General features: G+C 67.6%; 99 protein-coding genes (2 of these 99 running past the window's edge). 49 read left to right on the top strand and 50 right to left on the bottom strand.

Going from position 1 to position 111,343, the window contains the following annotated elements; genetic code table 11:
- Both AC3B6A_RS22470 and AC3B6A_RS22465 read right to left on the bottom strand, forming a co-directional pair.
- Positions 1-745, bottom strand: partial view of a DUF1835 domain-containing protein gene (locus AC3B6A_RS22470; RefSeq protein WP_488399318.1) — the 5' portion only. The gene continues 20 nt to the left of window position 1, outside the view; only the first 745 of its 765 coding nucleotides appear in the window; its start codon is at positions 743-745; its stop codon lies beyond the left edge, outside the window.
- Positions 742-1,707, bottom strand: a complete 966-nt coding sequence (locus AC3B6A_RS22465) for a 2-hydroxyacid dehydrogenase (protein WP_488399317.1) — start codon at positions 1,705-1,707, stop codon at positions 742-744. The genes AC3B6A_RS22470 and AC3B6A_RS22465 overlap by 4 nt, the downstream gene beginning before the upstream one ends.
- Positions 1,708-1,788: 81 nt before the next feature.
- Between AC3B6A_RS22465 and AC3B6A_RS22460 the strand changes: the two genes are divergently transcribed.
- Positions 1,789-2,424, top strand: coding sequence for a LysE family translocator (locus AC3B6A_RS22460; RefSeq protein ID WP_488399316.1), 636 nt, complete (start codon positions 1,789-1,791; stop codon positions 2,422-2,424).
- 145 nt (positions 2,425-2,569) lie between these two features.
- On the opposite strand, the gene AC3B6A_RS22455 is transcribed toward AC3B6A_RS22460, so the two are convergent.
- On the bottom strand, positions 2,570-3,346 hold the full coding sequence (locus AC3B6A_RS22455; RefSeq protein WP_488399315.1) for an AraC family transcriptional regulator: 777 nt from the start codon (positions 3,344-3,346) through the stop codon (positions 2,570-2,572).
- 88 nt (positions 3,347-3,434) lie between these two features.
- Here AC3B6A_RS22455 and AC3B6A_RS22450 point away from each other — a divergent pair, with 88 nt between their 5' ends.
- Complete coding sequence (locus AC3B6A_RS22450) at positions 3,435-4,619, top strand: MFS transporter (RefSeq protein ID WP_488399314.1); 1,185 nt, start codon at positions 3,435-3,437, stop codon at positions 4,617-4,619.
- A 119-nt stretch (positions 4,620-4,738) separates the two neighbouring features.
- Here the strand turns inward: AC3B6A_RS22450 and AC3B6A_RS22445 are convergent, their stop codons facing one another.
- Positions 4,739-5,914 carry a thiolase family protein gene (locus AC3B6A_RS22445; protein ID WP_488399313.1) on the bottom strand — a complete coding sequence of 392 codons (1,176 nt, stop codon included), beginning with the start codon at positions 5,912-5,914 and terminating at the stop codon, positions 4,739-4,741.
- 257 nt (positions 5,915-6,171) lie between these two features.
- On the opposite strand from AC3B6A_RS22445, the gene AC3B6A_RS22440 reads away from it, so the two are divergent.
- The 4 genes from AC3B6A_RS22440 (at position 6,172) to AC3B6A_RS22425 (ending at position 14,434) form a co-directional block, all read left to right on the top strand.
- Positions 6,172-7,854, top strand: a complete 1,683-nt coding sequence (locus tag AC3B6A_RS22440; RefSeq protein ID WP_488399312.1) for a fatty acid--CoA ligase — start codon at positions 6,172-6,174, stop codon at positions 7,852-7,854.
- A gap of 206 nt (positions 7,855-8,060) precedes the next feature.
- On the top strand, positions 8,061-9,983 hold the full coding sequence (locus tag AC3B6A_RS22435) for a DUF1302 domain-containing protein (protein ID WP_488399311.1): 1,923 nt from the start codon (positions 8,061-8,063) through the stop codon (positions 9,981-9,983).
- 152 nt (positions 9,984-10,135) lie between these two features.
- Complete coding sequence (locus tag AC3B6A_RS22430; RefSeq protein WP_488399310.1) at positions 10,136-11,503, top strand: DUF1329 domain-containing protein; 1,368 nt, start codon at positions 10,136-10,138, stop codon at positions 11,501-11,503.
- 204 nt (positions 11,504-11,707) lie between these two features.
- Positions 11,708-14,434 (top strand): winged helix-turn-helix domain-containing protein, encoded by a 2,727-nt coding sequence (locus AC3B6A_RS22425; protein WP_488399309.1) that lies wholly within the window; start codon positions 11,708-11,710, stop codon positions 14,432-14,434.
- A 22-nt stretch (positions 14,435-14,456) separates the two neighbouring features.
- Here the strand turns inward: AC3B6A_RS22425 and AC3B6A_RS22420 are convergent, their stop codons facing one another.
- Entirely contained in the window at positions 14,457-15,329 is an 873-nt protein-coding gene (locus AC3B6A_RS22420) for a hypothetical protein (protein WP_488399308.1), read from the bottom strand.
- Between the two features lie 98 nt (positions 15,330-15,427).
- Here AC3B6A_RS22420 and AC3B6A_RS22415 point away from each other — a divergent pair, with 98 nt between their 5' ends.
- Positions 15,428-16,072, top strand: coding sequence for a TetR/AcrR family transcriptional regulator (locus AC3B6A_RS22415; protein ID WP_488399307.1), 645 nt, complete (start codon positions 15,428-15,430; stop codon positions 16,070-16,072).
- Positions 16,073-16,143: 71 nt separating this feature from the next.
- Entirely contained in the window at positions 16,144-17,082 is a 939-nt protein-coding gene (locus tag AC3B6A_RS22410; RefSeq protein WP_488399306.1) for an alpha/beta fold hydrolase, read from the top strand.
- Positions 17,083-17,399: 317 nt separating this feature from the next.
- Here AC3B6A_RS22410 and AC3B6A_RS22405 read toward each other — a convergent pair whose 3' ends face one another.
- Positions 17,400-18,239 (bottom strand): metal-dependent hydrolase, encoded by an 840-nt coding sequence (locus AC3B6A_RS22405; RefSeq protein WP_488399305.1) that lies wholly within the window; start codon positions 18,237-18,239, stop codon positions 17,400-17,402.
- A 121-nt stretch (positions 18,240-18,360) separates the two neighbouring features.
- On the opposite strand from AC3B6A_RS22405, the gene AC3B6A_RS22400 reads away from it, so the two are divergent.
- From AC3B6A_RS22400 to AC3B6A_RS22390, 3 genes are all read left to right on the top strand, one after another.
- Positions 18,361-19,380, top strand: a complete 1,020-nt coding sequence (locus tag AC3B6A_RS22400; RefSeq protein ID WP_488399304.1) for an AraC family transcriptional regulator — start codon at positions 18,361-18,363, stop codon at positions 19,378-19,380.
- A gap of 214 nt (positions 19,381-19,594) precedes the next feature.
- Positions 19,595-20,236, top strand: coding sequence for an MBL fold metallo-hydrolase (locus AC3B6A_RS22395; protein ID WP_488399303.1), 642 nt, complete (start codon positions 19,595-19,597; stop codon positions 20,234-20,236).
- Between the two features lie 84 nt (positions 20,237-20,320).
- Entirely contained in the window at positions 20,321-21,031 is a 711-nt protein-coding gene (locus tag AC3B6A_RS22390) for a YiaD family glycine zipper/OmpA-like lipoprotein (protein ID WP_488399302.1), read from the top strand.
- A 129-nt stretch (positions 21,032-21,160) separates the two neighbouring features.
- Here AC3B6A_RS22390 and yihG read toward each other — a convergent pair whose 3' ends face one another.
- From yihG to AC3B6A_RS22370, 4 genes are all read right to left on the bottom strand, one after another.
- Complete coding sequence (gene yihG / locus AC3B6A_RS22385) at positions 21,161-22,075, bottom strand: 1-acylglycerol-3-phosphate O-acyltransferase, YihG family (protein WP_488399301.1); 915 nt, start codon at positions 22,073-22,075, stop codon at positions 21,161-21,163.
- Between the two features lie 80 nt (positions 22,076-22,155).
- Positions 22,156-24,282, bottom strand: a complete 2,127-nt coding sequence (gene pta, locus AC3B6A_RS22380) for a phosphate acetyltransferase (RefSeq protein WP_488399300.1) — start codon at positions 24,280-24,282, stop codon at positions 22,156-22,158.
- Positions 24,283-24,408: 126 nt separating this feature from the next.
- Entirely contained in the window at positions 24,409-25,599 is a 1,191-nt protein-coding gene (locus tag AC3B6A_RS22375; RefSeq protein WP_488399299.1) for an acetate kinase, read from the bottom strand.
- 44 nt (positions 25,600-25,643) lie between these two features.
- Positions 25,644-25,979 (bottom strand): DUF3565 domain-containing protein, encoded by a 336-nt coding sequence (locus AC3B6A_RS22370; protein ID WP_488399298.1) that lies wholly within the window; start codon positions 25,977-25,979, stop codon positions 25,644-25,646.
- On the opposite strand from AC3B6A_RS22370, the gene AC3B6A_RS22365 reads away from it, so the two are divergent.
- The 6 genes from AC3B6A_RS22365 (at position 25,948) to AC3B6A_RS22340 (ending at position 31,076) form a co-directional block, all read left to right on the top strand.
- Positions 25,948-26,433 (top strand): FKBP-type peptidyl-prolyl cis-trans isomerase, encoded by a 486-nt coding sequence (locus tag AC3B6A_RS22365; RefSeq protein WP_488399297.1) that lies wholly within the window; start codon positions 25,948-25,950, stop codon positions 26,431-26,433. The genes AC3B6A_RS22370 and AC3B6A_RS22365 overlap by 32 nt on opposite strands.
- Before the next feature lie 198 nt (positions 26,434-26,631).
- Positions 26,632-27,117: a glutathione peroxidase gene (locus tag AC3B6A_RS22360; protein ID WP_488399296.1), complete on the top strand. Its 486-nt coding sequence runs from the start codon at positions 26,632-26,634 to the stop codon at positions 27,115-27,117.
- A 113-nt stretch (positions 27,118-27,230) separates the two neighbouring features.
- Positions 27,231-27,971, top strand: coding sequence for a nitroreductase family protein (locus AC3B6A_RS22355; RefSeq protein WP_488399295.1), 741 nt, complete (start codon positions 27,231-27,233; stop codon positions 27,969-27,971).
- 100 nt (positions 27,972-28,071) lie between these two features.
- A complete protein-coding gene (locus AC3B6A_RS22350) occupies positions 28,072-28,662 on the top strand; it encodes a TetR/AcrR family transcriptional regulator (protein ID WP_488399294.1) in 591 nt (196 codons plus the stop codon).
- A gap of 61 nt (positions 28,663-28,723) precedes the next feature.
- Positions 28,724-29,836: an NADH:flavin oxidoreductase gene (locus AC3B6A_RS22345; protein ID WP_488399293.1), complete on the top strand. Its 1,113-nt coding sequence runs from the start codon at positions 28,724-28,726 to the stop codon at positions 29,834-29,836.
- 280 nt (positions 29,837-30,116) lie between these two features.
- The gene (locus AC3B6A_RS22340) at positions 30,117-31,076 is read left to right on the top strand and encodes a DegV family protein (RefSeq protein WP_488399292.1); all 960 of its coding nucleotides are present in this window, start codon (positions 30,117-30,119) and stop codon (positions 31,074-31,076) included.
- Between the two features lie 3 nt (positions 31,077-31,079).
- Here the strand turns inward: AC3B6A_RS22340 and AC3B6A_RS22335 are convergent, their stop codons facing one another.
- The 3 genes from AC3B6A_RS22335 to AC3B6A_RS22325 all read right to left on the bottom strand — a co-directional run bounded on the left by AC3B6A_RS22335 (position 31,080) and on the right by AC3B6A_RS22325 (position 35,147).
- A complete protein-coding gene (locus AC3B6A_RS22335; protein ID WP_488399291.1) occupies positions 31,080-32,285 on the bottom strand; it encodes a glycosyltransferase family 4 protein in 1,206 nt (401 codons plus the stop codon).
- An 83-nt stretch (positions 32,286-32,368) separates the two neighbouring features.
- A complete protein-coding gene (gene cysZ / locus AC3B6A_RS22330; RefSeq protein ID WP_488399290.1) occupies positions 32,369-33,109 on the bottom strand; it encodes a sulfate transporter CysZ in 741 nt (246 codons plus the stop codon).
- A 115-nt stretch (positions 33,110-33,224) separates the two neighbouring features.
- Complete coding sequence (locus AC3B6A_RS22325) at positions 33,225-35,147, bottom strand: sensor domain-containing diguanylate cyclase (RefSeq protein WP_488399289.1); 1,923 nt, start codon at positions 35,145-35,147, stop codon at positions 33,225-33,227.
- Between the two features lie 375 nt (positions 35,148-35,522).
- On the opposite strand from AC3B6A_RS22325, the gene trxB reads away from it, so the two are divergent.
- Positions 35,523-36,470, top strand: a complete 948-nt coding sequence (gene trxB, locus AC3B6A_RS22320) for a thioredoxin-disulfide reductase (protein ID WP_488399288.1) — start codon at positions 35,523-35,525, stop codon at positions 36,468-36,470.
- A gap of 1,153 nt (positions 36,471-37,623) precedes the next feature.
- On the opposite strand, the gene AC3B6A_RS22315 is transcribed toward trxB, so the two are convergent.
- The 5 genes from AC3B6A_RS22315 to folM form a co-directional block, all read right to left on the bottom strand.
- Positions 37,624-37,962 carry a HopJ type III effector protein gene (locus tag AC3B6A_RS22315; RefSeq protein ID WP_488399287.1) on the bottom strand — a complete coding sequence of 113 codons (339 nt, stop codon included), beginning with the start codon at positions 37,960-37,962 and terminating at the stop codon, positions 37,624-37,626.
- A 13-nt stretch (positions 37,963-37,975) separates the two neighbouring features.
- Positions 37,976-38,287 (bottom strand): DUF1244 domain-containing protein, encoded by a 312-nt coding sequence (locus AC3B6A_RS22310; protein WP_488399286.1) that lies wholly within the window; start codon positions 38,285-38,287, stop codon positions 37,976-37,978.
- 128 nt (positions 38,288-38,415) lie between these two features.
- A complete protein-coding gene (gene folX, locus AC3B6A_RS22305) occupies positions 38,416-38,787 on the bottom strand; it encodes a dihydroneopterin triphosphate 2'-epimerase (RefSeq protein WP_488399285.1) in 372 nt (123 codons plus the stop codon).
- Position 38,788: 1 nt separating this feature from the next.
- Positions 38,789-39,349 (bottom strand): GTP cyclohydrolase I FolE, encoded by a 561-nt coding sequence (gene folE, locus AC3B6A_RS22300; RefSeq protein ID WP_488399284.1) that lies wholly within the window; start codon positions 39,347-39,349, stop codon positions 38,789-38,791.
- Between the two features lie 31 nt (positions 39,350-39,380).
- A complete protein-coding gene (folM, locus tag AC3B6A_RS22295) occupies positions 39,381-40,106 on the bottom strand; it encodes a dihydromonapterin reductase (RefSeq protein ID WP_488399283.1) in 726 nt (241 codons plus the stop codon).
- 141 nt (positions 40,107-40,247) lie between these two features.
- Here folM and AC3B6A_RS22290 point away from each other — a divergent pair, with 141 nt between their 5' ends.
- Together AC3B6A_RS22290 and AC3B6A_RS22285 are read left to right on the top strand one after the other, a co-directional pair.
- Positions 40,248-40,700 carry a flavodoxin gene (locus tag AC3B6A_RS22290; protein WP_488399282.1) on the top strand — a complete coding sequence of 151 codons (453 nt, stop codon included), beginning with the start codon at positions 40,248-40,250 and terminating at the stop codon, positions 40,698-40,700.
- Complete coding sequence (locus tag AC3B6A_RS22285; protein WP_488399281.1) at positions 40,700-41,167, top strand: cupin domain-containing protein; 468 nt, start codon at positions 40,700-40,702, stop codon at positions 41,165-41,167. Before AC3B6A_RS22290 ends, AC3B6A_RS22285 begins: the two co-directional genes overlap by 1 nt.
- A gap of 184 nt (positions 41,168-41,351) precedes the next feature.
- Here AC3B6A_RS22285 and AC3B6A_RS22280 read toward each other — a convergent pair whose 3' ends face one another.
- Entirely contained in the window at positions 41,352-42,254 is a 903-nt protein-coding gene (locus AC3B6A_RS22280; protein ID WP_488399280.1) for a LysR family transcriptional regulator, read from the bottom strand.
- 113 nt (positions 42,255-42,367) lie between these two features.
- On the opposite strand from AC3B6A_RS22280, the gene AC3B6A_RS22275 reads away from it, so the two are divergent.
- Both AC3B6A_RS22275 and AC3B6A_RS22270 read left to right on the top strand, forming a co-directional pair.
- Positions 42,368-42,745, top strand: coding sequence for a CidA/LrgA family protein (locus tag AC3B6A_RS22275; protein WP_488399278.1), 378 nt, complete (start codon positions 42,368-42,370; stop codon positions 42,743-42,745).
- Complete coding sequence (locus AC3B6A_RS22270; RefSeq protein ID WP_488399277.1) at positions 42,732-43,418, top strand: LrgB family protein; 687 nt, start codon at positions 42,732-42,734, stop codon at positions 43,416-43,418. Before AC3B6A_RS22275 ends, AC3B6A_RS22270 begins: the two co-directional genes overlap by 14 nt.
- Here the strand turns inward: AC3B6A_RS22270 and AC3B6A_RS22265 are convergent, their stop codons facing one another.
- Positions 43,419-44,132, bottom strand: a complete 714-nt coding sequence (locus AC3B6A_RS22265) for a WbqC family protein (RefSeq protein ID WP_488399276.1) — start codon at positions 44,130-44,132, stop codon at positions 43,419-43,421.
- Between the two features lie 384 nt (positions 44,133-44,516).
- Between AC3B6A_RS22265 and AC3B6A_RS22260 the strand changes: the two genes are divergently transcribed.
- The 5 genes from AC3B6A_RS22260 to AC3B6A_RS22240 all read left to right on the top strand — a co-directional run bounded on the left by AC3B6A_RS22260 (position 44,517) and on the right by AC3B6A_RS22240 (position 48,475).
- A complete protein-coding gene (locus tag AC3B6A_RS22260) occupies positions 44,517-45,299 on the top strand; it encodes a class II aldolase/adducin family protein (RefSeq protein WP_488399275.1) in 783 nt (260 codons plus the stop codon).
- A complete protein-coding gene (locus AC3B6A_RS22255) occupies positions 45,299-46,177 on the top strand; it encodes an alpha/beta fold hydrolase (protein ID WP_488399274.1) in 879 nt (292 codons plus the stop codon). Before AC3B6A_RS22260 ends, AC3B6A_RS22255 begins: the two co-directional genes overlap by 1 nt.
- A 98-nt stretch (positions 46,178-46,275) precedes the next feature.
- Positions 46,276-46,569 carry a hypothetical protein gene (locus AC3B6A_RS22250; protein WP_488399273.1) on the top strand — a complete coding sequence of 98 codons (294 nt, stop codon included), beginning with the start codon at positions 46,276-46,278 and terminating at the stop codon, positions 46,567-46,569.
- 106 nt (positions 46,570-46,675) lie between these two features.
- Positions 46,676-47,587, top strand: a complete 912-nt coding sequence (locus tag AC3B6A_RS22245) for an SDR family oxidoreductase (protein ID WP_488399272.1) — start codon at positions 46,676-46,678, stop codon at positions 47,585-47,587.
- A gap of 120 nt (positions 47,588-47,707) precedes the next feature.
- Positions 47,708-48,475, top strand: a complete 768-nt coding sequence (locus AC3B6A_RS22240; protein ID WP_488399271.1) for a crotonase/enoyl-CoA hydratase family protein — start codon at positions 47,708-47,710, stop codon at positions 48,473-48,475.
- Positions 48,476-49,041: 566 nt separating this feature from the next.
- On the opposite strand, the gene AC3B6A_RS22235 is transcribed toward AC3B6A_RS22240, so the two are convergent.
- The 3 genes from AC3B6A_RS22235 to AC3B6A_RS22225 form a co-directional block, all read right to left on the bottom strand.
- Positions 49,042-49,389, bottom strand: coding sequence for a cupin domain-containing protein (locus AC3B6A_RS22235; protein WP_488399270.1), 348 nt, complete (start codon positions 49,387-49,389; stop codon positions 49,042-49,044).
- A 32-nt stretch (positions 49,390-49,421) separates the two neighbouring features.
- Positions 49,422-50,843 (bottom strand): NAD(P)/FAD-dependent oxidoreductase, encoded by a 1,422-nt coding sequence (locus AC3B6A_RS22230; protein ID WP_488399269.1) that lies wholly within the window; start codon positions 50,841-50,843, stop codon positions 49,422-49,424.
- A gap of 114 nt (positions 50,844-50,957) precedes the next feature.
- A complete protein-coding gene (locus AC3B6A_RS22225) occupies positions 50,958-51,710 on the bottom strand; it encodes an AraC family transcriptional regulator (protein ID WP_488403672.1) in 753 nt (250 codons plus the stop codon).
- A gap of 316 nt (positions 51,711-52,026) precedes the next feature.
- On the opposite strand from AC3B6A_RS22225, the gene AC3B6A_RS22220 reads away from it, so the two are divergent.
- The 3 genes from AC3B6A_RS22220 to AC3B6A_RS22210 all read left to right on the top strand — a co-directional run bounded on the left by AC3B6A_RS22220 (position 52,027) and on the right by AC3B6A_RS22210 (position 57,937).
- On the top strand, positions 52,027-53,820 hold the full coding sequence (locus AC3B6A_RS22220; protein ID WP_488399268.1) for a DUF1302 domain-containing protein: 1,794 nt from the start codon (positions 52,027-52,029) through the stop codon (positions 53,818-53,820).
- 24 nt (positions 53,821-53,844) lie between these two features.
- Positions 53,845-55,215, top strand: a complete 1,371-nt coding sequence (locus AC3B6A_RS22215) for a DUF1329 domain-containing protein (RefSeq protein ID WP_488399267.1) — start codon at positions 53,845-53,847, stop codon at positions 55,213-55,215.
- Positions 55,216-55,408: 193 nt separating this feature from the next.
- Positions 55,409-57,937, top strand: coding sequence for a LuxR C-terminal-related transcriptional regulator (locus tag AC3B6A_RS22210; RefSeq protein WP_488399266.1), 2,529 nt, complete (start codon positions 55,409-55,411; stop codon positions 57,935-57,937).
- 3 nt (positions 57,938-57,940) lie between these two features.
- Here AC3B6A_RS22210 and AC3B6A_RS22205 read toward each other — a convergent pair whose 3' ends face one another.
- Positions 57,941-58,750, bottom strand: a complete 810-nt coding sequence (locus AC3B6A_RS22205; RefSeq protein ID WP_488399265.1) for a SirB1 family protein — start codon at positions 58,748-58,750, stop codon at positions 57,941-57,943.
- Between the two features lie 160 nt (positions 58,751-58,910).
- On the opposite strand from AC3B6A_RS22205, the gene AC3B6A_RS22200 reads away from it, so the two are divergent.
- Positions 58,911-59,945, top strand: coding sequence for a Leu/Phe/Val dehydrogenase (locus tag AC3B6A_RS22200; protein ID WP_488399264.1), 1,035 nt, complete (start codon positions 58,911-58,913; stop codon positions 59,943-59,945).
- Positions 59,946-59,956: 11 nt separating this feature from the next.
- On the opposite strand, the gene AC3B6A_RS22195 is transcribed toward AC3B6A_RS22200, so the two are convergent.
- Both AC3B6A_RS22195 and AC3B6A_RS22190 read right to left on the bottom strand, forming a co-directional pair.
- Complete coding sequence (locus AC3B6A_RS22195; RefSeq protein WP_488399263.1) at positions 59,957-60,220, bottom strand: YebG family protein; 264 nt, start codon at positions 60,218-60,220, stop codon at positions 59,957-59,959.
- Between the two features lie 239 nt (positions 60,221-60,459).
- A complete protein-coding gene (locus tag AC3B6A_RS22190; protein ID WP_488399262.1) occupies positions 60,460-60,741 on the bottom strand; it encodes a DUF3509 domain-containing protein in 282 nt (93 codons plus the stop codon).
- A gap of 182 nt (positions 60,742-60,923) precedes the next feature.
- On the opposite strand from AC3B6A_RS22190, the gene AC3B6A_RS22185 reads away from it, so the two are divergent.
- From AC3B6A_RS22185 to AC3B6A_RS22165, 5 genes are all read left to right on the top strand, one after another.
- On the top strand, positions 60,924-61,400 hold the full coding sequence (locus AC3B6A_RS22185; protein WP_488399261.1) for a phosphate-starvation-inducible protein PsiE: 477 nt from the start codon (positions 60,924-60,926) through the stop codon (positions 61,398-61,400).
- Between the two features lie 84 nt (positions 61,401-61,484).
- Complete coding sequence (locus AC3B6A_RS22180) at positions 61,485-62,456, top strand: HlyD family secretion protein (RefSeq protein ID WP_488399260.1); 972 nt, start codon at positions 61,485-61,487, stop codon at positions 62,454-62,456.
- Positions 62,438-63,610, top strand: coding sequence for an ABC transporter permease (locus AC3B6A_RS22175; protein ID WP_488399259.1), 1,173 nt, complete (start codon positions 62,438-62,440; stop codon positions 63,608-63,610). The genes AC3B6A_RS22180 and AC3B6A_RS22175 overlap by 19 nt, the downstream gene beginning before the upstream one ends.
- Before the next feature lie 9 nt (positions 63,611-63,619).
- Positions 63,620-64,753 (top strand): ABC transporter permease, encoded by a 1,134-nt coding sequence (locus AC3B6A_RS22170; protein ID WP_488399258.1) that lies wholly within the window; start codon positions 63,620-63,622, stop codon positions 64,751-64,753.
- A gap of 60 nt (positions 64,754-64,813) precedes the next feature.
- The gene (locus AC3B6A_RS22165; protein WP_488399257.1) at positions 64,814-65,599 is read left to right on the top strand and encodes a 3-hydroxybutyrate dehydrogenase; all 786 of its coding nucleotides are present in this window, start codon (positions 64,814-64,816) and stop codon (positions 65,597-65,599) included.
- Between the two features lie 434 nt (positions 65,600-66,033).
- Here the strand turns inward: AC3B6A_RS22165 and AC3B6A_RS22160 are convergent, their stop codons facing one another.
- Together AC3B6A_RS22160 and AC3B6A_RS22155 are read right to left on the bottom strand one after the other, a co-directional pair.
- Positions 66,034-68,415, bottom strand: coding sequence for a DEAD/DEAH box helicase (locus AC3B6A_RS22160; protein ID WP_488399256.1), 2,382 nt, complete (start codon positions 68,413-68,415; stop codon positions 66,034-66,036).
- A 90-nt stretch (positions 68,416-68,505) separates the two neighbouring features.
- Positions 68,506-69,369, bottom strand: a complete 864-nt coding sequence (locus AC3B6A_RS22155; protein ID WP_488399254.1) for a DMT family transporter — start codon at positions 69,367-69,369, stop codon at positions 68,506-68,508.
- Positions 69,370-69,506: 137 nt separating this feature from the next.
- Here AC3B6A_RS22155 and AC3B6A_RS22150 point away from each other — a divergent pair, with 137 nt between their 5' ends.
- On the top strand, positions 69,507-70,904 hold the full coding sequence (locus AC3B6A_RS22150; RefSeq protein WP_488399253.1) for an aminotransferase-like domain-containing protein: 1,398 nt from the start codon (positions 69,507-69,509) through the stop codon (positions 70,902-70,904).
- A gap of 616 nt (positions 70,905-71,520) precedes the next feature.
- Here AC3B6A_RS22150 and AC3B6A_RS22145 read toward each other — a convergent pair.
- Positions 71,521-72,396, bottom strand: a complete 876-nt coding sequence (locus AC3B6A_RS22145; protein WP_488399252.1) for a helix-turn-helix domain-containing protein — start codon at positions 72,394-72,396, stop codon at positions 71,521-71,523.
- A 135-nt stretch (positions 72,397-72,531) separates the two neighbouring features.
- Between AC3B6A_RS22145 and AC3B6A_RS22140 the strand changes: the two genes are divergently transcribed.
- Together AC3B6A_RS22140 and AC3B6A_RS22135 are read left to right on the top strand one after the other, a co-directional pair.
- Positions 72,532-73,425: a DMT family transporter gene (locus AC3B6A_RS22140; RefSeq protein WP_488399251.1), complete on the top strand. Its 894-nt coding sequence runs from the start codon at positions 72,532-72,534 to the stop codon at positions 73,423-73,425.
- A gap of 443 nt (positions 73,426-73,868) precedes the next feature.
- Complete coding sequence (locus AC3B6A_RS22135; RefSeq protein ID WP_488399250.1) at positions 73,869-75,206, top strand: Wzz/FepE/Etk N-terminal domain-containing protein; 1,338 nt, start codon at positions 73,869-73,871, stop codon at positions 75,204-75,206.
- On the opposite strand, the gene AC3B6A_RS22130 is transcribed toward AC3B6A_RS22135, so the two are convergent.
- The 3 genes from AC3B6A_RS22130 to AC3B6A_RS22120 all read right to left on the bottom strand — a co-directional run bounded on the left by AC3B6A_RS22130 (position 75,144) and on the right by AC3B6A_RS22120 (position 77,777).
- Entirely contained in the window at positions 75,144-75,365 is a 222-nt protein-coding gene (locus tag AC3B6A_RS22130; protein WP_488399249.1) for a hypothetical protein, read from the bottom strand. The two genes, AC3B6A_RS22135 and AC3B6A_RS22130, sit on opposite strands and share 63 nt — an antisense overlap.
- 198 nt (positions 75,366-75,563) lie before the next feature.
- A complete protein-coding gene (locus AC3B6A_RS22125; protein ID WP_488399248.1) occupies positions 75,564-76,538 on the bottom strand; it encodes a 2-hydroxyacid dehydrogenase in 975 nt (324 codons plus the stop codon).
- A 303-nt stretch (positions 76,539-76,841) separates the two neighbouring features.
- Positions 76,842-77,777 (bottom strand): LysR family transcriptional regulator, encoded by a 936-nt coding sequence (locus tag AC3B6A_RS22120; protein ID WP_488399247.1) that lies wholly within the window; start codon positions 77,775-77,777, stop codon positions 76,842-76,844.
- Between the two features lie 219 nt (positions 77,778-77,996).
- Between AC3B6A_RS22120 and AC3B6A_RS22115 the strand changes: the two genes are divergently transcribed.
- From AC3B6A_RS22115 to AC3B6A_RS22100, 4 genes are read left to right on the top strand one after another with little or no spacing between them, the layout of a single operon-like run.
- Positions 77,997-79,505: an efflux transporter outer membrane subunit gene (locus tag AC3B6A_RS22115; RefSeq protein WP_488399246.1), complete on the top strand. Its 1,509-nt coding sequence runs from the start codon at positions 77,997-77,999 to the stop codon at positions 79,503-79,505.
- A 1-nt stretch (position 79,506) separates the two neighbouring features.
- Entirely contained in the window at positions 79,507-81,714 is a 2,208-nt protein-coding gene (locus tag AC3B6A_RS22110; RefSeq protein WP_488399245.1) for an FUSC family protein, read from the top strand.
- A gap of 1 nt (position 81,715) precedes the next feature.
- The gene (locus AC3B6A_RS22105; RefSeq protein ID WP_488403671.1) at positions 81,716-81,916 is read left to right on the top strand and encodes a DUF1656 domain-containing protein; all 201 of its coding nucleotides are present in this window, start codon (positions 81,716-81,718) and stop codon (positions 81,914-81,916) included.
- A 13-nt stretch (positions 81,917-81,929) separates the two neighbouring features.
- A complete protein-coding gene (locus AC3B6A_RS22100) occupies positions 81,930-82,835 on the top strand; it encodes an efflux RND transporter periplasmic adaptor subunit (RefSeq protein ID WP_488399244.1) in 906 nt (301 codons plus the stop codon).
- 237 nt (positions 82,836-83,072) lie between these two features.
- Here the strand turns inward: AC3B6A_RS22100 and AC3B6A_RS22095 are convergent, their stop codons facing one another.
- The 18 genes from AC3B6A_RS22095 to yaaA form a co-directional block, all read right to left on the bottom strand.
- Positions 83,073-83,960 (bottom strand): TIGR01459 family HAD-type hydrolase, encoded by an 888-nt coding sequence (locus AC3B6A_RS22095; protein WP_488399243.1) that lies wholly within the window; start codon positions 83,958-83,960, stop codon positions 83,073-83,075.
- A gap of 74 nt (positions 83,961-84,034) precedes the next feature.
- Complete coding sequence (locus tag AC3B6A_RS22090; protein WP_488399242.1) at positions 84,035-84,700, bottom strand: tyrosine-protein phosphatase; 666 nt, start codon at positions 84,698-84,700, stop codon at positions 84,035-84,037.
- Between the two features lie 85 nt (positions 84,701-84,785).
- Positions 84,786-85,172 carry a hypothetical protein gene (locus AC3B6A_RS22085; RefSeq protein WP_488399241.1) on the bottom strand — a complete coding sequence of 129 codons (387 nt, stop codon included), beginning with the start codon at positions 85,170-85,172 and terminating at the stop codon, positions 84,786-84,788.
- A complete protein-coding gene (locus AC3B6A_RS22080) occupies positions 85,172-86,002 on the bottom strand; it encodes an SDR family oxidoreductase (RefSeq protein ID WP_488399240.1) in 831 nt (276 codons plus the stop codon). The genes AC3B6A_RS22085 and AC3B6A_RS22080 overlap by 1 nt, the downstream gene beginning before the upstream one ends.
- A 493-nt stretch (positions 86,003-86,495) precedes the next feature.
- Positions 86,496-87,425: an IS110 family RNA-guided transposase gene (locus AC3B6A_RS22075; RefSeq protein ID WP_488398192.1), complete on the bottom strand. Its 930-nt coding sequence runs from the start codon at positions 87,423-87,425 to the stop codon at positions 86,496-86,498.
- Positions 87,426-88,319: 894 nt separating this feature from the next.
- Positions 88,320-89,762 (bottom strand): mannose-1-phosphate guanylyltransferase/mannose-6-phosphate isomerase, encoded by a 1,443-nt coding sequence (locus AC3B6A_RS22070; protein ID WP_488399239.1) that lies wholly within the window; start codon positions 89,760-89,762, stop codon positions 88,320-88,322.
- 286 nt (positions 89,763-90,048) lie between these two features.
- Entirely contained in the window at positions 90,049-90,699 is a 651-nt protein-coding gene (locus AC3B6A_RS22065; protein ID WP_488399238.1) for an alginate O-acetyltransferase AlgF, read from the bottom strand.
- Between the two features lie 58 nt (positions 90,700-90,757).
- Positions 90,758-91,963, bottom strand: a complete 1,206-nt coding sequence (locus tag AC3B6A_RS22060) for an alginate O-acetyltransferase (protein WP_488399237.1) — start codon at positions 91,961-91,963, stop codon at positions 90,758-90,760.
- Positions 91,964-91,976: 13 nt separating this feature from the next.
- A complete protein-coding gene (locus tag AC3B6A_RS22055) occupies positions 91,977-93,497 on the bottom strand; it encodes an MBOAT family O-acyltransferase (protein ID WP_488399236.1) in 1,521 nt (506 codons plus the stop codon).
- Between the two features lie 271 nt (positions 93,498-93,768).
- Positions 93,769-94,881, bottom strand: coding sequence for a mannuronate-specific alginate lyase (locus tag AC3B6A_RS22050; protein ID WP_488403670.1), 1,113 nt, complete (start codon positions 94,879-94,881; stop codon positions 93,769-93,771).
- A 36-nt stretch (positions 94,882-94,917) separates the two neighbouring features.
- Complete coding sequence (locus tag AC3B6A_RS22045; protein WP_488399235.1) at positions 94,918-96,336, bottom strand: alginate O-acetyltransferase; 1,419 nt, start codon at positions 96,334-96,336, stop codon at positions 94,918-94,920.
- A 9-nt stretch (positions 96,337-96,345) separates the two neighbouring features.
- A complete protein-coding gene (gene algG, locus AC3B6A_RS22040) occupies positions 96,346-98,025 on the bottom strand; it encodes a mannuronan 5-epimerase AlgG (protein ID WP_488399233.1) in 1,680 nt (559 codons plus the stop codon).
- Between the two features lie 104 nt (positions 98,026-98,129).
- Entirely contained in the window at positions 98,130-99,569 is a 1,440-nt protein-coding gene (locus tag AC3B6A_RS22035) for an alginate export family protein (protein WP_488403668.1), read from the bottom strand.
- A 101-nt stretch (positions 99,570-99,670) separates the two neighbouring features.
- Positions 99,671-101,080 carry an alginate biosynthesis TPR repeat lipoprotein AlgK gene (gene algK / locus AC3B6A_RS22030; protein ID WP_488399232.1) on the bottom strand — a complete coding sequence of 470 codons (1,410 nt, stop codon included), beginning with the start codon at positions 101,078-101,080 and terminating at the stop codon, positions 99,671-99,673.
- 14 nt (positions 101,081-101,094) lie between these two features.
- On the bottom strand, positions 101,095-102,264 hold the full coding sequence (locus AC3B6A_RS22025; RefSeq protein ID WP_488399231.1) for an alginate biosynthesis protein Alg44: 1,170 nt from the start codon (positions 102,262-102,264) through the stop codon (positions 101,095-101,097).
- A gap of 34 nt (positions 102,265-102,298) precedes the next feature.
- Entirely contained in the window at positions 102,299-103,780 is a 1,482-nt protein-coding gene (gene alg8 / locus AC3B6A_RS22020; RefSeq protein ID WP_488399230.1) for a mannuronan synthase, read from the bottom strand.
- A 210-nt stretch (positions 103,781-103,990) separates the two neighbouring features.
- Entirely contained in the window at positions 103,991-105,301 is a 1,311-nt protein-coding gene (algD, locus tag AC3B6A_RS22015; protein WP_488399229.1) for a GDP-mannose 6-dehydrogenase, read from the bottom strand.
- A gap of 977 nt (positions 105,302-106,278) precedes the next feature.
- Positions 106,279-107,058, bottom strand: coding sequence for a peroxide stress protein YaaA (yaaA, locus tag AC3B6A_RS22010; RefSeq protein WP_488399228.1), 780 nt, complete (start codon positions 107,056-107,058; stop codon positions 106,279-106,281).
- A 386-nt stretch (positions 107,059-107,444) separates the two neighbouring features.
- Here yaaA and AC3B6A_RS22005 point away from each other — a divergent pair, with 386 nt between their 5' ends.
- From AC3B6A_RS22005 to AC3B6A_RS21980, 6 genes are all read left to right on the top strand, one after another.
- Positions 107,445-108,836 (top strand): PhoH family protein, encoded by a 1,392-nt coding sequence (locus AC3B6A_RS22005; protein WP_488399227.1) that lies wholly within the window; start codon positions 107,445-107,447, stop codon positions 108,834-108,836.
- Between the two features lie 286 nt (positions 108,837-109,122).
- Entirely contained in the window at positions 109,123-109,629 is a 507-nt protein-coding gene (gene moaC / locus AC3B6A_RS22000; protein ID WP_488399226.1) for a cyclic pyranopterin monophosphate synthase MoaC, read from the top strand.
- A complete protein-coding gene (locus AC3B6A_RS21995) occupies positions 109,626-109,874 on the top strand; it encodes a MoaD/ThiS family protein (protein WP_488399225.1) in 249 nt (82 codons plus the stop codon). The genes moaC and AC3B6A_RS21995 overlap by 4 nt, the downstream gene beginning before the upstream one ends.
- 4 nt (positions 109,875-109,878) lie before the next feature.
- Positions 109,879-110,331 (top strand): molybdopterin synthase catalytic subunit MoaE, encoded by a 453-nt coding sequence (gene moaE / locus AC3B6A_RS21990; RefSeq protein WP_488399224.1) that lies wholly within the window; start codon positions 109,879-109,881, stop codon positions 110,329-110,331.
- Between the two features lie 135 nt (positions 110,332-110,466).
- Positions 110,467-111,021, top strand: a complete 555-nt coding sequence (moaB, locus tag AC3B6A_RS21985; protein ID WP_488399223.1) for a molybdenum cofactor biosynthesis protein B — start codon at positions 110,467-110,469, stop codon at positions 111,019-111,021.
- Positions 111,018-111,343 carry the 5' portion of a molybdopterin molybdotransferase MoeA gene (locus AC3B6A_RS21980; RefSeq protein WP_488399222.1) on the top strand. 907 nt of this gene lie beyond the right edge of the window, so only the first 326 of its 1,233 coding nucleotides appear in the window; the start codon lies at positions 111,018-111,020; its stop codon lies beyond the right edge, outside the window. Before moaB ends, AC3B6A_RS21980 begins: the two co-directional genes overlap by 4 nt.

Genomic DNA, 111,343 nt, shown 5'->3' with positions numbered 1-111,343 from the left:
CGTCGCTCCAGAGGTCGTTGCCGCGCAGCTCCAGGCGGCCCGCCGCGACTTGTTCGCGCAGGCGCCAGGTGGCCAGCAGGTCGCTGACGAACAGGCCGTCGACGTAGGCCATGGTCGGGCCGATCAGCGATTGCAGCGGGCGCCAGGATTCGCTGGCGCTGTCCAGCAGGACGTGGTCGATGTGCGCGTAGCCGGCGCCGCTCAGCTCGCCGTCCAGCCACAGGCGCAGTTCGGCGTCCTCGGCCAGCGCGCGTCGCCAGTCGTCGCCCAGGCGCTGGCGTTCGGCGGCGTCCACTTCATGGCTGGCGGCCAGGGCGTTGGCCAGTTCGACGGGCTTGAGCATGGCGATGGCGTGGCGGTCCTCGCAGCGGCACTGGCCACTGCCGGCGCCGACGCTGCGCAGGGTGACCTGCGCCGGCAGCAAGGCGCAGGCGCGGCGCAGCAGCAGTTGTTCGCTGGCGCTGTCGCCATGCCAGAGGGTGACGGTGGCGGCGTCCGGGCTGCGCAGCCAGTTCGCGTCGCTGGCCAGTTCGAGGGCGATCTCGCGCTGGCGCAGGGCTTCGCCGCCCAGTTCATGCCAGAACGCTGCACGTTGCCGGCAGGGCGGGTTGTCGACGTCGAGCAGGGGGCCGACGGCCAGGTCGTCCGGCATCACGCGGATTCTTTTTTCGGTCAGCACGCCGGCCTCCACCGCCCGGCGCAGGGCGTCGGCGGCACCGTCGCCGCAGACCAGGTGCAGGCTCACGGCACCACGACCCGGCGCGGCTCGCCGGCGAAGAAGGCGGCGGCGTTCTCGCTGAGCTGGCCGACGATGCGCTGCCGCGCCTCGCGGCTGCCCCAGGCGCTGTGCGGGGTGAGGATGAAGCGCGGGAGGTCGCCGGCCAGCAGCGGGTTGCCGTCCTTCGGCGGCTCGACGCTGAGCACGTCGAAGGCCGCGCCGCCCAGGTGGCCGCGGCGCAGGGTGTCGGCCAGCGCCTGTTCGTCCACCAGGCCGCCGCGGGCGGTGTTGATGAGGAAGGCGTTCGGCTTCATCAGGTCCAGCTGGCGCTGGCCGATGAGGTGGCGCGTGGCCTCGGTCAGCGGGCAGTGCAGGGTGAGGGCGTCGACCTGCGGCAGCAGTTCGTCCAGCGCCAGGCGGTCGGCGCGCGGCGGGCGGCCCGGCAGCGCGCCGAGCAGCACGCGCATGCCGAAGGCTTCGGCGAGCTTCGCCACCGCCCCGCCCAGTTCGCCGTGGCCGAGCAGGCCGAGGGTCTTGCCTTCCAGTTCGACGATGGGGAAGTCCAGCAGGCAGAACTGCGGCGCCTGCTGCCAGCGCCCGGCGCGGATCGCCGCCTGGTAGTCGGGCAGGCGGGTGGCCAGGGCGAGCAGCAGCATCAGGGTGTGCTGGGCCACCGACGGGGTGCCGTAGCCCTGGCAGTTGCTCACCGTCACGCCGTGGCGGCGGGCGGCGGCGAGGTCGATGTTGTTGGTGCCGGTGGCGGCGACGAGGATCAGCTTGAGCTGCGGGCAGCGCTCCAGCGCGGCGGCGTCGATGCGCACCTTGTTGCTGATCGCCACCTGCGCGCCGTCGAGCCGTTCGGCCACCTGCTGCGCATCGCTGCGCCCGTGCAGGACCAGTTCGCCGAACTGCGCGCGCAGCGGCGCGAGGTCGAGGTCACCGAGGTCGAGGGAGGCATGGTCGAGGAAGACGGCGCGAGCGCTGTTCATGGGGGCTGTACCTTTTGCGGCAAAACGGACTGACGTAAGGTTGTCAGCCTAACCGGTTTTCCACAGGCGTGCGGAGGCTCGATGTACTGGACGGAATTTCTCACCGTGGCGTTCATCCACCTGCTGGCGGTGGCCAGCCCCGGGCCGGATTTCGCCGTGGTGGTGCGCGAGAGCGTGACCCACGGGCGCCGCGCCGGCACCTGGACGGCGCTGGGCGTGGGCTGCGGGATTTTCCTGCATGTCACCTATTCGCTGCTGGGCATCGGCCTGATCGTTTCCAGGTCCATCGTGCTGTTCAACGCGCTGAAATGGCTGGCCGCCGCCTACCTGCTGTACATCGGCTTCAAGGCGCTGCGCGCGCGTCCGGCCAGCCCGTCCGCCCCGGCCGCCGAGGGCGTCGCCGAGCCGCTGGTGCGCACGGCGCGCGGAGCCTATGTCGCCGGTTTCGTCACCAACGGGCTGAACCCGAAGGCCACGCTGTTCTTCCTCTCGCTGTTCACCGTGGTGATCAACCCGCACACGCCGCTGGCGGTGCAGGCTGGCTACGGCGTCTACCTGGCCGGCGCGACGGCGGCCTGGTTCTGCCTGGTGGCGCTGCTGTTCAGCCAGCAGCGCGTGCGCGCCGGCTTCGCCCGCATGGGCCACTGGTTCGACCGGATGATGGGCGCGGTGCTGGTGGGGCTGGGGATCAAGCTGGCGTTCACCGAGTTGCGCTGAGCGTGCGGCGTGACGCTTTCGTAGGAGCGGACCTTGTCCGCGAATCGCGCCGGCATCTCAGGATTTCGCGGATAAGATCCGCTCCTACAAGAGCCGCACGGGATTCGCGCCATAGGAGCGGTGGGGCGGGGTGCGGGGCGCGGGTTCAGACCTTGATTTCCGCCAGTTGCGCCAGCGCCTGCAGATACTCCCGCGGATTCTCCCCCAGCAGCCGGCGGAACATCGCGCTGAACGCCCGCCCGCTGGTGTAGCCCAGCGCCGCCGCCACGCCCTGCACGCTCTCGCCGGCCAGCAGACGGGGCAGCGCTTCGGTCAGGCGCAGCTGCTGGCGCCATTCCTGGTAGCTCATGCCCAGCTCCTGGCGGAACAGCCGCGCCAGGGTGCGCGAGCTGGCGCCCACCTGCTGGCCCCAGTCCTCCAGGGTGTGCGGATGCTCGGGGTTCTTCAGCAGCGCCTTGCAGATCGCCTGCAGGCGCCGGTCGGCCGGTAGCGGCAGGGCCAGCGGCAGGCGCTCCAGGGTGGCGATCTCCAGCAGGATCAACTGTTCCAGCAGCGGCAGCGCCGGCTCGCCCGGCTGCGCCTGCCAGCGGATGCAGCGCAGGATCATCTCCCGCAGCAGCGGTGTGACGGCCAGCACGCAGCAGTCCGTGAGGTGCTCCGGGCAGGCTCCGGCATGGATGAACAGGGTGCGCATGCGCACCTCGCCGGACATGTGGATCTCGTGCCGGGTGCCCGGCGGAATCCACACCGCGCGGGTCGGCGGGATGACCCAGGCGCCCTGGCGGGTGACCAGCCGCATCAGGCCGCTGGCGGCGTAGAGCAGCTGCGCCTGCGGGTGATGGTGGGGCTGCACGTGGTGGCCGTCGAGGTAGTCGAGGCCGACGGCGGCGAGGCGCTGGTCGTCGGGAAGGTGGAGGTCCATGTCGGGTTCGATGACTTTTCTGTCAGGTATGCGATTTATCGACAACCTAGCATGGACGCTCATCCCACCCAAGCCGAGCGCCCGAGCCATGTCCCGACCTCGAACGATCATCCGCTACATCAATGCCGCCCACGTCATCGACCACATGTTCATGCTGATCTACCCGGCCGCCGTGCTGGGGATGACGCAGAGCTTCGGCCTGCCGTACGCGCAGATGATCGGCCTGTCCCTGGGCGGCTTCATCGCCTTCGGCGCCTGCTCGATCCCGGCCGGCTGGCTGGGCGACAAGTGGGACCGCCGGCAGATGATGCGGCTGTTCTTCCTCGGCATCGGCGCGGCGGCGATTCTCACCGGGCTGGCGAACTCGGTGCCGCTGCTGGTCGCCGGCCTGACCCTGATCGGCGTGTTCGCCGCGATCTACCACCCGGTGGGCACGGCGATGCTGGTGGCGCATGCGCAGAACCGTGGCCACGAGATCGGCATCAACGGCATGTGGGGCAACCTGGGCGTGGCCTTCGCCGCCCTGCTGACCGGTTTCCTCAGCGCGCAGTTCGGCTGGCGCGCGGCGTTCATCCTGCCGGGGGCGGTGGCGCTGCTGATCGGCATCGGCTTCGCCTGGCAGGTGCGCGCCGAGGCGCCGCTGGCGGTGACGCATCCGGCGCCGCGCGGCGTCGGCGGGCAGAAGCTGTCGATGCCCCGGGTGTTCGGCGTGCTGGCGCTGGTGACGGCCACCGGCGGGGTGGTGTTCAACGCCAGCACCGTGACCTACCCGCGCCTGTTCCAGGTACGGCTCGACGAGCTGCTGGCCTCGCCGCAGAGCCTCGGCGTGGTGGTCAGCCTGGCCTATGCCTTCGGCGCCGTGGCGCAGCTGATCATGGGCCGTCTGCTCGACCGCTTCAGCCTCAAGGGGCCGTTCCTGGTCATGACCTTCTGCCAGGGCCCGCTGCTGGTGGCGCTGGCCTACGCCGAGGGCTGGCCGCTGGCGGTGCTCGGCGGGCTGTTCATGTTCGCGGTGTTCGGCCAGGTGACGGTGAACGACGCGATGGTCGCCAACTTCGTCGCGCCGCGGTGGCAGGCGCGGGTGTTCGCCCTGCGCTACTTCGTCTCCTTCGGGGCCAGCGCGGCGGCGATCCCGCTGATCCGCTACATCGAGCCGCGCCACGGACTGGCCGGGCTCTACCTGATCCTGGCGGTGCTGGGAGCGATCACCTTCCTGGCGGCGGTGGTCTTTCCGCGCACGGCGCCGCATGGGGCCAGGGTGGCGAAGGCTTAGGCCGGGGCGTTGCAGCAGGGCGGTTCGCGAGCAAGCTCGCTCCTACAAGAGCAATCGCGGTTGCGGGCCCGACAAAAAAGGGGCGCCAGTGGCGCCCCTTTTTCATGCCTGATGCGGAATCAGACCAGTTCGATCGCCACCGCGGTGGCTTCGCCGCCGCCGATGCACAGCGAGGCGATGCCGCGCTTGCCGCCCGTCTTCTGCAGGGCGTTGATCAGGGTGACGATGAGCCGCGAGCCGGTGGAGCCGACCGGGTGGCCCTGGGCGCAGGCGCCGCCGTAGACGTTGACCTTGGCGTGGTCCAGGCCGTGTTCGCGCATGGCGAGCATGGTGACCATGGCGAAGGCTTCGTTGATCTCGAACAGGTCGACGTCGTCCTTGTTCCAGCCGGTCTTCCTGAACAGGTTGGTCATGGCGCCGATGGGGGCGAGGGTGAACTCGGCCGGGTCCTGGCTCTGGGTGGCGTGGCCGACGATCTTCGCCAGCGGCTTGAGATTACGGCGCGCGGCTTCCTCGGCGGTCATCAGGACCAGCGCGGAGGCGCCGTCGGAGATGGAGCTGGCGTTGGCGGCGGTGATGCTGCCGTCCTTGCGGAAGGCCGGGCGCAGGCCGGGGATCTTGTCCGGGTTGGCGGTCAGCGGCTGCTCGTCGTCCTTCACCACGGTCTCGCCCTTGCGGGTGGTGACGGTGACCGGGACGATTTCGGCGGCCAGCGAGCCGTCGGCGATGGCGGCCTGGGCGCGCTTGAGCGATTCGATGGCGTAGGCGTCCATCTCTTCGCGGGTGATGCCGTACTGGTCGGCGGTTTCCTGGGCGAAGGAGCCCATCAGGCGGCCGCTGCGGGCGTCTTCCAGGCCGTCGAGGAACATGTGGTCCTTGATCTCGGCGTGGCCCATGCGCAGGCCGGTGCGGGCCTTCTCCAGCACGTAGGGGGCGTTGGACATGCTTTCCATGCCGCCGGCGACCATCACGCTGTTGGTGCCCGCCTTGAGCAGGTCGTGGGCCAGCATCACGGCCTTCATGCCGGAGCCGCAGAGCTTGTTGATGGTGGTGCAGCCGGTGGCGGCCGGCAGGCCGGCGTTCAGCGCCGCCTGGCGGGCCGGGCCCTGCTTGAGGCCGGCGGGCAGCACGTTGCCCATGATCACTTCCTGCACGTCCTCGGGCTGGATGCCGGCGCGGGAAACGGCTTCGCGGATGGCGATGGCGCCCAGCTCCGTGGCGGTGACGCCGGACAGGCTGCCCTGGAAGCCGCCCATGGGAGTACGGGCGCCGCTGACGATGACGATCTCGGACATGAAACTACCTCTTCGCTCTTGTTGTGGGAGCCCGCGCATGGCCGGCTGCTCCAGCTCTCAGGCCATACCCGGGCCCCGGGTAAGGGTATCGGTCGTGAACGACCGGGCGGGGGTGATTCTACCGCGTGACCGGATTGCGCCAAAGAGTCATCGGCAAATCACTCTTTTGACTGATGAATGGGCGCCGGCGGGTCTCTAGAGTCGGACTCATCCTGATAAGTCCCACCCTGCAATCCAGCCTTGAGAGTGCGCGCGTCATGCTGAAAACCCGTGTCATCCCCGCTGCACAGAACGCCTACCAATACCCGTTGTTGATCAAGAGCCTGCTGCTGTCGGGCAGCCGTTACGAGAAGGGCAGGGAGATCGTCTACCGCGATGCCGTGCGCTACAGCTACGCCACCTTCAACGAGCGCGTGGCGCGGCTGGCCAACCTGCTGAGCGAGGCCGGGGTGAAGGCCGGCGATACCGTGGCGGTGATGGACTGGGACAGCCATCGCTACCTGGAATGCATGTTCGCCATCCCGATGATCGGCGCGGTGCTGCACACCATTAACATCCGCCTCTCGCCCGACCAGATCCTCTACACCATGAACCACGCCGAGGACCGCTTCGTGCTGGTCAACAGCGAGTTCGTGCCGCTCTACCAGGGCCTCGCCGGCCAGCTGACCACGGTGGAGAAGACCCTGCTGCTCACCGATGGCGCCGACAAGAGCTGCGCGCTGCCCGACTGCATCGGCGAGTACGAGACCCTGCTGGCCGCCGCCAGCCCGCGCTACGCCTTCCCCGACTTCGACGAGAATTCGGTGGCCACCACCTTCTATACCACCGGCACCACCGGCAACCCCAAGGGGGTGTACTTCACCCACCGCCAGCTGGTGCTGCACACCCTGGCGATGGCCTCGACCATCGGCAGCCTGGACAGCATCCGCCTGATGGGCACCGACGACGTGTACATGCCGATCACCCCGATGTTCCACGTCCACGCCTGGGGCGTGCCCTACGTGGCCACCATGCTGGGGGTGAAGCAGGTCTACCCGGGCCGTTATGAGCCGGAGCTGCTGTGCAAGCTGATCCGCGAGGAGAAGGTGACCTTCTCCCACTGCGTGCCGACCATCCTGCAGATGATGCTCAACGCCGCCAGCGCCAAGGACCATGATTTCGGCGGCCTGAAGATCATCATCGGCGGCAGCGCGCTGAACCATGCGCTCTACGACGCCGCCAAGGCCCGCGGCATCCAGCTGACCGCCGCCTACGGCATGTCCGAGACCTGCCCGCTGATTTCCTGCGGCTACCTCAACCAGGAGCTGCTCGCCGGCAGCGAGGACGAGCGCACCACCTACCGGATCAAGGCCGGCGTGCCGGTGCCGCTGGTGGAGGCGGCGATCATGGACGACCACGGCCGGTTCCTCCCGGCGGACGGCGAGTCCCAGGGCGAACTGGTGCTGCGCGCGCCCTGGCTGACCCAGGGCTATTTCCGGGAGCCGGAGAAGGGCGAGGAGCTCTGGGCCGGCGGCTGGATGCACACCGGCGACGTCGCGACCCTCGACGGCATGGGCTTCATCGACATCCGCGACCGCATCAAGGACGTGATCAAGACCGGCGGCGAGTGGCTGTCCTCCCTGGAGCTGGAAGACCTGATCAGCCGCCACCCGGCGGTGCGCGAAGTCGCCGTGGTCGGCGTGCCCGATCCACAGTGGGGCGAGCGGCCCTTCGCCCTGCTGGTGCTGCGCGAGGGGCAGTCGCTGGACGCCAAGGGACTGAAGGAGCACCTCAAGCCTTTCGTCGAGCAGGGACACATCAACAAGTGGGCGATTCCTTCCCAGGTCGCCGTTGTTACCGAAGTTCCCAAGACCAGCGTCGGCAAGCTCGACAAGAAGCGTATCCGGGTAGACATCGCCCAATGGCAGGAGGCCGGCAGCGCCTTCCTTTCCACGGTTTGAGCGACGACCGGCTGGTCACTGCGTGGAGCGTGCGTGCCAAGCAAGCGCTTGGCCGCCCGCAGCCCAGTGGTGGTGCCGCTCCGGGCCTGCGCAGGCGTCTAGGAAGGGGCTTTGTAGGCGAAATCACACTTTAGAGCGATCAAGCTGCGGGGGACGCTGGATATAGTCGCCACTACTCATAACAAAAAACACATGGAGTAGCGTCGATGAAAACCATGCAACATATCTGGCGGCTGGCGCGGTTGCCGCTGGCGGTCAGCCTGGCTTCCTCGCTGGCGACCCCCGCTTCCGCCGTCACCTTCAATATCGGGGAAATCGAAGGCTCGTTCGACTCGTCGCTGTCCGTGGGGGCCAGTTGGTCGACGGAGAGCCCGAACAAGAACCTCATCGGCGTCAACAACGGTGGCAAGGGGCTGTCCCAGACCTCCGACGACGGCCACCTGAACTACAAGTCCGGCAAGACCTTCTCGAAGATCTTCAAGGGCATCCATGACCTCGAGCTGAAGTACCAGGACACCGGCGTGTTCCTGCGCGGCAAGTACTGGTACGACTTCGAGCAGAAGGACGAGGGCACCGAGTTCAAGCCGCTCAGCGACCACAACCGCAAGGAAGCCGCCCAGGCCTCCGGCGCCGAACTGCTCGACGCCTTCATCTACCACAACTACACCATCGGCGAGCTGCCGGGCACCGTGCGCCTGGGCAAGCAGGTGGTGAACTGGGGCGAGAGCACCTTCATCCAGAACGGCATCAGCGTGATCAACCCGTTCGACGTGACCGCCTTCCGCCGTCCGGGCTCCGAGATCAAGGAAGCCCTGGTGCCGGTGAACATGTTCTACCTGTCGCAGAACCTCACCGACAACCTCTCCGCCGAAGGCTTCTACCAGCTGGAATGGGACCAGACGGTGGTCGACAACTGCGGCACCTTCTTCTCCCAGCCGGACGTCGTCGCCGACGGCTGTACCCAGAACCTGGCGGTGCTGACCAACAACCAGACCTCGATCAACACCCTGAACGCGCTGCTCGGCCCGAGCCTGGCGCTGACTCCCTCGCCGTGGAACGAGGGTATCGTGGTCCAGCGCGGGCCCGACCGCGACGCCCGCGACAGCGGCCAGTACGGCCTGTCGCTGAAGTACTTCGCCGACAGCCTGAACACCGAGTTCGGCGGCTACTACATGAACTACCACAGCCGCCTGCCGATCTTCAGCGGGCGCGGCGCCGATGCCTCCAAGGTCGCGCAGATCAACCAGCTGATCACCAACATCGCCGCCATCAGCCCGACCCTGGCGGCCCAGGCCGGCGCCGCGGCCATGGCCGGCAATTCCAGCTACTTCATCGAGTACCCCGAAGACATCCACCTGTACGGCCTGAGCTTCTCCACCACGCTGCCCACCGGCACCGCCTGGAGCGGCGAGATCAGCTACCGGCCGAACGCCCCGGTGCAGCTGAACACCACCGACATCCTCTATTCCGGCCTGGACCCGGTGGCCATCGGCGGCAACCACGTCTACGACAACGCCTCGGTGCTGACCGGCACCGCCGGCGAGGACCTGCACGGCTACCGCCGCAAGGAAGTCACCCAGCTGCAGACCACCTTCACCCACTTCTTCGACCAGGTCATGGGCGCCGAGCGTCTGACCATGGTGGGCGAGATCGGCTGGACCCACGTCGGCGGCCTGGAAAGCCAGAACAAGGCGCGCTATGGCCGCGACCCGGTGTTCGGCCCCGGCCCGCTGGCCGGCAACCTCAGCGGCCTGCCGACCTGCGAGGCACTGAACACCTCCACCCTGGGCACCCCCAACGCCAACAACGTCAGCCGCAACTGCGAAAGCGAAGGCTTCACCACCGCCGACTCCTGGGGCTACCGCGTCCGCGCGATCTGGGACTACAACGACGTCTTCGCCGGCGTGAACCTCAAGCCGAACGTGGCCTGGCAGCATGACGTGGACGGCTACTCGCCCGGCCCGGGCGGCAACTTCGAGGAAGGCCGCAAGGCGGTCAGCCTCGGCGTCGACGCCGACTACCTGAACACCTACACCGCGAGCCTGGCCTACACCAGCTACTTCGACGGCAAGTACTCCACCGTCGACGACCGCGACTTCGTCAGCCTCAGCTTCGGGGTGAACTTCTAAGCCGGCCGTTCAACCGGCCCCGGCCCGCACCCGCGGCGGGCCTTCCGCGCGGCCGGCCAGACCGGCCGCGCAGGGTGGCAGACAAGACCCGCGAACCCTCCCGCCAGGGGCGGCCATCGCGGTGGGCAAGACTCAACGAGGACGACAAACGAATGAGAACAACAAAGATCCTGCTGCACACCGGCGCGCTGGCGCTCAGCCTGCTCGCCAGCCAGGTGATGGCGGCCGTCTCCGCCGACGAAGCGGCCAAGCTCGGCACCACCCTGACCCCGGTCGGCGCGGAAAAGGCCGGCAACGCCGATGGCAGCATCCCGGCCTGGACCGGTGGCCTGGCGAAGAACGCCGGCACCGCCGACAGCAAGGGCTTCCTCTCCGATCCGTTCGCCAGCGAGAAACCGCTGTTCACCATCACCGCGCAGAACGCCGAGCAGTACAAGAGCAAGCTGACCCCCGGCCAGCTCGCCATGTTCAAGCGCTACCCCGACACCTACAAGATGCCGGTGTTCCCGTCGCACCGTACCGCCACCCTGCCGGACAGCGTGCTGGCGGCGACCAAGCAGAACGCCACCACCACCAGCCTGGTGCAGGGCGGCAACGGCCTGCAGAACTTCCAGACCGCCAACCCCTTCCCGATCCCGAAGGACGGCCTGGAAGTCATCTGGAACCACATCACCCGCTACCGCGGCGGCGCCGTGCGCCGTCTGGTGACCCAGGCCACCCCGCAGGTGAACGGCTCCTATTCGCTGGTGTACTTCCAGGACGAATTCGTCTTCCGCACCAACCTGAAGGACTACGACGCCAGCAAGCCGAGCAACGTGCTGTTCTACTTCAAGCAGCGCGTCACCGCGCCGGCGCGCCTGGCCGGTAACGTCCTGCTGGTGCACGAGACCCTCGACCAGGTCAAGGAACCGCGCCTGGCCTGGCTCTACAACGCCGGCCAGCGCCGCGTGCGCCGTGCCCCGCAGGTCTCCTACGACGGCCCGGGCACCGCCGCCGACGGCCTGCGCACCTCCGACAACCTGGACATGTACAACGGCGCGCCGGACCGCTACGACTGGAAGCTGGTAGGCAAGCAGGAACTGTACATCCCGTACAACAACTACAAGATGGACGATCCGAAGCTCAAGTACGCCGACATCATCAAGGCCGGCCACCTGAACCAGGACCTGACCCGCTACGAGCTGCACCGCGTGTGGCACGTGACCGCCACCCTGAAGCAGGGCGAGCGCCACATCTATGCCAAGCGTGACTTCTACATCGACGAGGACACCTGGCAGGCCGTGGAGATCGACCACTACGACGGTCGCGGCACCCTCTGGCGCGTGGCCGAGGCCTTCAACCAGTACTACTACAACTACCAGGTACCGTGGTACACCGCCGAAACCCTGTATGACCTGCTGTCCGGCCGCTACCTGGTGCTGGGCCTGAAGAACGAGGAGAAATCCGCCTACGACTTCAACTACAGCGCTTCGGAAAGCGACTTCACCCCCGCGGCGCTGCGCCAGGAAGGCGTTCGCTGATCACGGGTTAACCGCTGTAAGGAAAAACCGGCCCGAGGGCCGGTTTTTTCATGGGCGATCGGACTGATGAGGGAAAAGGCCGAATGTCTCAGGCGCGACTTCTGGTCACCTTGTAGGCGTTGGCAACAAAATCGACTTCAAATACCTCTCGCGAGCGGCTAGGCTCGGTCGACATCAACAAGAGCTAGAGCAAGAGCCAGGCTGATGACCGACTTTTCGCCTCTGCCAAGACTGGCCGAGATCCCCGCCAGCACCGTGGGCAACCGGTTCTTCCGGCCGCCGCTGCCGCATGGCCACGTCTCCCGCTCGCGCTTGTGCGAGCGCATGGCGTCCGGGTTGGAGGGGCGGCTGATCCTGGTGTCTGCGCCGGCGGGGTTCGGCAAGAGTTCGCTGGCCATCGAGTTCTGCCAGACGCTGGACAGCCAGTGGCGCAGCCTGTGGCTGGGGCTGAGCACCAGGGACAGCGATCCGGGCCGCTTCCTCGAACGCCTGCTCGAGGGCCTGCGCCTGCACTTTCCCATGCTCGGCGAAGAGGCGCTGGGCATCCTGAAGATGCGCCAGCGACACCAGCCGTTCGCCTTCGAGGCCTGGCTCGACGACCTGCTCGACGAACTGCTGGACAGCCTGTCCGCCGAGCGGCCGCTGCTGCTGGTGCTCGACGACTACCACCTGGCCCAGGGCGCGGTGCTCGACCGTTGCCTGCAATTCCTCCTCAACCACCAGCCGGCCGGGCTGGTGCTGCTGGTCACCAGCCGCCAGCGCCCGGACTGGCACCTGGCGCGCCTGCGCCTGTCGCGGCAGCTGCTGGAGTTCACCGAACAGGACCTGCGCCTGACCGCCGAGGAAACCGCGCGGCTGGTCTCCGCCAACGGCGCGCAGCTGGACGACAACGCCCTGGACAACCTGGTCGAGCGCAGCGAAGGCTGGATCGCCGGCCTGCGCCTGTGGCTGCTGGCCCACGGCGACGAACTGGCGGCGAAGGTGCCCGACCTGTCGGTGCACGGCGCCGAGGAACTGATCCGCGATTACCTGCTGGAAGAAGTGATCGACCAGCAGTCGCCGGACGTGCAGGTCTTCCTCTACCAGACCGCGCGCTTCGAGCGCTTCTCCGCCGAACTCTGCGACGCCCTGCGCGATGCCCACGACAGCGCGGCGATCCTGCGCCACCTGCAGCAGCACCAGGTGTTCCTGGTGCCGCTGGACGAGCAGGGCCAGTGGTTCCGCTACCACCACCTGTTCTCCGACCTGCTGCTGGCGCGGCCGCTGCCCGGCTCCGGTCCTTCGGCGGCGGCGCTGCACCTGCGCGCCTGCCGCTGGTTCAGCGCCCAGGGACTGTTCGACGAGGCCGTGGAGCAGGCCCTGCGCGCCGGCCACCCGGAGGTGGCGGCGAACCTGGTGCAGAGCCTGTCCGAGGAACAACTGCTGGCCGAGCAGAACGTCGCCACGCTGCTGCGCTGGAAGATGGACCTGCCCGACAGCCTGCTGGCCAGCACACCGCGCCTGATCGTGCTGTACAGCTGGGCGCTGGCGCTGGCCTGCCAGCTGGACGCCGCCGAGGAACTGGCGTTGCAGCTGTCGCGCTTCCTGCCGGCGGCAGATGCCGCCACCCAGCGCGACCTGCTGGCCCAGTGGCAGGCGCTGGGCGGGGTGATCGCCCGTGGCCGCGGCGACATCGAGACCGCCGCGCGGCATTGCGAAGAGGCCCGGCTGGGGTTGGGGCCCGAGCGTTTCGGGCCGCGCCTGCTGTGCCTGTCCACCCTCAGCAACCTGGCCATCGTCCGCGATGACCTGTGGCGCGCCCGCGAACTCAACCGGGAAGCGCTGGAGCTGGCGCAGCGTTTCGGCAACCCGCTGTTCGAGGCCATGGTGCATTACGACCGCGCCCGCGTCCTGCAGGCGCGCGGCGAGGTGCTGCGCGCCGAGGAGGAAGTGCGCCAGGGGCTGGCGCGGCTGTCCGGCCTGTCGGCGCAGCGCCGCTACGCCGTGCGCGGGCGGCTGATGCTCTACCAGGGCTACCTGCGCAGCCTCGCGCTGCAACCGGACGAGGCGCGCAGGTGCCTCAAGGCCGGGATCGAAGAAGCGCGCGCCTGCCGGGATATCAGCCTGGTCATCGGCTTCTGCGTGCTGGCCAGCCTGGAAGGGCGGCTGGGCAACTACACCCGCGCCTTCGCCCACCTGGCCGAGGTCGAGCGGATGATGCACGTCTGGGACGTGCCACCGGTCTACTACCTGTCGGCGATTACCCTGATCAAGTGCGAACTCTGGCTCGGCCAGGGCCAGACCGAACTGGCGGCCGCCTGGCTGGAGCGCCTGCGCGACACCTACACCGGCGCGGAGTCGGCCATGCCGCCGGAGTGCTCGCCGCAACTGCCGCGAAACGTGGAGATGCTCCAGGCGCGGCTGGAACGCTGCGAAGGCCAGCCGGCGGCCGCCGAGTCGCGCCTGCGCGCGGTGGCCAGCGGCGCGCTCGAGGTCGGCGCCCAGTTGCAGGCACGGTTTGCGCAGGGCCAGCTGATCGCCCTGCTGCTGCAGGAAGGGCGCGACTGCGAGGCGGCGCAGGTGCTGGAGGAGTACCTGCCGGCGCTGGCGGTCGGCCTGCTGATACCGTTGCACGAGACGCTGCTGCAGCACCCGGACTGGTTGCGCGAGCAACTCGACGGCCGCGCCCCGAGCGTTGAGCTGGAGGCGCTGCGCGAGCGGCTGCCGGCGCCGCCGGAGCGCTGCGCGCAGGTGGCGGACTGCCTGAGCGGACGCGAGCTGGCGGTGCTCGAACTGATCGCCCAGGGCTGCTCCAACCAGGAGATCAGCGAGCGGCTGTTCATCTCCCTGCACACGGTCAAGAGCCACGCCCGCCACATCAACGACAAGCTCGGCGTGGAGCGCCGCACCCAGGCGGTGGCGCGGGCGAAGGAGATGGGGCTGTTGCGCTAGCGGCCGGAGCCTGGCTGCGGCATCACATCGCCTTCTTCTTCTCCGCCTCCGCCGGCGCGCTCAGGTCCAGCGCCTTCGGCGCCGCCTGCCCCTTGGCCGGCGCGGCCAGCTGGCGCTGCACGTCGTCCTGGATCGCCTGCAGCACCGGCAGCAGGTCGCGCATGTTCTCGCGCACTTCCGCATAGGCATGTTTCTGCGCCAGCTCGTCGACGCGCATCAGCAGCTGCGCGCGCACCTCCAGCGGCAGGTGGACGAACAGCTCGGGCATCTGCCGGGACAGTTCGGCGCTGTAGAGCACCAGGTCCTGGCGGTCGAACTGGGCGGTCAGGCCCAGGTAGTCCAGCGCGCTGCTGGTGAGCATCGCGGCGGCCGCCTTGGCTTCCTGCATGCCTTGCAGGCGCACCGGGTTGCGTTGTTCGTTCTGCGCCAGGGTCATCCAGAACTCCACCGTCAGGTTGAACAGGATGGCCTGCTCGCGCAGCGAATAGCTCATCAGGCCCAGCGCCTCGGCGCCGTAGGGCTGCCGGGCGGCGCGGAAGTCGAAGTACAGGCGCATCAGCTCCTTGAGCTTGAACAGCACCTCGCGCGCCTCGTTCTGCCGCAGCTCCAGCGGCGCGTAGATGTTCAGCTGCGGACGGAAGTTCTCCTCGCTGACCATGCGCTGGTAGATCGGCCCGGTGAACTCGCCGCTGCGCCGGGGCAGGCCGTTGGCCTGGGTTTCGTCGATCTTCTTCAGCGCGTCGATCAGCAGCTGGTAGTCGGCGCTGGTCCAGGGGCGCTGGATGTCGGGGATCTTCTGCCCGAGGTAGTACAGCTCGGCGCTGGAGGCGGGACGGCAGAGAACCAGCAAAAGGATGGCCAGCGGCCAGAGCAGACGGCGTGGTAGGTTCGGCACGAACGGGCTTTCCTTGCGCGGGAGCGGTCGGCCTAGGTTAGCGAGGCCGGGGGGCGGCGTCATCCCGCGCCTTGGTTGGGTGCAACGGGGGAGGGGCGATGGAATCGGCGGCGGTCAATGCGGTCTTCGAGGACCTCGGCGGCTTCGGCGCGGTGGCGCGCCAGAGCGAGGGGCCGCTGGTGGGGCACCTGCAACGGGCCAACATCCAGCTGGCGAGCATTCCGGTATTCGTCGCCAAGGGCCTGGCCGATACCACGGTGAACGACCTGCTGGATGCCGCCAAGGTGTCGCGGCGCACCTTCTACAAATACTTCCAGGGCAAGCTCGACGTGCTCGAAGGCATCTACCGCACGGCGGTGCAACTGCTGCTGATGCGCTTTCGCGAGATGCGCACCGACGCCGGCAGCACCGACGCCTGGCTGCGGGCGATGGTCGAGCGCTTCTTCGACTATCACCTGGCGGTGGGGCCGATCATCCGCCTGATGCACGAGGAGGCGCTGCGCACCGACTCGCCGCTCGCCGCCCACCGCGCCGAGGCGCACCGGGAGCTGCGGGCGCTGCTGGAGGAGCGCTTCCAGGGCGAGGGCGTGCGGCACGCGGCGCTGACCTACCAGGCGCTGATCTGGGCGCTGGAGGCCACCTCGCTGGACCTGCTGGGCAAGGGCGGCGACGCCCCGCTGGACGAGGTCAAGCGGGTGATCGGCGACCTGTTGGTAACGACGCTCTGCTCACGCACTACCTAGGTTAGGCGCGGCGGCAAACCGGCTGTGCTGTGATCGGCATCCGAGAACAACAAGCACGGGAGTCACCGTCCATGTCCGCCACCCTGTCCCTGCAACCGCCACTGGCCGAGGGCCTGGCCCGCTACGGTTTCGGCGCCCTGCCGCTGGAGGCGCTGAAGGAGCGCTACGCCGCGCCGGAAACCGGCTCGCGCTTCATCAGCGTCGACGGTTTCGACATCCACTACCGCGACGAAGGCAGCCACGACAAGCCGGTGCTGGTGATGGTCCACGGGGTGATGGCGTCGCTGCACACCTGGGACGGCTGGGTCGCCGAGCTGGCGGAGCACTTCCGCATCATCCGCCTCGACGTGCCGGGCTTCGGCCTTACCGGCGGCGGCAGCGACCGCGACTACAGCGGCGAGCGCCTGGTGAAGGTGTTCGGCATGTTCCTCGACCGCCTGGACCTCAGGCACGTCTCCATCGCCGGCAACTCCCTGGGCGGCTACATCGCCTGGAACTACGCGCTGGCGCAGCCGCACCGGGTGGAGCGGCTGATCCTCATCGATCCGGCCGGCTACTACATGCGCAAGGTGCCGCTGATGATCGGCAGCGCCGTGCTGCCCGGCGCCGGCATCCTGATGCCGATGTGGATGCCGCGTGCGCTGGTGGCCCAGGGCATCAAGGAAGTCTACGGCGACCCGCGCAGGATCAAGCCGGGGGTGGTCGACCGCTACTACGACATCAGCCGCCGCCCGGGCAACCGCCGGGCGATGATCGATATCTTCCGCGTGTTGGTGAAGGCCAACCGCGAGGAGCTGACCGGCACCCCGAACCGGGTGGCGGAACTCAGGGTGCCGACGATGCTGATGTGGGGCGAGCGCGACCGCTGGATTTCGCCGCGCCACGTGCCGATGTGGCAGCGCGACGTGCCGGGGATCGAGGTGAAGGTCTATGCGGGCGTGGGGCATATCCCGATGGAGGAGATTCCCCAGGAGTCGGCGGCGGATGCGTTGCGTTTCCTGCATGCCTGAAGGCTGATCGCCCCATGAAGAAAGCCCGGCCAAGTGCCGGGCTTTGTCGTTCCGCCAAACCGCTCTTCGTAGGATGGCGTGGAGCGCAGCGATACCCATCGATTCCGGTGCACGGACCGCATGGGTATCGCTGCGCTCCACGCCATCCTACCCGGGCGCTCCCGGTTGTTTCCGGTACGCCTGCCCGGAAAGGATACGGGCGGGGCTTTCGTAGGAGCGGACCTTGTCCGCGAACGGCGGGCATGGCCCGCCCCTCGATGAACGCCAAGAACAACACCGCCCCGACAGTGCGGGGCGGCGTTCAGAACAGCGGCGGATCAGCCCGCATGCGCCAGCGGCTGCGGGTCGTACTCCTTGCGCACCTCATGCAGCAGGTCGAGGTTGTTGTGCTGCCAGGGATGGAAGTCTTCCTTGAAGAAGTCCAGGTACTGGCGCGCCAGCGGGCGGAACACGCCGTGCCTGCCCCAGCTCCACTTCAGGCCGTCGCGCCAGACCCGCCAGTTCCACAGCAGGCCGTCCTTGCGCAGCATGTGGGTGAGGCCGCGGAAGGTGTCGAGGACGAAGAAGAAGGTCGCCATCAGCATCGCCCGGCGCAGCAGCTTGCGGCTGCCGCAGACCTGGTTGTAGACGTCGAAGGCCACCGCCTTGTGCTCGGTCTCCTCCAGCGCGTGCCAGCGCCACAGGCGCTGCATCACCGGGTCGGCGCCGTGCATGGTGCGCGGGTCGGTGAGCAGCCCGTTGGCCATGATCGCGGTGATGTGCTCCAGCGCGGCGGTGGCGGCCAGCTGGCGCTTGGCGGGGAATTTCTTCTGGGTGTAGCGGATGCGCGCCTGGGCCATTTTCTCGATGCGCGTGATGTCGTAGCCCTGGTCGCGCAGGCGCTGGCTGTACACCAGGTGCTCGCGGCTGTGGTGGCCCTCCTGGCCGATGAAGCCGCGGATCTGCTCCTTGAGCAGCGGGTCGCTGATGTCCTCGCGGAAGTGCCGCACCGAGTCGATGAAGAAGCGCTCGCCGTCGGGGAACAGCACCGACATGGCGTCGAACAGGTGGGACTTGAAGGCGTCCCCGCCATGCCAGTGACGCGGCAGCGGATCAGGCAGATCGAAGTCCATGTGCCGGGGCTTGATTTCCAGTCCTGCGGGGGTGGTACTGGCCATGGCGGCTCCATTTTTGTGGTTATCCATGGTCGGTACTGTGGTCTTGTGGGAAAAGCCCTACAAGGTTATTGTCTGCCAACTTTCCGGTCATATCCGGCCAGCGGTCGACACAACAAGAACGATGAAACAACCGCTCAACTTCACCGCCGAACTGGTGCCCGTCGCCTATGCGCAGGCGCTGCTCGATCTCGCCGAGGAGCTCGGCGTGCCCCGCGCGCGCCTGCTCGAACTGGCCCGCGTGCGCCCCGAGGTGCTGCAGAGCCCCAACGCCCGCCTGTCCTTCATCGACTTCAACCTGCTCGCCGGCACCGCGCTGGCGCATTGCGGCGAGCCGGCCTTCGGCCTGCTGCTGGGGCAGCGGCTGAACGTCTCCACCCACGGCATCCTCGGCTACGCGGTGCTCTCCAGCGCCAACCTCGAACGCGCCATCGGCTTCGCCCTGAAGTACTACCGCGTGCTCGGCCTGGCCTATGACCTGGAAATGGTGGAGGACGACGGCGTCTCCTACCTGCGCGCCAGCGAGTCGATCCCGCTCGGGCCGATGGGGCGGTTCGCCGCCGAGGGCCTGATGACCAGCCTGTACACCATCGCCCGCTTCCTCGTCGGCGAACCGCTGCACGGCGTCAGCGTCGGCTTCGGCCATCCCGCGCCGGCCTACGCCGCGCGTTACGCCGAGGTGTTCGGTTGCGAGGTGCTGTTCGACCAGCCGTTCCACTTCATCGGCCTGCCCAGCGAATACCTGGCGCGGCCCATGGCGCTGGCCAACCCGGCCACGGTGCAGATGTGCGAGCAGCAGTGCGAGGCGCTGCTGGCCACCCTGGACGTGCAGGAAGGCCTGCTGACCCGCATCCGCCGCCTGCTGCTGGCGCGCCCCGGCGAATTCCCCGACCTGGAGACGGTGGCCGGCGAACTGCACACCAGCGGCCGCAGCCTGCGTCGACATCTCTCGAACCTGGGCACCACCTACCAGGAAGTGCTCGACGACGTGCGCAAGCGCCTGGCGCTGCAATACCTCAGCACCACGCACCTGCCGCTCTACGAGATCGCGCTGCTGCTGGGCTTCAACGACCCGTCGAACTTCCGCCGGGCGTTCAGGAAGTGGACCGGCAAGCAGCCCGCCGACTACCGCCGCGACCTCTGAGAGCCTGTCTACGATCTGCTGCGCGTCGGCATAACTGCGTTAAAAACAGGCTCGGAATGCTCATTTACAGCTCGTAAACTCCGCGTCCTCGCCTGTTTTTGCCTTGTTCTGCTCTAGCTCGCGAGATCGTAAACGGGCTCTGATTACCGGCTCGCCAGGGCCGGGCGGAATCGGCGAAAATACCGCCCCGCCCAATCCATCGAGTGAGCCCCTGATGAGCGAGCAGCCCGCGCTGATCCGCGAAACCTTCCCCGTCGGCCCGTTGCAGTGCAACTGCACCATCATCGGCGACCCGCTGACCAAGAAGGCCATCGTCGTCGATCCGGGCGGCGACCACGAACTGATCCTGCAGCGCCTCGACGCGCTGGGGCTGAAGGTGGTCAGCATCATCCACACCCACGCGCACCTCGATCACTTCCTCGCCTCCGGGCAGATGAAGGAGAAGACCGGCGCCACCCTGCACCTGCACAAGGACGACCAGTTCCTCTGGGACAACCTGGAAATGCAGTGCCGCATGTTCGGCGTGCCCTACACCCCGGTGCCGTCCCCGGACCGGTGGCTGGCGGACGACGAGGAGCTCGCCTGCGGTTGCGGCGTGGCCCTGCACACGCCGGGGCATACGCCGGGCTCGATGAGCTTCTGGTTCCCCAGGGACCGGCTGCTGATCGCCGGCGACACGCTGTTCCGCCGCAGCATTGGCCGCACCGACCTGTGGGGCGGCGACTACGACACGATCGTCCGTTCCATCCGCGAGCGCCTGTACGCGCTGGACGAGGAGGCGACCGTCATCACCGGGCACGGCCCGGACACGCGCCTGGGCGACGAGATGCGGGAAAATCCCTTCATCCGCGCTTAAGGTGGCAACGGAATCATTTGCACCACCTACGCTCTAACCTGCCGCCCGATAATGGGTGTTTCGCCATTCGAGGAGTCCTCCTTCATGTTCACTGCACGTAGTCTGTCCATGGTTGCGGCCGTCACCGCCTTCGCCCTCATGGCCGGTTGCGCTTCCCAGAACCCCTATGATCCGAACACCCAGGCCCCGGCCGAGGGTGGCATGAGCAAGACCGCCAAGTACGGCGCGCTGGGTGCCCTGGCCGGCGCCGTCGCCGGTGCCGCGATCAACCACGACAACCGTGGCAAGGGCGCGCTGATCGGCGCCGCCGCCATCGGTGCCGCCGCCGCCGGCTACGGCTACTACGCCGACAAGCAGGAAGCCAAGCTGCGCCAGCAGATGCAGGGCACCGGCGTGCAGGTCGAGCGCCAGGGCGACGACATCAAGCTGATCATGCCGGGCAACATCACCTTCGCCACCGATTCGGCGAACATCGCGCCGTCCTTCTACGCCCCGCTGAACAACCTGGCGGGCTCCTTCAAGGAGTTCAACCAGAACAGCATCGAGATCGTCGGCTACACCGACAGCACCGGCAGCCGCCAGCACAACATGGACCTGTCCCAGCGCCGCGCGCAGTCGGTGGCGACCTACCTGACCTCCCAGGGCGTCGACGCTTCCCGCGTGAGCACCCGCGGCATGGGCCCGGACCAGCCGATCGCGTCCAACGCCGACGCCAACGGCCGCGCGCAGAACCGCCGCGTCGAGGTGAACCTGAAGGCCCTGCCGGGCGCCCAGGGCACCGCGCCGCAGCAGTAAGCCGCGCCAATGAAAAAGCCCGCCGATCGGCGGGCTTTTTTTTTGCTCTTCGTAGGAGCGAGCTTGCTCGCGAAGCGGAACCGGCAGGTGTCAGGCGGTTCGCGAGCAAGCTCGCTCCTACAGGAAACGTCAGGCCTTGGCGCTGGCCGGAAATTCGCGGTGCAACTGGGCCAGCATCTGGTCCTTGCGCTCCCACAGCTGGTTCACCCACTGCTGGAACTCGGCGCGGTAGCCCTCGTCCTGGTCGTAGCTCTTGCCGACGAACTGGCGCGGAATCTCCAGCTCCTCGAAGCGCACCACCACCTCGCGCAGCTTGCCGGACAGCAGGCACCAGAAGGTCGGGCGGCCGTCGGGGTAGTGGATGGTGACGTTCACCAGGGTGCGCAGCTGCTCGCCCATGGCGTCGAGGACGAAGGCGATGCCGCCGGCCTTGGGCTTGAGCAGGTGCTGGAAGGGCGACTGCTGTTCGTCATGCTTGGCCGGGGTGAAGCGGGTGCCTTCGAGGAAGTTGAAGATCGCCACCGGGATGCGGCTGAACTTGGCGCAGGCCTTGCGGGTGGTCTCCAGGTCCTTGCCCTTCTTCTCCGGGTACTTGGCCAGGTAGGCCTTGGAATAGCGCTTCATGAAGGGGAAATCGAGCGCCCACCAGCACAGGCCGATCACCGGAACCCAGATCAGCTCCTGCTTGAGGAAGAAGCGCAGCAGCGGCACGCGGCGGTTGAGCTGGTACTGCAGGACGAGGATGTCGACCCAGCTCTGGTGGTTGCTGGTGACCAGGTAGGAGTGGTCGTACTCCAGGCCCTGCAGGCCCTGGACATTCCAGCCGGTGTCGCGGACCAGGTTCATCCAGCCCTTGTTGCAGGCGATCCAGCCTTCGGCGATCAGGCTCATGATCTTGCTGCACACCTGCTGCGCGCCGGCGAAGGGCAGCAGCAGCTTGACGATCGACATGCCCAGCAGGGGAAGGCACCAGCACAGCGTGCTCGTCACCAGGATCAGGGTGGCGAGGATGCCGCGCAGGGTGTGCGGGAGGAAACTCAACATCGGGGAATGGTCCTTGTACGTGGGCGCCCGGCGAACCGGGCGCGTGATGCGTTCGTGGGCACATCCCTGGTGCCTGACAGTCAGCCGTCCTTGCCGCTGTCCGCCTGGATCGCCGTCAGCGCGATGGTGTAGACGATGTCGTCCACCAGCGCGCCGCGCGACAGGTCGTTCACCGGTTTGCGCAGGCCCTGCAGCATCGGTCCGATGCTGATGCAGTCGGCGCTGCGCTGGACCGCCTTGTAGGTGGTGTTCCCGGTGTTCAGGTCGGGGAACACGAACACGTTGGCGCGCCCGGCCACCGGGCTGTCGGGGGCCTTCTGGCGGCCGACGCTGGCGATGGCGGCGGCATCATACTGCAAGGGGCCGTCAATCAACAGATCGGGGCGTTTTTCCCGCGCGATGCGCGTGGCTTCCCGCACTTTCTCGACATCTGCGCCGGTTCCGGAGTCGCCGGTGGAGTAGCTGATCATCGCCACCCGCGGGGTGATGCCGAAGGCCTGCGCGGAGTCGGCACTCTGCACGGCGATCTCCGCCAGGTCACTGGCCGAAGGATCGGGATTCACCGCGCAGTCGCCATACACCACCACCTGGTCGGGCAGCAGCATGAAGAACACCGAGGACACCAGGTTGTAGCCGGGCGCCGTCTTGATCAGCTGCAGCGCCGGGCGGATGGTGTTGGCGGTGGTGTGGATGGCGCCGGAAACCAGGCCGTCCACCTCGTTCAGGGCGAGCATCATGGTGCCCAGCACCACGTTGTCCTCCAGCTGCTGCTCGGCCATCGGCGCGTTCAGGCTCTTGCCCTTGCGCAGCTCGACCATGGGCTCGACGTAGCGGCTGCGCACCAGGTCCGGGTCGACGATCTCCAGGTCCGCCGGCAGCACGATGCCGAGCATCTGCGCCACCGCCTGCACGTCGTCGGGCTTGGCCAGCAGCACGCAGCGGGCGATGCCGCGGGCGTGGCAGATGGCGGCGGCCTGCACGGTGCGCGGCTCGCTGCCCTCGGGCAGGACGATGCGCTTGCCCGCGCGGTTGGCGCGCTGGGTCAGCTGGTAGCGGAACACCGGCGGCGACAGGCGCAGCTCGTGGGGCGCGCCGCAGCGCTCCTTCAGCCATTCGAAGTCGATGTGCCCGGCGACGTACTCGGTGACGCGCTCGGCGCGCTCGCGGTCGTCCACCGGGATTTCCTTGTTCATCCGGCTGAGGTCGCCGGCGGTGTCGAAGGAGCCGGTCTTCACCGTCAGCACCGGCAGGCCGCCCTGCAGCGCGCTGCGGCACAGTTCCATGATCCGCGCGTCCGGGGTCAGCCCGGAGCACAGCAGCAGGCCGGCCAGCGGCACGCCGTTCATGGCGGCGAGGCAGGCGGCGAGGATGATGTCGTCGCGGTCGCCCGGCACCACCACCAGCACGCCGGGCTTGAGCAGGTGCACGGTGTTCGGCGCCGAGGGCGCGCAGAGGATGATCTTCTGCACGCGGCGCTGTTCGTAGTCGCCGGCGTTGAGCACGCCGGCGTTCAGCAGGTCGGCCACGTCGCGGGTGCGCGGGGCGTTCAGTTCGTCCTGCCAGGGGATGCAGCCGAGCAGGCGCACGTCGCCCTCGCGCAGCAGCGGGGAATGCTCCTTCAGGCGCTCGCCGAACAGCCGCGCGGCGGCCTCGGCGTCACGCGGCAGGTCGTCGCTGCCGTGGTCGCGCACCTTGTTGACGATCAGGCCGAGCAGCTGCGGGTCGCGCGGGCCGCCGAACAGCTGGGCGAGGATCTCGATGCGGTCGGACAGCTCGTGCACCGTCTCGTTGTCCGGCGCCGACACCAGGATCACCTCGGCATCCACGCTGCGCGCGAGGTGCCCGTTGATGCGCGCGGCATAGCTGGCGTGCTTGGTCGGCACCATGCCTTCGACGATCATCACGTCCTTGCCCTGCGCCGCCTGGTTGTACGTCCCGACGATGTCTTCGAGCAGTTCGTCGAGCAGGCCGTCGCCGAGCATCCGCTCGACCTTGGCCAGCGACAGCGGGGTCGGGGCGTCGAGGCCGTGGGTGCGGGCGACCAGTTCGCTGGAGCGCTCCAGCCCCTCGTCGCCCGCGTGGGGCTGGGCAATGGGCTTGAAGAAACCGACCTTCAGGCCGGCGCGCTGCAGGGCGCGGATCAGCCCCAGGCTGGTGGACGTGAGGCCGACGCCGAAACCGGTCGGGGCGAGGAAGAAGGTATGCATCCGGGCTCCTTAAGCCGTGCGGGAATGAGTTCTGCCCTTGTGGGGCGAACCTTGGAACATGCCCGATGTCGGCCTGCACTCACCCATGCGGCGTTCGGCGAGACCTTGAACATGTCCCCTGAATATTCAGTCGAGGACGGCCAGGGTGTCGAGTGCGATCTGCCGTTCCTCGTTGGTCGGGATCACCAGCACCCGGGGATGCCCGGGCAGGTGGATCGGCCCGCCGATGCCGCCCACGCAGTGGGCGTTGGCTTCGCCGTCGAGTTCCAGGTTGAGCACGTGCAGGTGCTTCACCGTGAGGTTGCGCACCAGCGGCGAGTTCTCGCCGATGCCGCCGGTGAAGATGATGCCGTCCATCCGCGGCAGCGCGCAGGTCAGCGAGGCGAGGGACTTGGCCAGCCGGTAGCAGAACACCTCGATGGCCAGCGCCGCGCCGGCGTGGCCCTGTTCGCGGGCGTGCTCCAGGGTGCGCATGTCGTTGGACAGCCCCGACAGGCCGAGCAGGCCGCTGTCGTGGTTGAGCATGTGGTCGATCTTTTCCAGGCTCCAGCCCAGGGTGCGCTGCAGGTGGCTGTGCAGGTTCGGATCGACGTCGCCGCTGCGGGTGCCCATCATCAGGCCCTCCAGCGGGGTCAGGCCCATGCTGGTGTCGCGGCTCTGGCCGTTGGCGATGGCGCAGGTGGAGCTGCCGTTGCCCAGGTGCGCCGACAGCCAGTTGCTGTCGCCCACCGCCAGCCCGCTCATCTCGGCTGCCATGTGGCTGACATAGCGGTGGCTGGTGCCGTGGAAGCCGTAGCGGCGCACGTGCTGCTCGCGGTACAGCGGCTCGGGGATGGCGTAGCGGTAGGCGCGCTCGGGCAGGCTCTGGTGGAAGGCGGTGTCGAACACGGCGATGTGCGGCAGGTCCGGGTAGAGCGCCATGGCGGCGTCGATGCCGAGCAGGTTGGCCGGGTTGTGCAGCGGCGCCAGCGGCGAGGTCTCGCGGATCGCGCCGAGCACTTCGTCATCCAGCAGCGAGGCCTGGGTGAAGCGTTCGCCGCCGTGCACCACGCGGTGGCCGATGGCGTGCAGCTCGCCCTGGGCGGCCTGGGCCACCAGCGGCAGCAGGCGGGCGAGGGCGGCCTTGTGGTCGCCGCCGGGCAGCTCCAGGGTCTGCGGCTGCGCATCGCCCTCGCCCTGCCAGCGCAGGCTGGCGCCGGCGCTGCCCATGCGGTCGGCCAGGCCGTGGAGGATGAAATCGTCGCGCCCCTCGCGGACCAGGGCGAACTTGATCGAAGAACTGCCGCAGTTGATCACCAGGATGTTGCGTGCCGGCATGCTTGCTCCTTGTCGCTTGTCGGATTCCGTCGAACCGCTCGGCGCTATCCCGCGGGATCGTCGCCCCGGTTCCCGGCGCACCAGCCGCAGGGGAACGGGCGGCCGATCTGCGCCTTGCGCTGCTGTTCGTCGAGCACCCAGGGCCTCGATTGCCACGGCGGCTGGTGGCGCAGGTGCTGGGTATGGCCGCAGGACAAGACTGCCACCCAGTGGCCGTTTTCATCCTGATGAAAGTCAAGCAGGCGCGGGCCGTCCGCGCGGCCCCGTCCGTCCGTCTTCGGGTCGCATTCGGGGGCGGCGCAGCGTAAACTCGCGCGTTCAACTTCTATATCAGAAAGGTTTCGTACCATGCAGATCGCGGCCAACAAGGCGGTTTCCATCGACTATACCCTGACCAACGACGCGGGTGAGGTCATCGACAGCTCCGCCGGCGGCGCTCCGCTGGTCTACCTGCACGGTGCCCACAACATCATCGCCGGCCTGGAGAAGGCCCTGGAAGGCAAGCAGGTCGGCGACGAGCTGGACGTCACCGTCGAGCCGGCCGATGCCTACGGCGAATACAGCGCCGAACTGGTCGCCACCCTGACCCGCGAAATGTTCGAAGGCGTGGACGAGCTGGAAGTCGGCATGCAGTTCCACGCTTCGGCTCCGGACGGCGGCATGCAGATCGTCACCATCCGCGACATCGATGGCGACGACGTCACCGTCGACGGCAACCACCCGCTGGCCGGCCAGCGCCTGAACTTCAAGGTCAAGGTGGTCGACGTGCGCGAGGCTTCCGCCGAGGAAGTCGCCCACGGCCACATCCACGGCGAAGGTGGTCATCACCACTGATCGCGTTCACCGGTCGGACAGCGACCGGTGAAGCCATCATTGAGCTGCTAAGCTCAATCTTGAAAGGCGCCTTCGGGCGCCTTTCTCATGCAACGAAGCCAGGACGATTTTCCCGTACCGACTGGGATTGCGCAGAGCGACGGACGCGCTGTCCGCCCTGCGCGGGCACGCTGTGCCTACCTCTCCAAGGAGCAAGCAATGAGCGCTTTTCACGATCTGACGCTGCAAGGCCTCGACGGCCAGGATCTGCCGCTGGCCCCACTCAAGGGCAAGGTAGTGCTGGTGGTCAACGTCGCCTCGAAATGCGGCCTGACCCCGCAGTACGCCGGTCTGGAGAAGCTCTACCAGCAATACAAGGATCAGGGTTTCGTGGTGCTCGGCCTGCCGTGCAACCAGTTCGCCGGGCAGGAGCCGGGCAGCGAAGCCGAGATCCAGTCGTTCTGTTCGCTGAACTACGGAGTCAGTTTCCCGATGTCCTCCAAGTTGGACGTCAACGGTTCGGAACGCCATCCGCTGTACCGCCTGCTGGCGGGCGAGGGCGCCGAGTTTCCCGGCGACATCACCTGGAATTTCGAAAAGTTCCTGCTCGGCCCGGACGGCCGCGTGCTGGCACGCTTCAGTCCGCGCACCGCGCCGGATGATCCCGCATTCGTGCACGCCATCGAGAAGGCGCTGGGCGCCTGATCCTCTCCGGCGGGAGAGGGCGCTTGCGCCAATCCCGCCGGCATTTCCCCCTCCCGGCTTGTTCCGTGCCTGGCGCGGCGGCTTAATCGGGCGACCTGATCCCGGAGCCCGCCATGAGCCGTTTCGCCGCCGAATCGTCCAGCCTGCCCGCCACCCCGGACGCCCTGCGCGCGCTGATCGAACAACGCCGCGCGGTGCGCCGCTTCCTCGCTGAACCGGTGCCGGACGCCGTGCTGCGCGACTGCCTGGAACTGGCGGTGCTCGCGCCCAATGCCTGCAACCTGCAGCCGTGGAGCTTCCAGGTGATCCGCGATGCCGAACTGCGGCGGCAACTGCTGCCGGTGTGCCTGGGGCAGAACGCGGCGCGCACCGCGCCGGTATTGATCGCCGTGCTGGCGCGCCCGGACACCTGGCGCGAGTCCTGCGCGGCGATCCTCGACCAATGGCCCGAGCCGCAGGTACCGGAAAAAATCCGGCACTTCTACCGCAGCACCGCGCCCTTCCAGTATGACCAGGGCGCGTTCGGCCTGCGCGGGCTGTTCAAGCGCGCGCTCTACGCGCTGGTCGGCCTGCGCCGCGCGCTGATGCGCCAGCCCAACAGCCACGCGCAGATGCGCCTGTGGGCGGCGAAGTCCACCGCGCTGGCGGCGCAGAACCTGATGCTCGCCCTGCAGAGCCACGGCTACGCGACCTGCCCCATGGAGGGTTTCGACGAAGTGCGGCTGCGCAAGGTGCTCGATATTCCCCGCCGCGCCGTGCCGATCATGCTGCTGGCGGTGGGCCGCGCCGCCGACAACGGCGTCTACAACCCGCGCCTGCGCTTCCCGCTGGAGCAGCGCGTCAGCTGGCACTGAGCGTTTCGAGGGGCGGTAGCGCGGCGAGGGTTTGGAAGGAAAATCACCGCGATCAATGATGCTGGGAAAAGCGAGACGACCGGTCATATTCTCGCTCCCCATGAACAGCATCCGACTCGACAAGCGCGACCTGATCCTCGCCAAGGGCTCCCTGGCGATGACCCGCAGCGGCTACCACGGCACCGGCGTGCAGGACATCGTCCAGGCCGCCGGCATCCCCAAGGGCTCCTTCTACCACTACTTCCAGAGCAAGGAAGACTTCGCCCTGCAGGCCCTGGAGCACCTCTACGCGCCGCGCCTGGCGCGCTACGCCGAGGCCCTCGGCAACCCGGCGCTGGGGCCGCGCGCGCGCATCCTCACCTATTACCGCGAACTGCTGGCGCACTTCGCCCGGCAGGAAAAGCTCGAATACCACTGCTTCATCGGCAGCCTCAGCTTCGAGATGGCCGAGCTGTCGCCGGCCATCGCCGCGCGCGTCGACGGCATCCTCCAGCAGTCCATCGACACCCTGCGCGACTGCCTCGCCGAGGCCCAGCGCGCCGGCGAGCTGCCGGCCGCGGAGAACGTCGGGCAGCTCGCCGAGTTCATCGGCAATGCCTGGCAGGGCGTGCTGGCGCGGCTGAAGGTCAGCGCCTCGCTCAAGCCCGTGGAACGCTTCATCGAATGCCTGGAGCACCTGCTGCGGGCCTGAAACATCCCTCATCCCCCACAAAAACGAGACGACCGGTCGCCTGGCCGTCATGGAGACCTGAATGACCGCATCCGTAGACACCCTGTTCTCGCCCTTCCGCCTGGGCGGCCTGGAACTGCCCACGCGCATCGTGATGGCGCCGATGACCCGCAACTTCAGCCCGAACGGCGTGCCCCACGCCCAGGTGGTCGAGTACTACCGCCGCCGCGCCGCCGCCGGCGTCGGCCTGATCGTCACCGAAGGCACCACGGTCAACCACAAGGCCGCCAACGGCTACCCGAACGTGCCGCGCTTCTACGGCGAGGACGCCCTGGCCGGCTGGAAGCAGGTGGTCGACGCGGTGCACGCCGAGGGCGGCAGGATCGTCCCGCAGCTGTGGCACGTCGGCGCCGTGCGCCGCCTGGGCACCGAGCCGGACGCCAGCGTCCCCGGCTACGGCCCCAGCGGCAAGGTCAAGGACGGCACCGTGCTGGTCCATGAAATGACCAAGGAAGACATCCAGGAGGTCATCGCCGCCTTCGCCCAGGCCGCCCGCGACGCCAAGGCCATCGGCATGGACGGCGTGGAAATCCACGGCGCCCACGGCTACCTGATCGACCAGTTCTTCTGGGAAGGCAGCAACCAGCGCAGCGACGAATACGGCGGCAGCCTGGCCAACCGTTCGCGCTTCGCCATCGAGCTGATCGAGGCCGTGCGCGAGGCTGTCGGCCCGGATTACCCGATCATCTTCCGCTTCTCCCAGTGGAAGCAGCAGGACTACAGCGCCCGCCTGGTGCAGACCCCGGAAGAGCTGGAAGCCTTCCTCAAGCCGCTGTCGGATGCCGGTGTGGATATCTTCCACTGCTCCACCCGCCGCTTCTGGATTCCGGAGTTCGAAGGCTCCGAGCTCAACCTCGCCGGCTGGACCCGCCAGCTGACCGGCAAGCCGACCATCACCGTGGGCAACGTCGGCCTGGACGGCAGCGAGTTCCTCGCCTTCTTCGGCAACACCGACGAGGTGGCGCAGCCGTCGGGCATCGACGGCCTGCTGGAGCGCCTGGACAACCAGGAGTTCGACCTGGTCGCCGTCGGCCGCGCCCTGCTGGTCGACCCGGACTGGGCGCTGAAGGTGCGCGACGGCCGCCTGGCCGATATCAAACCCTTCAGCCGCAATGCGCTGACGTCGCTGGTCTGATCCGCGGCAACCTCCGCCCTCGTAGGAGCGAGCTTGCTCGCGAACCACCCCGCTGCGGGCATGTTCGCGAGCAAGCTCGCTCCTGCGCGGTTATGCCCTGACCCGGGTCTGGGTTATGACGGGTCATGGATCGCCTGAATGGTCTGAAAGCCCCGTCCTAGGCGTTTACAAATCTTTTCCGAGACCCACCTTTGCGCATGCTGACTTCAAGGTGTGAAACGGGCATTGTATGACCGATTTCACACAACAATAGGCCGGGATACGGCCATAGGAGTAAGCCATGCGGATCGGCTTGGTGGTCGATGCGACCTGTGACCTGCCCCCCGAATTTCTCGCGGCCAACAATATTCGTGTCCTGCCCATCGGCATTCGCCTGGGCGAGCGCCGCATCGTCGATGATCGCGATCCCGACACCACCCTGAGGTTCTATTCCCAGGACCTGCCCACGGTCGGTCCCGAAGACGGCAGCGAGCCCCTGAGCCCCGCCGCCACCCACGACTGGTTCCTGGAACAGCTGGTCACCGATTTCGACTACGTCATCTGCCTGACCGTCAGCAGCCAGCGCAGCCCGATCTTCGAGCATGCCACCCAGGCGTCCTTCAGCCTGCTGCAGAGCTACAAGGAGCGCCGTGCCGCCGCCGGCGTCGCCGGGCCCTTCGCGCTGCGGGTGATCGACAGCCAGACGGTGTTCGCCGGCCTTGCCGTGCTGGCCGCCGAAGGCGCGCGCCTGCTCCGCGAAGACCAGGCGCCCAACGCCGTGCGCACGCGCCTGGAGCAGCTCAGCCAGCAGATGAACACCTTCCTGGTCGCCAGCGACCTGGGGCACATCCGCCGCCGCGGTTTCCAGAAGGGCGACCGCAGCAGCATCGGCGACCGCCTGCGCGGGGCCTTCCTCGGCATCGGCTCGATGCTCGACATGAAGCCGGTGCTGAGCCTGGTGCAGGGCGAGGACAAGCCGGTGTCGGTGTCGCCGAACTACGAGAAATCCGCCGAGCGCCTGCTCAACTTCGCCCGCGCGCGGGTCGAGGCGGGCGAGCTGCTGGCGCCGCAGATGTGCCTGAGCTACGCCGGCGATCCGTCCGCGCTGCGCGACCTGCCGGGCTTCGCCGCGCTGGAAGCGGCCTGCCAGGCCAAGGGCGTGCAGGTGCACCTGGCGATGCTCAGCCCCACCGGCGGCATCAACCTGGGCGCCGGCGCCATGAGCCTGTCCTTCGCCGCCGAGCCCAAGCCCTTCGCCTGATTCCTATTTGGGCAGGGAGGAACCTTCCGCGCGGCCCAGGCAGGCGAGGTTCTTCCCCGGCAGCCCGGCGCGGCAGGCTTCCTGCAGGTAGCCTTCGAAACGCTCGACCACCGCGTCCCACGCCTGATGGATGGCGTGGTGGCGGGCGTTCAGGCGCACCCGGCGCAGGCGCTCCGGGTCGCCCAGCAGCCAGCTCGCCACCTCGAAGAAGCCCTGGTTGTCGCCCGGCGCGGCCAACACGCCGTTGTGCCCGTGGCGGATGTGCTGCCCGGCCGCCGCCTGGTCGAAGGCGACCACGGCGAGGCCCGAGGCCAGGGCCTCCAGCACCACGTTGCCGAAGGTTTCCGAGAGGCTGGGGAAGAGGAACAGATCGCCGCTGGCGTAGTGCCGCGCCAGTTCCTCGCCGCGTTGCAGGCCGCAGAAGCGCGCTTCGGGCAGTTCCTTCTGCAACTGGGCGCGCTGCGGGCCGTCGCCGACTATCACCAGGCGCAGCTTGAGCTGCGGGTGCGCCGCGCACAGCGCGCGGAAGCTGTTGCCCAGCAGCGACAGGTTCTTTTCCGCCGCCAGCCGGCCCACGTGCAGCACCGCGATGTCGCGCTCGCCCAGGCCCCACTCGCGGCGCAGCGCATCGTCGCGGCGGCCGGGCTGGAACAGTCGGCTGTCGACCCCGCGCGACAGCTGCGCCAGGCGTTCGAAGCCGCGCCGTTGCAGCTCCAGCGACTGGCTGACGCTGGGCACCAGGGTCCGCTGGGTGCGGTTGTGGAACCAGCGCAGGTACAGGGTCACCAGGCGCATCAGCGGGCCGAAGCCATAGTGCGCGCTGTATTGCTGGAAATTGGTGTGGAAGCCGCTGATCACCGGAATCCGCAGGCGCCGCGCGGCGCGCAGGGCGGCCAGACCGAGCGGGCCTTCGGTGGCGATGTAGAGCACGTCGGGGCGCAGCCCCTTCCAGTGGCGCAGCAGCTTGTGCAGGCAGGACTGGCCCCATTGCAGCCCCGGATAGCCCGGCAGCGGCCAGCCCCGGGTCAGCACCAGCTCGGCATCGCTGTGGCGGCCGCTGTCGCTCTGCTGCCGCGGGCGCACCACCTGGATCTGATGGCCGAGGCGCAACAGCCCCGCGGCCAGCCGGCCGAGGGTGTTGGCGACGCCGTTGATTTCCGGCGGAAAGGTTTCGCTGATCAGCGCGATGCGCAGGGGGTTCTTGGTCATGCACGCAGTGTCTCGGCGCGCAGTGGCGCGCCGATGACGCGGCGATGATCGAAATATGACAGCCGCCCGGAGGCGGCCGCGGGTCAGCGCACCAGCGCCTTTTCGCCGCCCTCGCGCACCCAGAACAGCACCGCGCCGGCCACGGCGGCGGGCATCGCGACCAGGTTGACCACCGGGATCAGCAGCGCCAGGTAGGTGATGCCGCCGAAGCCCATGCAGGCCCAGCGCTTCTCGCGCAGCCAGGCGAGCATCTCGTTCCAGCCCAGCTGGTGGTTGTCCGCCGGGTAGTCGATGTACTGCACGGCCATCATCCACACGCCGAACAGCAGCCAGAGCGGCGCGGCGATCAGGTTCAGGCCGGGGATCAGGCTGAGGATCAGCAGGCCGATGGCGCGCGGCAGGAAGTAGCCGAGCTTGCGCAGTTCGCGGCCGAGGGTGCGCGGCACCATGGCCATCAGTTCGCTCCAGCTGAAGGTCGGGAAGTCGTCGGTGCCGCGCACCACCACCTCGACCTTTTCCGCGAGGAAGCCGTTGAACGGCGCGGCGATCAGGTTGGCGATCAGGGTGAAGGTGAAGAACACGATCAGCAGCACCAGCGCGACGAACAGCGGCCAGAGGATGAATTCGAGGAAGTCCAGCCACGCCGGCAGGGTGGGCATCAGGGCGTCGACCCAGTGGCTGAACTGGTTGACGGCGAAGCCGATCAGGCCGACGAACAGCAACAGGTTGATGCTCAGCGGCAGCAGGACGAACAGCCGCAGGCCGGGACGCATCATCAGTTTCAGGCCTTCGCTGAGGTATTGCGGGCCGCTCAGGGTAGACATGGGATTCTCCAGGGGGACTCTCCAGGGGGGGAAGCGCCGGGGGTGAAGCGCCTGCGACCTTAGCAGACCCGGCGAACGGCCGGCGAGCCGTCTGTTTTGCCGGGTGTGTGGCGCTTCAGGGGCGGCTGTAGCGCTGGCAGCGATTGCGCTCCTGCTTGGCCTGGTACATGGCGATATCGGCGGCGCGGGTGAGGCCCTCGGCGTCGCCGGCGTCCTGTGGATAAAACGCGATGCCGATGCTCGGGGTGACGAAATCGATGTTCTGGCCGCCCAGCTCGTAGGGGCTGCCCAGCACTTGCAGCAGGCGCACGCCGAGGCCCTCGGCCTGTGGCGGTTCGGCGTTTTCCAGGAGCACGGCGAACTCGTCGCCGCCCAGGCGGAATGCCTGGTCCGGCTGGCGCAGGCTGTTCTGCAGGCGTTGGCCGACGGCGGCCAGCAGGGCGTCGCCGGCGGCGTGGCCGAAACGGTCGTTGACCTGCTTGAAGCGGTCCAGGTCGATGTACAGCAGGGCGACCCGCCCGCAGCGGGTGATCGAGGCGGGCAACTGTTCGTCGAACGCCTTGCGGTTGCCCAGGCCGGTCACGGCATCGCGGAAGGCCAGGTCGATCAGCAGGTTCTGGTAGGCGACGTGCTGGCTGATGTCGCGCAGGATGCCGCGGAAACCGCCGAACTGGCCCTGGTGGTCGCGGATCACCGAGGAGCGCGTCTCGCAGGTGAGCAGGCGGCCGTCGCGGCATTTGAAGGGCGCGGAGAAGGTGGTTTCGCGCTGCTCGTCGCGGGCCTGGCCGTAGAGTTCGCGGGCGCGCCGGGCGTCCTCGTCGAGCAGCAGCCGGGCGTAGTGGCGGCCGACCAGCTCCTGGGCCGGATAGCCGAGCATCCGGCACAGCGCGGCGTTGACGGTGAGGATGATGCCCTTGTCGTCCATCTCGAAGTAGCCGTCGCGGATCGCGTCGAGGATCGCCCGGTCCCGCGCCTCGCTCTGCTCCAGGCGGTCGAGCATGTGGTTCATCTCGCCGGCGAGCTGGCCGAGCTCGTCGTTGCCCAGGTTGCCGAGGCGCTGCTGGTTGTCCTCCGGGCCGATGTGCGAGACCTCGCGGTTGAGCGTGCGCACCCGGCGGATGATCCAGAATTCCAGCGCCAGGTAGGCCAGCAGCAGGGCGCCGGCCAGCAGCGCCAGGGCCAGGTAGAGGAACAGGTGGATGGCCTGCTGGCCCTGGAGGTACAGCGGCCTCGGGCTGATGACCTCGATGCGCACCTGCGGCCGGCCCCTGGAGTCGAGGTAGAGCAGCGACATCTTCTGCTGGTTCGGGCCGAGCAGGCGGCGCGGACTGAGCAGGGTGGCGCCGCGGCTGCCGGGAATGTTCAGCGGCCGCCAGCCGTTGCCGGGGTGGGCGTTGCCGGCCAGGTGCAGGCGCGCGCCCATCTGCTCTTCCAGGGCGGCCATGCGTTGCCGGTCGAACAGCACGCCGGCGATCATCGCGCCGGCCGGTTCGGCGCCATTGCTGATCGGGTAGCTCAGCAGCAGTTGCGGCACGCCGTCGATCTGCACCAGCTGGTCGAGGCCGTGCCGCGCATCGCCCTGGACGTCCAGGGCGCCGAGGTCGATGGCGCTCTTCAGGATGTCGCGGCGCAGCTCGTCCGGGGCCGGCGTGGACATGCCGGGGAAGCGGCCGGGCAGGTCGTCGAGCTTCCAGCGCTGGGCGACGATGCGGCCCTGGCGGTCGACGTACAGCACATAGTCGAAACCGAGGAAACCCAGCAGGTCGACGTCGAGACTCCGCGCGACGAACTGCGGGTCGGGCTGGTGCATGAAGGCCTGGCCGCTGTCCCGCGAGGCATAGCTGCGCGCGATGTCGAGGTAGCGCTGGCGCTCGAAGGCGATGCGCTTGTGGATGATGCGCACCTCGTCGGCCAGGCGCTGGCGGTCGCCGCGGTCGAAGCGGTCGAGCAGGATCATTTCCGACAGCATCCACACCCCGGCCAGGGCGGCGGCGAGCAGGGGCAGGAACAGCAGGAGCAGGCGGGCGCGAAGGTTCATGGGACGACACACGGCCTTTGTGTCTGCTTGAGTCTAGCCAGCCCGCCGGCATAGGCGCGGCCTATGGAGTGCATTGAGATTGGACATTTCCGCGGGATGCGGAGGAGGCGCTAAGCTGCGTGCCATGTCGAATTGCGCGGGGTGGCGGCTGATCCGGAGCTCCCTGACTTATCTCAAGGGGCTTGCGGAGAACTGCGGGACAATGCGTTCCGTGGCCACGGCCACGCCGCAGGGTGCCCTCTCCAGGCCATGCGGCCCCGCGCAGGAAATCTTTCAGAGGAGCTGCCGTTCCTCCCAACCTTCCCCCTGGTACTTTGGCAGCTCCCTTTTCTTTTGCCTGACTCTCTTTAGCCCTAGTTGAAAAAGGAGGCTGCGATGTCCGGAAGTCGCCACGCACGGGTCATCATTCTGGGTTCCGGTCCGGCCGGCTACAGCGCCGCGGTCTACGCCGCCCGCGCGAACCTCAAGCCGCTGCTGATCACCGGCCTGCAGGCCGGCGGCCAGCTGACCACCACCACCGAGGTCGACAACTGGCCGGGCGATCCCCACGACCTCACCGGGCCCGCGCTGATGCAGCGCATGCAGGAGCACGCCGAGCGCTTCGAGACCGAGATCGTCTTCGACCATATCCACGGCGTCGACCTGGCCGGCAGGCCCTTCGTGCTCAAGGGCGACAGCGGCACCTACACGGCGGACGCGCTGATCATCGCCACCGGCGCCAGCGCGCGCTACCTGGGCCTGCCTTCGGAAGAGGCGTTCATGGGCAAGGGCGTGTCCGCCTGCGCCACCTGCGACGGCTTCTTCTACCGCAACCGCGAAGTGGCAGTGGTGGGCGGCGGCAACACCGCCGTGGAGGAGGCGCTGTATCTGGCCAACATCGCCAGCAAGGTGACCCTGGTGCACCGCCGCGACAGCTTCCGCGCGGAGAAGATCCTGCAGGACAAGCTGCGGGCGCGCATCGCCGAGGGTCGTATCGAGCTGCGGGTGAACGCCCAGGTCGACGAGGTGCTGGGCGACGACATGGGCGTCACCGGCGTGCGCCTGCGGCACAACGATGGCGCCACCTCCGAGCTGAAGGTGGACGGCCTGTTCGTCGCCATCGGGCATACGCCGAACACCTCGCTGTTCGAGGGCCAGCTCGAACTGAAGGACGGCTACCTGGTGGTCGCCGGCGGCCGCGAGGGGAATGCCACGGCGACCAATATTCCCGGTGTGTTCGCGGCGGGGGACGTGGCCGATCATGTCTACCGCCAGGCGATCACCTCCGCCGGTGCCGGCTGCATGGCGGCGCTGGACGTGGAGCGCTACCTGGATTCCCTGTAACGGCCCGAAGAGCCGGCGTGCAGGAAGAGGCCCCGCTTGCGGGGTCTTTTTCTTTCCTCTGGCGCGTGGGGGCAGACCTTGACTGCGAAATCCACTGTGGAGGCATCTCCTGCACGGGAACGCCCCGTAGGAGCGGACCTTGTCCGCGATGCTTTTGCTCTTCGTGCGGTGGATAACACTTTGCGTTATCCACCGCTGTTTGCGGTCGGTGTTTCTGCGCCGCTTCGGCGTGTGCTGGGACTTCTTGTTTCGCCCCCTCGGGCGACCTACTTTGGCAAACGACCCAAAGTAGGCAAAGGTCTGTGCCCCATCATCCGGCCCCGGCTTCGCCGGGGTTCCCTCGCTCCATCGGAGTTTCAGGGGCCCGCGTTGACGGGCCATCCCTGGCCCGACAACGCTCTCGCGGCATCCATGCCGCTCGACCCCTGAAACTCCGATTCCACTCGGCCTCCTGAAGGGGCGCTCCGGCGCGCGCGGATATTCCTCTGGAAACCGCTTTCGCTTTTGGCTCTTTGTAGGAGCGAGCTCGCGAACCACGGCTGATCGTAGGGTGGATAACGCGCAGCGTTATCCACCGCGATGGGTATCGCTTCGCTCCACGCCATCCTACGAAGAGCGATCCTTCAGCCTCGGCTCTTTCTGTCACACCAAAACATCCGGCGCGCGCAGGGTCCCGTCAGGAGGCCGAGTGGAGGTATTGCGCAGAGGGACGAGCGGCATGGATGCCGCGAGAGGCTTGAAGGGCCATGGATGGCCCTTGCAAGCCGACCCTCGGAGCAATACCGGAGCGAGGGGAGTCTGAGCGAAGCGAAGACCCGGATGTCGGGACGAGTCCTTTTGGTTCCTTTTGGGACGCCAAAAGGGACTCGCCCGGGAGGGCGAAACCAATAACCCCAGTACACACCGAAGCGGCGCAGAAACACCCAACCCCGAAAAGCAAAAAGCATCGCGGAGAAGCTCCGCTCCTACGAAAGCGATGCACCCTGTAGGAGAGACGGGGGCGCCTAGCCCTTGTCCGCGACCCGCCGGCAGGGTCTGCGTCAAGCGGGTTCGCGAGTAACTCGCTCCTACAGGATTGCCCCGCGAGCCGGTCGATTGAGCGCGCAAGAAAAAGCCCCGCATCAGCGGGGCTTTTTCATCGAACCCAAAAACCTCAGCCGCGGCGCGACAGCGGCTGGCGCTCGAAGTTGACGCCGGCCAGGCCCGTGGCCTGCAGCGCGCGGATGTTGGCGTGGTCGGTGCCCTCGGGATTGTCGCGCACGGCACGGTAATGCTCGCCGAACGCCAGCAGGGTCTCCTCCAGGCTCAGGCCTTCGAGGATGGCGAAGCCCAGGGTCTTGCAGGAGCCTTCGTTCTGCCCGGCGGGGTTTTCCACCGTGCCGTTGGTGAAGGCGCTGGGGCTGTAGCTGTAGTGCTCGGCGATGAACGCCAGGGTGTCGGTGAACAGGTGCTGCTCGCTGCGCAGGCGCGCGCGAAAATCGGTCAGGGTCATCAAGGCAAACTCGTCAGTGCTTTTTCGCGTTATCGAAGGCCGCCTGCTGTTCGGGCGTCGCTTCCTTCTGGTACTTGGCCTTCCATTCGGCGTAAGGCATGCCGTAGATCTCCTCGCGGGCCTGGTCGGGGCTGACCTCCAGGCCCATGTCGTCGGCCGCGGCCTTGTACCACTTGGACAGGCAGTTGCGGCAGAAACCGGCAAGGTTCATCAGGTCGATGTTCTGCACGTCCTTGCGGGTGCGCAGGTGCTGCACCAGGGTGCGGAAGGCGGCGGCTTCGAGTTCGGTGCGCTGCTCGTCGGTCAGGTTCATCGGCTCGGTCATGGCGTGTCTCTCAACAAGGGCGCAACAGAGGCGCATGGCGGGGCTGGGAAGATTCTAGGGGCGGGGCAATCGGCCAGCAACGCCCGTTGGCCGGCTGGTACGGGCGTGCAGATTGCTCGACCGCCCGGTCAGCGCTGGGCGGCCAGCGCGATGGATACCGATTCGGCGAAGCGCAGGGCGTGGGGCTTGTCCACTTCCACCTCGGCGTAGCGCACGGCCGGGTTGCGCATCACCAGGTCGAGCAGTTCCTGGGTCAGGCGTTCGAGCAGGGCGAAGCGGTTTTCCTCGACGTGGGCGATGATCGCCTTGGTGATGGTGCGGTAGTTCAGGGCGTGGTCGATGTCGTTGACCTGCACCGCCTCGTTCGCGGGGTAGAGGATGGTGAGGTTGATCAGCACGTCCTGCTTGTTGAGGATTTCGTCCTCCTTGATGCCGATGTAGGTGCGCACGCGCAGATCCTTGACCCGGATTCGCGCCATGCCCGGCTCCAGTCGCGTCATTTCACTTGCTCCGTCCGATCAGTTGCAGGAATTCCTGGCGGGTGGTGTTGGACGCGCGGAAGGCGCCGAGCATCACCGAGGTGTTCATCACCGAGTTCTGCTTCTCCACCCCGCGCATCATCATGCACATGTGCTGGGCCTCGATCACCACCGCCACGCCGGCGGCGCCGGTGACCTGCTCGATCGCCTCGGCGATCTGCCGGGTCAGGCTTTCCTGGATCTGCAGGCGGCGCGCGAACATGTCGATGATGCGCGCGACCTTCGACAGGCCCAGCACCTTGCCGGTGGGAATGTACGCCACATGGGCCTTGCCGATGAAGGGCAGCAGGTGGTGTTCGCACAGCGAGTAGAGCTCGACGTCCTTGACGATCACCATCTCGTCGTTGTCCGAGGCGAACAGCGCGCCGTTGACGATCTCCTCCAGCGTCTGCTCGTAGCCGTGGCAGAGGTAGCGCATGGCCTTGGCGGCGCGCGCGGGGGTGTCGAGCAGGCCCTCGCGGTCGGGGTCTTCGCCCAGTCCCAGGAGAATCTCGCGGTAGTGGCGCGACAGGTCTTCGATCATTGTGGGAGTCCTCGCACCCGCGCCGGGCGGGTCATTTCAGGTGCCGGCCGCCGTTGACGGTCAGGGTCGTGCCGGTCACGTAGGGGCTGTCGAGCAGGTAGCGCACGCTCTGGTGGATCACCTCCGCGCCCGGCTCGATGCCGAGGGCGGATTTCGCCAGGGTGCGCGCGCGGTAAGCCGCGTCGTCGCCTTCGTTGAACAGGATCAGCGCCGGCGCGATGCCGTTGACCTTGATGCGCGGGGCGAAGCGCGCGGCGAAGGACAGGGTGAGGTTGTCCAGGCCGGCCTTGCTGGCGCAGTAGGCGATGCGGTTGGCGCTGCCCTTGCGGGCGACGTCGTCGGAGAGGTGGATGATGTCCGCCGGGGCGCCGCGTTCGACCGCGTCGCGTTCGAGCAGTTCGGCGCAGCGCAGGTTGATCAGGTAGGGCGCGAGCATGTGCAGGCGGAACAGCTCGCCGAAGGCGTCCGCCTCCTGGCCGGGCTGCTCCGTGATCCACGCCGAGGCGTTGTGGATGATCGCGCGCAGGCGGTCGGTGCGGGATTTCAGCTCGTCGATGAAGGCGAGGATGCCGGCTTCGTCGGCCAGCTCCGCGTGCAGGCAGGTGGCGCCCAGCCGGCGCAGCTCAGTGACGCCGGGTTTCTCCTGGCGGTAGGTCGCGATCACCGGCTGGCCTTCCTGCAGCAGGCGTTTCGCGCAGTGCAGGCCGATGCGCTGGCTGGCGCCGGTGATCAGGATGGGAGCCGGGGTGTTGCCCATGCGCGCCTCGTGAAGTGGGGGGAACGGCGTGCCGGAATGTCCGAGCGACGGGGTAGGGCAAAACTATACCAGCCCCGGCGCGGCCCGGCACGGATGGGGCATAATGGGCGGCCTTGTCTTGCCTTGCTTGTGGGAGTCTCCATGAAAGTCGCCATTCTGTCCGGCTCGGTCTACGGCACCTCCGAAGACGTCGCGCGCCACGCCAGGCGCCTGCTCGAAGCCGCCGGCTTCGAAGCCTGGCACGACCCGCGCGCGACCCTCGACGGCCTGCTGGCCTTCGCCCCCGAGGCGCTGCTGGTGGTGACCTCGACCACCGGCATGGGCGAGCTGCCGGACACCTTCCAGCCGCTGTACTACGCGCTGCGCGACCGCCTGCCGGACTGGCGCGGGCGTCCGGGCGGGGTGATCGCCCTGGGCGACACCAGCTATGGCGACACCTACTGCGGCGGCGGCGAGCAGGTGCGCGAGCTGCTGGCGGAGCTGGGCATGCGCGAAGCGGTGCCGATGCTGCGCCTGGACGGCAGCGAGACGGTGGACCAGGAAACCGACGCCGAGCCGTGGATCGCCGAATTCATCGCCGCGCTGAAAGCCTGATGCATCCCCGCGCACGTTATCTGATCGACACCCTCGGCCTCGCCCCGCACCCCGAGGGTGGTTTCTATCGCCGGGTGTTCGATTCGAGCCTGACGGGCGCCGATGGCCGCCAGCAATCCTCGGCCATCTTCTTCCTGCTGCCCGGCGGCACGGTCAGCCGCTGGCACCGGATCGACGCCGACGAGCTCTGGCACTACCACGAAGGCGGCTCGCTGGAGCTGCTGGTGGCCGAGACGCCGGAGGTCGTGCGCATCGAACGCCTGGGCCCGGTGGGCGAAGGCAGCCTGCCGCAGCGCGCGGTACCCGCCCACGCCTGGCAGGCCGCGCGTTGCCTGGGGGATTACGTGCTGGTGGGCTGCAGCGTGTCGCCGGCGTTCGAGTTCGCTGGGTTCAGGCTGCTGGCGGATGACGCGCAGGCGCAGCGGGACTGGCCGCGGCTGGCCGGGGAGTTTGCCGGGCTGCTGTAGAGCGGTTCGCGAGCAAGGATTGGGCGTCTACAGATCCGCGCCGGCGTGCTCTTCGTAGGAGCGAGCTTGCTCGCGAACCGCCTCGCTCCGAACCCCCATTCGTAGGATGGGGGGAGCGAAGCGATACCCATGCTGCTCGGGGCCGGATCGATGGGTATCGCTTCGCTCCACGCCATCCTACGGTTCAGGTTCGTGCTTCGCGGGCTGGATGCAGGGGCATCTCCTGCATCAGCTCCAGCCACGCCTTGGCCGCGTTCGACAGGTAGGCATCGCGCCGCCAGATGAAGCTGATGTCCCAGCGCAGCTCCGGCTCGCGGAGCAGTACGCGCGCCACGCCCGGACGCTCCAGTTCCTCGGCCACCACCCGCGGCAGCAGCACCACGCCCTGGCCGGCGGCGACCAGCGCGCCGAGGAAGTCCGCCTGGCCGCTGCGGCCGCCTTCCTTCGGCTCGAAGCCGGCCTCGCGGCAGGCGCGCAGCAGGCGGTCGTTGAGGGTGAAGCTCTGCTGGTAGAGCAGGAACGGCGTGTCGGCCAGCTCCACCAGGCTCAGGCTGTCCCGCGTGGCCAGCGGGTGGTCGGCCGGGAGCAGGGCGTCCAGCGGCTCGTTGCAGAACGGCTGGTGGTCGAAGGCCGGGTCTTCCGGGGTGAGGCCGCCGCCCAGCTCCAGTTCGCCGCGGTAGACCTGTTCCTCCATGGTCTTGCTGCCGCCTTCGATCAGGTGCACGGCGATGTTCGGGTAGCGCCGCCGGTATTCGGCGAAGCGCCCGGCGAACAGCGCGTCGGCGCCCAGCAGCGGCAGCCCCAGGCGCAGTTCGCCGCGGTGCAGGCGGCTGAGGTCGTCGAGCTCGGTGAGCAGTTCACGGCGCAGGCGCAGCATGTCCTCGGCGCGGCGCAGCACCACCTCGCCGGCGGCGGTGAGGCGCACGTTCGGGCCGCTGCGCTCCAGCAACTGCACGCGCAGGCTCTGCTCCAGCTGGGCGATCTGCTTGCTCACCGCCGACTGGCTGGCGTTCAGGTGCACCGCCGCCTGGGTGAAGCTGCCCTGGCGCACCACTTCGGCAAAGGCGCGCAGCTGCTTGAATTCCATTCTGGAATGACTCCGATTCGAACAATTCGTTTTGGCGATGATAGGCGCGGGCGTAGGCTTTGCGCCATTCCCGAACGCTTTTCTTCTTCCCCGAATCCATCGAGACCGCTGCCATGTTCCGCCGCGCCGCCCGCCTTTTTCTCGAACTCGCCGTGCTGGTCGCCTTCTGGTGGATCGGCGGCTGGATCGCCAGGCTCACCGGCCTGCCGCTGCCCGGCGGGGTGATCGGCCTGGCGCTGCTGCTGGCGCTGTTCGCCAGCGGGGCGATCCGTCCGGCCCTGCTCCAGGGCGGTGCCGGCCTGTTGCTGGCGGAGATGCTGCTGTTCTTCATCCCCGCGCTGATGAGCCTGCTCGACTACGGCCCGCTGCTGCGCAGCGAGGGCTGGAAGATCCTGCTGGTGATCGCCGCCAGCACCGTGCTGGTGATGCTGGCCACCGCGCTGGCGGTGGAATGGATGTGTCGCTGGAGGTCGCGCCATGAGCCCCGATAGGCAAGCGCTGTTCTGGCTGGCCGTGACCCTTGGCGGCTACCTGCTCAGCCGTACCCTCTACCGCCGTTTCCAGCAGTACTGGCTGTCGCCGATCGTCTTCGTGCCGGCGCTGCTGTTCGCCCTGGCGATCCCGCTGCAGGCGAGCTACGCCGATTACGCCCGCGACACCAACTGGCTGGTCGCGCTGCTCGGCCCGGCCACCGTGGCCTTCGCCATTCCGATCTGGCAGCAGCGCGCCCTGCTGGCCCGCCACTGGCCGGCGCTGCTGACCGGCATGTGCGCCGGCTCCGCGGTGGCCATCGGCAGCTCCTGGGCGCTGGCCCGTGCGCTGGCGCTGGACGGCCAGGTGACCCTGTCGCTGCTGCCGCGCTCGATCACCACGCCGTTCGCCATGGAAATGTTCCACGACCTGGGCGGCGTGCCGGAACTGACCGCCGCCTTCGTGATGATCACCGGGGTGTTCGGCGCCCTGGTCGGCGGCCTGCTGATGCGCCTGCTGCGGCTGCGCTCGACCCTGGCGCGCGGCGCGCTGCTGGGCGTGGGCGCCCACGGCGCGGGCACCAGCCGGGCCTACGAGTTCGGCGGCGAGGAAGGTTCGGCCGCCGGCCTGCTGATGGTCCTGACCGGGCTGTTCAACCTGCTGCTGGCGCCGCTGCTGGCCGGGTGCCTGTGATCAGCTGAGCTCGAAGGCATCGAGCATGCGCGAGGTCTCGGCGGGGGAGTTGAACATCATCACGTCGATGATCGACAAGCCGGTCTCGAAGGTCGGCCGCCGCTGGTCGTAGGGTGCCAGCCTGGGTTCGTGGAAACGCAGGGTCAGCCCGGCCGCCTGGTACTTGTCGCGGTCGAAGAAGTGCTGGCCGCCCGGCGGGTTCCAGTACTCCTCCACGCCACCCAGCGCCTTGCAGATGTTCAGCGCCCATTCGTCCGCCGCCCGTGGCGGCTCCAGCTCCAGGTCCATGCGCGAAAGCACCGGCATCTGCCGGGGAAAGCCCAGGTAGGCGCAGGTCGCCTCCAGGGTCGCCTTGTTCACCGAGACGATGTCCTCGAAGGGGTGGTCCAGCGCCGCGCCGATCATCTCGCGGACGTCCCGGTAGTAAGGCGCGCTCCGCCGATAGATCTCCAGTTGCGAGAACAGGCTGCGGCGCCAGTCCTGGCGGTTGTCCACCCGCACGTCCTTGATCAGGGTCTCGCGGCGGTGCTTCACCTTCGGCACGCGGACGTACAGCCAGCCCTCGTGCTGCTTGAGGATGCGGTTGCGCTCGATCCAGCCGTGGTGGATGTACTGCACCGTGTCGAACAGCACGAACAGGTCGGTGTGCTTGATGAGGCTGAAATACCCCAGGTAGGGGAAGAAGTAGGGTTGCATGATGGCGGTTTTTTTCACGGGGCATCCTCGCTGACCGGCATGGAGTCTCCTCCCGACTCCCGGGTACCGCTGAAGTGTTTCGGTATGTTTCTGTGCGGCGGAAATGTGCGTTGAAGCACGCGCCGGAGAGGCCCGCTGCCCTGAGCGGCAGGGACGCTTCCGCCCGCCCGGGGCGCTCTGCGCTGGGCGGATTGCGCGGTGGGAATGGCTGTCGCCAGGGCTTCGGAAAGCGCCGGGGCGCATGGCCACTATAGGTGCGAATGCCCGGGGCGCAAGGCGCTCCCGCGGGCGGGCTGATGGTGTGATATTCAGCGAATCAACTGTCAGTTCCGTGACAGCCGGCGCCGTGGGCGGCCGACTAGACTGCTGGCTCGCATAACAACAACGAAGAGGCTACCGACCATGCACGCCGCTCACCCCACGCCTACCGTGAACGTCAAGGAGCAGGTCTCCGCCGCCGAATGGCAGACCCGCGTCGATCTCGCCGCCTGCTACCGGCTGATCGCCCTGCAGGGCTGGGATGACCTGATCTTCACCCACATCTCCGCCAAGGTCCCCGGCACCGAGGACTTCCTGATCAACCCCTACGGCATGATGTTCCACGAGATCACCGCGTCGAGCCTGGTGAAGGTCGACCTCTCCGGCAGGAAGCTGATGGACAGCCCCTACGACATCAACCCGGCCGGCTACACCATCCACAGCGCCATCCACGAGGTGCGCCACGACGTTTCCTGCGTGCTGCACACCCACACGCCCGCCGGCATCGCGGTGTCCGCGCAGAAGCAGGGCCTGCTGCCGATTTCCCAGCAGTCGCTGTTCGTCCTCTCCAGCCTCGCCTACCACGGCTACGAGGGCGTGGCGCTGAACCACGACGAGAAGGCGCGCCTGCAGGCGGACCTCGGCGAAGCCAACTTCATGATCCTGCCCAACCACGGCCTGCTGACCTGCTCGGCGACCATCGCCGACACCTTCCTGATGATGTTCACCCTGCAGCGCGCCTGCGAAATCCAGGTGCTGGCCCAGGGCGGCGGCGCCGAGCTGATCCTGATCCCGCAGCCGATCCTCGACGGCGCCCGCGCCATGGCGGCGGCCGTGACCAGGAGCAAGCAGGGCATGGGCGGCGCGCTGGCGTGGCCGGCGCTGCTGCGCAAGCTGGACCTGCAGAACCCCGGCTACCGCGACTGATGGGCCTGCCCGGCATTGCCCTGTGCGACTGGCGCGCGCAGGGCGGCTCCTTCACCTTCCGTGGCCATTCCATCCGTTTCTGGAGCGCCGGCAGCGGTGCGCCGCTGCTGCTGATCCACGGTTTCCCCAGTGCCTCCTGGGACTGGCACTACCTGTGGCGGCCGCTGGCCGAGCGCTACCGGGTGCTCGCCTGCGACATGCTCGGCTTCGGCGACTCCGCCAAGCCCCGCGGGCATGACTACCGCATCCACGAACAGGCCGACCTGCAGCAGGCCCTGCTGGAGCACCTGGAGGTGCGCGAGCCGGTTCACCTGCTGGTGCACGACTACGGCAACAGCGTCGGCCAGGAACTGCTGGCGCGGCACGAGGAGGGGCGATTCGACGCGGCGTCCTGCGTGTTCCTCAATGGCGGGCTGTTCCCGGAGACCCACCGCGCAGTGCTCTCGCAGAAGCTGCTGCTCGGCCCGTTCGGCGTCCTCTTCGGCAGGCTGTTCGACCGCAAGCGCCTGGCGCAGAACTTCGCCAAGGTGTTCGGCCCGCAGACCCAGCCTTCGGAAGCGGAGCTGGACAGCTTCTGGAGCCTGATCCGCCACAACGACGGACAGCGGGTGATGCACCGGCTGATCCACTACATCCTCGACCGCCGCGAGCACCGCGAACGCTGGGTCGGCGCGATGCAGCGCACGCGCGTGCCGCTGCGGGTGATCGACGGGCCGCTGGACCCGATTTCCGGCGCGCACATGGTGGCGCGCTACCGGGAGCTGATCCCGCAGCCCGATACCGTGCTGCTCGACGGCATCGGCCACTACCCGCAGGTCGAGGCGCCGGAGCGGGTGCTGGAGCACTACCTGGCGTTTCGCCGGGAGCGCGCGAGGTAGATCCGGACGGGGCCTCGCCGATCTTCGGAATTGGCTGATGGTTCGTCCTTCATCGGCGCGCATAGCGTTGCGGCTTTTTCCAGCCGGAGACCGCCGCCATGCCGCTCAACGCCATCATTCCCGTCCGCCGCCCGCAGGGCTCGCTGCTGTACCGGGCGCTGCTGCACCTGCGCCGGGACTTCGCCTGGATCGCCGTGCCGGCGCTGCTCCTGCTGCTGGCCGGCGCTGCGGCGGGCGGTTATTTCGCCTGGCAGCTCCAGCACTGGCTGCCCGCCGCCGGCGCCGTCCTGGCGTTGCTGCTGGCGCTGGGCCTGGTGCTGTTCTGGAGCGAATACGACTGGTGGCTGTTCAAGCTCGGCCCGCGCGAGAAACTGAACCTGCCGATACGTTGATCATCCCCCGGCCTTATCGGGCACCATTCGCCCTGATCGTCTTGGTTGTGACCCGCTGGCGACTGCCGGACACTCCGGAAAAACAGACCTGCCTGGAGTCCCAACCATGAGTGATGCCCTGCGTTTCGACGGAAAAGTCGTGATCGTCACCGGCGCCGGCGGCGGTATCGGCCGCGCCCACGCCCTGCTGTTCGCCAGGCACGGCGCGAAGGTGGTGGTCAACGACCTGGGCGGCAGCACCCACGGTGAAGGCGCCAACGCCTCGGCCGCCGACCGCGTGGTGGCCCAAATCCGCGAAGCCGGCGGCACCGCCATCGCCAACCATGACTCGGTGACCGACGGTGACAAGATCGTGCGCCAGGCGGTGGAAGAATTCGGCCGCATCGACGTGGTGGTGAACAACGCCGGCATCCTGCGCGACAAGACCTTCCACAAGATGGAAGACGCCGACTGGGACCTGGTCTACAAGGTCCACGTCGAGGGCGCCTACAAGGTGACCCGCGCCGCCTGGCCGTTCATGCGCGAGCAGGGCTACGGCCGGGTGATCTTCACCTCGTCCACCTCCGGCATCTACGGCAACTTCGGCCAGAGCAACTACGGCATGGCCAAGCTCGGCCTCTACGGCCTGACCCGCAACCTCGCCATCGAGGGCCGCAAGAACAACATCCTGGTCAACGCCATCGCCCCCACCGGCGGCACCCGCATGACCGAAGGGCTGATCCCGCCGCAGGTGTTCGAGCAGCTCAAGCCCGAACTGGTCAGCCCGCTGGTGGTGTACCTGGGCAGCGAAGCCTGCCAGGAGACCTCCGGCCTGTTCGAGGTCGGCGGCGGCTGGATCGGCAAGGTGCGCTGGGAGCGCAGCCTGGGCGTGGGCTTCGACCCGCGCAAGGGCTTCGATGTGGAGGACGTGGCGGCCAACTTCGCGCAGATCTGCGACTTCGAGAATGCCGCGCACCCGAAGGACAACGTCGAAGCGCTGCGCGAGATGATGGCGAACCTGCAGAAATACGCCGGCTGATCCGGCCAGCCCGACCGGCGGAACGGCCAGCGGGGCTGTTCCCGTGCGGCGGACGCAGTAAGGTGAAAGGGCCGGCTTGAAGCCGGCCCTTTGCATTTCCGCTGCCCGAAGGAGTTCGCCATGAGCGTGATAATCGAGAGGAACGGCCCGGTGACCACCCTGGTCATCGCCCGCCCGGCGGTACGCAATGCCGTGGACCTGCCCACCGCCCAGGCACTGGCCGATGCCTTGCGCGATTTCGAGCAGGACGAGGAGGCGCGGGTCGCCGTGCTCGCCGGCGCCGGCGGGACCTTCTGCGCGGGGGCCGACCTGGCGGCGGTGGCCGAGGATGGCGAGCGGCGCAACCGCCTGGAAACCGAAGGCGACGGGCCGATGGGCCCCAGCCGGATGCAACTGTCCAAGCCGCTGATCGCCGCCATCGAGGGCTATGCGGTGGCCGGCGGGCTGGAACTGGCGCTGCTCGCCGACCTGCGGGTGATGGCCGAGGACGCGGTGTGCGGGGTGTTCTGCCGGCGCTTTGGCGTGCCGCTGATCGACGGCGGCACCGTGCGCCTGCCGCGCATCATCGGCCAGGGCCGGGCGCTGGACCTGATCCTCACCGGCCGCCCGGTCGGCGCGCAGGAGGCGCTGATGATGGGCCTGGCCAACCGCGTGGTGCCGCGCGGGCAGGCGCTGGAGGCGGCGGAGGAGCTGGCGCGGGAGATCGCCGAGTTTCCCCAGCGCTGCATGCTGACCGATCGCGCCAGCGTGTTCACGCAGTGGAACCTGTCCTTCGACGTGGCGCTGGCCAATGAATTCCAGGGCGGGATGGCGGTGATCCAGAGCGGCGAGACGGTGGAAGGGGCGAAGCGATTCGCCGAAGGGGAAGGGCGGCACGGGGAGTTTTGAGGTCCGCGCCGCTTTTCGTAGGAGCGAGCTTGTTCGCGAACCTGCTTGGCGCCGGCTCTGCCGGCGGGTCGCGGACAAAGTCCGCTCCTACAGGGGAACACGGCTTTCGTAGGAGCGGAGCTTCTCCGCGATGCTTTTGCTCTTCGTAGGGCGGATAACTCGCAGCGTTATCCACTGTCCTGTTCGGAGTTCATGCGCCGCTTCGGCGTGTGCTGAGACTTCTTGTTTCGCCCTCCCGGGCGAGTCCCTTTTGGCGTCCCAAAAGGAACCAAAAGGACCCGTCCCGACATCCGGGTCTTCGCTTCGCTCAGACTGCCCTCGCTCCGGCATTGCTCCGAGGGTCGGCTTGCAAGGGCCATCCCTGGCCCTTCAAGCCTCTCGCGGCATCCATGCCGCTCGCCCCTCTGCGCAATACCTCCACTCGGCCTCCTGACGGGACCCTGCGCGCGCCTGCGATTTCGGTGTGACAGGCAGAGCTGCGGCTGAAGGATCGCTCTTCGTAGGATGGCGTGGAGCGAAGCGATACCCATCAGGTGGATAACGCTGCGAAGAGCAGACCGCGTCGCTCACTTGCGCTCGATGATCACGTAGGTCTTGCGCACGGTTTCCTGGATATCCCACACGCCCAGGCTGTTCTGCGGCAGCAGGAAGGCGTCGCCGGCCTGGAAGGCGATGGGCTCGCCGTCGTCCGGGGTGAAGGTGCCGCGGCCGGCGATGAAGTGGCAGAACTCCTGCTCGACGATCTGCCGGCGCCAGCGGCCGGGGGTGCATTCCCAGATGCCGGTTTCTACGCCGTCGGGACGCTCGACGGATTCCACGCGGGTTTCCGACACCGGCTCGCCCAGCGGCACGGCGACCGGGTTGGCTTCGCCGAGCTCGGCGTGCAGGGTGTTCTTCAGGTGGGTGAGTTTCATTCGTGGCTCCAGTGGGTTCTTGTGAGGGCGGATCAGCCGACCTTCCAGGTCATCAGGCCTTCCATGGTCGCGGCGACTTTCTCCGCCAGGCGGCGGCGCCAGGGGGCGCTGTGCGGGTTGGCCAGCACTTCGTCTTCGTGCACGAAACTGCGGATGATCGCGTTGTAGCCCAGCCAGCGGCAGGGCTCGGGCTCCCAGCCGCGCAGGCCGTCCTGCAGGCGGCGGTCGTCGATCACCCAGGGCTGGCGGGTCAGCGCGCTGTCCTGGCCGAGGATCAGGTCGGCGAGGGTGCGGCCGCCGAGGTTGGTGGCGCCGACGCCTTCGCCGCCGTAGCCGCCGGAGAGGGCGATGCCATTGCGGCGGTCGATCAGCATGTGCGGGTGGAAGCGCCGCGACATGCCGAGGTTGCCGCCCCAGGTGTGGGTGATGCGCACGTCCTTGAGCTGCGGGAACAGCTCGCCGAACAGGTAGCGGCGCAGCCCCACTTCATCGTCGGTCAGGCTGAAGTCGTTGCGCAGTTTGCCGCCGAAGCGGTAGCCGCCGCGGGCACCGAAGGCCAGGCGGTTGTCGACGGTGCGCTGGCCATAGGTGACCTGGCGGCTGAATTCGCTGAACGCCTGGCCCTGCGCCAGGCCGATCTCGGCCCACACCGCTTCGGGCAGCGGCTCGGTGGCCACCAGCAGGCTCTGCACCGGCAACTGGTAGTTGCCCAGCGGCGGCAGGTCGGCGGCGTAGCCTTCGATGGCCGGCACCACCCAGTGCGCCTTCAGCTCGCCCTGGTCGGTGCGCAGCAGGCCGGGCGCCCAGTGGGTCACGCGGCTTTTCTCGAAGATCTGCACGCCTTGGCGCTCCACGGTGCGGGCCAGGCCGCGGACCAGCTTGGCCGGGTCGATGGTGGCGCAGTGGGGGGTGTGGATGGCGCCCAGCGCGCTGGGGATGCGCAGTTGCTCGGCCAGTTCGCTGGTGCTCAGCCAGCGGTAATCGTCCTCGGTCAGGCCCTCGGCATGCAGGTGCGCGAGGTAGTCGCGCAGGCGCCGCTCCTGTTCCGGGTAGCGCGCGGCGGCATACAGCGCGCCGCCCTTGCGGTAGTCGCAGTCGAAGCCTTCGCGTTGCAGCACGCGGGCGACTTCGTCGGGGATGTCGTGCAGCAGGTCGTAGGAGGCGCGGCGCTGTTCGGCGGAAAGGCCGGCGAGCAGGCGGTCCTCGCCGAGGATGTTGCCCATCAGCCAGCCACCGTTGCGGCCGGAGGCGCCGAAGCCGGCGGTCTGCGCCTCGACGATGGCAATCTTCAGCTGCGGCGCGCGCTGCTTCAGGTAGTAGGCGGTCCACAGTCCGGTGTAACCGGCGCCGGCGATGGCCACGTCGACTTCCTGCGTGCCTTGCAGGGAAGCGCGCGGGACGAGGTCGTCGTCCAGTTGGTTCATCCACAGACTGATATGACGCCATGCCGACATAGACGACTCCGGAAGGGGAAACGGGGGAATGTCGGCAAGCCTAGAAGCGGCGCGGGTTCCTGTCGTCTGCGCGGGTACGCGGGGAGAGCCCGCGCGCCCGCCGGCACGTGCCGGTCAGGCGTCGCCCTGCTGGTCGCGCAGGCGTTTCAGGTATTCGCGCGGGGACTGCCCGGTGTGCTGGCGGAAGCAGCGGTAGAAGGCCGACAGCGAGTTGAAGCCGGCGGAGAAGGCCAGCTCGTCGATGCGCGCCGGCAGCGGCGGGCGCAGCTGGCCGAGCAGGTGGGTGAGGCGCGTCTGGTTGACGTACTGGTAGAAGCTCAGCCCCATCACCTGGTTGAGCAGGTAGGAAATCTGGTTGCGGGTGTAGCCGGTGGCGTTGGCCACCTGGGTCAGGTCCAGGTCCGGCGCCAGGTACGGCTGGCTCTTGCCGAAGTAGTGCTCCAGGTCGCTGGCCAGCTGGCTCAGCTGGCGCGGCGAGAGGCCCAGGCGGCTGGTGGCCGGGCGCGGGTCGCTGGCCTGCGTGCGGTTTTCGGCGCCTTCGCGCACCACCGAGGCGTACTCGTTGATCCGCCAGATGCGGCCGTCGCGCACGGTGATCGCTTCGCTGGAGTGGAAGGTCGCCAGGCGGCCGCTGAGGGTCACGGCGATGCGGTACTGGATGAAGGCGGTGTCGCCATCCACGCGAATGCGGTCGATGTGCCTGAGGAACTCTTCCGGCCGGCTGGGCATGGTGCCGCGCACGTACTCGCGCAGCTCGGAGAGGCCCAGGCGGCGGTTCTGGAAGTAGTCGTTGTACTCCACCTGCGGATGGTAGAGCGCGAGCACCGCTTCGAGGTCGCGCTGCTTCCAGCACTCGTGGTAGCGCAGGACCACCTCGCGGGTCTGGCCGGTGAGGTGGCTGTCGGTCGGGCGTTGGTCGATGGCTTGCATAGGCCGCCAAGGATGCCCCAGAACCATGCCGTTGGGGTAGTGGCAATGCCCGCCGCGCTCTCCAGGCGCTGTCCACGCACTATCCAGATGCTCGATGACCCGACATTGCGTGCGCCAATGTCGGCCGAAGAGCCCCGTGCCAGAGGGGGGATTCACTCTTTCGGGCGACACCGCGAATACCACCTTGGAGCGCTTGGTGGCCATCAGGGGCCTGAGTAGGGTGTAGCCACCTCGACACAGTCAGGAGAGCCGCATGACAACAAAAACAAGGCGCGGATTCTTCCAGCCGCAACTTCTCGCCACTGCCGTCGCCCTGGGATGCGCCGCCCAGGCTCAGGCCGTTTCGTTCAACATTGGGGAAATCGAAGGACAGTTCGACTCCAGCCTGTCCGTGGGGGCCAGCTGGAGCACCCAGAGTCCCAAGCAGGACCTGATCGGCGCCGCCAACGGCGGCCACGGCATGACCCAGACCAACGACGACGGACGCCTGAACTTCCGCAAGGGCCAGACCTTCTCGAAGATCTTCAAGGGCATCCACGACCTGGAGCTGAAGTATGGGGACTTCGGCTTCTTCACCCGTGGCAAGTACTGGTACGACTTCCGCCTGGAAGACGAAGATACCGAGTTCAAGCCGATCTCCAACAGCGGCCGCAAGGAGGGCGCCAAGTCCTCCGGGGCGCAACTGCTCGACGCCTTCGGCTACTACAACTACGCCATCGCCGACATGCCCGGCACCGTGCGCCTGGGCAAGCAGGTGGTGAGCTGGGGCGAGAGCACCTTCATCGGCAACAGCATCAACACGATCAACCCCATCGACGTCTCCGCCTTCCGCCGGCCCGGCTCGGAAATCAAGGAAGGCCTGATCCCGGTGAACATGCTCTACATGTCCCAGAGCCTCACCGACAGCCTCTCGGTGGAGGGCTTCTACCAGCTGGAGTGGGACCAGACGGTGCTCGACAACTGCGGCACCTTCTTCTCCACCACCGACGTGGCGGCCGACGGCTGCAACAACAACTACAACATCCTCGACAAGAACACGGTCACCGCCCTCAACGCGCCGGCGACCAAGGCGCTGCTCGACTCCCTGGGCGTGACCGTGACCCCCGAGGGCCTGATGGTGCCGCGCGGCGCCGACCGCGACGCCCGCGACTCCGGGCAGTGGGGCCTGTCCCTGCGCTGGCTGGGCGATGACGTCGAATACGGCGCCTACGCCATGAACTACCACAGCCGCACGCCCATCGTGAGCATGCAGAACGCCAGCGCCGCCGACATCGTCAACGCGGCGACCGTCCCGCCGCTGGCCCAGCCGATCCTGCTGGGGCGCGGCAGCTACTTCCTCGAATACCCCGAGGACATCCGCCTGTACGGCCTGAGCTTCTCCACCACGCTGCCCACCGGCACCGCCTGGAGCGGCGAGCTCAGCTACCGGCCGAACATGCCGCTGCAGCTCAACACCACCGACCTGACGCCGAAGCTGGCCACCACCGTGGCCGAAGGTCTCGCCACCGGCGGCGTGGCGGGCGCCCTGGCGCAGGCCGGGCGGATCAGCCACGGCTACGTGCGCAAGGAAGTGACTCAGGCGCAGACCACCTTCACCCACTTCTTCGACCAGACCATGGGTGCCGACCGCCTCACCCTGGTGGGCGAGGTCGGCGTGACCTACGTCGGCGGCATGACCAACGAGGTCGACGCGCGCTACGGCCGCGACTCGGTGTACGGCGTGCCGGAGAATGCGGCGGCCGAGGCGGAATATGGCAGCGGCGGCTTCTATACTTCTTCGTCGTGGGGCTACCGTGCCCGCGCCATCTGGGACTACAGCAACGTGTTCGCCGGGGTGAACCTCAAGCCCAACCTTGCCTGGTCCCATGATGTGAACGGTTACGGTCCGGTCTTCAACGAAGGCAGCAAGGCCGCCAGCATCGGCCTCGACGCCGATTACCAGAACACCTATACCGCGAGCCTGAACTACACGAACTTCTTCGGCGGCGACTACAACACCATCGTCGACCGCGACTTCGTTTCGCTCAGCTTCGGCGTGAACTTCTGATCTGCCAGACCAAGGAATCGACGTATGAGAACGACAAGAATTCTTCAATGCGGCGCGCTGGCCCTGAGCCTGCTGTCCTGCGGAGTGATGGCGGCGGTGTCCGCCGACGAGGCGGCCAAGCTGGGCACCAGCCTGACGCCGATGGGCGCGCAGAAGGAAGGCAACGCCGACGGCAGCATCCCGGCCTGGACCGGCGGCATCGACAAGAGCGCCGGCAGCGAGGACGCCCACGGCTTCCTCAGCGACCCCTTCGCCGGCGAGAAGCCGCTGTTCGTGATCACCGCGCAGAACGTCGGCCAGTACAAGGACAAGCTGTCCGAGGGCCAGGTCGCGCTGTTCAAGCGCTACCCGGATACCTACCGCATCCCGGTGTACCCGACCCACCGCACCTTCTCGCAGCCGGCGGAGATCTACCAGGCGGCCAAGGTCAGCGCCACCAACGTCCAGCCGATCAACGATGGCAACGGCCTGGATAACTTCGACAAGAGCCGCTACTACGCCTTCCCGATCCCGAAGAACGGCGTCGAGGTGCTGTGGAACCACATCACCCGCTACCGCGGCGGCAACCTGACGCGCACCATCGTCCAGGTCACCCCGCAGACCAACGGCAGCTACACGCCGATCCGCTTCGAGGAAACCGTCGCCTTCCCGCAGAACATGGCTGAAGTCGACCCCTCGAAGACCTCCAACATCCTGCTCTACTTCAAGCAGTCGGTAACGGCGCCGGCGCGCCTGGCCGGTAACGTGCTGCTGGTCCACGAGACCCTCGACCAGGTCAAGGAACCGCGCCTGGCGTGGATCTACAACGCCGGCCAGCGCCGCGTGCGCCGCGCCCCGCAGGTGGCCTACGACGGCCCCGGCACCGCCGCCGACGGCCTGCGCACCTCGGACAACTTCGACATGTTCTCCGGCGCGCCGGACCGTTACGACTGGAAACTGGTCGGCAAGAAGGAGATGTACATCCCCTACAACAGCTACAAGCTGGGCCTGCCGACCGCCAAGTACGACGACATCGTCAAGACCGGCCACCTCAACCAGGACATGACCCGCTACGAGCTGCACCGGGTCTGGGAAGTGGTGGGCACCGTCAAGCCGGGCGAGCGGCACATCTACGCCAAGCGCCACCTGTACCTCGACGAGGACAGCTGGCAGATCGCCGAAGTCGACCAGTACGACGGCCGTGGCCAGCTGTGGCGGGTTTCCGAGGGCCACCAGATGTTCAACTACGCGCACCAGGTCGGCGGCTACGTGCCGGAGGTCGTCTACGACCTGATCGCCGGCCGCTACCTGGCCCTGGGTCTGTTCAACGAGGAGAAGAACGGCTACCAGTTCGGCATCAAGGCCAACATGGCCGACTTCACCCCGGCAGCGCTGCGCAACGCCGGCGTGCGCTGATCCGCCCCACGCTCCCTGGTCTTTGCCCCGGCGCCTCACGGTAGGCGCCGGGTTTCTTTTTTCCGCCGGCGCAGCGTCTGCGCCGGGCCTGCAGCGGTTCGCGCTATGGCGCGCCATGAATGCGGCTGATGGTCCTTTGCCGGCTCCGCGCCGGGGCATAGTCTGGCCCGCAGCAAATGGCCGGAAGAAGCCGATGTCGACAATCGCCCTGTACAGTTCCGCGCTGCCGCGCCCGCCTCGCCAGCACCTGCCCCGCGAGCGCCTGGGCAGCGGCCTGGGCGCCGCCGAATGCCGCCTGCGCCTGCTGGTGGCGCCGCCGGGCTGCGGCAAGACGGTGCTGATGAGCGAGTGCGCGCGCCGGGCGCCGGCCGGCACCCGCGTGGTCTGGCTCGGCCTCGGCGGCCGGGCGCTGGAACCCGCGCAGCTCTGCGAGCGGCTGGGCGAGGCGCTGGGCGTGGCCCGCCCCGGCGAAGAGGCGCTGAGCGCCTGGCTGGAGACCGCGAGCGAGCCGCTCTGGCTGATGCTCGACGATTACCCTCGGGCCCCGGACGTCGCGCTCGACGACTGCTTCGACCGCCTGCTCGCCGTGGCCTCCCCGCAGGTCGGCTGGTGGCTGTCCAGCCGGCGGCGGCCGCAGTGCAACCTGACCCGCCTGCTGCTCGAAGGCGAGCTGCTGGAGCTGGATGCCACGGCCCTCGCGCTGACCCAGGGCGAACTCGACCGTTACCTGCAGGCGTCCGGCCTGGAGTGGCCGCAGGCCCAGCGCGAGGCGCTGCACGAAGCGACCCGGGGCTGGTTCGCCGGCGTCCGCCTGCGCCTGCTGAGCCTGGCCAGCGACGGCCTGGCGCCCTGCGCGACACAGATCGCGGAGAGCGGCAGCGCGTTGCTGCAGGACTACCTGCAACGCGAAGTCCTGGCTTCGCTGCCCGCGCCGCTGGCGGACATCCTCTGCGCGCTGGCGGCCATCCCGCGCTTCGGCCGGGAGCTCAGCGACTACCTGTTCGACGACCCCGGCCAGGGGCTGGACGGCCTGCTCGCCTGGGGCGCGCTGGTCGAGCCGGTGGACGACACCCTGCACGGCTTCCAGGTCGCGCCGATGCTGGCGCCGGCCCTGGCGAGCCTGTCCCGCTGGCCGGCGCCGATGCTGCACCGGCGGGCCTGCCAGTGGTTCAGCCAGCGCGACGACCTCCATGCGGCGTTCGAACACGCGCTGCTCGCCGAGCAACCCGACGTGGCCGCCAGCCTGTTGCAGCGCTTCACCGAGGAGCAACTGCTGTACGGGCGCAACATCGAGCGGGTGCTCAAGCTGCGCGAAACGCTGCCGGACGAGCTGCTGTGCAGCACGCCGCGCCTGCTGGTGCTCAACGCCTGGACGCTGCTGCTGGTCGGCCGGCTGGACGAGGTCGAGGCGCTGCTCTCGGGGTTCACCCGCTTCCTGCCGATGCCCGGCGCGCGCCGCCAGCGCGCGCTGGTCGCGCAGTGGCAGGGCCTGGCCGGGGTGCTCACCCACGCCCGCGGGCGGGCCGGCGCCCACGAGCTGCTGCGCGAGGCGCTGGAGTGCCTGCCGGAGGACGCCTGGGCGCAGCAGCTGATCTGCCTGTCGGCGCTGACCCAGCAGGCCCAGGCCGATGGCGACCTGGCGCAGGCCCGCCTGATCAACCGCGATGCGCTCAAGCTCGCGCGGCTGCACGGCAGCCTGACCTTCGAGGCGCTGCTGGAGCTGGACCGCGCCCAGTGGCTGGAGCAGCGCGGCGAGCTGCAGCGCGCCGACGCCCTGCTGGCGCGGGTGCAGGACTATCTGGACGAGATGCGCGTGACCGGCAACGCCATGGCCGGGCGCGTGGCCCTGCGGCGCGGCTGGCTGAGCCTGCGCCAGGGACGCAACGAGGAGGCGCGCGAGCTGTTCATCGTCGGCCTCACCGAAACCCGCCGCAGCCAGGACCCGAACCTGATCTACGGCCTCGCCGGCATGGCCTGGCTGGATGCGCTCGACGGCGACATCGACGGCGCCTTCAACCGCCTGCAGGACGTGGAGCGGCAGATGCAGCTGCAGCATGTGCCCGAGGCCATGTACCGCGGCCCGCTGCTGCTGGCCAGCGGCGCCCTGAGCCTGCGCCAGGGACGGGCGGGGCAGGCGCGCGAGGTGCTGCTGCGGGTCGCCTCGCGCTGCCGCGCGGACCACCTGAGCCCGCCGGCCGCCACGCCGGACATGATCCTGCGGGTGGAGCACTACCTGGCGCTTGCCGAGCTCTACGACGGCGAGGTCGAGGGCGCGCTGCGGCGCCTGTCGACGATGCTCCCCGAGCTGCTGCGGCAGGGCCGCAACACGCTGGCCTGCGATGTCTGGCTGGCGCTGGCCGAGGCCCGCTATCTGGCCGGCAGCCCGGACCAGGCGCGCGCCGCGCTCGACGAGGGGCTGGCGCTGGTGCGGCGCTTCGGCCTGTTCGCCGCGCTGGGGGAAACCCAGCGCCGCCAGCCGGCGCTGTTCGGCCTGCATCCCTGCTCCGGCGAGATGGCGGCGCCGGGCCTGCTCAGCCTGCGCGAGCTGTCGGTGCTGGAGCTGATCGCCCAGGGCTGCTCGAACCTGGAAATCGGCGAGCGCCTGTACATCTCGCTGCACACGGTGAAAACCCACGCCCGCCGGATCAACGGCAAGCTCGGCGTCGAACGGCGCACCCAGGCGGTGGCGCGGGCGAAGGAACTGGGGCTGCTGAAGGCCTGAGGCTCAGTGCAGGGCCTTGGGCGGCACGCTGATTTCCGCCAGGCGCTGGGCCAGGCGCAACTGCTCGGCGGGGTCGTCGCTGAGCAGCATCGCCCGCTCCAGGTCGTAGCGTTCGGCCTGCGGGCAGTCCAGTGTGTGGTAGAGGTCGGCGCGGGCCAGGTGATCGCCGACGCTCGGCGGACCCAGCTCCAGCACGCGCTGGGCATCCTTCAGCGCGGCCAGCGGCTCGCCGACGCCCAGGTGCAGTTGCCGCAGGTTGCGCGACAGGCGCTGGAGCATCTCGGCGGCGCTGGCGTTCTGCAGGTGCGCGGCGGACAGCTCCACCAGCGGCCCCAGCTGGCGGGCCAGCAGGTCCCGGCAGTCGCGGGTGTAGAGGCGGCGGCCGGTGGCCGGGTCGAGCAGGTGATCGGCGCCGGGGACGCGCAGGAGGAAGCGCCCGGGGAAGTTCACCCCGACCAGGGCGATGCCCTGCCGGCGCGCCAGTTCCAGGGCGATCAGCGCCAGCGACAGCGGCTGGCCGTGGCGGCGTTGCAGCACCTGGGGGAGCAACGCGGCGCGGGGTTGCAGGGGGAAGTCGTCGTCTTCGGCGAAGCCCAGTTCGCTCAGGCGGCGCAGCAGCGCCTGCGCCCGGTCGGCGTCGCCGGCGGCCACCGGCAGCACCACCGCGACCTGATGCACCAGGCTCTCGATCAGGCGCAGAGCCTGTTCCGGCGGCTGGTGCGGCGCGTGCTCGGCGGCGATCCACAATGCCGCCTCGAACAGCGCCGGTGGCTCCTGGGCAAGGCAGGCGAGGCAGGCTTGACGCGGATTCATGGCGTTCTCCGGCTGATCCTGCGGTTTTAACCGCTGCGGCCGTGCTCGTCCAGTCTCCGCCGGCGCGACGTTCGTCGCGGGTAAACGCGGCGGGAAGCCACTGCCTATACTGTTAGGGCCCTGTTGCAAGGGCGCCCGTCAACAGCAAGGGAGCGCCGCCATGTTCGACATGATGGAAGCCACCCGGCTCGAGTCGCTGCATCTCGCCCAGGACCCGGCCACGGGACTCAAGGCCATCATCGCCATCCACAATTCCCGGCTCGGGCCGGCGCTGGGTGGCTGCCGCTATCTACCCTATCCCAGCCAGGAGGCCGCCCTGCGCGATGCCGCGCGGCTGGCCCAGGGCATGAGCTACAAGGCTGCGCTGGCGGGCCTGCGCCAGGGCGGCGGCAAGGCGGTGATCATCCGCCCGCCGCACGTGGCCAATCGTGGCGAACTGTTCGAAGCCTTCGGCCGGTTCATCGATTCCCTGGGCGGTGCCTACATCACCGCGGTGGACAGCGGCACCTCCAGCGCGGACATGGACTGCATCGCCCAGTACACCCGCCATGTGACCAGCACCACCAGCGGCGGCGACCCCTCGCCGCACACCGCGCTGGGGGTGTTCTCCGGCATCCGCGCCAGCGCCCAGGCACGCCTGGGCAGCGATGACCTGGACGGCCTGCGGGTCGCCATCCAGGGCCTGGGGCATGTGGGTTACGCGCTGGCCGAGCACCTGTCCGCCGCCGGCGCGGAACTGCTGGTCAGCGATATCGATTCGGGAAAAGTGCAACTGGCGGTGGAGCAGCTGGGCGCGCGCCCGGTGCCCAACGAGGCACTGCTCACCACGCCCTGCGACATCCTCGCGCCGTGCGGGCTGGGCGGGGTGCTCAGCTCGCAGGTGGCCGGCCACCTGCGCTGCGCGGCGGTGGCGGGCGCGGCGAATAACCAGTTGGCGCAGCCGGAGGTGGCCGAGGAGCTGGAGGGGCGGGGAATCCTCTATGCGCCGGACTACGTGATCAACTCCGGCGGGCTGATCTACGTCGCCCTGCAGCACCAGGGCGAGTCGCTGCCGACGATCACCGCGCACCTGTCGCGGATCGCCGAGCGGCTCACCGAGGTCTACGCCCACGCCCAGGCCGATCACCTGTCGCCGGCGCGGATCGCCGACAAGCTGGCCGAGCGGATCCTCTACGACGAGTACTCGGGGCACTGAGGCCCCGGGGCTCACGCTTCGGCGGCTTCGCCGAAGATGTCGTTCAGCGCTTCGGGCTGGTTCTTGAAGGCGCGGGCGAAGGCGTCGCGGTTCCTGGCCATGAAGATGCCGATCTCCTCGACCTGGTCCTCGTTCAGCGAGGGCACCGCCTTGTGCAGCACCCCGGCCAGCGTTTCCGCCAGCTCCAGCATCCTGTCGTGCCGGTCGGCTTCCGCCTTATCCATGAACAGGCGCTCCGGATCGCGGCTGCTGCGGTACACCACTTCGACGGCCATTCATCACCTCGTGAGCCTTCTCTTGATTGGGGGGAGTGAAATTTACTGTGTATTTATACAGTAAAGTGATTGCGCAATGCTACTGCCGTTGTGCGAACCATCCGTCAGAAGCCAGGACGTCGAGAAGGGTATGGCGATGACCCGGAGCGAGGCGCGCGCCCTGATGTCGCACGCAGCCGCTCCGACGTGACCGGCGCGAGGCGCCGTCAGTCAGAAATGTTCAGAAGGTAGGAATTGGCTTAGGAAGCGGCGAGCAGACCGCTGCCGCCGCGTGGCAGCGAGGCCAGCAGATGCGGCGCGGTGCCGCCTTGCTCGATGGCGATGCCGAAACGGATGCTGCGGATGCAGCGCTGCAACTGCTCCGGGTCCTGGAGCTGGCTGCTGCGGATCATGCGGCGCGCGGCGACGCCTTCATCGGTGGAGAGGGTGAGGACGATGCTGCCGTCGAGATGTTCGAGGCTGAAGTTGACGCGGTACTGCTGCTGGAAGGCGTCGGTCAGTACCTGAAAGGGACTTTCCATGAATCGGTCCTGCCTGTTGTGGGACGTGTTTCTGGATGGACCGGAGGGCCGGCGGAAAAGTTCGCGGCCATGTTGTCGCAGCGCGCTGCCATCATGACCGTGCATCATCGATGGCCTGGTGCTTGCAGGCTTTGGCTGGCGGGTTTCACCCAAAAATCCTGTGTTGAGCGGAGAACCGACGAATGAAACTGGACTGGGCCGAGCGCCTGCGTGAACGGATGCACGGCTGTGCCGAATCCCTGGGCAACCTCCTGGTGGAAGGCTTCCACTACCTGGCGCTGTTCGCCATCGGCGGCACGGTGTTCTGGTCGGCGGCGGTGTCCTTCGGCGAGATGATGGGCAAGGGCCACGCCAGCATCGACGACATCCTGCTGCTGTTCATCTACCTCGAACTGGGCGCGATGGTCGGCATCTACTTCAAGACCAACCACATGCCGGTACGCTTCCTGATCTACGTGGCGATGACCGCGCTGACCCGCCTGATGATCGCCGACATCCAGCACAACCACGTGCCCGACGACGGCATCATCCTGGTCTCGGTGGCGCTGTTGCTGCTGGCGCTGGCGATCCTGGTGGTGCGCTACGCCTCCTCGCGCTTTCCCTCGTCGAGCGCGTCGCAGCGCGGCGAGCGCGACCTGATCGGCGACGGCGAGCAGTGACCCCCGGCCGGTTCGTTCCGGCCTCTCGAAGTGGCGGCGGATGCACTACCATCGGTGCATCCGCCGCCTGAGAAGTTCGAGCCCATGAAGGGATGGAAGCTGTTCGCACCCCTGCTGATCCTGGTGATCATCGCCGTTACCCTCTATCTCCGCCTGCACACCCAGCCCCTGCTGCTGCAGGGCGAGGCGGACGCCACCGACGTCATCGTTGCCTCCAAGGCCAAGGGGCGTGTCGAAGTGCTGCACGTGCGGCGCGGCGACGACGTCAGACAGGGCCAGGTGCTGATTTCCCTCAGCAGCCCGGAACTGCAGGCCCAGCTGGATTCCCTGCGCGCCGCGCGCAACCAGGCGCAGGCGAACCTCGACGAATCCCTCCACGGCACCCGCGAGGAAACCCTGCGCGCCCTGCAGGCCAGCCTGTCCCAGGCCCAGGCCGAGCAGCACAACGCGGACCTGGAATTCCAGCGCAACGAGGAACTGGCCGCGCGCGGCTTCGTCTCCCAGGCGCAACTGGACCAGTCCCGGCGCAGCCGCGACGTGGCGCGCAACCAGGTGGCCGAGGCCCAGGCCAATCTCGACCAGGGCACCCAGGGCGACCGCGAGGAGCGCCGCCGCGCGCTGGAGGAAGCGGTACGCCGGGCCGACGCGCAGATTCTCGAACTGCAGGCGCAGACCGACGACCTCAAGGTGGTGGCGCCGGTGGACGGCGAAGTCGGGCCGATCCCGGCGGAGCAGGGCGAGCTGATCAACGCCTACAGCCCGCTGCTGACGCTGGTGCGGCTGTCCGACGCGTACTTCGTGTTCAACCTGCGCGAAGACATCCTCGCCGATGTGAAGAAGGGCGATGAAGTGCGGGTCCAGGTGCCGGCGCTGAAGAACGCCGAGGTCCGGGCCAGGGTCGGCTACATCGCGCCGCTCGGCGACTTCGCCACCAAGCGCGCCACCCGCGCCACCGGCGATTTCGACCTGAAGACCTTCGAGGTGCGGCTGTATCCGGAGCAGCCGGTGCAGGGCCTGCGACCCGGGATGAGCGCCCTGTGGCAGTGGCGGCAATAAGGCGCAACCTGCAGCGTTTCGCCCAGGCCTTCGGCAGCGAAACGCGGATCGCCCTGCGCAGCTGGACCATCCACTGGCTCGGCTGGCTCTGGCCGCTGCTGCTGTTCGTGGTGATCAGCGGCGTGTACCAGGCCGGCACCCTGCTGGACATGCCGGTGGCGGTGGTCGACGCCGACCACAGCAGCCTGTCGCGGCGCATCGTCCGCGAGCTCGACGCCGGCTCCCACGCCACGGTCGAGGTGCTCGGCGGCGGCCTGCAGCAGGGCCTGCGCCGCCTGCGCATGGCCGACGACTACGCGCTGCTCTACATCCCCCGCGACTTCGAGGCCGACGCGCTGGCCGGGCGCCAGCCCACCGCCGAGCTGTTCTACAACTCGCTGTTCTATTCCGCCGGTTTCTACTCGACCCAGGACTTCAGCGGCCTGATCGGCACGCTCAACGCCGAGCTGCGCCCGCGCCTGGCCGCCGGGATGGACCTGGCGATGCCGCCGCTGGCCAGTGTCGCGGTGTCCTACGAGAGCCTGTTCAACGCCAGCGGCAACTACATCTACTTCCAGCAGTTCGCCGCCATCGTCCACCTGCTGCAACTCTTCGTCATCGTCGCCACCGTCCATGTGCTGGCCCGCGAGGCGCCGGAGCTGCGCTCGTCCTCGCCGCACATCCTCCGCGCCCAGGCCCTCGGCGTGCGGCTGCTGGGCAAGCTGACGCCCTACACGCTGCTGTTCGGCACGCTGCTGATGGTCGAGCTGTTCCTGCTGGTGGAGCTCAACGGCGCGCGGATCAACGGCAATCCCTGGTGGATGCTGGCGATCACCGTCTGCTACGTGATGGCGGCGCAGAGCGTCGGGCTGGTGCTGTTCATCTTCACCGCCAACCGCTTCAGCGCCTATTCGCTGATCGGCCTGCTGATCGGCGTGGCGCAGACCTATTCCGGCGTGCTGATCCCGGAACTGGCGATGCCGCAGATCGCCCGGGTGATCTCCGAGGCCGAGCCGCTGACCCACACCCTGCACGGGCTGTTCGACCAGTTCCTGCGCCGCGCCCCGGCCGAATCGGGGCTGTACGCCTGCGCCAAGCTGCTGCTCTACCCGCTGCTCGCCTACATGATCGCCAAGATGCGCCTGCGCCGGCGCCTCGACCTGAGCCCGGCGTAAGGAGCCGCCATGCAGAACTTCTGGAACGTCTTCCGCCAGTCCCTGCGCAACATGCTCGGCAAGCCGCTGTGGCTGATGATGGTGCTGTCCGTGGCGCTGACCACCTTGCCCTACGCCCACCGCACCATGGACGACCTGCCGGTGGCGGTGATCGACATGGACCACAGTGCGGCCTCCCGCGAGCTGGTGCGCCTGCTCGACGCCGCGCCGAAGATCGCCGCCGTCGGCTACGACCAACTGCCCGAGGCCCAGCGCGACCTGGCCTGGCGCAAGCTGTTCGCCGTGGTGATCATCCCGCTGGACTTCGAGAAGCGCGTGCTGCGCGGCGAGGACGTTACCCTGCCGATCTTCGGCGACGCCACCAACCGCATGGCCAACGGGCAGATCCAGCAGGACATCAACGCCACCTACAGCGAGCTGTCGCTGCGCTACAACCGCGACCGGCTGATGAGCCACGGCTTCTCCGCGACCCAGGCGGACGTCCTGCTGCAACCGGTGATCGGCCAGCTCACCGACCTGTTCAACCCCGGCACCAGCTTCGCCGCCATCGTCCTGCCGGGGCTGGTGACCCTGATCCTGCAGCACAGCCTGCTGCTCTCCTGCACCCGGGTGAACCTCAACCTGCGCGGCGGCACCCCGCGTTCGCTACGCCAGCCGGCCTCGACCCGCTTCGGCCGCTACGCCGCGCAGCTGTCGATCTGGACAGTGCTGGCGATGCTCTTCTACGTGATCTGGCCGTGGATGATGGGCTACCGGCAGACCGCCTCGTTCTTCATGCTGATGGGCCTGGTGCTGCCGTTCCTGCTGGCGGTGATCGCCATGAGCGAGTTCATCGCCGAGGTGCTGCCCTCGGAGGAGGCGGTGTACCTGACCATGACCTTCATCACCCTGCCGCTGTTCTACATGGCCGGCTTCACCTGGCCGCCACAGGCCATGCCGCAGTGGGTGCAGCTGCTGGCCGACGCCATTCCCTCGACCTGGGCGATCCGCGCGGTGGTGGAGATGAACCAGATGAACCTGCCGCTTTCCGCGGTGGCCGACAGGATTCTCGTGCTCTTCGCCATGGCGGCGGCCTATGGCCTGCTGGGCACGCTGATCTACCAGTACCGCAACTGGCGCTGGGACCAGGTCAAGGGTTGGTAGGCCGCGCAGACGGCACCGTTCGGTCTAGAGTGAGGGTTCCGGATTTTCGAGGAGCTTCTCATGAGTGCATTGAACGGCAAGGTCGCGGTAGTCACCGGCGCGGCCAGTGGCATCGGCAAGCAGATCGCCCTGACCCTGGCCCGGGCCGGCGCGGCGGTGGCCATCGCCGACCTGCAGCGCGATGCGGCGCAGCGCGTGGTGGAGGAAATCGAGGGCGCCGGCGGCAAGGCCCTGGCGCTGGCCATGGACGTCACCGACGAGCAGGCGGTGGACAGCGGCATCGACCGTGTCGTGGCGACCTTCGGCGGTATCGACATCCTGGTCTCCAACGCCGGCATCCAGATCGTCAGCCCGTTGCAGGACTTCGCCTTCGCCGACTGGAAGAAGATGCTCGCGATCCACCTCGACGGCGCCTTCCTCACCACCCGCGCCGCGTTGCGCCACATGTACCCGGCCGGCCGCGGCGGGGTGGTGATCTACATGGGCTCGGTGCATTCCCATGAGGCTTCGCCGCTGAAGTCCGCGTACGTCACCGCCAAGCACGGCCTGCTCGGCCTGGCCCGCACCCTGGCCAAGGAGGGCGGGCCGCATGGCGTGCGCTCCCACGTGGTGTGCCCCGGTTTCGTGCGCACGCCGCTGGTGGAGCGGCAGATTCCCGAGCAGGCGCGGGAGCTGGGCATCAGCGAGGAGGAGGTGGTGAAGAAGGTCATGCTTGGTGGCACCGTGGACGGTGAGTTCACCACCGTCGATGACGTGGCGCAGACCGTGCTGTTCCTCGCCAGCTTCCCGTCGGCGGCGCTTACCGGGCAGTCGGTGCTGGTCAGCCATGGTTGGGGGATGCGTTGAGCGGTTTCTCCGGGAACCTCGCCTGTGGCTGACTCCGGGCTTTTCGTACGGTGTTCATGCGCCGCTTCGGCGTGTGCTGAGAGATTGGGTTTCGCCCTCCCGGGCGAGTCCCTTTTGGGGCCCCAAAAGGAACCAAAAGGGCCCGTCCCGGCATCTCGGCCTCCTGACGGGACTCTGCGCGCGCCTGAAACCTTGGCTGCTCCATGCTGGGAACGGCTCTTCGTAGGATGGCGTGGAGCGAAGCGATACCCATCACGGTGGAAAACGCTGCGCGTTATCCACCTACAAGGGCATCGCAGACGGAGTCCGCTCCTACGGTGGGATTGGCTTTTGTAGGAGCGGATCTTATCCGCGATCCGGCCGCCAGGCCGGCCCCGGATTATCGCGGACAAGGGCTAGGCGCCCCCGTCGCTCCTACAGAGGCCGACGCTCGCTCAAACCGCCTTGGGCAATGGTGCGAACAGCGCGTCGATATCGGCGTCGTCGAGCTGCCAGTCGGAGCCGCTGCCTTCGAGGATGCCGGCGGCCAGGGCGGCCTTGTCGCGCTGCAGCAGCTGGATCTTCTCTTCCACCGTGCCGCGGGCGATCAGCTTGTAGACGAACACCGGCTTGTCCTGGCCGATGCGGTAGGCGCGGTCGCTGGCCTGGTTCTCGGCGGCCGGGTTCCACCAGGGGTCGTAGTGGATCACGGTGTCGGCGGCGGTCAGGTTCAGGCCCACGCCGCCGGCCTTCAGGCTGATCAGGAACAGCGGCACACGGCCCTCCTGGAAGTCCTTCACCGGCGCGCGGCGGTCGCGGGTGTCGCCGGTCAGCAGGGCGTAGTCGAGGTTGCGCTCGGCCAGCGCCTCGCCGATCAGCGCGAGCATCGAGGTGAACTGCGAGAACACCAGCACGCGGCGGCCTTCTGCGAGCAGTTCCTCAAGCATGTCCAGCAGGTAGACCAGCTTGCCCGAGGTCACCGTGCGCACCGCTTTGCCGGACGGCGGCGGGGCCTCCTTGTTCACCAGGCGGATGTCGCAGCACACCTGGCGCAGCTTGAGCAGCGCCTCGAGGATGATGATCCGGCTGCGCGCCAGGCCGCGCCGGGCGATCTCGTCGCGCACCTTGCGGTCCAGCGCCAGGCGCACGGTCTCGTAGAGGTCGCGCTGCGCCTCGCTGAGCTCGATGTGCTGGACGAACTCGCTCTTGGGCGGCAGTTCCGAGGCCACCTGCTCCTTGGTGCGGCGCAGCAGGAACGGGCGGATGCGCGCGGCCAGGTGCGCCAGCCGCGCCTGGTCGCCGTGGCGCTCGATCGGCGTGCGGTAGTCGATGGCGAACTGGCGGGCGTCGCCCAGCCAGCCCGGCAAGAGGAAATGGAACAGCGACCACAGCTCGCCCAGGTGATTCTCCAGCGGCGTGCCGGTCAGGCACAGGCGGTTGCGCGCGCGCAGGTGCCGCGCGGCCTGGGCCGCCTTGGTGCCGGCGTTCTTGATGTTCTGCGCCTCGTCGAGGATCAGCAGGTGGTATTCGTGCTGCGCCAGCTTTTCCGCGTCGCGCGGCAGCAGGGCATAGGTGGTGAGGATCAGGTCGTGCTCGGCGATCCTGGCGAACGCCTTGCGCCGCCCGGCGCCGTGCAGGGCGAGCACGCGCAGGTCGGGGGTGAAGCGCTCGGCCTCGTCCAGCCAGTTGGGGATCAGGCTGGTGGGCATGATCACCAGCGCCGGGCTGGTCAGGCGCCCGGCCTGTTTCTCCAGCAGCACGTGGGCGAGGGATTGCAGCGTCTTGCCCAGGCCCATGTCGTCGGCGAGGATGCCGCTGGCGCCGACTTCGCGCAGGGTCTGCATCCAGCTCAGGCCTTCGTGCTGGTAGGCGCGCAGCTCGGCGTTGAGGCGGGCGGGAATCGCCGCCGGGCGCGCGCGGTAGTCGCGCAGGCGGTGGGCGATCGCGCGCAGCTGCTCGCCGCCTTCCCAGGCCAGCGGCAGCGCCTCCAGCTCGGAGAGGCGCGAGGCGTCGGGCGCGCCCATGCGCAGGCGGCGCACCGGCGGCTGTTCGCCGAGGTAGAACTCCGACAGCGTGCCCAGCATCGGCTTGAGCTTGCCGAACGGCAGCGATACCCGCAGCGGGCGCTCCGAGGCGGTCTGCCAGGTGTGGATCGGGTTGCGCCCGGCATCCAGGCGCAGCACCAGTTGCTCGTCGTCGGCATGCCGGGCGAGGGTGGCCGGGTCGAGCAGCGCCGGCATGCGCCGGATCAGCTCGATCAGCGACGGCAGCAGGCTGATGCGGCGGCCGTCGACCTGGATGCCCAGCTCCAGGTCGAACCACTGGCGGTCTTCGGTTTCCTCGATCTCGGCGTACCAGTCCTCCACCGGCGAGATGTCGAAGACGAATTCCGGGCGCACGTCGATTTCCCAGCCCTGCTCGCGCAGCTGCGGCAGGCCCTCGCGCATGAAGCTCTGCCAGGCGCTGTCGTCGGGCAGCTCGAACATTTCCCCGGCGCTGTCCTCCAGCGCATCGCTGCGCCGCATCGCCGGCTTGAAGCCCAGTTCGCGCAGCTCGCCGCGCCAGGCGTGTTCGTGTTCCAGCTGGCGGCTGACGCGGACGATCTGGTCATCGCGGAACACCCGGATTTCGCGGCCCGAGCGCGGCGTGACGCTGCCCGAGACCGGCATGTCGCCATACAGGAAGGCCAGCGCGGCGCGGTGCCGGGAGATGTTCTGCATGCGCCCGCTGCGCAGGTCGAAGCCGCTGTGCACGTGGCTGCCCAGGGTCAGCCGCGGCCGCGGCGCGAGGGGATCGGGCGCCGCGGGGGGCCGTGGGGATTCGGCGGGTGGCTTCATCCGGGTTTCCTTCCGGCTGTCCGGCCGGGTACGCAAACGCCCGATGATACCGCGATTCTTCTCGGGCGGGACGCGGAAGGAAACCGGCGGTCAACGGGCGAATCGCTTGGCGCCCGCCACGCACAGCACCACGGCGATGGTGGCGCCGGCCATCAGCGGGCTGACCTGCTCGTGCAGCAGCAGGCCGGCCAGCGCCAGGCCGAAGAAGGGTTGCAGCAGCTGCAGCTGGCCGACCGCGGCGATGCCGCCGGTGGCCAGGCCGTGGTACCAGAAGAAGAAGCCGATCAGCATGCTGAACAGCGACACGTAGCCCAGGCTCAGCCAGGCCGGCCAGCTGGCGCCGGTGAAGCTGGCCGGCTGGGTGTACCAGGCCAGCGGCAGCATCAGCGGCAGGGACAGCACCAGCACCCAGCAGATCACCTGCCAACTGCCCAGGTGGCGGGCGATGCGCCCGCCCTCGGCATAGCCCAGGCCGCAGACGACGATGGCGGCGAGCATCAGCAGGTCGCCGGTGAAGTTGCCCGCGCCGCTCTGCGACAGGGCGAAACCGGCCACCACGGCGCTGCCCAGCAGCGAACAGATCCAGAACGCCGGGCGCGGCTGTTCGCCGGCGCGCATCACGCCGAACAGCGCGGTGGCCAGCGGTAGCAGGCCGACGAAGACGATGGCGTGGGCCGAATTGACGTGTTTCAGCGCCAGCGCGGTGAGCAGCGGGAAACCCACCACCACGCCGCCGGCCACCACCAGCAGGGGGAGCAGGTGCTGGCGCGCCGGCAGCTTCTGCCGCAGCAGGAGCAGGATCGCCGCCGCCAGCAGGCCGGCGATGCTGGCGCGGGCCAGGGTGAGGAAGGTCGGGTCGAAGTCGGCCACCGCCACCCGTGTCGCCGGCAGCGAGCCGCTGAAGATGAGGACGCCGAGGAAGCCGCTGAGCCAGCCGCCCAGATTGCCGTTCATAGTGATTCATCCCGTGAGGTTCGAGCCTCGAGGATGCGCCGCGTCCCGCCGGGCGGCCAGTGACAGACAGGTACAATCTGCGCAAACTGTCCGGAAATTATCCCGGTACACATTATCCAGGGGCAGGCGAGGGCGGCATGGGCAGGCCAAAGAGCACGCGGGTCGATTCGGTGATGCATCACGTGCGCGAGCGCCTGGCCGCGCGGGCACTGGTGCCGGGCGAGCGGCTGCCGTCGATCCGCCAGTTGGCCGAGCAGCTGGAGGTGTCCAAGACCACGGTGGTGGAGGCCTACGACCGCCTCGCCGCCGACGGGGTGATCGCCGCCCGGCGGGGCTCCGGCTTCTATGTCGCCGGCCACGCGCCGCCGCTGTCCCTGGCGGATGTCGGCCCGGCGCTGGACCGCAGCATCGATCCGCTGTGGATATCCCGGCAGTCGCTGGAGGCCGCCGATACCTCGCTCAAGCCCGGCTGCGGCTGGCTGCCGCCGTCCTGGCTGCCGGAGGACGAACTGCGCCGCGCGCTGCGGCAGATCGCCCGGGCGCCGCAGTCGAGCCTGCTGGAATACGGCCGCCCGTACGGCCACGCCGGCCTGCGCGAGCAACTGGCGCGGCGGCTGGCCGAGCATGGCGTGCCCGTCGGCGCGCAACAGGTGGTGCTCACCGACAGCGGCACCCAGGCCATCGACCTGGTCTGCCGCTTCCTGCTGGAGCCGGGCGATTGCGTGCTGGTGGACGACCCCGGCTACTTCAACTTCCAGGCGCTGCTGCGCGCCCACCGGGTGCAGGTGGTGGCCGTGCCCTACACGCCGAACGGACCGGACATCGCCGCCATGACCAGCCTGCTGGAGCAGCACCGGCCGCGCCTGTACCTCACCAACTCGGCGTTCCACAACCCGACCGGCGCGGTGCTCTCGCCGCTGGTCGCGCACCGCCTGCTGAAGCTGGCGGAGGCCCACGGCCTGCTGATCGTCGAGGACGACATCTTCGGCGACTTCGAGCATGAGAGCGCGCCGCGCCTGTCGGCCTTCGACGGGCTGGAGCGGGTGATCCAGGTCGGCAGCTTCTCCAAGACGCTGTCGGCGTCGGTGCGCTGCGGCTACATCGCCACCAAGCCGGAGTGGTGCGAGCGCCTGGTGGACCTGAAGCTGGCCACCAGTTTCGGTAACAGCCCGTTCAGCGCCGAGATGCTCTTCGAACTGCTGCGCAAGGGCAGCTACCGCCGCCACCTGGACAGCCTGCGCGCCCGCCTGGCCGACGCGATAGGCGAGACGCTGCTGCGCCTGCGCGCGCTGAATATCCAGCCGTGGCTGGAGCCGCGCGGCGGCATCTTCATCTGGGCCTGCCTGCCGGGCGGGCTGGATGCCGCCGAAGTGTCCCGCGCGGCGCTGGCGGACAACCTGGTGCTGGCGCCGGGCAACGTCTTCAGCCTCAGCCAGAGCGCCACCGGATTCCTGCGCTTCAACGTCGCCCAGTGCCTGTCGCCGCGGGTGTTCGAGGGGGTGGAGCGGGCGATGGAGCGGGCGCGTGGGCGCTGACGGGGAATGTTTTGGGGGCGGTTGGAAGGTTTTCTTTATCCGAGCGGAGGCGTTTGGCTGATACACCGGTAGGAGCCAGCCTGACACCGGCCCTGCTGGCGGATCGCGGACAAGGTCCGCTCCTACAAAAGCCGAACCCCTCCGTAGGAGCGGACTCTGTCCGCGATGCTTTTGCTCTTCGAACGCGCAGCGTTATCCACCGCGATGGGTATCTCTTCGCTCCACGCCATCCTACGAAGAGCCGCTCCCAGCATGGAGCAGCCAGAGTTTCAGGCGCGCGCAGAGTCCCGTCAGGAGGCCGAGTGGAGGTATTGCGCAGAGGGGCGAGCGGCATGGATGCCGCGAGAGGCGTAAAGGGCCAGGGACGGCCCTTGTACGCCGACCCTCGGAGCGATACCGGAGCGAGGGGAGTCTGAGCGCAGCGAAGACCCGGATGCCGGGACGGGCCCTTTTGGTTCCTTTTGGGGCCCCAAAAGGGACTCGCCCGGGAGGGCGAAACCAAATCTCTCAGCACACGCCGAAGCGGCGCAGAAACGCCAAACAGGACGGCAGATAAAGCACCCCGGAACAATCCGCGATCCGCAAGCAAGCCACGCACGCAACGATAAGGCCTTAGTTAGCCCCCGAACGCCTGCCGATATTCCCCAGGCGTTCCACCCACCACCGAACGGAAGCGATTGGCAAAGTGGCTGGCACTGGAGAATCCGCAGGCCAGCGCCACCTGCGCAAGCGGCTGCCGGGTGTCGCGCAGCAGGTGCTGCGCCAGGGCCACGCGGCGCGCCAGGACGTACTGGTGCGGCGGCATGCCGAAGCTGTCGCGGAACATCCGCGCGAAATGGTATTCCGACAGCGCCGTCTGCGCCGCCAGCTCGCCGAGGGACAGCGGCTGGTCCAGCCGCTGTTCGATGTACTCCGCCACCCGCCGGCGCATCGCCGGCGCCAGCCCGCCCTTGAGGCGCAGCCCTTCGCGCAGGCCGACCTGGTTGAGCAGCAGGTGGTCGATCAGCTCGTGGGCCAGGCTGCTGGTACGGATGCGCTCACCCGGCTCGTGCCAGTCCAGCTTCACCAGCTGGCGGAAGCGCGCCGCCTGCTGCGGATCGTCGAGGAAGGTCCGTTCATGCAGCTGCAGCTCGCGCGGCTCGCGGTCCAGCAGGCGGATGCAGCCCAGGGCGAACTGTTCCTGGCCGATGTACAGGTGGGCCAGGCGGATGTCGCCGTTGACGATCCAGGCCGACTCGGCGCCGGCGGGCATCACGCACAGCTTGTCCGGCGCGCCCTTGCTGCCCGGCGCGCCGCGGCGGAAGGTGCCGGTGCCGTCGTTCAGGTAGCAGGACAGGGTGTGGTGGCTGGGCGCGTGGTAGTCGCGGGCGTCGTGGCTGTTGCTCCAGATGGCCGCGGACAGCCCGTCGCCCAGCTCGGCGCAACGCTCCAGGCGGGCGTTGGGCGATGAGCTCATCGACTGGAAGACTTCGAGCTGTTGGATGGCGGACATGGGCGTTCCTCTGTTGTGTCCACTCTACCCGCGCGGGCGCGCGTTGCCAGCGTGGTTTTCGCAATAAGCGCAAGAATCTGCAAGCCGGCGCCGGGGCAGGGCGGGAGACTGTTCCCGCATAACCCGGAGACCGCCATGAACCTCTCGCTCTACCTGCTCACCGTGCTCATCTGGGGCACCACCTGGATCGCCATCAAGCTGCAGGTCGGCGTGGTCGCCATTCCGCTGTCCATCGCCTACCGCTTCAGCCTGGCGGCGCTGGTGCTGTTCGCCCTGCTGCTGGTCTCGCGCCGCCTGCAGCCGCTGGGGCGGCGCGGCCAGGCGATCTGCCTCGCCCAGGGGCTGTGCCTGTTCTGCGTGAACTTCCTGTGCTTCTACACCGCCAGCCAGTGGATTCCCAGCGGGCTGATCGCCGTGGTGTTCTCCACTGCCACGCTGTGGAACGCGCTGAACGCGCGGATATTCTTCGGCCAGCGCATTGCGCCCAACGTGCTGGGCGGCGGCGCGTTCGGGCTGGCGGGGCTGGCGCTGCTGTTCTGGCCGGAGCTGTCCGGCCATGAGGCCTCGCGGGAAACCTTCTATGGCCTGGGCTTGGCGCTGCTCGGAACGCTGTGCTTCTCGGCCGGCAACCTGCTTTCCAGCCTGCAGCAGAAGGCCGGGCTGCGGCCGCTGTCGACCAACGCCTGGGGCATGCTCTACGGCTCGCTGATCCTGCTGGCGATCTGCCTGGTGCAGGGCGTGCCGCTGACGTTCGATACCCGCATCGAGTACGTCGGCTCGCTGCTGTACCTGGCGATCCCCGGCTCGGTGATCGGCTTCACCGCCTACCTGACCCTGGTCGGTCGCATGGGGCCGGAGCGCGCGGCGTACTGCACCGTGCTGTTCCCGGTGGTGGCGCTGAACGTCTCGGCTTATGCCGAGGGCTATCAATGGACGCTGCCAGCGCTGGCCGGCCTGGCGCTGGTGATGGCCGGCAACGTGCTGGTGTTCCGCAAGCCCAGGCCGGTGCTGCAGCCGGCGCGGGCGTGATGGTGTGATCCCGCGGGAGGGCAGCTCGAGTTTGAGGAGTCGGCGCCGGTAAGCAAACCAGAGCGGCCTTTGGCCGAGGATCAGGGTGCCCATCCATCGCCAACGCCTGCGCGGACCTTTGCCGCCCGCCCCGGATTGCCTGCCGGTATCTGATGAGACGAGGGCGGGTTTCCCCGTTCCGAAAGACATTGCTCTCAGCTACCAATCTCACTACCTGAGCATTCTTTTCATGCCGATCTGACCGTCTGGATAAGCCACATCCGATCACATCCAGGCTTTTTTCTGAGGTCTCCTTCGACTTTTCCCTAGATCAGATATGACTTGTCCTTGGCTGTCATATCGCTATCATGTCGCCCGACGACCTTCTGGCTGTAAAAAAGTTCCCTTGGTTTGGCGGGTCGCGTCGTATTGAAGTGGCTTGTTATGCAAGGATGCTTTACGCAATGAATGCCTCGCTTTCTCTGGCCCGCAGAAATGATGAAATCGACCTGCTGGCCCTGTGTCGTGCCCTTTGGACATACAAGTTCCTGATCCTGGGGGTAACACTTTTCATCTGCGCTTGTTCCGCGCTGTACGCCGTATTGGCGACGCCTGTGTATCAGGTGGAAAGCGTGCTCCGGCCCGTGGCGCTCAGGGACCTCGATGGGCTCAATGAAACCAGGCTCTTGGAGCTGAGTCCCACCGACGCATTGAAGCGTGTTGGTGTGGCGCTGGAGTCTTATAGCGTTCGCCTGCAATTCCTACGTGATAATCCGGAGCTGACGACCGCGCTGCGGGTAGGCGATGAGCCACTTGAGCAGATGCTCGAGCGCCTGAACAGGGACGGATTTACCGTGTTGCGCCCGGACCTGAAGAAGGCGCCGGACAGTTCAACATTTGTAGGGTTGCGTTTGCTCTACCCGGCCGGGGTCGACGGCGTCGCGATCGTCAATGGCTTGGTGGTCGCTGCCGTGGAGCGGGAGCGCCAGCGAATCCAGGATGATTTCTCCGTTCTCCTGGCTAATCGCCTGGCACAGGTCGAGAGCCAGATCGCGGCCCAGCGGGCAGCCTATGACGCCGGCAAAGAAGCCAAGATAGCGGCGCTTCTGGAGGCCGACCGCCTCCAGACAATTCAGCTTCAGGACGAGCTCCGCGCGCTTCGCCAGCAATTGCAGGTTCGGCGGCAAAATCGCATCAAGCAACTCAATGAAGCGATTCAGATCGCTGAGCGACTGCATATCTCCAAGCCAACCACGCCTTCTGCTCTGGGCGAAAGCGGTCGGGAAACGCAGGGGAATGTCTTCCGGACCGAGGTCACCAACCAGCAGATACCTCTCTATTTCATGGGGGTGGAAGCCCTGGATGCTGAGCGATCTGCCTTGACTGCCCGACAGTCGGACGATTTTTCCGAGCCTCGTATTTCCGAGATTCAGAAACAGCTGGCGCTGCTCTCCCATAACCGTGAGGTCGAGGTGCTGCGGGAGCGCGCGAACGAAGAGCTGTTCCTTGCGAATCTTGCCGCACTCACCGAACAGCGGGCCAAGCTGGAGCACCTGAACGTTGATTTCTCGAAACTGCAGCTGGTTCAGCTCGATCAGTCCGCTGCCGAGCCTTCGGCGCCGGTGCGGCCTCGCAGGATGCTGATCATGGCGCTCGGTCTGATTGTCGGCTTGATGCTTGGCGGACTCGCTGCGCTCGTGGCCGTGGTCAGGAGCGGGGGGCTACGTGCCGGATCGGAATCAGTAGGTCAGTTGGGCAACCAGGCCAGGGGCGCTGCCTTTGAACGTGAAGTCGTCGCATAGCTTGGTCGGGCTCGCCTCTTCGTTCAGGCAGGAGCAGGCGACGTCGATGGTGAAGCCTGCACGCAGGGTCCATTGCGGATTCAGTTTGTAGGCTGCGCTGACACTGTGGACCCCGGCGTCGAGCCATTCCTGTTCTTCGGTGACGGTGCCCAGGGCCATCACCGCCCCCCATCTTGATTTCTTCCAGGCGGCTCTGGCGGGGCCAGGTACTGCCAAGTACCGGGCCGCTGCTGGAAGCAGCGGTGGTGTCACTCATCTGTAGGATGGGTGGAGCTTGCGATACCCATCAACGGCGTCCACACGTTGATCGATGGGTATCGCTTCGCTCCACGCCATCCTACGGAAAGCAGCTGCGGATCAGGCTTTCCAGGTCTGCGGGTTGACCAGGTTCTTCGGCCGTTCGCCGCGCAGCGCCGCCTCGAAGTTGTCCAGCGCGCATTCGGCCATGGCGCGGCGGGTGTCGAAGGTGGCGGAGCCGATGTGCGGCAGGGTCACCGCGTTGGGCAGGGCGAACAGCGGCGATTCGGCCAGCGGTTCCTTCTCGTAGACGTCCAGGCCGGCGGCGAGGATGCGTTTTTCCTGCAGCGCCTCCACCAGCGCGGCTTCCTCGATCACCTGGCCGCGGGCGATGTTGACCAGGATGGCGTCGGGCTTCATCAGCTCCAGCTCGCGCTTGCCGATCAGCTTGCGGGTCTTCTCCGACAGCGGCACCACCACGCAGACGAAATCCGCCTCGCCCAGCAGCTCGTCGAAGCCGCAGAAGCGCGCGCCCAGTTCCTGTTCCAGTTCCGGCTTGCGGCTGTTGCCGTGGTAGAGCACGTCCATGTTGAAGCCGAAGCGGCCGCGGCGGGCGATGGCCGCGCCGATGCGGCCGAGGCCGAGGATGCCGAGCTTCCTGCCGTACACGTCGACGCCGAACTGCGGGGTGTCCACGGTGCGCTTCCACTGTCCGGCCTTGGTCCAGGCGTCCAGCTCGGCGGTGCGCCGGGCGGTGGCCATGATCAGCGCGAAGCCGAGGTCCGCGGTGGTTTCGGTGAGCACGTCGGGGGTGTTGGTCAGCGGGATGCCGCGCTGGTTCAGGTAGGCGAGGTCGTAGTTGTCGTAGCCGACCGAGACGCTGGAGATCACTTCCAGCTGAGCGGCCTGGGCCAGCTGCTTCTCACCCAGCGGGCGGCCCACGCCGATCATGCCGTGGGCGGTCGGCAGGGCGGCGGCCAGTTGCGCGTCGACGTCGCCCTGCCTGGGATCGAGCATGGTGACGTTGAACTGGCTGCGCAGGCGGTCGAGGTGTTCCGGGGCAAGGCGGCTGAAGACGAAGACGTTCTTTTTCATGGCTCTCGGACGGCTGGGGATCGGGAGGGCCTACCCTACCATCGGCGGGCCGGAGCGGTGCAAGGCTGGCGTGCGCGCAGGGCGGTTATCGAATGGCGGGCGGTGCTTCCTTCTCTTGTAGGAGCGAGCTTGCTCGCGAACCGCATGCTGCCGGGCGCGCCGGCAGAGCGTTCGCGAGCAAGCTCGCTCCTGCACAAAAGAAGGGCTATGTGCCGGGATGAAGAAGGGTTCGCGGGCAAGTTCGCCTACACCGGGGGCGGAGTTACATCGGGCGAACTTGCCCGCAAACGCGGGGAAAGGGGATCAGGAAACGACGCTGGCCACGCCCGCGCCGTCGGCCTGGAGCACGCCCGGCAGGTTTTCGCGCAGGTAGGCGACCCAGGTCTTGATCTTCGCGTCCAGGTATTGCCGCGAGGGGTACAGCGCGTAGACGTTCAGCTGTTGCAGGCGGTGGTGCGGCAGCACGCGCACCAGCGAGCCGTCGCGCAGGCCGTCGATGGCCGAATAGACGGGCAGGGCGCCGATGCCCATGCCGGAGCTGATGGCCTCGGTCATGGCGTCGCCGACGTTCACCTGGAAGGGCGAGGGGCCGAGGGTGATCATTTCCTGGCCGTTGGGGCCGTCGAACAGCCAGCGGTCCAGTGGCAGCACCGGGCTGAGCAGGCGCAGGCAGGCGTGATCGACCAGCTCCGCGAGGCTTTTCGGCGCGCCGCGCTGCGCCAGGTAGTCGGGCGAGGCGCAGAGGATGCTGTAGGTCTCGCCGATGCGCTGGGACACCAGGCCCGAGTCCGGCAGTTCGGAGGCGACCACGATGGCCACGTCGAAGCCTTCGTCGAGCAGGTCGGGCACGCGGTTGGCCATGGTCAGCTCGAAGGTGACCTCCGGGTGCTGCTGGCGATAGTTGGCGATGGCGCGGATCACGTAGTGCTGGCCGATGCCGCTCATCGAATGCACGCGCAGGCGGCCGGCGGGGCGGGCATGGGCGTCGCTGGCCTCGGCCTCGGCTTCCTCGACGTAGGCGAGGATCTGCTCGCAGCGTTGCAGGTAGCGCTGGCCGGCCTCGGTCAGGGCGATGCGCCGGGTGGTGCGGTTGAGCAGGCGCGTCTGGAGGTGCGATTCGAGATTGGCCACGGCGCGCGAAACGTAGGCGGTGGTGGTGTTCAGCTGCTGCGCGGCGGCGGTGAAACTGCCGGTTTCCGCGACGCAGACGAACGCTCGCATGGTCTGCAATGTGTCCATGGGGGCCTCGTCAGTGGGAGCGGCGTATTGTCACACGGATGACTCTATATATTGTTTCATTATCGGTAACAAACAATCACAAATCAGTCGGCTTATCCGTTCCCCTCCGCCTCCCTAAAATTCAATCGCCGCAATTGGCTTCGCCGGTATCTCCACGCTGAAGAGCCCAAGCTGAAAAGCCCACGCTGAAAAGCCAGACCACCTTCCAGGACCCTCACTGTGTCGCGTCACCTCGTGAAAGGACTGACGTTCGTCTGCTCCTTTGTCATTTTTTCAACAATCGCCGGATGTATCAGCACCAATGGCATCGCCCCGCAGGAACAGCGCCTGGGCGACAACGGGCTGTCCACCGATGCCGCCATCGCCCATGCCAACCGCGAAGCCGGCTGGCCGGCCGAGCAGTGGTGGCGTGCCTACGGCGACCCGCAGTTGAATGCCTGGGTGAAGACCGCGCTGGAGGGCAGCCCGAGCCTGGCCCAGGCCGAGGCGCGGGTGCGCATGGCGCTGTCCATGGCCGGCATCGCCGAATCCGCCGAGTCGCCGCAGATCAGCGCCGATGCCTCGCTGACCCGCCACCGCTGGCCGACCGACTACTTCTACGGCCCGGGCGACCTGGCCGACACCACCACCTTCAACAACAACGCCGCCCTGGGCTTCAGCTATTCGCTGGACCTCTGGGGCCGCGAGCGCAGCAACACCGAGCGTTACCTGGACATCGCCAGGATGACCGCCGCCGAGGCGCGCATGGCCCAGCTGGAGCTGGAGAGCAACGTCGTCCGCGCCTACATCCAGCTGTCGCTGCAATACGCCGAGCTGGACATCGCCGAGGCCATGCTCAAGCAGCAGCAGGGCATCCTCGCCCTGGCCCAGCGCCGCCTGGCCGGCGGCATCGGCACCCATTTCGAAGTCAGCCAGGCGGAAGTCCCGCTGCCGGAAACCGAGCGCAGGATCGAGGCGGTGGACGAGGAAATCCAGCTCACCCGCAACCAGATCGCCGCCCTGGCCGGCAAGGGCCCCGGCGCCGGTGCGTCCATCAAGCGCCCGAGCCTGAAGCTCGCCGAAGGCCCGGGCCTGCCCAGCAAGCTGCCGATGGAACTGCTCGGCCACCGCCCGGACGTGGTCGCCAGCCGCTGGAAGGTCGCGGCGCAAGCCAAGGGCGTGGACGTCGCCCGCGCCGAGTTCTATCCCAACGTCGACCTGGTCGCCAGCATCGGCTACAGCGCGGTGGGCGGCGGCGTGCTGGAATTCCTCAACGCCGAGAAATTCACCTACGGCGTCGGCCCGGCGATCTCCCTGCCGATCTTCGACGGCGGTCGCCGGCGCTCGCAGCTCGGCCAGGAGTCGGCCGGCTACGACGCCGCCGTGGCGCAGTACAACCAGACCCTGGTCAACGCCCTCAAGGGCATCTCCGACCAGCTGATCCGCATGCACTCCATGGAGCTGCAGCAGGGCTTCGCCGAGAAGTCGGTGGCCGCCGCCCAGCGCACCTACGACATCGCCACCAAGGCCTACCGCGGCGGCCTGACCGACTACCTCAACGTGCTCAACGCGCAGAGCCGCCTGTTCCAGCAGCAACTGGTGGAGCAGCAGGTGCGCGCCGCGCGCCTGGCCACCCATGCCGGTCTGGTGGTCGCCCTCGGCGGCGGCCTGATGGAGGTCCGGGACGGCCCGAAGGAACAGAAGATGGTGCCCGACACCGTCGACGTCCGCGCGGTCAGCGAGCGCTGAGATGGCCGGCGACTCCTCTCCGCTCAACGGCAGCACCGCCGCCGGCCCGGCGGCGCCGCTCGACGCCCTGCGCCGCGCGCTGCTGGACTGGGGCCGCAGCGACGGCGTCACCTGGCTCTACATCGCCAAGGTGCTGCTCGCCGCGCTGCTGACCCTGTGGCTGGCGATGCGCCTGGAGCTGCCGCAGCCGAGCACGGCGACCATCACCGTGTTCATCGTCATGCAGCCGCAGAGCGGCCAGGTGTTCGCCAAGAGCTTCTACCGGATTCTCGGCAGCCTGATCGGCCTCTCGGTGATGGTCGCGCTGATCGCCATCTTCGCCCAGGAGCGGGTGCTGTTCCTGCTCGTCTCGGCGCTGTGGATCGGCCTGTGCACCGTGGGCGCCGCGCGCTACCGCGACTTCCGCTCCTACGCCTGCGTGCTGGCCGGCTACACCGCCACGCTGATCGGCCTGCCCGCCACCCTGCACCCGGAAGCGGCGTTCATGTCGGCGATCTGGCGGGTGCTGGAAATCAGCCTCGGCATCCTCTGCTCGATGCTGGTCAGCGCCACGCTGTTCCCGCAGACCTCCAGCACCGCCATGCGCAATGCGCTGTACCAGCGTTTCGGCGCCTTCGCCGGCTTCGTCCTGGACAACCTCGGCGGCGGCGAGCGGCCGAAGTTCGAGGCCGCCAACGTGGCCTTCGCCTCCCAGGCCGTGGGCCTGGAGGCGCTGCGCAGCGTCACCCGTTTCGAAGACCCGCACATGCGCCTGCGTTCGGGACGCCTGTCGCGCCTGAACAACGAGTTCATGGTCCTCAACACCCGCTACCACGCGCTGCACCAGCTGCTCGCGCGCCTGCGCGCGCAGGAAGCCGCGTCGGTGCTGCGCGCCCTGCAGCCGTGCCTCGACGAACTGACCCAGGTGCTCGCCCCGTGGCGCGGCCAGTCGGTGACCGAGCGCGACGCCGAGCGCCTCGCCGCGCAGCTGGAAAGCCACCGCGCGCGGATGATGCGCTGCATCCGCGCCGGCCGCGCGCAACTGCCCGCCGAGCAGGACGACCCCGACGCGCTGCTGGACTACAACACCGCCGGCGAGCTGCTCTACCGACTCGCCGACGATCTCTACAACTACGCCCTGACCCACGCCTCCCTGGCCGCCCACAAGCACGAGCGGGAGAACTGGAAGCACGGCTTCTCGCCCAAGGCCAACCTGGTCGCCTCGCTGGTGGCCGGCGGGCGCACCGCGCTGATGGTGCTGGTGTTCGGCATCTTCTGGATCGAGACCGCCTGGCCCAGCGGCAGCACCTTCGTGCTCAACGCCGCCGCCGTCGCCGCGCTGGTCTCGGCTGCGCCCGACCCGGCGAAGATGGCCATGCAGATGGCCGTGGGCACCTTCTTCGCGGCGATCCTCGGCTTCTCCGAGACCTTCTTCGTGTTCCCGCACCTGGACGGCTTCGTCCTGCTGGCCTGCGCCCTGGTGCCGGTGTTCGCGGCGGGCGCCTTCCTCTCGATCAAGCCCGGGTACGCCGGCTACGGCCTCGGCCTGCTGGTGTTCTTCAGCTTCGGCGCGATCCCGGCGAACCTGACCGTCTACGACCCGGGCCGCATGCTCAACGAATACATCGCCCTGGTGCTGTCGCAGAGCATGGCCGCGGTGGTCGCCGCGGTGATCATGCCGCCGACCAGCGCCTGGCTGTGGCGCCGCCTGGAGACGGACCTGCGCCTGCGCGTGGTGGAAGCCATCAGCGGCAAGCTCGACGGCCTCGTCTCGTCCTTCGAGAGCGGCACCCGCGACCTGCTCAACCAGGCCTACGGCGTCGCCGCGCGCAGCCCGCAGATGCAGCGCCGCCTGCTGCGCTGGACCTTCGTGGTGCTGGAGATCGGCCATGCGGTCATCGAACTGCGCGCCGAGCAGGAAGCCCTGCCCGGCGAGCCCTGCTACGCCGAAGCGACGCCCTGGCGCCAGGCCATCCGCGCCATGGGCCGCGCGCTGATCCGCCTGTTCGTGAAGCCCTGCGCGGCCAACCGCGAGCGCGCCATGGCCGCCGTGCAGCACGCCATCGACTGCGTGCGGAACACCGACGAGCCGCGCGCGCCGGACTTCGAAAGCTCGCCGCTGCGCCGCGTGCTCAGCTACCTGCACTTCATCCGCAGCAGCCTGCTCGACCCGCAGTCGCCGCTGCGCGATGGCGACACCTCTTCAGGAAGAACCGCCCATGTTGCCTGACCTGCCCCGCGAGATCGCGTTCCACGGGGTCTATATGCCGACCCTGACCCTGATGTTCATCGTCGCCGCGGTGATCTGCTGGGGCCTCGACCGCATCTTCGCCTCCATCGGCCTGTACCGCTTCACCTGGCACCCGGCGCTGTTCCGCGTGTGCCTGTTCGCCTGCCTGTTCGGCGGCCTGTCTCTGACCATCTACACATAACGAGCGTGCATCAATGAGCCTCAAATCCATCATCAGCCTGCTGGCGACCCTGATCATCCTGGCGGTCGCCGCGTTGATCGGCCGCGCCCTCTGGGTGAACTACATGGATACGCCGTGGACCCGCGACGGCCGGGTGCGCGCCGACATCATCAACGTCGCCGCCGACGTCTCCGGGGTGGTGGTGGACGTGCCGGTGCGCGACAACCAGCAGGTGAAGAAGGGCGACCTGCTGATGCAGATCGACCCCGACCACTACCGCATCGCCGTGAAGCAGGCCGAAGCGGCGGTCGCCTCGCGCAAGGCCACCCTGCAGATGCGCCAGCTCAACGCCAAGCGCCGCCGCGCGATGGACGAGGAAGTGGTGTCCCGCGAGAGCCTGGACGACGCCAGCAACACCGCCGCCGCCTCCGAGGCCGACTACCAGCAGGCCCTGGCCGCGCTGGACGCCGCCAAGCTGAACCTGGAACGCACCCAGGTACGCGCCTCGGTGGACGGCTACGTGACCAACCTCAACGTGCACCGTGGCGACTATGCCCGCGTCGGCGAGGCGAAGATGGCGGTGGTCGACGAGAGTTCCTACTGGATCTACGGCTACTTCGAGGAGACCAAGCTGCCGCACATCCGCGTCGGCGACCCGGCCCAGCTGCAGCTGATGAGCGGCGAGCGCCTGAAGGGCCATGTCGAGAGCATCGCCCGCGCCATCTACGACCGCGACAACCCGGAAAGCCGCGAGCTGGTGGCCGACGTCAACCCGACCTTCAACTGGGTGCGCCTGGCCCAGCGCGTGCCGGTGCGCATCCACATCGACGAAGTGCCGGACGGCGTGCTGCTGGCGGCGGGCATCACCGCCACCGTGATCGTCAATCCGCAGACGCGCGATGCGGAGCGCTCCGACGGAACGGCCGCCGCGGCGCAGTGATGGATCAGGATACGGGAGCTGCGGCTCCCGTTTTCGTTTGGGGCGTGGATCGGAAAGGCATTGCCCCTGCGCTGATGCGCTTTTGTGTAGGAGCGGAGCTTCTCCGCGATCACCGCGATAGCGGTGCAATCCCGAGCCACCGGCCTGTCGGCCGGATTCGCGGATAAGATCCGCTCCTACGAAAGCAGGGCTCCGCGCTCGCCTGTTCCCATGGGCCCCGCGTTCGTGGGATGCCCCTCAGACCAACCCCGGCGCGGCGAAGTGCGGGCGGACCGGGTAGCCGTCGAGCAGCGCGTTGGTCTTCTGCGGGTCCAGTGCGCCGTTGAACGGCAGGTCCAGCGCCTGGCGGTGGATGCCGGTGGCGGCCAGCCACAGCGTGTCGATGCGCGCGGCCAGCGCCCCGGGCACGTCGGTCACCAGCGAATCGCCGACGAACAGGATGTGCCCGGCGCCGCGCGCCTCCAGCTGCCGCTGGGCGATGCGGAAGGCCGCCGGATCGGGCTTGCCGTACCAGTGCACGCTGCCGCCTTCCTCGGCGAAGGCTTCGGCCAGGCGGCCGGCGCCGAACACCGTCTTGCCACCGGAGACCACCACGCGGTCCGGGTTGGCGCACAGGAATGGCTTGTCAGTGGCGCCGCGCAGCGGGGCGAAGCGTTCCTCCAGTTCGTCCTGGGGGAAGCTGCCGACGCCGAGGATCAGCGCGGCGGCCTGCAGGTCGGTGCAGAAGCGCTCGCGGATTTCCACCGGCCAGGAGGTCAGCGCATCGCCCACGCCGACGGTGTAGATGCCGCCGCGCTGGAACTCGTGCTCATGGGTGAAGGCGTCGATGGCCAGCTGGCCGGAGGTGGTGATGCCGCTGTAGAGGTCGCGGGTGACGCCCAGGCGCTCCAGGGTGTCGGCCATCTCGGCGACGCTGCGCGAGGCGTTGCTGAGGAACCATACCGGACGCCCCTCGGCGGCGCGCCGGCCGAGCCAGGCGAGGGCGCCGGGGAATGCCTCGAAGCCGTCGATCAGCACGCCCCAGAGGTCGAGCAGGAAACCGTCGTAGCCGGCGCAGAAGGCGTCCAGCCCGGCGTGGTCGATGTAGCGGGTGTGGGTGACGGCGCTGAAGCGGGGGGAGGTCATGGCGGGCCTGTCGAGCGGGTGGGAAAGGCTCCTAACCTACCGCACTCGCAGGCATTTGGCGTGAACGTCGCGGCTCAGTGGCCGGGGTGCGGCGCGCGGGTTTCGCTGAAGGTGCTCACCAGCCACTCCTTGAGGTGGCAGCTGGAGAGGGCGGTGGTGCTGCAGTCGCCGCTGGCCAGGGCCTGGCGCAGCTTGTCGACGTCGGCCTTCTGCACGTAGGCGATGGCGTCGCGCATGTCGTCCTCGGTGCCGAAGCCGCCGTCGGTCATTTCCTTCAGCGCGTCTTCCTTGCTCCAGCCCTCGACCACGGTGCGGTACATGGCCGCGAACAGCCCGGTGCGGTCGCGCCCGTGCTTGCAGTGCATCAGCACCGGCCCCTGCTGCTCGGCCTGCTGGAGGATGCGCAGGACCTTCAGCACGTCGGCGTCGTCGACGCGGTCTGCGTGGGTCGGGAAGCTCACGACATCGATCGGCTGGTCGCCGATCCAGGTCTTGTCGTCGTCCTTGATGAAGCTGACCACGGTCTTCACCTTGAGCTGCTGCAGTTCCGCCAGGTTCTGGCTGCCGGGCAGGGCGCTGCGGTAGAGGGTCGGCGACATCTGGTAGAGGTTGAACGACTTGTCCACCGGCCTGGCCCAGTCGGCCTGCGTCTCGCCGGCGGCGAGGGCGGGGAGGGTGGTCAGGGTGGCGATCAGGGCAGCGACGCCAGCGGCGCCGCGCAGAATGCTGGGGAAGGGCATGGGCACTCCTCGAAAGGTCCGCGCCACCTTATGGCGCGGCGAGTGGTGCCCGGATGAAATGAGTGTGAAAAAAGCGTGAAGCGGTTCAGCGGGCGTCTTTGGGCAGGAATCGCGCCAGCACGCCGGGGCGGAAGAACCACCAGACGCACAGCGGGTAGCACAGGTAGTTGAGGGCGTAGAGCAGCAGCGCGGCGGGACTCGGCGTGTTCCTCCAGGCCGCCAGCCCGATCAGGACCAGGTAGAGCAGGGCGAGGCCGCCGCCGTAGAGCGCGGTCAGCCGCCAGCGCTCGGCGGTTTCCGCCAGGCGTTTGTGCCGGCGGGCGAACCAGAAGGCCATGGCGGCGGCGATCAGCGCCGCCGCCAGCAGGGTGGCCGGCACCCCGCCGATGCGCAGCAGCCCGCGCGCCACCACGTTGACGACGAAGGCGGCGAAGATGCCGGTGAGGGCGAGGTAGCGGATCTGATAGCTCATCAGAGTCGTCCGTCGAGGCCGAAGCGTTTCTTCAGCACCTTGTCCAGCAGCCCGCCGGGCAGCCAGCGGGCGATCAGCGGCAGGCTGCGGCTGCCGTGGCCGATGCGCACCAGGCGCGGGCGCGGCGAGCGCTGCACGGCGGCGAGCAGCTGGCGGGCGAAGTCGCTGGCGGGGGTGGGTTTGTCCTGGGAGGCGGCGGCGCGCGCCTGGATGAAGCTGCGCAGCGGCCACCAGGCGGAATCCTCGCTGACCACCGCGGCCATCTCGCGGCTGGCGTTGGCGCCGAAGTTGGAGGCGATGGCGCCGGGCTGCACTTCCAGCACCTCGATGCCGAAGGGGGCGAGTTCCAGGCGCAGCGCCTCGTTCAGCGCGTGCACTGCGGCCTTCGATGCGCAATAGGCGCCGGCGAAGGGGGTGACCAGCACGCCGGACACGCTGCCGATGTTCACCACCAGCCCGCGCCGGGCACGCAGCGCCGGGAACAGCGCGCGGGTCAGGCCGACCACGGCGAACACGTTGGTCTCGAACTGCCGGCGCAGCGCCTGGCTGCCGCCGTCCAGCAGCGGGCCCATGGCGCCGTAGCCGGCGTTGTTGACCAGCACATCGAGGCCGCCGGCTTCGTGCTGCACCTGCTCGGCCAGCCGGGCGACGGCGGGTTCGTCGTTGACGTCCAGTTGCACACTGCGGAAGCCGGCCTGGCCGAGGGCGGCGACGTCTTCGTCGCGCCGGGCGGTGGCCCAGACCTGGTAGCCGGCGCGGTGGAAGGCATCGGCGAGGGCGCGGCCGATGCCGCTGGAGCAACCGGTGATGAGCGCGACGGGCTGGGGCATGCTGGGCGGTCCTTGGCTGGGGGCGGGACTAACGTACCGGATTGCGGGGTGGAGGTGAATCGGTTGCGTGGGGTGATGTTGCGAAGTTTTTGCGCGGCTTTGGTGGGTGCTGGGAAATGGTGTTATCCGACGTCTTGTTCGGTGTGTATGCGCCGCTTCGGTGTGTGTTGGAAGATTTTGTTTCGCCCCCTCGGGCGACCTACTTTGCCAAACGACGCAAAGTAGGCAAAGGTCTGTGCCCCTGCATCCGGTTTTTCGCCTAGGCGAAAAATTCCCTCGCTCCATCGAAGTTTCAGGGGCCCGCGTTGACGGGCCATCCCTGGCCCGACAACGCTCTCGCGGCATCCATGCCGCTCGACCCCTGAAACTCCGATTCCGCTCGGCCTCCTGAAGGGGCGCTCCGGTGCACGCGGAGATTTCTCTGGAAGCCTTCAAAAGCCAAAGCCCAAAGCACAGCGCGCCCGGGATTTGCTTGTGTAGGAGCAACTGTCTTTTACTCGAAGTCAGTTCTCCAGCAAGTGCCGTCCCGGACCATCGCATTGAGCCGTACGATCAGAACTCGCATGCAGGCCACCAACGCGACTTTGGCGCATCGGCCGTTTTCGCGTAGGCCGTGATAACGAAGAGCGAAGCTCTTCTGGTAACGAATGACCGACCAGGTTGCCATGTAGAGGATGCGTCGAATCATGCCGCGCCCTCCGCGGATACGGCGTTGCCCCGACTTCTGGCCGCTGTCGCTGTTGTAAGGGGCCAAGCCGACCAGGGCGGCGATCTGGCGACGGTTGAGTTGTCCCAGTTCTGGCAGGTAAGCCAGTAATCCTGCGACGGTTACCGGGCCTACACCCTTGACCTGACTGAGTTGCTGGACCTGCTCGGAGTCCACCGCAGCCATGGCCTCGGCGATTTGCTCGTCATAGCTGCAAATTCTGGCCTTCAAGGCCTTGATGGCGTCCTCCAGGCATTGGCGGACAAAGGGGTCGTTGGCCTGTTGCAGGCGCCGGCGCTCATCATCGCGCTGCCCAACCAGTTGCTCGCGACGTTGCACCAGCTCTCGCAGCCGCTGGCGCTCCGGCGAAAGAACCGTACTGGGGGCTTCCTCCAGCGTTTGGGCCAGATGCGCCAGGACGGCCGCATCGATGGGGTCGGTCTTGGCCAACTTGCCCATGGCGGTAGCAAACGCCCGAACCCGTGTGGGATTCAAGCGAGAGACTGCGTGGCCGGCTCGGGACAAGGCATGCAGGACGCCTCGCTCATATCCACCGGTAGCCTCCAGCACAATGCGGCCGGGCTTCTCCTCGGCGAAGAGCGTCACTAACTGCTGATGTCCCGCTTCGTCATTGGAAACGCTCAAGCTCCTGCCCTGTGGGCGGAACCATACGGCCAGTGAGTCCTTGGCAACATCGATACCGATCCAACACGTCATGCTTCAACCCTCGTAAACTGCATGGCGAGAGCGCTCTGACTGCCCACGCTTGTGGTTCGAGGTTGTGCTCGTTCAACTGTTCGGGCTTTGGTCAGAGGACGGCGGGAGGCAGCTTGGGCTCCTACTCGTGCTACTAACACTGCGGACCTGCAGCTTGCTTCCCGCCGCTCTCACCTTCGATCCTATCGAAGTCAGCAGACACAAGCGGACCTTGTCCGCGATCAGCCCCGCTCAAGAGCTTCGCGGACAAGGTCCGCTCCTACGAAAGCGCTGCACCCCGCAGGAGCGGACTCCGTCCGCGATGCTCCTGCCTTTCGTGGATAACGCGCAGCGTTATCCACCTGATGGGTATCGCTTCGCTCCACGCCATCCTACGACGCGCAAATCCTTCAGCCGCTGCGCTGCCTGTCACGCCGAAATCGCAGGCGCGCGCAGAGTCCCGTCAGGAGGCCGAGTGGAGGTATTGCGCAGAGGGGCGAGCGGCATGGATGCCGCGAGAGGCTTGAAGGGCCATGGATGGCCCTTGCAAGCCGACCCTCGGAGCAATGCCGGAAGGAGGGAAGTCTTCGCGCAGCGAAGACCCGGATGTCGGGACGGGCCCTTTTGGTTCCTTTTGGGGCTCCAAAAGGGACTCGCCCGGGAGGGCGAAACCAAATCTCTCAGCACACGCCGAAGCGGCGCAGAAACACCCAACCAAAAGCATCACGGAGAAGCTCCGCTCCTACGAGAGCGGTAACCCCGGAAACCGTAGGAGCGGACCTTGTCCGCGATCCGCCGGCAGGGCCGGCGCCATGCGGCTTCGCGAGCAAGCCCGCCCCGACGCCGAGCGCACATGAAAAAGCCCCCGCACCAACCGGTGCGGGGGCTTCGGCGCCGATGAGGGAAGCGCCCGGTTCAGCGAACCACTGCCTGCACTTCCACGTGTTCCGTGGTGCGGCCATAGACGTCTTCCAGACGCTCGATATCGTCTTCTCCCAGGTAGCTGCCCGATTGCACCTCGATGATCTCCAGCGGGATCTTGCCCGGGTTGGCCAGGCGGTGGACCGAGGCGATCGGGATGTAGGTGGACTGGTTCTCGGTGAGCAGGAAGACCTTCTCGTCACAGGTCACCTCGGCCGTGCCGGAGACCACGATCCAGTGCTCGGCGCGGTGGTGGTGCATCTGCAGCGACAGGCGCGCCCCCGGTTTGACGCTGATGTGCTTGACCTGGAAGCGGCCGCCCATGTCCACCGAGTCGTAGGAACCCCACGGACGGTAGACCTGGCAATGGTTCCGGGTCTCGCTGCGGCCGGCGGCGTCGAGCTGGTTGACCACCTTCTTGACGTCCTGCACGTGGTCCTTGTGGGCGATCATCATGGCGTCCTTGGTCTCGACCACCACGATGTCTTCCAGGCCGACCACCGACACCAGCTTGCCGTTGCCGTGCACCAGGCAGTTGTGGCTGTCGTGGACCACCACGTCGCCCACGGTGACGTTGCCGTCGGCGTCCTTGTCGTGGACTTCCCAGATCGACGACCAGCTGCCGACGTCGTTCCAGCCGGCGGCCAGCGGGACCACGCAGGCGCGGCGGGTCTTTTCCATCACGGCGTAGTCGATGGAGTTGTCCGGGCAGCACTCGAAGGTGGCGGCGTCGATGCTCACCACGTCGCCGTCGTGCTGGCTGCGCTCCAGGGCCAGCAGGCAGGTGTCGTAGATGTCGGTGTCGTGCTTCTTCAGCTCTTCCAGGAAGCGGCTGGCGCGGAACAGGAACATGCCGCTGTTCCAGTAGTAGCCGCCTTCCTCGACGAACTGCCTGGCACGGGCTTCGTCGGGTTTCTCGATGAAGCGCTCGACGCGGATCACGCCTTCCGGCAGGCCGCGCTCGTCGCCGGACTTGATGTAGCCGTAGCCGGTTTCCGGGCGGTTGGCGGGTACGCCGAAGAGCACCATCTCGCCCTTTTCGGCGGCGTTGGTGGCCAGCGCGAGCGCGCGCTGGAAGGCGCGCTGGTCCTCGATCACGTGGTCGGCGGGGAGCACCAGCAGCAGCTCGTCACGGCCTTCGGCGAGCAGCTTCATGGCGGCGATCGCCACCGCCGGCGCGGTGTTGCGGCCGAAGGGTTCGAGCAGGATCGCCTGGGTGCTCAGGTGCAGCGCGTCGAGCTGCTCCTGGACGATGAAGCGGTGCTCCTGGTTGCTGACCACCAGCGGCGGTTCCATGCCTTCGAAGGCCAGGCGCTCCAGGGTCTGCTGGAACAGGGTGTGGTCCCCGGTGAGGGCGAGGAACTGTTTGGGATACTGCTTGCGGGAAAGAGGCCAGAGTCGCGAGCCGCTGCCACCGGAAAGGATTACTGGGATCATGTGGATTCTCCTAAAGCGTTCATGAGTTCTGTCTGCCGTGCCATGTCTGGTGGCAGGGCGTGCCTTGTGGGTGACCTCTCCTGTGCGTGCCGTCGTTGCGGCGCACTGTTTCTTCTGCCGGTGCGATGCCGGTCTTGTTGTTCTGGAAGGGAAGGGGCGCTGCGGGAGCGCCCTCACCCCGACGCCCGCCCCGGAGGGCGGGCAGGCAGTTCATGCCGGCGGCAGACGCGCGGTCTCGCCCGCACTCCGGGTGGGAGTGGCTGGGGAACGGCCGCCGGCGCATGGCTCAATCCACCTTCACCGGGCGCTTGACCCACACCGGGTTGAGCTTGCCGCCCTCGCCGGTGACGTAGAGGCAGACCACTTCGCCGCGTTCGAGGGTGACCGGCTTGAGGTCGCTGACCTTGGTCGCGCCATCGAACAGCGCCAGGTTCACCCGCACCGGGTTGATCTCACGGTCGCCGTGGCTTTGCGGGGCGACGTTGCTGACCACGTCGGTCTTGCCATCGGCGGTTTTCAGGGTCAGGGCCTTGCCGCTGAGGTTCTGCACGCGGACCAGGGCTTTCTGCTTGTTCCTGAACGGCGGCTCGGACACCAGGCGCGGCTGGCCGCCGGGCTGGCTGACGAGGGTGTAGTAGGCGTCCGGATCGAGCTTCACCGGCAGGCTCTGGCTGCCGACCTTGGCGGTGTAGCTGCCCGCCGGGAGGAACTTGAAGTCGCTGGAGCCCAGCGGCGAGACGTCGTTCAGGGTGGCGTTGCCGACCGCGACGTTCAGTTCGGCGCTGCCGGCGTTGTAGGCCCGTACGAAGGCCGAACCCTTGGGCGCCTGTGGGCCGTAAAGCGCGCCTTCTCCACCGGCGAAGGCGCCAAAGGACGCGGCGCCCAGGCAGAGGGCCAGCGCGGACGACTTCAGGGTGCGAATGGTCAGTCGGTTCATGGGGTTGTACCTCCGTCTTCTCTCTCTTGTGGGCACGGGAGGTGCCCTGCATAGGCGCTTATCGCGCCGTGGGGTTTGCTGCCTGGTTGGCCGCCAGGCGTTCGTCGCGGTTACCTGCCGCACGCAATTGCGCCACCCAGTCCGGGTTGAACTGGCTGAGGTCGCTGTGCATCGGCAGGTAGCGCTCGGGGAATTCCCAGACCAGCAGTTGCGCAGGCTTCTGCTTGAAGCCTTCGTCCTGCAGGAGTTCGAGCATCGGTTCCAGGGGGCCCTTGCCCTCCTTGGCGTAGTTGATGACGTCCGCCGAGAGCGCCTGCTTCAGCGCGCCGGCGAAGTTCCAGCGCGCGTTGGCGCTGTAGCTGGTGCCGACCAGGGCGACCCGCGGCTGGGCGCTGTCGCCGAACAGGTCGCCGCCGCTGCTGTTATCAGCGCCGGACGCGGCCTCCTCGGCCGGGTGGGTCTGGCGCTGTTCGAGCTGGTCCTCGGGTGGCAGCAGGTTGCTGAACAGCGGGTCCAGCGGCAGGAAGGTGAGCAGGTCGCCCTTGTGCGGGCCACTCTTGCCGGCTTCGGTGACGAAGGTCTGGGTCGGCAGGTCGGCGCCCTGGCCTTCGCGGATGCTCTCGCCCAGGCGCTGGGCCACGGCCTCGGCGCCCAGCGGTGTCCAGTGGGTGTCGGTGCGCAGGAAGACCTGGCCGTTGTCCTTGGCGCGCTCCAGGGTTTCCAGCAGCTCCGGCGCGGCCATGCCGGCCTGGCGGGCGCGCTGCAGGAAGTCTCCGTAGAGCGAGGCGTGCAGCGCCGCCGGCTGTTCCTTGCCCAGGTACTCGGGGTAGAGGCGGGTCTTGGCCGGGATGATCGCCAGCACCAGCTTCACGCCGCGGCGTTCGAGCTCCTGCTGCACGCCACGGATCAGCGCCCAGTTGTCGTCCAGCTGCTGCCGGGTGGGGGCGGGATTGAACTCTTCATCGGTGAACAGCCAGCCGTCCTTGCCGATCACCACGCCCGGGCGGCCTTCGTCGAAGACGGTGTAGTCCAGCGCGGCCCAGAGGTTGGTGCCCAGGCGCTTGAGCGGGAATTCGTCGTCGTAGTGGCCTTCGAAGGCGTGGGACAGCTTGCCGTTGAGCACGGTGGTGCCCTCGGCGGCGGAGAAGCTCGGGAAGGCCTTCAGCGACAGGCCGGCCAGGCCCAGCAGCATCCCGCCGCACACGGCGATGTAGGTGTACTGCAGGGGTTTGCTGATCTTGGTGGGGGATGGAGTCGGTTGCATGATCCGGCCTCGCTCAGAACTGGAAGTAGAGGAACGGCGAGTAGCTCTGCGCCGAGAGCTTGAGCACCGAGGCGGCGAACAGCAGGAGCAGGGCGACGCGGAACGCCAGCACCGGCAGCTGCTGGGAAACGGCGCCGCCGGACGCATAGGCGACGGCCGCCGGGCCCGGGCGAACGCTGGCCGGGCCGGCGGATTCGGCCTGCTCGGCCTTCGCCGCGGCCTTGGGCGCCTTGCTCTGCAGCGGCTGGTTGTAGAACTGGCGGAGGCCGAAGAAGGCCAGGACGATGTAGGCGATCACCAGGGTGCCGACCTGCAGGCCGGTGAGGCTGGCGCGGTTGAGTTCGGAGAGCTTCCAGTCGCCGAAGCCGAACATGGCTTCGTACATGCGCCAGGCCACGTGCAGGTTCTCGGCGCGGAAGATCACCCAGCCGACGATCACCAGGAGGAAGGTGAAGACCCACTTCAGCGGATTGAGCACGTGGGGCGCGGCGTTCACCCCCAGGGCGCGCTCGATGGCCAGCCAGGCGCCGTGCCAGGCGCCCCAGATGATGTAGGTGACGTTGGCGCCGTGCCACAGGCCGCCCAGCAGCATGGTCAGGATCAGGTTGCGGTAGGTCTGGAAGGTGGTGCCGCGGTTGCCGCCCAGGCTGATGTACAGGTAGTCGCGCAGCCAGGTGGACAGGCTGATGTGCCAGCGCCGCCAGAATTCGGTGATGGACTGGCTGACGTAGGGCTGGTTGAAGTTCTCCATGAAGCGGAAGCCCATCATTAGCCCTAAGCCGATGGCCATGTCGCTGTAGCCGGAGAAGTCGAAGTACAGCTGCGCGGTGTAGGCCAGCGCGCCGAGCCAGGCGTCGCCGGTGGTCGGGGCCTGCAGGGCGAAGCAGTGGTCGGCCACCGCCGCCAGGGTGTCGGCGATGAACACCTTCTTGACGAAGCCCTGCATGAAGCGGGTGCAGCCTTCGGCGAACTTGTCCACGGTGTGGGTGCGGTGGTTGAACTGGTCCACCAGGTCGCGGAAGCGCAGCACGGGGCCGGCGATCAGGTGCGGGAAGATCGCCACGAAGGCCGAGAAGTCGATCAGGTTGTGCGTGGCCGGGGTGTCGCCGCGGTACACGTCGATGATGTAGCTGATCGATTCGAAGGTGTAGAAGCTGATGCCGATGGGCAGCAGGATGTGGGTGAGCACGAAGGGCTGCATGCCCAGCGAGGTGATGATCTCGTTGAGGCTGTCGACGCCGAAGTTGGCGTACTTGAAGTAGCCGAGCACGCAGAGGTCGACCGCCACGCCGAGGAGCAGCCAGCGCTGCGCGGGCTTGGTGCGCACGCCGGCCGCGCCGATGCGCAGGCCGATCCAGTAGTTGAACAGCGTCACGCCGGCGAACAGGAGCAGGAAGTCCACGCGCCACCAGGCGTAGAAGACGTAGCTGGCGACCAGCAGCAGGAGGTTCCGGTAGCGGTTCCCGCTCAGGTAGTACAGGCCGAGGAATATCGGCAGGAACAGGAACAGGAACACGTTGGAAGAAAAGACCATTCCGCGTCTCTCTCTGGAGCTTCAACACTTGAGTCGCTCCAGCCCTTCTTCCGGCGCCTCGCTGGGCGCCCAAGGAAAGGCCGGATAAACCCGCCATTTCCTCCCCTGGTGTCGCTTAATCTGTTGCGCCCGCCCGCGTCTTTGCCGCGCGGGTCGGGTGGTGTCGCTCCGGAGCGGGGCCTTGCCCCCGCTCCGCCCCCGTCCCGGCGGGAGAGGGGTCTTTCAGGTCGAACCTCTCCTCGTCAGGGAGAGGCCGGGGCAGGTCGCGGCTTCAGCTCCCCGTCCCCTGTCGGTTGAAAACCTTGGTCACCTCGCCGCCCAGGCGGAAGCTGTTGAAGGGTTCCATCTTCTTCTTCCAGTCCTGGGTCTTCGGCGCGCAGCTGTAGAGCGCGCAGTAGGGCTCCAGCCAGGCGAACTTGCTGTTTTCCTTCAGGTCGCCCATGTCCTGGTCGTCGCCGGCCTTCTCGTCGAAGGCTTCCTGGTCGTCCACGCCCTGCATCACGCGGTTGGCCAGGCGCTGCAGGGCGCCGTTGTTTTCCTGGCGCAGGTCGACGCCGTTGACCTGGGCGAAGGCGGCGATCATGGTCAGCGGCGGCAGCGAATAGTTGTGGTAGGACAGGGCGCGCTGGCGGCGCTTGAGTTCGTTGGGCAGGTAGCCGTCCGGGTCGACCTGGTTGGCGGCGACCTTGAACTCGCGCACCGACCAGTCGAACAGGTCGCGGCGGTTGGTCACCACGGCGGTGGACATCACCGACCAGGCGGCCCAGTAGGAGTGGTTGTTGATCTGCTTGAGCGGCAGGTCGCTCCAGTCGCGCACCACCTGGCTGCCCAAGGTGCTGAACCAGTTCTCGATGGTCCTCGACTGTTCCGGGTAGGCGGCCAGCGGGCGGCTGCTGGAGAACTTCAGGCGCATGTAGGACGACGACAGGCTGCCCAGCGCCCATTTGCGCATGGACTTGCCGGTGTGGTTGAAGTCGGTGCTTTCCAGCGCGCCGGCCTGGGCCCAGGCCTCCAGCCAGCTCATCGCGCAGTCCAGGTCGCCCTTGTTGCCGCTGCGCATGTACTGGGTGATGAGCTTGGCGGTGCCGCGCTCCATCTCGGTGATGTCCTTGATCTGGTTGCGGAACTGTTTTTCCGCGTCGGCATTGAGCGTCGAACGCGAGGAGTCCGAGCCCTTGTACTTGCTGGTGAACTGCAGGCTGCCGGTGTACGGCGTGGGGATGGCCGGGCAGTTGTCGGAATCCTTCTTGCTGCCCTTCTCGCCGACGGCGGAGAAGTAGCCCGGCGGCGGCACCAGGTCGGCGGCGTGACTGGCCTGGCCGCCGAACAACGCGCCGACCACGGCGACGGTCAGGCCGATTCGGGCAACGATGGGGGTCTTGATCTTGCGTAAGCTGGGCATGGTAATCCTCCCGCGCTTTCAGTTGGCGGCCACGTCGGCCGTGCTGGCTTTGGGCGTCTGGCAGAGCTTGGCCTCGACTTCCAGGCCCGCCGGCATGTCTTCCGGCGCCTCGATTTCCAGGGAGAGGAACTGCTGGTCCGACCAGTCCTCGTCGTTGCGCAGCTCGAAGACGTAGCGTCCGCCGGTGTCCACGGCCTTGGACTGCTCGATCTTCAGCTGCTCGCGACGACCGTTCATGTACCAGATGGTGTTCTTCAGTTCGTGCACGCCGGGGTCGCTGTAGGTGACGTCGGCGGTGTAGCTGCCCGAGCGGATCGGCAGCGCGCCGCTGTTCACCAGCACCTCGTTGCTGCCCGCGTGCAGCTTGATCTTGCGGGTCATCACCGGCTTGCCGTCGGCGCAGCCGTTGTCCACCAGCGGCATGGCCTGGCGGTAGAAGCTCTTCTGCGCCATGTCGTAGTGGGTGGCGAATTCCCAGATGAGGATCTTCGGCGGCTTGTCGTGGAATTCCTTGCTGGTCATGTAGGCCAGCAGCGAGCTGTCGAAGCCGCCGCCGGAGACCGCGTTGTTGAGCACGTCGACCTTGGCGTACTCCTCCAGGAAGCCGGCGAAGTTGTACGCCGGGCCGCTGTTGGAGGTGCCGACCAGGGCGACCTGGGCGTCACCGCCGTCGCCGAACAGGTCGCCGCCGCCGGAGTCGCCCACCGGCTCGGTCTCGAAGCGGTCGACGTACTGCGGCGCGTAGCCGCTGCCGCACAGCTGCGCGGCGGCCTTGTGGAAGGTGCCGAGCTTGGACAGCAGGCCCACGCGCTTGCTCTCGAAGTCCTTCTTCGGCACGTCGTTGTAGGCCGGGATCTCCTTCAGCGTCTCGGCCACGATCTTCGCGCTGCGCATGGCGCCGTAGGGGGTCCAGTGGTGGTCGCCCTTGAAGTAGAAGGCGTGCTCCTGCTTCTCGTCGAACAGCGGGGAGAAGTCCGGGGTATAGATGCCGGCCTTGCGGAACTGGGCGATGGTCGCCAGGTAGTTCTGCTTGGCCAGGTCGAAGTTGAAGCTGGCCTTCTCCTGCGGGTTGAGCTTCTCGCGGTTCACCAGGCCACGGGTGGGCTGGTAGACCACCACCAGGTCGATGCCCTTGCGCTTGAGCTCGTCGCGCAGTTGCTTGAGCTCGCGCCAGCCTTCGGGGGTGGTGCCGAAGTCGGTGCGCAGGTCGTAGGTGGTGCGGAACAGCCAGTCTTCCTGGGCCGGCACCAGATGGGTGAAGAAGCCCAGGTACTTGGTGTTGTAGGCCGCGTCGTTGGCCGCGTTCGGGCACAGGGCCGCGGTCGGCTGGGCGGTGTAGGTCGGCGCCGGGGCGTCGGCGGCCAGGGCCTGGTGGGCGAGCAGCAGGCCGGCGGCGAGGCCCGACAGGCGCAGCAGGTTGGAAGTCATCGGTTTCATGGTCGGTCCTCAGTTCTGCAATTCGGCCTGGCTTTCCACGGGGTCGAGCAGCACGGCGCGTTTCTGGCGCACCAGCAGGTCGAAGATCTGGTCCTGTTTCTCGCCCAGCACGCCACTGAAGGAGATGCCGGAAGATTTGGTCGGGCCAAGCATGTCCACCTTGTAGAGCTCCAGCGACAGCGGCGAGTCCACCGACAGCGGGCCTGAGCCGTTGCCGGCCAGCTTGCCGCCGACCACGATCAGCGAGACCTTGGTGTCGAAGGGGTCGAGGTCGATGTTGCGGTCGGTGTCGGTCAGGTCCTTGATGTGGCCGTACACGCCCATCAGCTGGTTGCCGGCGGCGAGGTTCTCGTACAGGCGGATGTTCACGCTGTTGCGGATGCGGATGCCGTGGCGCTGGTTGGCCAGCACCTGGTTGGCGTAGAGGAGGTTGTCGCCCGACTCGTAGAGGGTGATGCCGTCGGAGTGGTTGCGGTACACCTCGTTGTAGGCCACCAGGTTGCCCTCGGAATTACGGTCGAGGACGATCCCGGAGAGGTGGTTGTCGTAGGTCTTGTTCTTGAAGATCCAGCTGTCGTTCACCTCGCGGGAAACGATGATGCCGTGCTTCTTCTTCGTGCCGTGGACGGTGTTCTCGGCGATGACCAGGCGGCGCGAGCGGTCGTGCGGGTCGATGCCGTAGATGATGTTGTCCTTGTAGGTGTTGCCGCGCACCACGAGGTCGTCGGCCTCGTAGCAGTAGAAACCGTACCAGGCGTCGACGAAGGTCGAGCCGATCACCCAGCCCTTCGGGCGCGGGCGCTTCATGGTCTTGTCCATGCCCGGGCTGTACTGCGAGATGGAGATGCCGTAGGCCTTGGACGAGTTGTAGCCGAAGCTTACGAAGGTGCTGTTCACCAGGTAGGCCTCGGCGCCGCCCCAGGAAACCAGGAACGGGCGGAATTCCTTCGGGCTCTTGAACCAGGCCGGCTCCTTGCGGGCCTCGTTCCAGGCGGTGACCTTGGTGTCACGCACGAACAGCTTGCCGTCGTTGACCAGGAACGCGCCGCGGTCCTGGGACAGGCGCAGTTCCTTGACCTTGCCGTCGATCTCCAGGGTCGCGCCCTGGCTCACCACGATGGGCAGGCGGGCGACGAAGACGCCGGGCTCGACCTGTTCCAGCGCATTCTTCGGCAGCTTGCCGGCGAGTTCGGCGAGGCTGACGTAGCCGCCTTCGATGAAGATCGCCTGGGGCATCTGGCGCTGGCGCTTGACCCACTCGGCGAGGCGGTTCTGGCCGCCGGTGAATTCCTTCAGCGGCTGCTGCTGGACCATGCGCTGCACCAGGGCCTTGCCGTGCCTGCTGCGGTCGATCTTCTTCTGCACCGCCTCGGCGGTGTAGCCGGAGAGGTCGGGCAGCTTGGGCGGGTCCAGGTGCAGCGGTTCGCTGGGCGCGGCGGTCACGGTGTAGTTGCCGGATTCCTTCAGCGTCTGGGTGTGGCCCGGTTCCTGGCCGGGGTTCTCCTGCGGCGCCTGGTCGGCGCCGCCGGCTTTCGCGCTGTCATTCCTGGCATGGCCGGCGGCGGCCGCCTTGCTGCCGGCCTCGGCCTTGGCCGCGGGTTGTGCCGCCCAGGCCGGCGCGCCGGCGCTGAGCAGGCCGCCGAGCAGCAGTGCGGTCAGCGGCAGGGCGTGTAACGGGTGGCGGTTCATGGCCGTGTCTCCTTGGGCGTGGCCATCCACCAGGCACCCGGCCACGCGCCGGGTGCGGCGGAGTGCGAGGCGGGGTATCTGGTGGATGTTCATCGCTACAGTCCTCAGAAGCGCCAGATGACGTCGACGAAGGCGTGGTGCATGGTCGAGTCGACGTGGCTGCCGTAGGCGTCGCCCGGCTTGAACACGCCGCCACGCAGGCGTATCAGTGCCGAGGGTTCGTCCACGTACTGGCTCATGGACGCCGGCAGCAGGCCCTGCTTGAAGTACTTGGTCACCACCAGGTCGACCTCCTGGCCGAGGTCCTTGGAGTCGTTCACCAGCGGGGCGCTGATGCCGCTGTTGCCGATGTCCGAGTCGCCGTCCACGCGGCGGAACTTGTTGTAGATGAGGCTGGCGTCGTAGTCCTCGCGCAGTTGCCAGGCGCCGAACAGGGTGGCCGCTTCAAGGTTCGAGAGCTCGCCGCGGAAGGCTTCGCCGAAGCGGTTGGCGCGGGCGCGGGTGCCGGTGAAGTTGGAGCGGTTGCTCTGCAGGCCGGTCTGCTCGAACTGGTCCTCGCCATCCTTGCCGCCGCCGCTGCCGCGGGCGTAGGCCGCACCGGCGCGCCACTGCTCGTCGATGTTCCAGCGCAGGCCGAGGTCGACGCCGTAGGCATCCACGTCGCCGCTCTGCTTGCCGGTGGCGACGGTGTCGCCGTTCACCGCGGCGGTGGTCAGGCGGTCGCGGTTGCCGGTCAGCCAGGTGGCGCTGGCCCAGTAGTTGAGGGGCATCTGCGAGCGCCAGTTGTAGCCGTCGCCGTTGGCTTCGATGCCGACCCAGGTGAGGTCGCCGGTGGAGCGCTTGTCCAGCGAGTCGATGGTTTCGCCCGGGTCCGGCAGGTTGCCGCTGTCGTCGGAGTGGTGCAGGCGCAGGCCGACCCAGTGGTTGGGCATCCACTGCGTGGAGATGTCGCCGAAGACGTGGGCGCGGTCCTCGTCCTCCGGCGCCAGGTCGGTGATGTCGGTGCGGTAGTCGGAGAAGCGCTGGGCGGTGCCGAGGTGGGCGCGCAGCAGGGTGGTGTCGAAGGTCCAGTTCAGGGCCTCGATGTTGGTGTCCTGCCACATGCCGCTGTCGTCGCGCAGGCGCTGGCGGCCGAAGCGCAGGTGCTCGCCGGGGTACTGGGTGAGGCCGGCGTAGTCGACCCAGAACTCGCGCAGGGCCAGGTAGGCGTCGTCCGGCTCGCGCTTGTTGTCGCTGCCGTTGCTGCCGCTGCTGTCGTTGGTGATGTCGTCGGACTGCAGGGTGTCGGTCTGGATGGTGTCGGTGGCGGCGACCGCCTGGCCCATCATGTAGGCGCTCCAGTCGCCCCACTGGCCGAAGGCCCAGGGACGCAGGTCGATGCCGATGCCGTTGAGATCGCCGCCGGGGGCGGTGCCCAGGTCGCGGTCATCCTCGGATTCGGCGGTGACCTTGATGTCGATACCGAAGTTCTTCGGCGGCTCCTCGGCCGCCTGGGCGAAACTGCCGAACAGGGTGCCGGCGAGGCTGAGGCCGGCGCCGAGCATGGCTGGGAACAGGCGTGCGCGGCGAACAGCGGAAGCCAGAGCTCGCGGCTTAATCCCTTCGACAAGAGCAAACGGCGGGGTGGTCATCAGGTCAATGCGCTTCATAGGTTTTCTTGTTCCTGGTTGTTCTGCAGAAGGCTGACGGTGGCTTGCCAGTTGGCGCCGCGCGTTTGTTCCTCGCGCTTGAGCAACTGCTGGGCCGCGGTGCGGTCGGCCGGTTGTATCTGCGGCTCGATCTGCGCCATCAGGTCACTGGCGGTGGGGACCTGCTGGCGTTTTGCAAGCTCGCCGAAGACGTAAGCGTTGACCAGATTTGGCCGAATGCCACGTCCCTGCGAATACAATTGCGCCAACGCCATGTCGGCGCTGGCCTGCCCGGCCCGCGCGGCGATCAGCAGATGGTCCACGGCCTTCTGTGGATAGACCCTGCCGAGGAAGCCCCGGCGGTAGATCTGGCCCAGGTAGTAATGCGCCTGGGGCTCGGTGGCGGCGGCCTTGAGCAGGTGCTGTTCGGCCTTCTGCGGCTCCTGCGGAGCCCACTTGCCGTCGTAGTAGAGGCGCCCGAGCAGCAGCTCGGCGCGCGGTTGGGCGGCGTCCTGGGCTTTCTTCAGGTAGTCGAGCATCTGGTCCAGGTCGCCCAGGTCGGGGTTGTCGTACTGCAGCTTGGCCAGGCTCACCCAGGCGGCCGGGTAGGCCGGGGCGATCTCGCTCAGCAGGGCCTGCGCGGCTTGCGGGTCGGGCGTGCCGACGTTTTCGTCGGCCAGCACGCCGGCCACCGACTCGACGCGCTCGGAGGGCACGCGGCCGGCCTTCCAGGCGGCCTTGAGCGCTTCGATATGAGCCTTCTGCTTATCCGCGTTGCCCTGGATCTGGTACACGGTGGCCAGCTCCATCCAGCACACGTCCATGCGGTTCAGCCAGCGCTGGCAGACCTGCTCGACCTCGCCCAGGTGCTGGTTGTAGGTGCCCTGGGTGCGGTACAGGATGATCTGCGCCAGGTCCGCCTGCGGCAGGCCCTGGGCGCGCCACTGGTCGATGCGCTGCTGCGGGTTCACGTTCGGCCAGGCCTGCGGGTATTGCAGGTAGAGGACGATCAGCGGCACCAGCGCGCTGTCCTCGCCCTCGTCGAAGGCGCGGGTCAGCAGCTGTTCGGCTTCGCGGCGCTCGGCGTCGGTGCCGCCGGGCTTGGCCGCCAGCCACTTGCCCAGGCGGGCGCGGGCGCGCGGCGAGGTTTCGGCGGCGTCGCGGTAGAGCTTCTCGGCGCGGGCCTGCTCGGCGGGGTCGCCGGTGGCGGCCTGCATGTCGGCCAGACCGACCTGTGCGTCGGCGTAGCCCAGGGTGGCCAGGGACTGGAAGTTGGCCTGGGCGGTGGCGATGTCGCCACGCTCCAGGGCCTCCTGGGCCAGGCGCTGGTCGGGCAGGCCGGCGCAGCCAGCGGCCACGGCGATGGCCAGTGCCAGGGCCAGCTTCGGTGCCAGCTTCAGGACGGGGGCTTCGACGGGACGGTTCATGGCAGCTTCCCTCATTAACGTGCGGTGGCCAGGGCCATCGCCTTGTTCAGCAGGGTGCGGCCCGGCAGGCCGCCGATGCTGACTTCGGTCGGCCGGCCGGCGAGCTGGGTGTCCAGCGGCTGGTCGGGCTGGATCTGTACGCGGATTTCCGAGGCCAGGTCGCCGTCCACCGGCGCGGTGCGGACGATGCGGCCGCCGCGTACTTCGCTGTCGCCGGCGATCTGGAAGCTCACCGCGGTGCCCGGCGAGAGGTCGGCGGCGCTGCGGTAGGGGAAGCGCGCCTCGACGGTGGCGGTGCTGTCGCGCGGGGTCAGGATGAAGATCACGTCGCCCTTGTTGGCGAACTGGCCATTGGCCACGCGCTGCTCGATCACGCGGCAGTCGCACGGGCTGGTCAGGGTGCCTTTCATCTGGTGGCCGAACAGCTTCTCGATGTTGCTGGGGTTGAGCTGTTCTTCGGTCAGGTTGCCCTTGAGCAGGTCCAGCAGGTTGGCGGAGAAGCTGGCGATCGGCGCGCCCTTGGCGACTTCGGCGCCGGCTTCCACCAGGCTTTCCACGGTGCCTTCGCGGGGCATGGTGATCTGCTGGTTGGCGACGTTGACCACGCCCGAGTCGGCGCGGGTGACGAAGTACAGGTTGTAGATCTGGTTGAGGATCACCGCGAAGGCGCCGACGCCGACCACGAAGATCGCGGTGCTCAGGGTCACCGCGCGGATGCGCCCGAAGAAGCCCATGCCGGCGCCGCCGATGCCGTGCTTGCGGGCCTTGGTGAAGTTCTCGCGCTGCAGGGTGTTGAGCATGTCGCCGACGCTGATCACCTCGCCGGCGAGGAAGGAGGTGATCAGGTAGCGCAGCGCGGCGACCTCGCGTGGCTTGAGGTGCTGGAACTCGCAGCCGACGCGGCGGCTGTCGGGTTCGAAGGAGCGCACCTGGAAGTCCACTTCCAGGGAGAAGCTGATGCTGTCGATTTGGAACAGCAGCTTGCCCTTGTGCAGGTCGCCTACCTGGACCGGCGCGGCGCTGGCGGTGAAGGCGAAGCCGCCGGCGGAGATGTCCAGCAGGCGCGCGTCGACGCCTTCGCGGTTGGCGCCGATGTAGCGGATGCGCGCGGGCAGCTTGACCCGGGCGTGCTGGCGTTGGGCTTCGGATTCGTGCACGACGTTGACATTGACGGCGGTATTCATGTGGGCGAGTCCTGTTCGTAGCTAAAAAGGGTCGTCAGACGATGGTCAGCAGCACGGCAACGAACACGCTGGCCGCGGAGAAGGTCATGGCTCGCGAGGACCAGGTGTTGAACCATTGCTGGAAGCTGGCCAGGCCGCGGTCGAGCTTGGTGTTCTGGCGGGTCCACGACTGCTGGTCGAGGCGGAAGAACACGTAGATCTTCACCAGGGCACCGACGATCTGGTTGTAATAGAGGATCAGCGGATAGGCCGGCCCGATGTGGTGCCCCGACAGCGACAGCAGCAGGGTCAGCACGAAGCGGGTGAGGCCGATCCACAGCAGGTAGATCAGCAGGAAGGCGATGCTGTACTTGATGCTGGCGATGATCGCGGCGACCAGGCCGAGCAGGCAGGTCCACATCGACAGGCGCTGGTCGAACAGCACCACGCTGGTGAACCAGCCCAGGCGCTGCGGGCCCAGGGCCAGGGCGCGGGAGTTCTGCCGCAGGTTGTTGCCGTACCAGCGGAACATCAGCTTGCGGCTGGCCTTGATGAAGCTCTTCTCCGGCGGGTGCTCGACGGTGTTGATCGCCGCGTCCGGCACGTAGAAGGTGTCGTAGCCCAGGCGCATCAGGCTGTACCAGCTGGACTTGTCGTCGCCGGTGAGGAACTGGAAGCGGCCCAGGCGCCAGTGGTCCAGGTGGTCGCTTTCCACGTCGGTGATGAAGTCCGGGTCGGTGACGACCTGGGCGCGGAACACCGACATGCGGCCGGTCATGGTCAGCACGCGCTTGGAGAGGGCCATCGAGCACATGTTGATGTGGCGCTGGGCGAAGCGCAGCTTGTGCCACTCGCTCATGATGTAGCCGCCCTGCACCTCGCAGAATTCGTTGGTGGTCAGGCCGCCGACATTGGGGAAGAGCTTGAACCAGGGCACGGTCTTGCGCACCACGCCGGGCTCCAGCACGGTGTCGCCGTCGATCACCGCGACCACCGCGTGTTCGTCCGGCAGGTCGCGGGAGATGGCGCGGAAGCCGTGGGCCAGGCCGTCGCGCTTGCCGGTGCCGGGAATGCGCACGAAGTCCAGGGAAACGTGTTCCGGCGGGTTGAGTTTGCGCCACTGCTGCTTGATCAGCACCTCGTCGGACATCTCGACGATGGAGCACACCACGGTGGTGGGGTAGCCGCAGGCGATGGCCTCCTTGATCACCGAGCGATAGACCATGGAGGTGGTCAGCGCGTCGATGCGGAAACTGGTGACCATCAGGAAGACATGCGATGGATCGGCCGCGTCGCCCATCTTGCGCAGCTTGCGGCGGTAGTAGGGGTAGACCCCGTAGAGGAACAGCATGCCGCGCAGGAAGTGCAGGCCGCCCATGGAGTAGCGCCAGATGCCGACCGCGCCGATCAGCAGCAGGAAGTCCTTGGAGTCGGCGTCGAACACGGTCTTGGGCACGGCCAGCGCCAGCCCCATCAGCAGGCTGAGGAAGACCAGCCAGCCCGTGGCTTCACCGATTGCTCTTTTGTAGGTTTCCATCGTCGTGCATCCGTTGGGTTAGGCCCGGTTACCAGCGCGCTTGGCGCGCTGGTAACCGGAGCTTTTCGCTTTGCGGGTAAGGTCTCGATCGAGCGAGCTAGAGTCCGGCAAGGCGGAGAGGGACGAGGAAGCGCAGTTCACTGCAGTGAATGAGCATTCCCGAGTTCCTCTCCAACGCCGCCGGGCCGACGCGCAGCCGATCGAAACGGATCACCAGCAGATGCCTTCGGCGCGGTCGTCGGTGGTGCTCGGCATGAAGCCGATCAGGTCGACCACCTTCTTGCCGGCGGGCGCCTTGTTCACCACGTCGACGAACAGCTCGTCGCCGTTGCCCAGCACCAGCACGTCGGAGGTCTTCACCACCGCGTCGAGGTCGGAGACCAGCAGCGAGGAGACGTGGGGGATCTTCGACTCGATGTACTCCTTGTTCGCGCCATGGACGCGGGCGTACTCGACGTTGCGGTCGAAGATCTGCAGGTCGTAGCCCTTGCCGATCAGCATCTCGGCCAGCTCCACCAGCGGGCTCTCGCGCAGGTCGTCGGTGCCGGACTTGAACGACAGGCCGAGCAGGCCGACCTTGCGGCTGCCGTGCGCGCTGATGATGTCGAAGGCCTTCTGCACCTGGTGCTGGTTGCTGCGCATGATCGAGCCGAGCATCGGGTGCTCGACGTCCAGCTGGCTGGCGCGGTAGGTGAGGGCGCGCACGTCCTTGGGCAGGCAGGAGCCGCCGAAGGCGAAGCCGGGCTTCATGTAGTAGCGCGACAGGTTCAGCTTGCGGTCCTGGCAGATCACGTCCATCACCTCGCGGCCATCGACGCCCACCGCCTTGGCGATGTTGCCGATCTCGTTGGCGAAGGTGACCTTGGCGGCGTGCCAGACGTTGCAGGTGTACTTGATCATCTCGGCGACCTCGACGGTCTTGCGGATGATCGGCGCGTCCAGCTCGCGGTAGATCTCTTCGAGCAGGTCGCCGGTCTGGGTGTCCAGCTCGCCGATGACGGTCATGGGCGGGAAGTCGTAGTCCTTGATCGCGGTGGATTCGCGCAGGAACTCCGGGTTGGTGCCCACGCCGAAGTCGACGCCGGCCTTCTTGCCCGCGCAGTCTTCGATGATCGGGATCACCACGTTGTTCACGGTGCCCGGCAGCACGGTGCTGCGCACCACCACGGTGTGGCGCTCTTTCTTCTCGCGGATGGCGTAGCCGATCTCGCGGCAGACCGACTCGATGTAGCCCAGGTCCAGGTCGCCGTTCTTCTTGCTCGGCGTACCGACGCAGATGAACGACACATCGGTGTCCAGCACGGCCTTCTTGAAGTCGGTGGTGCCCGACAGGCGACCGGAACGGATGCCCTGCTCCAGCAGCGCTTCCAGACCGGGTTCGACGATGGGCGACTTTCCTTTGTTGATCAGATCGATCTTGGTGGTGGAAACATCCACCCCGACGACTTCGTGGCCTCGTGCGGACAGGCAGCCGGCACACACTGCGCCAACATACCCAAGACCAAAGATGCTGATTCGCATCGCATTCACCTCGTTCAATTGTCGAGCTTTCAAATTTGCCCCGAGGGGCGGTTTATTCAGGCTGTTCCGAAGAGCAACTTATTTAAGGTCGAGTGAACCCGCGGAAGGCACTTTCAGGTGTCCTCCGTACTTCCTCCGGTCAGGCAGGGAAAGTAGTGCTAAACTTCAGAGCACTGTATTGGGGCAAACTTCAATATGCCTGCCCTGTGTTGTTTCAGCAGGATTACAGTGGGGCTGTGTTATCCGTGCTGGTGTGCTCGAGTCTGCATCGATGATTACCTTCTCATCTGAAAAGTTCAGTTTTTCATGGGCTTGTGATCGTTAAATGCCGATATGGAATTATCGGTAGAACCAAAACACCCATGCCATCAATGAACTTCGTGAGTTTCATAAATGGTTGTTGCGGAAATAGGATTTTTTTCAAAAGCGGTTAGTTCCTTCCATTCATCCCGTTCCTGAAATCTTCTGAAATATCCAAGTGACATCATTTGATGCCGGGATGCTGGCCAATCAGGAGTTGTTCAGCGGGAATTCCCCGCAGTGCAATCTGCAAGATGCCGGAAAGTTCACTTTAATTTTTCGTTAAATGCGACCGCGCATCGCCTCGATGCATTCATTCAGCCGCCGTTCAGCTTTTTCCATTGCAAGTTGCAATCGTGAAATGCACGTCATGGCAATGGGCTGTTAGTGGCCACCGGACGGCTGGCGGAGGCGGAAATCGGCAGGTTTTCCTGCCAGGGAAGGCGGATTTTCGCTCGAAAAAAAGTCCCGCCATCTGCCGCGAAGCAGACGAACGGCTATCAAGACCCTTCGCGGAGCAAGGACATTGAGGCGCTTTTTGTACAAGAAGTAGCCAATTCGTAGCCTTTTGACTGACTCATTTCATGGTCAATGGCTTACAGGCGAATTGGCATCAGGCGGGGAGAGGAGGCCGGAATCGCGGGGAGGGGAGCCCGACGGGCTCCCGAGGTGGCGGGTCAGTCTTCGGGATGGTCGCGCAGGAACACCAGCTGGTCCGGCTTGGAGTGCTCGGCGCTATAGGCGTAACCCGCGTAGTCGAAGTCCTTCAGGCCCTCCGGGCTCCGCAGGCGCTCCTTGACCACGTAGCGCGCCATCATCCCGCGGGCCTTCTTGGCGTAGAAGCTGATGATCTTGTACTGGCCGTTCTTCAGGTCCTTGAACTCGGTGTCGATCACCCGCGCGTTCAGCGCCTTGCGCTTCACCGCGCCGAAGTATTCGTTGGACGCCAGGTTCAGCAGCACCTCGTCGCCCTGCTCGGCCAGGGCCTGGTTCAGCCAGGTGCTGATGCGCTCGCCCCAGAAGGCGTAGAGGTCCTTGCCCCGGGCGTTGGCCAGTCTGGTGCCCATTTCCAGGCGGTATGGCTGCATCAGGTCCAGCGGCCGCAGCACGCCATAAAGGCCGGACAGCATGCGCAGGTGGCGCTGGGCGAAGTCGAAGTCGTCCTCGCTGAAGTCCTCGGCCCGCATGCCGGTGTAGACGTCGCCCTTGAACGCCAGCAGCGCCTGCTTGGCGTTGGCCGGGGTGAAGTCCGGGTGCCAGCTGCCGAAGCGCGCGGCGTTCAGCCCGGCCAGCTTGTCCGACAGGCTCATCAGCTCGGCGATCTGCGCCGGCGACAGCTCCCGCAGGATGCCGATCAGTTCCTGCGCATCGTCCAGGTGCTCGGGCAGGGTGAAGCGCTGCGTCACCGGCGCGGTGTCGTAATCCAGGGTCTTGGCGGGGGAAATCACCATCAGCATCGTGCGGTCTCCTACAAGCGAGCGGCGATTGTAAGGAGTCGCGGGCGATGGCTCCAGCTATGGGAGCGATAGGCGCTGAAGCGGGGCGGGGACGAAATTGCGCGGGGTGGGACTTCTAAAACTAGCGCCGCGCGAAACCGTCGCCAAGGTATTTCGTCGTAGGAAGAAAAAAAGCTGCGTGAGAAGGAAAAAGACTTTTTATCGTCATGTTTTTTCCTGTATTTCTGGAGACGTAGACCGCCGAACCCTGCAGACAGGTGGCGGCCCCGGCCCGTCCCTTATATGCAGAGCACTCGCGCCCCGGCAGCGAGAGCAGGCGGCTCACCGCTCGGCGGAGCGCTGTAACGGCATTCCGTCGTAACGCCACCAGAAGAGGTGAACCGCGTATGGATGACCATGGACGCTCCAGCCCCACCCAGCCCACCCTGTACGTCCTCGATACCAACGTTCTGATCCACGATCCCAACGCGCTGCTGAATTTCCAGGAACACCACGTCGCCATTCCGATGACGGTGCTGGAGGAGCTGGACAAGCTCAAGACCGGAAAGCACACCGTGGCGGCGGAGTGCCGCCAGGCGATCCGCCTCATCGATTCGGTACTGGGCGAGGCCTCTCCCGATCAGGTGGAGGATGGCGTCCCCATCCAGCGCGGCAAGAGCGGCCCCTGCGGCAGCCTGTCGATCCTCATGAGCAAGCGGGCCGAGCCGATCACCTGGCTGCCCGAGCACCTCAACGACAACAAGATCATCAACCAACTGGTGGAGCTGAAGAGTCGCCATGGCAGCCGGCGCGTGGTGCTGGTGACCAAGGACATCAACATGCGCCTGAAGGCGCGCGCCTGCGGGGTGTTCGCCGAGGACTACCACACCGACCAGCTGGTCGATGACGTCGCCCTGCTGTCGCGTGGCTACCACTCGCTGCCCGGCTCGTTCTGGGACCGCGTGAGCAAGGTCGAGACCCGCCAGGACCACGGCCGCACCTGGCATCGCGTACAGCTCACCGACAACCTGCCGGCGGTGCACATCAACGAGTTCATCGTCGACGAGCAGGGCTTCGTCGGCTGGATCAAGGGCATCCAGCAGGACGAACTGCTGATCCTCGACCTGCACCAGGAGCCGCTGCTGCACCAGGAGGCGTGGGGCCTGCGGCCGCGCGACATCTACCAGGCGCTGGCGCTCTATGCGCTGCTCGACCCGGACATCCACCTGGTCAACCTGTCCGGCGCCGCGGGTTCGGGCAAGACCATCCTGGCCCTGGCCGCCGCCATCGAGCAGACCATGGTCAGCAAGCGCTACCGCCGCATCATCGCCACCCGCAGCGTGCAGGGGCTGGACGAGGACATCGGCTTCCTGCCGGGCACCGAGGCGGAGAAGATGGAGCCCTGGCTCGGCGCCATCACCGACAACCTGGAGGCGCTGCATTCGGACGACGAGTGCACCCACGGCAGCGTCGACTACATCCTCAGCAAGGTGCCGCTGCAGTTCAAATCGCTGAACTACATCCGCGGGCGCAGCTTCCAGCAGAGCCTGATCCTCATCGACGAGTGCCAGAACCTCACCCCGCACCAGATGAAGACCATCATCACCCGCGCCGGCAACGGCTCGAAGGTGATCTGCCTGGGCAACCTGGCGCAGATCGACACGCCCTACCTGTCGGCCACCAGCTCGGGCCTCACCTACCTGACCGAGCGCTTCAAGGACTTCCCCCACGGCGTGCACGTGACCCTGCAAGGGGTGCCGCGCTCGGTGCTGGCGGAGTTTGCCGAGACGCATCTGTAACCAACCGGGCCCGCCAATCGGCGGGCCTTTTCTTTCCGTGCGGGCGGTTCGCGAGCAAGCTCGCTCCTACAGGTCCGGTGCTCGCGGGAAGCACGGGTGCGACAGGCCCGCTCGTCGCAGGAGCGAGCCTGCTCGCGAACCCACCCGGCTCCATCGCCCATCCCGCCGGTACCTCTTCCTGTATACAATCCTTCCTCCAACGCGCCGCGCGCCATACTGCCGGCGGCGCGTCCCGGGGTTACACTGTTCCCCCTGATCGTCCGCATTCTCCGGAGAGTTCCCGCCCGTGCTGACCCATCTCGATTCCCAAGGCCGCGCCAACATGGTCGACGTCACCGAAAAAGCGGTGACCTCCCGCGAGGCCGTGGCCGAAGCCCGGGTGCGCATGCTCCCGGACACCCTCAGGCTGATCCAGGACGGCGGCCACCCCAAGGGCGACGTGTTCGCCGTGGCGCGCATCGCCGGCATCCAGGCGGCGAAGAAGACCCATGAACTGATCCCGCTGTGCCACCCGCTGCTGCTCACCAGCGTCAAGGTCGAGCTGGCGCCGGAGGGCGAGGACTGCGTGCACATCGTCGCGCGCTGCAAGCTGGCCGGGCAGACCGGCGTGGAAATGGAAGCGCTGACCGCCGCCAGCGTCGCCGCGCTGACCATCTACGACATGTGCAAGGCCGTGGACCGCGGCATGACCATCGAAAGCGTGCGCCTGCTGGAGAAGCTCGGCGGCAAGAGCGGCCATTACTTGTTGGAAGACAGCGTGGCAAAAGACAGCGTGGCAGGAGACACCCCATGATCCGCGTGCAGTACTTCGCCCGTTACCGCGAAGCCCTCGGCCTGGACGGCGAGCAGCTGGACTGGAGCGCGTCCCTGGCCAGCCTCGACGACCTGCGGCGCCTGCTGCTGGAGCGTGGCGAAGCCTGGGCGGTGCTCGGCGAGCAGAACCTGATGTGCGCGCGCAACCAGGAACTGTGCTCGCTCGACGAGCCCCTCGCCGACGGCGACGAGGTGGCCTTCTTCCCCACCGTGACCGGAGGCTGAAGCCATGGCGATCCGCGTCCAGGCGGCGGCCTTCGATCCGGGCGCCGAACTCAATGCGCTGCACGACGCCAACGTCGGCGTCGGCGCGGTGGTCGGCTTCGTCGGCTACGTGCGCGATTTCAACGACGGCCGCGAGGTCGGCGGAATGTTCCTCGAACACTATCCGGGCATGACCGAGAAGGCGCTGGAGAAGATCGCCGTCGAGGCCAACCAGCGCTGGCCGCTGCTGCGCCTGGACATCCTGCACCGCATCGGGCGCCTGGAACCGGGCGAGCCGATCGTCTTCGTCGGCAGCGCCAGCGCCCACCGCCAGGCGGCGTTCGACGCCTGCAACTTCGTCATGGACTACCTCAAGACCCGCGCGCCGTTCTGGAAGAAGGAAGACACCCGCGAAGGCCCGCGCTGGGTTGAAGGTCGCTGCAGCGACCAGTCCGCGGCCGAGCGCTGGGAGCGCTGATCCGCGCCCGCGGTATTGCGCTGCGGCAATACATCGGCGATCTCCGGGGAACGGCGGAGTGGTACCTCCTAGGAGGAATGGGCGGCGTCTTCCAACGGGCGCAGGCTGGCGCCAGCCAAATTTCGGAAAGCCCCCATGAGCCACCTGAGCACCCAGGAATTCCAGGCGCTGGAGATCGCCGTTCTCACCGTCAGTGATACCCGCAGCCTGCACAACGACACCTCCGGCCAGGCCCTGGTGACTTCCCTGCAGCGCGCCGGCCACGCCCTCGCCGAACGCCAGCTGGTGATCGACGACATCTACCAGATCCGCGCCGTGGTCTCGGCCTGGATCGCCGACCCGAAGGTACAGGTCGGGCTGATCACCGGCGGCACAGGTTTCACCGCCCGCGACAACACCCCGCAGGCCGTCGCGCCGCTGCTGGAACGCACGGTGGACGGCTTCGGCGAACTGTTCCGGCAGGTCTCCCGCGAGGAGATCGGCACCTCCACCATCCAGTCCCGCGCCCTCGCCGGCATCACCAACGGCACCCTGATCTGCTGCCTGCCCGGCTCCACCGGCGCCTGCCTGACCGCCTGGGAAAAGATCCTCGTGCAGCAGTTGGACAGCCGCACCCGGCCGTGCAATTTCGTCCCCCATCTCAAGCGCCTGCCCGAGCGCCCGGTGCTGGTCTGCGGTACCCGCTCATGAGCGGCTGCGGATGTTCCGGCGCCGGCCTGCGGCCGGTGGACGAGGCCATCGCGGCGCTGATGGCGTTCGTTCCCCTGCCGCCGCCGGCGGTACGCATCGAGCTGGAAAGCGCGCGCGGGCGGGTGCTCGCCGAAGACATCCTTGCGCCGCTGGACCTGCCGCTGTGGGACAACAGTGCGATGGACGGTTACGCCCTGCGCAGCGCCGATGCCGACGGCGGCGCGCGGCTTAGGATTTCCGGCTACATCGCCGCCGGTGACGCGGCGCAGGCCGAACTGCAACCCGGCCAGGCCATGCGCATCTTCACCGGCGCGCCGCTGCC

It is taken from the genome of Pseudomonas sp. B12(2026) (genome assembly GCF_057767015.1).
This window is presented reverse-complemented; position numbering and strand designations above follow the sequence as displayed.

What these genes read in the sequence shown, in the direction of transcription:
- AC3B6A_RS22210 (WP_488399266.1), top strand. Translation starts at nt 55,409, where the DNA reads ATGTCGACAATCGCCCTGTACAGTTCCGCGCTGCCGCGCCCGCCTCGC.
- AC3B6A_RS22280 (WP_488399280.1), bottom strand. Translation starts at nt 42,254, where the DNA reads ATGGAATTCAAGCAGCTGCGCGCCTTTGCCGAAGTGGTGCGCCAGGGC.
- AC3B6A_RS22445 (WP_488399313.1), bottom strand. Translation starts at nt 5,914, where the DNA reads ATGTCCGAGATCGTCATCGTCAGCGGCGCCCGTACTCCCATGGGCGGC.
- AC3B6A_RS22425 (WP_488399309.1), top strand. Translation starts at nt 11,708, where the DNA reads ATGACCGACTTTTCGCCTCTGCCAAGACTGGCCGAGATCCCCGCCAGC.
- AC3B6A_RS22290 (WP_488399282.1), top strand. Translation starts at nt 40,248, where the DNA reads ATGAAAGTCGCCATTCTGTCCGGCTCGGTCTACGGCACCTCCGAAGAC.
- AC3B6A_RS22350 (WP_488399294.1), top strand. Translation starts at nt 28,072, where the DNA reads ATGAACAGCATCCGACTCGACAAGCGCGACCTGATCCTCGCCAAGGGC.
- AC3B6A_RS22240 (WP_488399271.1), top strand. Translation starts at nt 47,708, where the DNA reads ATGAGCGTGATAATCGAGAGGAACGGCCCGGTGACCACCCTGGTCATC.
- AC3B6A_RS22075 (WP_488398192.1), bottom strand. Translation starts at nt 87,425, where the DNA reads ATGACGTGTTGGATCGGTATCGATGTTGCCAAGGACTCACTGGCCGTA.
- AC3B6A_RS22120 (WP_488399247.1), bottom strand. Translation starts at nt 77,777, where the DNA reads ATGGACACATTGCAGACCATGCGAGCGTTCGTCTGCGTCGCGGAAACC.
- AC3B6A_RS22335 (WP_488399291.1), bottom strand. Translation starts at nt 32,285, where the DNA reads ATGACCAAGAACCCCCTGCGCATCGCGCTGATCAGCGAAACCTTTCCG.
- AC3B6A_RS22090 (WP_488399242.1), bottom strand. Translation starts at nt 84,700, where the DNA reads ATGCCCTTCCCCAGCATTCTGCGCGGCGCCGCTGGCGTCGCTGCCCTG.
- AC3B6A_RS22055 (WP_488399236.1), bottom strand. Translation starts at nt 93,497, where the DNA reads ATGGTCTTTTCTTCCAACGTGTTCCTGTTCCTGTTCCTGCCGATATTC.
- alg8 (WP_488399230.1), bottom strand. Translation starts at nt 103,780, where the DNA reads ATGGAAACCTACAAAAGAGCAATCGGTGAAGCCACGGGCTGGCTGGTC.
- algK (WP_488399232.1), bottom strand. Translation starts at nt 101,080, where the DNA reads ATGAACCGTCCCGTCGAAGCCCCCGTCCTGAAGCTGGCACCGAAGCTG.
- AC3B6A_RS22160 (WP_488399256.1), bottom strand. Translation starts at nt 68,415, where the DNA reads ATGAAGCCACCCGCCGAATCCCCACGGCCCCCCGCGGCGCCCGATCCC.
- AC3B6A_RS22460 (WP_488399316.1), top strand. Translation starts at nt 1,789, where the DNA reads ATGTACTGGACGGAATTTCTCACCGTGGCGTTCATCCACCTGCTGGCG.
- AC3B6A_RS22365 (WP_488399297.1), top strand. Translation starts at nt 25,948, where the DNA reads ATGCAGATCGCGGCCAACAAGGCGGTTTCCATCGACTATACCCTGACC.
- AC3B6A_RS22045 (WP_488399235.1), bottom strand. Translation starts at nt 96,336, where the DNA reads ATGAAACCGATGACTTCCAACCTGCTGCGCCTGTCGGGCCTCGCCGCC.
- folE (WP_488399284.1), bottom strand. Translation starts at nt 39,349, where the DNA reads ATGATCGAAGACCTGTCGCGCCACTACCGCGAGATTCTCCTGGGACTG.
- AC3B6A_RS22130 (WP_488399249.1), bottom strand. Translation starts at nt 75,365, where the DNA reads ATGGCCCTGGGCACCGTCACCGAAGAACAGGAATGGCTCGACGCCGGG.
- pta (WP_488399300.1), bottom strand. Translation starts at nt 24,282, where the DNA reads ATGCATACCTTCTTCCTCGCCCCGACCGGTTTCGGCGTCGGCCTCACG.
- AC3B6A_RS22110 (WP_488399245.1), top strand. Translation starts at nt 79,507, where the DNA reads ATGGCCGGCGACTCCTCTCCGCTCAACGGCAGCACCGCCGCCGGCCCG.
- AC3B6A_RS22310 (WP_488399286.1), bottom strand. Translation starts at nt 38,287, where the DNA reads ATGACCGAGCCGATGAACCTGACCGACGAGCAGCGCACCGAACTCGAA.
- AC3B6A_RS22430 (WP_488399310.1), top strand. Translation starts at nt 10,136, where the DNA reads ATGAGAACAACAAAGATCCTGCTGCACACCGGCGCGCTGGCGCTCAGC.
- AC3B6A_RS22235 (WP_488399270.1), bottom strand. Translation starts at nt 49,389, where the DNA reads ATGAAACTCACCCACCTGAAGAACACCCTGCACGCCGAGCTCGGCGAA.
- folM (WP_488399283.1), bottom strand. Translation starts at nt 40,106, where the DNA reads ATGGGCAACACCCCGGCTCCCATCCTGATCACCGGCGCCAGCCAGCGC.
- AC3B6A_RS22035 (WP_488403668.1), bottom strand. Translation starts at nt 99,569, where the DNA reads ATGCTCGGCGCCGGCCTCAGCCTCGCCGGCACCCTGTTCGGCAGTTTC.
- AC3B6A_RS22440 (WP_488399312.1), top strand. Translation starts at nt 6,172, where the DNA reads ATGCTGAAAACCCGTGTCATCCCCGCTGCACAGAACGCCTACCAATAC.
- AC3B6A_RS22150 (WP_488399253.1), top strand. Translation starts at nt 69,507, where the DNA reads ATGGGCAGGCCAAAGAGCACGCGGGTCGATTCGGTGATGCATCACGTG.
- AC3B6A_RS22390 (WP_488399302.1), top strand. Translation starts at nt 20,321, where the DNA reads ATGTTCACTGCACGTAGTCTGTCCATGGTTGCGGCCGTCACCGCCTTC.
- yaaA (WP_488399228.1), bottom strand. Translation starts at nt 107,058, where the DNA reads ATGCTGATGGTGATTTCCCCCGCCAAGACCCTGGATTACGACACCGCG.
- AC3B6A_RS22190 (WP_488399262.1), bottom strand. Translation starts at nt 60,741, where the DNA reads ATGGAAAGTCCCTTTCAGGTACTGACCGACGCCTTCCAGCAGCAGTAC.
- AC3B6A_RS22085 (WP_488399241.1), bottom strand. Translation starts at nt 85,172, where the DNA reads ATGAGCTATCAGATCCGCTACCTCGCCCTCACCGGCATCTTCGCCGCC.
- AC3B6A_RS22100 (WP_488399244.1), top strand. Translation starts at nt 81,930, where the DNA reads ATGAGCCTCAAATCCATCATCAGCCTGCTGGCGACCCTGATCATCCTG.
- AC3B6A_RS22195 (WP_488399263.1), bottom strand. Translation starts at nt 60,220, where the DNA reads ATGGCCGTCGAAGTGGTGTACCGCAGCAGCCGCGATCCGGAGCGCCTG.
- folX (WP_488399285.1), bottom strand. Translation starts at nt 38,787, where the DNA reads ATGACGCGACTGGAGCCGGGCATGGCGCGAATCCGGGTCAAGGATCTG.
- AC3B6A_RS22185 (WP_488399261.1), top strand. Translation starts at nt 60,924, where the DNA reads ATGAAACTGGACTGGGCCGAGCGCCTGCGTGAACGGATGCACGGCTGT.
- AC3B6A_RS22315 (WP_488399287.1), bottom strand. Translation starts at nt 37,962, where the DNA reads ATGACCCTGACCGATTTTCGCGCGCGCCTGCGCAGCGAGCAGCACCTG.
- AC3B6A_RS22275 (WP_488399278.1), top strand. Translation starts at nt 42,368, where the DNA reads ATGTTCCGCCGCGCCGCCCGCCTTTTTCTCGAACTCGCCGTGCTGGTC.
- AC3B6A_RS22200 (WP_488399264.1), top strand. Translation starts at nt 58,911, where the DNA reads ATGTTCGACATGATGGAAGCCACCCGGCTCGAGTCGCTGCATCTCGCC.
- AC3B6A_RS22125 (WP_488399248.1), bottom strand. Translation starts at nt 76,538, where the DNA reads ATGAAAAAGAACGTCTTCGTCTTCAGCCGCCTTGCCCCGGAACACCTC.
- yihG (WP_488399301.1), bottom strand. Translation starts at nt 22,075, where the DNA reads ATGTTGAGTTTCCTCCCGCACACCCTGCGCGGCATCCTCGCCACCCTG.
- AC3B6A_RS22025 (WP_488399231.1), bottom strand. Translation starts at nt 102,264, where the DNA reads ATGAATACCGCCGTCAATGTCAACGTCGTGCACGAATCCGAAGCCCAA.
- AC3B6A_RS22375 (WP_488399299.1), bottom strand. Translation starts at nt 25,599, where the DNA reads ATGCCGGCACGCAACATCCTGGTGATCAACTGCGGCAGTTCTTCGATC.
- AC3B6A_RS22060 (WP_488399237.1), bottom strand. Translation starts at nt 91,963, where the DNA reads ATGCAACCGACTCCATCCCCCACCAAGATCAGCAAACCCCTGCAGTAC.
- AC3B6A_RS22400 (WP_488399304.1), top strand. Translation starts at nt 18,361, where the DNA reads ATGAAACAACCGCTCAACTTCACCGCCGAACTGGTGCCCGTCGCCTAT.
- moaB (WP_488399223.1), top strand. Translation starts at nt 110,467, where the DNA reads ATGAGCCACCTGAGCACCCAGGAATTCCAGGCGCTGGAGATCGCCGTT.
- AC3B6A_RS22360 (WP_488399296.1), top strand. Translation starts at nt 26,632, where the DNA reads ATGAGCGCTTTTCACGATCTGACGCTGCAAGGCCTCGACGGCCAGGAT.
- AC3B6A_RS21995 (WP_488399225.1), top strand. Translation starts at nt 109,626, where the DNA reads ATGATCCGCGTGCAGTACTTCGCCCGTTACCGCGAAGCCCTCGGCCTG.
- AC3B6A_RS22435 (WP_488399311.1), top strand. Translation starts at nt 8,061, where the DNA reads ATGAAAACCATGCAACATATCTGGCGGCTGGCGCGGTTGCCGCTGGCG.
- AC3B6A_RS22095 (WP_488399243.1), bottom strand. Translation starts at nt 83,960, where the DNA reads ATGACCTCCCCCCGCTTCAGCGCCGTCACCCACACCCGCTACATCGAC.
- AC3B6A_RS22450 (WP_488399314.1), top strand. Translation starts at nt 3,435, where the DNA reads ATGTCCCGACCTCGAACGATCATCCGCTACATCAATGCCGCCCACGTC.
- AC3B6A_RS22165 (WP_488399257.1), top strand. Translation starts at nt 64,814, where the DNA reads ATGAGTGCATTGAACGGCAAGGTCGCGGTAGTCACCGGCGCGGCCAGT.
- AC3B6A_RS22140 (WP_488399251.1), top strand. Translation starts at nt 72,532, where the DNA reads ATGAACCTCTCGCTCTACCTGCTCACCGTGCTCATCTGGGGCACCACC.
- AC3B6A_RS22345 (WP_488399293.1), top strand. Translation starts at nt 28,724, where the DNA reads ATGACCGCATCCGTAGACACCCTGTTCTCGCCCTTCCGCCTGGGCGGC.
- AC3B6A_RS22370 (WP_488399298.1), bottom strand. Translation starts at nt 25,979, where the DNA reads ATGGAAACCGCCTTGTTGGCCGCGATCTGCATGGTACGAAACCTTTCT.
- moaE (WP_488399224.1), top strand. Translation starts at nt 109,879, where the DNA reads ATGGCGATCCGCGTCCAGGCGGCGGCCTTCGATCCGGGCGCCGAACTC.
- AC3B6A_RS22455 (WP_488399315.1), bottom strand. Translation starts at nt 3,346, where the DNA reads ATGGACCTCCACCTTCCCGACGACCAGCGCCTCGCCGCCGTCGGCCTC.
- AC3B6A_RS22215 (WP_488399267.1), top strand. Translation starts at nt 53,845, where the DNA reads ATGAGAACGACAAGAATTCTTCAATGCGGCGCGCTGGCCCTGAGCCTG.
- AC3B6A_RS22065 (WP_488399238.1), bottom strand. Translation starts at nt 90,699, where the DNA reads ATGAACCGACTGACCATTCGCACCCTGAAGTCGTCCGCGCTGGCCCTC.
- AC3B6A_RS22005 (WP_488399227.1), top strand. Translation starts at nt 107,445, where the DNA reads ATGGATGACCATGGACGCTCCAGCCCCACCCAGCCCACCCTGTACGTC.
- AC3B6A_RS22155 (WP_488399254.1), bottom strand. Translation starts at nt 69,369, where the DNA reads ATGAACGGCAATCTGGGCGGCTGGCTCAGCGGCTTCCTCGGCGTCCTC.
- AC3B6A_RS22355 (WP_488399295.1), top strand. Translation starts at nt 27,231, where the DNA reads ATGAGCCGTTTCGCCGCCGAATCGTCCAGCCTGCCCGCCACCCCGGAC.
- AC3B6A_RS22260 (WP_488399275.1), top strand. Translation starts at nt 44,517, where the DNA reads ATGCACGCCGCTCACCCCACGCCTACCGTGAACGTCAAGGAGCAGGTC.
- AC3B6A_RS22220 (WP_488399268.1), top strand. Translation starts at nt 52,027, where the DNA reads ATGACAACAAAAACAAGGCGCGGATTCTTCCAGCCGCAACTTCTCGCC.
- AC3B6A_RS22325 (WP_488399289.1), bottom strand. Translation starts at nt 35,147, where the DNA reads ATGAACCTTCGCGCCCGCCTGCTCCTGCTGTTCCTGCCCCTGCTCGCC.
- algG (WP_488399233.1), bottom strand. Translation starts at nt 98,025, where the DNA reads ATGAACCGCCACCCGTTACACGCCCTGCCGCTGACCGCACTGCTGCTC.
- AC3B6A_RS22285 (WP_488399281.1), top strand. Translation starts at nt 40,700, where the DNA reads ATGCATCCCCGCGCACGTTATCTGATCGACACCCTCGGCCTCGCCCCG.
- AC3B6A_RS22180 (WP_488399260.1), top strand. Translation starts at nt 61,485, where the DNA reads ATGAAGGGATGGAAGCTGTTCGCACCCCTGCTGATCCTGGTGATCATC.
- AC3B6A_RS22135 (WP_488399250.1), top strand. Translation starts at nt 73,869, where the DNA reads ATGAATGCCTCGCTTTCTCTGGCCCGCAGAAATGATGAAATCGACCTG.
- AC3B6A_RS22395 (WP_488399303.1), top strand. Translation starts at nt 19,595, where the DNA reads ATGAGCGAGCAGCCCGCGCTGATCCGCGAAACCTTCCCCGTCGGCCCG.
- algD (WP_488399229.1), bottom strand. Translation starts at nt 105,301, where the DNA reads ATGCGAATCAGCATCTTTGGTCTTGGGTATGTTGGCGCAGTGTGTGCC.
- AC3B6A_RS22255 (WP_488399274.1), top strand. Translation starts at nt 45,299, where the DNA reads ATGGGCCTGCCCGGCATTGCCCTGTGCGACTGGCGCGCGCAGGGCGGC.
- AC3B6A_RS22230 (WP_488399269.1), bottom strand. Translation starts at nt 50,843, where the DNA reads ATGTCGGCATGGCGTCATATCAGTCTGTGGATGAACCAACTGGACGAC.
- AC3B6A_RS22245 (WP_488399272.1), top strand. Translation starts at nt 46,676, where the DNA reads ATGAGTGATGCCCTGCGTTTCGACGGAAAAGTCGTGATCGTCACCGGC.
- AC3B6A_RS22465 (WP_488399317.1), bottom strand. Translation starts at nt 1,707, where the DNA reads ATGAACAGCGCTCGCGCCGTCTTCCTCGACCATGCCTCCCTCGACCTC.
- AC3B6A_RS22340 (WP_488399292.1), top strand. Translation starts at nt 30,117, where the DNA reads ATGCGGATCGGCTTGGTGGTCGATGCGACCTGTGACCTGCCCCCCGAA.
- AC3B6A_RS22080 (WP_488399240.1), bottom strand. Translation starts at nt 86,002, where the DNA reads ATGCCCCAGCCCGTCGCGCTCATCACCGGTTGCTCCAGCGGCATCGGC.
- AC3B6A_RS22405 (WP_488399305.1), bottom strand. Translation starts at nt 18,239, where the DNA reads ATGGCCAGTACCACCCCCGCAGGACTGGAAATCAAGCCCCGGCACATG.
- AC3B6A_RS22410 (WP_488399306.1), top strand. Translation starts at nt 16,144, where the DNA reads ATGTCCGCCACCCTGTCCCTGCAACCGCCACTGGCCGAGGGCCTGGCC.
- AC3B6A_RS22170 (WP_488399258.1), top strand. Translation starts at nt 63,620, where the DNA reads ATGCAGAACTTCTGGAACGTCTTCCGCCAGTCCCTGCGCAACATGCTC.
- AC3B6A_RS22250 (WP_488399273.1), top strand. Translation starts at nt 46,276, where the DNA reads ATGCCGCTCAACGCCATCATTCCCGTCCGCCGCCCGCAGGGCTCGCTG.
- cysZ (WP_488399290.1), bottom strand. Translation starts at nt 33,109, where the DNA reads ATGTCTACCCTGAGCGGCCCGCAATACCTCAGCGAAGGCCTGAAACTG.
- AC3B6A_RS22415 (WP_488399307.1), top strand. Translation starts at nt 15,428, where the DNA reads ATGGAATCGGCGGCGGTCAATGCGGTCTTCGAGGACCTCGGCGGCTTC.
- trxB (WP_488399288.1), top strand. Translation starts at nt 35,523, where the DNA reads ATGTCCGGAAGTCGCCACGCACGGGTCATCATTCTGGGTTCCGGTCCG.
- AC3B6A_RS22270 (WP_488399277.1), top strand. Translation starts at nt 42,732, where the DNA reads ATGAGCCCCGATAGGCAAGCGCTGTTCTGGCTGGCCGTGACCCTTGGC.
- AC3B6A_RS22070 (WP_488399239.1), bottom strand. Translation starts at nt 89,762, where the DNA reads ATGATCCCAGTAATCCTTTCCGGTGGCAGCGGCTCGCGACTCTGGCCT.
- AC3B6A_RS22145 (WP_488399252.1), bottom strand. Translation starts at nt 72,396, where the DNA reads ATGTCCGCCATCCAACAGCTCGAAGTCTTCCAGTCGATGAGCTCATCG.
- AC3B6A_RS22205 (WP_488399265.1), bottom strand. Translation starts at nt 58,750, where the DNA reads ATGAATCCGCGTCAAGCCTGCCTCGCCTGCCTTGCCCAGGAGCCACCG.